This window comes from Bacillus cereus group sp. MYBK5-2 (genome assembly GCF_051915685.1).
GTDB classification, from domain to species: Bacteria; Bacillota; Bacilli; order Bacillales; family Bacillaceae_G; genus Bacillus_A; species Bacillus_A cereus.
On sequence record NZ_JBQAFE010000008.1, the window covers coordinates 115,344 to 224,385 of the forward strand.

Consider the following 109,042-nt stretch of genomic DNA (forward strand, 5'->3'; position numbering starts at 1 on the left):
GAGGAATTGGATTTGTCGGTTTAATGGCACCTCATATTTCACGAAGATTAGTTGGTTCTTTATACGGTGCATTGCTCCCAGTTGCAGCTATTGTCGGTGCAATTCTAGTACTTGCTGCAGATTTAATAGGGCGTACAATTTTCACACCACTTGAAATTCCAGCAGGGGTATTTACATCAGCAATTGGTGCACCTTATTTTATTTATTTACTTTATAAAAGTCGGAATTCATAAAGGGAGATGAATATGCAAAAAGCATTGGAGACGAAACGCTTGACGTTGTCTTATGGTGAAACAATTATTATTGATGAGCTGAACTTAGAAATTCCAAAAGGAGAAATTACAATTTTTATTGGTTCTAACGGTTGCGGGAAATCAACTTTATTACGTTCACTAGCCAGATTATTAAAGCCAACAAATGGTGATATTTTGTTAGATAATCAAGCAATTCAAAGTATGCAAACGAAGCAAATTGCTCGTCAAATGGCGATTTTACCGCAAGGACCACAAGCACCAGAAGGACTTACAGTATTACAACTTGTAAAGCAAGGGCGTTATCCATATCAAACATGGCTGAAGCAATGGTCAGAAAAAGACGAGGAAATGGTACAGAAGGCACTTGCAGCAACAGGTATGACAGAATTTGCTGAGCGTGATGTGCATGCCCTTTCAGGTGGACAACGTCAACGTGCTTGGATCGCAATGACACTTGCACAAGATACAGATATTATTTTACTGGATGAGCCTACTACATATTTAGATATGACTCACCAAATTGAAGTGCTAGATTTATTATTCGAATTAAATGAAATAGAACAAAGAACAATTGTTATGGTATTACATGATCTAAATTTAGCATGCCGCTATGCAGATAACATTGTAGCCATTCAAGATAAACAAATATATGCACAAGGTAAACCTGAAGAAGTGGTAGATGAGAAACTAGTACGTGATGTATTCCGAATGGAGTGCCAAATTAGTACGGATCCGTTGTTTGGAACACCACTTTGTATCCCGCACGGAAGAGGAAGACGTGTAGTTAAAGAAGTTGCTCAGGCAATGAGATAAAAAACGATGAGTGATTCATCGTTTTTTTTATTTGGTACAAGAAAATAAGAGGAAGAGAGGAATACGTAAGCGACGTTTATACTCTTCTTCATCTTGAAAATAGGTTGGATTTGGTGTAGCTTCTTTTAATGATGTAATGGTAAATCCGGCTTGCTGTAATAATGTGAAATAATCTTCCGTTGTACGATGATATTTAATAACTTCTTGGTCAATCCATGGTTCAACCCGTTTGCCTAGTTTAAAGTAATCATCGACGAGCCAACTCGTTCTTTTACCACTCGTTTGTAAGCTTTCAAATGAAGAAGTAATAACGGGATGTTGAACGCTAAAGGTAAAGGTGCCATTTGTTTTTAAAGTTTGAAATACATTTTGAAAAATGGTATCAAGATGTTCAATATAATGTAAGGCGAGTCTAGATGTTACTAAATCAAAAGTGGAAGAGGGGTAGGTATAATCTTTGAGGTTTAAAAAATGAACAGATCCATTTTTATTTTCTAGTTGTTTTTTAGCTTTTTCATACATAAGTTCGGAGCCTTCAATGCCGGTGTAAGAGTAGCAACCCTTTTCTAATAATTCCGCGCCAAACCTAGCATCACCACAGCCTAAATCGAGAATTTGTTTTCCTCGTACATGACCAATGAGCTGAAAGAATACTGGTTTTTCAATGGATTCATTTGGGCTATTTTCTCGATATCTTCGTTTCATATATTGTTCGAAAAATGCTGTGTTATTGTATACATCAGATTCTGTAAATGCCATGTTTGAAACCTCCCGAAATATTTTTTTAATTCTATCAAATATGAAAAGTAAATGATAGATTTATTGTAATGAATCATATATAATCTAAAATTGTAAGCGGTTACTTTAAACTATTTTTCTATAATAAATTCTGAAAACGTGTTAAGCTAGTAGAGGGATTATTAGAACTATTAAGACAATAATCCGCTTACATGAACGATGGGAGGCTTCACGATGTCTAGTAAAACACTTGCGAAATTTTTAGAAGAAAATTTAGAGGATTTAAAATCAAAGGGGCTTTATAACGTAATTGATCCGCTTGAGAGTTCAAATGGACCAATCATTACAATTGGCGGAAAAGAATATATTAACTTATCTTCAAACAACTATCTTGGATTAGCAACAGATAGCCGTTTGCAAGAAGCAGCAATTGGTGCTATTCATAAGTACGGTGTTGGAGCAGGGGCTGTTCGTACAATTAACGGTACTTTAGATTTGCATATTAAGTTAGAAGAAACAATTGCAAAGTTTAAACATACAGAAGCAGCAATTGCTTATCAATCAGGATTTAACTGTAATATGGCAGCGATTTCAGCTGTTATGGATAAAAATGATGCGATTCTTTCAGACGAATTAAATCATGCATCTATTATTGACGGTAGTCGTTTATCAAAAGCAAAAATTATTGTTTATAAACATTCTGATATGGAAGATTTACGCCAAAAAGCAATCGCGGCGAAAGAATCAGGTCTTTACAATAAATTAATGGTAATTACAGATGGTGTCTTTTCGATGGATGGAGATGTTGCAAAACTACCAGAAATTGTTGAGATTGCAGAAGAGTTAGATTTAATGACATACGTAGATGATGCGCACGGTTCAGGTGTACTTGGAAAAGGTGCAGGAACTGTAAAGCACTTCGGTCTTTCTGATAAAGTTGATTTCCAAATTGGTACATTATCAAAAGCAATTGGGGTAATTGGTGGGTATGTAGCAGGGAAACAAAACTTAATTGACTGGTTAAAAGTTCGTTCACGCCCATTCTTATTCTCTACAGCATTAACACCAGCTGATGCAGCAGCTTGTATGAGATCAATTGAAATCTTAATGGAAAGCACAGAGTTACACGATCGCTTATGGGAAAATGGACGCTACTTGAAACAAGGATTAAAAGAACTTGGCTTTAACATTGGGGAAAGTGAAACGCCAATTACACCTTGTATCATTGGGGACGAAGTATTAACACAAGAATTTAGTAAACGTCTAAATGAAGAAGGTGTATACGCGAAATCTATCGTGTTCCCAACTGTAGCAAAAGGGACAGGGCGCGTTCGTAATATGCCTACAGCAGCTCATACGAAAGAAATGTTAGATGAAGCAATTCTTAAGTATGAAAAAGTAGGAAAAGAAATGGGCATCATTTAAGTAACGACATCTTTTGAATAGCTTGCAAATGAGGAGTGGGGAAAATGAAAAAAATTCTAGTAACCGGTTCTTTAGGGCAAATTGGTTCTGAACTAGTAATGAAACTTCGTGATGTATACGGCGCATCAAATGTTATTGCAACAGATATTCGTGAAACAGATAGTGAAGTAGTAACGTCTGGTCCATTTGAAACGTTAGATGTAACAGATGGACAAAAACTACATGATATCGCAAAGCGTAATGAAGTAGATACAATTATTCATTTAGCAGCTTTACTTTCAGCAACAGCAGAAAAAAATCCGTTATTTGCATGGAATTTAAATATGGGTGGACTTGTAAATGCTCTAGAAGCAGCTCGTGAATTAAACTGTAAGTTCTTCACGCCAAGTTCTATCGGTGCATTTGGTCCATCAACGCCAAAAGATAATACACCGCAAGATACAATTCAGCGTCCTACTACGATGTATGGGGTAAACAAAGTGGCAGGAGAATTACTGTGTGATTATTATCATCAAAAATTTGGCGTAGATACGCGCGGTGTCCGTTTCCCAGGTTTAATTTCTTACGTAGCTCCTCCAGGAGGCGGAACAACTGATTATGCAGTTGAAATTTATTATGAGGCGATTAAAAAAGGTGCATACACCTCATACATTGCTGAAGGAACATATATGGACATGATGTATATGCCTGATGCTTTACAAGCGATCATTTCATTAATGGAAGCTGATCCAAGTAAGCTAGTGCATAGAAATGCATTTAACATTACAGCAATGAGCTTCGAGCCAGAGCAAATTGCAGCGTCAATTCGTAAACACATTCCGACGTTTACAATGGATTATGCAGTAGATCCAGCTCGTCAAACAATTGCTGATAGCTGGCCGAACTCTATTGACGCAACCGCAGCAATGAAAGAGTGGGGCTTTAAAGCAGAATACGATTTAGACAAAATGACAACTGACATGCTGGCTAAGTTAAAAAAAAAGCTCACAGCTGAGTTAGTGATGAATTAATAGGGAGAGTCGATTCTTAGGAATCGGCTCTTCATTATTTTTGGGAGGAGAGAAGTCTTATGCAAAGAGTTGATGTCGTATACGCACTAATACATGACGAAGAAACAGATAAAATATTAATGGTACATAATGTAGAACAAAACGTTTGGTCATTGCCAGGTGGGGCTGTGGAAAAAGGTGAAATATTAGAGGAAGCACTAATAAGAGAAGTGAAAGAAGAGACAGGTTTAACCGCCTTGGCTGGGGGGCTTGTTGCGATCAATGAAAAATTCTTTGAAGAATCAGGGAATCATGCACTATTTTTTACATTCCGAGCGAATGTAGTAAAAGGGGAACTTATTGCGGAAGATGAAGGTGAAATTTCTGCAATAGAGTGGGTAGATCGAACAATTGCGAATGAGCGTTTCCCATACTATGACGGAGGATTTGAATCTTTATTAGAAGTAGCCATTCCATACAAGTTTCAACCAGAAACAAAGTAATTGAACGAAAAAACAGGAGCCACAAGGCTCCTATTTTCTATTCAATCGTCTTCAGTAATAACTTTTTCAGCAATGGTTTAATCTTCAATCGTAAATCTTCAGCATGATTTGCAACTAAGAAGTGATGGTTATAAATGTTTTTCATCAATTGATAAGTTGCTTCTTTCGCTTCGCCTTCTTCGATGAAGATACCGATTACTTCCATACCACTTTTACGCGCGAGTTTAACAGCTTCATGCGTATCTAAAATTCCGTCTTGTTGATAGTCTAGCGCAGAAGGCTCACCGTCTGTGAAGACTAGTAAGAATTTATGTTTCTCAGGTCTTTTGGCAAGTTTTTCAGAAACGATACGAATAATATATCCGTCGCGATTATCTTCTTCTTCACGAAGTTGCATAATTTCTGGACCAACGTTTGGCAACGTTGAGTTTTTATAATTTACAACTTCATGGATAACGTTCGGCTTATCTTCAGGTTTAGCGCTAGAGGCATCTTCCCAAAATCCGCTAATAGCATGCGGGATTTTTAAAGACTTTAAAGCTTCATGGAATAGTACAACACTCTTCTTCGTTTCTTCCATTTTGTTATACATAGAACCAGAACAGTCAACTAATAGTTGGAATGCAACATCGAGTTCTTGTGACTCTTGTCCTTTTTTATAAAACATACGCGGTTGTTTTTCGGTATAAATACGAAGGAATTTCTTACGAAGTCTTCCGTAATATTTATCACTATTCGCATTCGTTTTATTTTCAATTGTTTTTTCGATAATTTTCTTTAATTCTTTTACATCTTTATTGACGACTGATTTGATAGCTTGGTAATCTTTTTTCTCATCTGAGTTTGGTTTGCGAGCTTCTTTAAATGTATGAGAAGCACCTACATTATACTTACCGTATGCACCGTCGTGCTGGCTAGAAGCGTGTGAAGCCCTTGCTTCTTCTGTATCAGCGCCATCAAAGTTGGATTGTGTACTTTTTTGTGAAGTACCTTGTACAGAACCAAGTGCTTGGTCGCCATCTTCTGATTCACGGGCAGTATCACCCATCATATTAGTTTTTGTTCCGCTTTCTAATTCAAAGCGTAAAAAGTTCTCGTTTTCGTTATTTTTATTTTCACGATGCCATGTGGAGAAACTTTCATCCATTTTGTTTTTATTTTCATCGTCATCTATAATCTGCGTATCATCATTTGCTAAATCTTCGACGCGACAGTTCTTTTCGTCTGCAAGGACAGATAAGTAAAGTGGAGCATGTCCGAAATAGTTGTTAAGCATATCGCTTTCAAGAAGCGCCTCTAAGCGATAGCGAATTTTCTCAACGATATACATAATATCTTCTGTATTACGTGCTTGGAATGTTTCATGTAAAATCGCTTCAATTTGCTCAAAATATTCATTATTAAACATTTCGTATTTATCGCTAGTTAATGAAAGATAGCATAGGCAAAATAGACGATCACCGTGATAATTACGAACACGGTTTATTTCATTTTGAGAGCCGAAATAATTGCGGTACATTTCTTTTCGACGTTTAAAAACATGCTTCGTGCCAGGACGTAAGTTCTTTACGATTTCCTCAACGCGTAAATCTTCTAATAGAACAAATAATTGTGTTAAAAACTTTTTTAGGGGCGATTCTTGCAATTCAATCGCATAAGAACGAATTAAAGTCATGTCCGAGTAATGTTTATTACCAAGTGCTTTTAAGAACACTTCGCTTTTTAATCCGATTACTGTATCTTCTTCTTTTCGATCATCCCAAAAGTGACTAATGACAACTTTCTTTTCAATTTCGTCGTAGTATGCTTTATAGCCATATTCAAGATAGGCATCGTCTTCTTTTAGAAGGGCATACATTAAGTTTTCCATTTGTAGAAACAGCGACGCATCAATTTTTTTGTCACTAAAAATTTGTCTCATAAATTATCCCTCAAAGAAATAACTTTCTGCTAATTCACGGACAGTCATTTGTTCTGTTTCATCATTAAGTTTTGCAATTATGCTTCGTTCAATCGCTCGCATAACAGGAATATATACACCTAAATCACATGCGTCGATAATACCACGAATACTTGCTGCTTCTTCACTTACACGTCCATCGCGAGCTAAAGGCATAAGGTCGCTTGCAAATGCAACAAACTTTTCAATTGTTGCAACATCATTTAATTTTGATTCTGCTAATAATAGTTCTTTTAATGTATCACCTTGAATGTAAGGAACTTCAATAATAACGAAACGGTTTTTTAACGCTTCATTTAGTTCACTTGTTCCAACGTAACCTTCGTTAATCGCAGCAATTACACGGTATTCGTCATCACCGTATACAACCTCTTGTGTAAATGGGTTTGTAATCATTTTACGGTAATCTAATGCGCCGTGAAGAAGTGGTAACGTTTCAGGTTTTGCCATATTGATTTCGTCAATATATAGGAAGTGACCGTTCTTCATTGCTTTCATAAGAGGACCGTTAACGAATGAAACTTCAGATGCACCATCTTTCGTTTGTAGTGTGTTGTATCCTAAAATACCCTCTACATCTAAGTCGACAGAGCAGTTAATGCTATGCATTGGTTTTTGGAATAAAGAAGAAAGAGTTTCCGCTAGTACTGTTTTACCACTACCAGTCGGTCCTTTTAATAGAATGTTCTTGCCAAGAAGAAGTGCTGTAATCGCATCTTCAATAATGCTATTATCAGACGCTTTATATATTTTCGTTCCGATTAAATGTGCATTTTCACCAGCTTCTTGTTTATTCTTTTCATGAATCGTAGAAAGCTGTTGTTTTAAATCAGCATGTATATGAAATTGTTCTAACATGTATTTCCCACCTAACATTATTTTCATAAAGTAATACATCTTATGATAACTTGTTTTAATATGGTATGCAAAGAAAAGGAAGGAGGATAAAGGGAAAAGAAAAAGCAATCAAGATGAAGTTGATTGCCTACAGTAAAGGAGAAATGAGCCTCATGAAAGACTCCAATATGCGTTTTTTTATACTTCTTTTTTGGAAAGAGTTCCATTTAATTTCAGTTGAATGTTTAAAATCTTCTTCAAAATCACGTTTAATGTCGTGAACTGTTTTTGATTCATAAAGCACGCTAATAATTTCGTAATTCAATTCAAAGCTACGTACATCCATGTTCGCTGTTCCAATAGTTGCAATTGTATCATCAACGAGTACAATTTTTGCATGCATAAAACCATCTTTATAACTGTAAATAGAAGCACCAGCTTTTAAAAGCGGAGTGAAATAGGATTGAGATGCTTGATCACTAATGATGCTATCACTTTTACCTGGATATAAAATCCGTACATCTATTCCGGCAATTGCACTTAAGCGTAATAATGTTAAAGTTTCTTGATCTGGAATAAAGTAGGGTGTAGCGATCCAAATGGATTTTTTTGCAGAGCCCATAACAGCTAATAATGTATTACGAATACTTTTATCATCGGAGCTTGGTCCGCTTGCTACGATTTGAACAGCACCTTCTGCATTTGAAATCTCTTTACCTGGGAAGTATTGTCTATTCATGAATTGATCCCAGGAATAAGTATTTAAACCACTAGAGGCATAGAGCCAGTCTTCTAGAAAGATTGCTTGTAATTTATATAATGCTTTTCCTTCTATTTTTAAATGACTATCACGCCAAACAGGAAATTTCTTGGAACGGCCAAGATATTCATCACCGACATTGAGTCCTCCGGTAAAACCAATTTTTCCATCTACAATAACAATTTTTCGATGGTTACGATAATTGACAGTTTCAAGTAACCAAGCTGAAAAAATAGGGTCAAATTCTACAATTTCAATCCCAGCTTCTTTCATAGGTTGCAAAAATCGTCGTCGTAACGTATTACTTCCAAGGCCATCATAAAGGAAGCGTACAATAACACCATCTTTTGCTTTTTGTATTAAAGCATCTCGAACTTTTGTACCAATTTCATCAGATTTATAAATGTAGTATTGAATATGTATATGATGCTTTGCCTGCTCTATAGCTCGCAAAATTTCTGAAAATGTTTGATCTCCGTTTGTTAAAAGTTTTGTAGTTGTTTTATCTGCGGCAGGACCACCTCCAAATTTTTGTATGACTTCTGTTAAATGTATGGAACGTTCATTTAGTGGGACTGTGAGTAATAACTCTAGTCTTCTTCCTTCTAATATTTCACGGAATAATTTTCTTTGTTCTTCTGAACGATGGAGATGTTTTTTTCTTCTCCAGCGGCTGCGTCCGAAAATAGCGTATAAAAGCACACCTATAATAGGAAGAAGTGCTAATACTAAAAACCATGCTAACGTACTTTGTGGAGATCTATTTTCTATAAAAATAACGAATGAAATTCCGACAATTGTGATGGACCATAGAGCACCGACAAATGTATATAACGAAATATACGATGTATTTAATAGGAACAGAACGATAGATACAATTGTAAATATTAATAGTAATTGAACGATAGGCTTCTTCATTTCTATATAATTCCCCTAATCTTTTTTCAATATAGACTTCTTAAATAGAAGATGTAATATGACATCTTTATTATAAGGTGTTTTGCTTTTTTTACAAAATATAGACATTTCACCTATACTTTCCGCATTTGTCCTACATACAGTGTACTATCCCATTTTTTATCCCACTCTTAACGTATATGAAAATGAAAAAATCGAAAAGGAGCGGAGAAACATGAATTATATAGAAAATAATGGATTGTATTATCGAAATCATCATGGTGGGCACAATCATAACGGTGGACATCATCACCATGGAGGACACAATCACTATGATCACCATCATCATCACGGAGGCGGATGGGGCTGGGGTGGTGGTAGTTCATGGGGAGGCGGATTTTTCCCTGGAAGCTTTGCAGGAGGAGTGTTAGGCGGACTGACAGCTGGTGCATTAACAGGTGCAACAAGTGGAGGGTATTATCCCGCTCCATATCCAGTAGCTTATCCATCACCATACCCTGTAACGTATCCAATGCCATACCCAGGTTATCAGCAAATACCATATTCGTATTAAACTAAAAAAGAGGCTATCCTCTTTTTTAGTTTAATACGGTATTTATTTATAAAATACTTCCAAAATTAAGGTGAAAATATGTTAATATTTTGTTATTGTAATTCAAAAACATATACATTGATGTAGAGTTTTATATTATTATTCGTGAATAGTTATGTAGTATGCTCTAATTTCTATTTCGTTATTAAAAACAAAGAGATCAGATGTGAGTGGTATTAGTTGGAAACAAGGCTTGCATAGAGACACTTAAAGGGATTGCAGTATAATAAGGCGCGAAATAATTAGGGAGATGAGAAGCTACTATTTATAATTAGAACGGTATAATATTGCTTTTTATTACAAATAATATTATGTTATTTTAATCGGTCTATTCAAAAAGATAATTTATGTAATGGGCTAGTATTAGAAAATGAAATATCTCTATTTCTATGAAGAGAAACAGGTTGTGTTTTAGTCAGATAGAAGCAAGGAGAGATGCGCATGCTAGAACAGAGAGGTCATGCATTATATGACTCTTCATTGCGAGATTTAAAGTTAGCATTAGATGAGTCTTCAATTGTTGCAATTACAGATCGAAAAGGTCTTATTACATATGTAAATGATAAATTTTGTGAAATCTCTAAATACAAAAGAGAAGAATTAATTGGAAAAGATCACCGTATTTTAAATTCAGGACATCATCCAAAAACCTTTTTTCAAGACTTATGGGAGCGTATTTTGAATGGGAAAGTATGGACAGGTGAGATTCGGAATCGAGCAAAAGATGGTACATATTATTGGGTCAAAACAACAATTGTTCCATTTTTAAATGAAAAAGGAGAGCCATACCAGTTTATCGCAATTCGAAATGATATTAGTAGTAGAAAAGAAGCGGAACATAGATTGCGGCTAAGTGAAAGTCGTTATAGGGAACTTGCCTATCATGATGCTTTAACGAGTTTGCCTAACCGTTTACAATTAATAACGACCGTTAACGAATTGATTGCAGATAAAAAAGAATTTGGTATGATTTACTTTGATTTGGACCGTTTTAAATTAGTAAATGATACATTAGGTCATATGATAGGGGATTTACTTTTAAGTGAAGTTGCTTCAAGGTTGCATTATGTACTAGGAGAGAAAGATGTTCTGGCTAGGCTAGGTGGCGACGAATTTGTGCTGTTAACAAAAAATCATAGACAAGATGATATGAGTCAGTTAGCGACATCTGTGTTGTCATGTTTTCAGGCACCATTTATGCTGGAAGGCCATGAAGTATACATTTCAGCTAGTCTGGGACTTTGTTCTTATCCACAAGACGGACAAGATGTGGAAACGTTATTGAAAAACTCTGACTTAGCTATGTATAGTGCAAAAGAACAGGGGAGAAACGCTGCTTGTTTCTTTACAGATGAGCTACGCGCGAAAATAAATCGTAGAATGAAAGTTGAGTTTGCTTTGCAAAAGGCAATTCGTGATGAAGAGTTAGATGTAGCATTGCAGCCTATTATTGATTTGAAAACGAAGAGATATTCTGGTATAGAAGCTCTAGTACGTTGTATGACAGAAGACGGACCTATTTCACCAAGCGAATTTATCCCTGTAGCTGAAGAGTCTGGACTTATTATAAAACTAGGAGACTGGGTATTAGAAAAATCATGTCGCTTGTTTAAAACATTGCCGAATTATCAAGAAGGACTAAAGTTATCTGTGAATTTATCTATACAACAATTAATGCAGAAACGTTTTATTTTATCAGTACGTAGCATTTTAAAGAGAACTGGCTTTCCTCCGAACCGTTTAATATTAGAAATAACGGAAAGCATTGCAGTCCGTCATTTTGATTATATTATTGCTACATTACAAGAATTAAGAAATATGGGTGTTTTAATTGCTTTGGATGATTTCGGGACTGGCTATTCTTCTTTATATTATTTAAAACAACTACCACTGGATATTGTAAAAATTGATCGTAATTTTATTCGTGAATTTCATTATGATCACGCACAACCAGAACGAACGATTGTAAAATCCGTTATTGAAATTGCTCATAGTTTAAATTTAGCAGTAGTTGCTGAAGGAGTAGAAACAGTAGAGCAAGAGAGTTTGTTACAATCAATGAGCTGTGATTATGTACAGGGATTTTATTATGCGAAACCTTTATCTGTAGGAGAGCTAAAAGAAAAGTTAATTACAGATTTTTAATAAAAAAGAGAAGCAAGCAGCTTCTCTTTATTTAATCCGTTTTTTGTGAGTCTTTCATTAGTACTGGATAAAGAATAAGACCTAATACGAACAATCCAATTCCTAAGAAGAATGTTTTTAAATCAGCAGTTCCCGTTTTGATAACCCAAATGGAGTATATCAACGCTAATGTCGTAATGATTCCATCTTTTACTCGAGATCCTGGCAGTATATCATACGTTTCTCCTGTAATAACTAATTTTAATTGGTACAAGGTAGAAACAAGGTATGGAATTAAATAGGCTAATGTTGCTACGACGATAGCGAAACTATACGCTTCTGAAACAGTACCAGAAATCGTTGAAAATAAGAAAATTTGCGTCATTACATTTGTAATCAATAGTGATTTTGAAGGACTACCTTTTTTATTTGTTTTCCCGAAAAACTTAGGGAAAAGTCCATTTTTTGCTGCCTGGTAAGGTACTTCTGAACTAACAACAATCCAGCCAACTGTAGATCCAAATAAAGATATAAGAGCGAGTAAAGCCATTATATATGCACCTTTATTTCCAATTGCTAAATTTAATGCGTCTACTAATGGTTTTTGAGACTCTTTTAAAGCATCTTGCGGAAGAGCTCCCATTGTAAGTAAAGTAATTGACATGTAAATAAGAAGAGCGATAATTAATCCGAAAATCGTAGCTTTTTTTACATCGCGCTGTGATTTTGCACGATTAGAAAGCATAACTGCTGATTCAATACCGATAAATGCCCAGAGTGTTGCAATAGCAGCTGAATTGATTTGTCCACCTAATGAGATTGATTGTCCTGCTTCATTCATAAAGGTTTGACCGTCTCCGAAATTAGAGGCGTTGAAAATGAATAATGTAATTACAATAAACATTGTAAATCCGATAATTTTTGCAATGGTAGCAAGTAGATTCATGTTTCCAGCTCGATCAATATTTTGAGAAAGAATATATTGAATTCCCCACAGCATAAGGCTACATACGAGGAAAGTTAATCCTTTTCCGAGTTCCAGTGAAAATCCATTTATTGAAAAAAGAATTTGCTTACTTTGTAAAACTGGAAAGAATGTTGATAAATATCCAGCAAAGGAAATAATAACAGATGCTGTTGCAGCCCAGTTAGCAGCCCAATATCCCCATGCCATACTATATCCTGCAACTTTACCAGCTTTTTTTGAAGGAAACATCGCTTGAGCATAGCTTTGTGGTCCAGCTTTTAATTCTGGTTTCCGAATCGCTAAATTTCCAAATACAAGTGCAATCATAAATACGCCAAGGCCTGTAATACTCCATGCGAGTGTAGAACCCATTGGCCCTGATACTTGTGCTAAATTTGCTGGAAGCATAAATACGCCACCGCCAACCATATTCCCGATAACAAATGCTGTTAAAACCCATAATCCCCATTTTTTCGTTTCCATTTTTGTTAACTCCTTTGTAGTAAGTTTTGCTTAAACATCATTTTTTACTAGCTTTTTGACAATAAAAAAAGAGCCATGTAGATAAAAAAATACCTACATGGCTCTTTCGCCAAAGCGTAGGTACAACGGGAATAACCCTTGTACCTACGCGTAATTTTTCCGCTAGGTTTCAAGGGTTACGTATGATGATGATGTTTTTGTGCAAATGTAACTACAGTTGTTGTATAAGTAAGCATAGTTCTTTGCTCCCTTTCTCCTCTGATTTTGAAGTTAGTATACTACATGTTTTTTTGAATGAAAAGAAAAATATAAAAATTTTTATAAAAATACGTTTTAAAGATTAAATATTTACCTATATTTTTCTTGTACTGGAAAATAAGTGAGAGATTGGCAGAAGAGTGAAGCATGTTATAATACATATAGAATTAGAAGGTGACAAGGGGCTATTGTAGATGATGAGTAAGTATGAACAAATTTATACAGAAATCAGTAAATCTATTGATAATAAACAATTAAAAGAGGGATGCAAAATCCCATCAGAAACAGAATTAATGAAGCAGTATGAGGCAAGCCGAGGCACCGTAAGAAAAGCTGTAGATTTACTGCAAGAGCGTGGATATGTACAAAAAATTCATGGGAAAGGTGTTTTTGTTTTAAAGCGAAAAAATATTGAATTTAATTTTGGCGGTATTGTAAGTTTCCAAGAAGAAAATGAACGTTTAGGACGTCATTGTATTACGGAAGTTGTGGAAATGGACAAAGAAAAAGCCACAAAAGACATTGCGAAATTATTAAATGTAAAAGAAAAAACAGAGATTGACCATATTAAACGTGTACGAAATATTGATGGAGAAAAAGTAATTTTAGATATAAATCATTTTGTATCTGAGTTTATTCCAGGATTAACGAAAGAAATTGCAACTGCATCGATTTATAAATACATCGAGAAAGAGCTTGGGCTACATATTAGTTATTCGCAGAGGGTAATAGAAGTACAGCCATGTACAGAGGATGACAGAAAGTATTTAGATTTAAATGGAACAGACTATGTTGTCGTTGTGAAAAACTTTACACATTTGTATGATGGAAGTCAGTTTGAATATACAGAATCACGCCACCGTTTAGATATTTTTCACTTTTCGGATGTGGCGCGCAGGAAGTAAAGAGGTGGAACAAAATATTGTTTCATCTCTTTTTTTTATAAAAAAAACACACACTCGTATATACGAGTGTTGACTAACTTATATATACGAGTTAATATGTAATTGTAAACGGTATCAAAAAAAGAAAAGAGGGACGGGAATATGGGGAAAGACTATCGTAAAACAGCAGAGGAAGTGTTGCAGTATATTGGTGGGAAAGACAATATTGAACAAGCTGCACATTGTGTGACGAGGCTCCGTATCGCTTTAAAAGATGAAAGTAAAATAGATAATGATAAATTACAGTCTGTTTCATTAGTGAAAGGAGCGTTTCATAACGCTGGTATATTTCAAATTGTAATTGGTCCAGGGGATGTAGATCGTGTTTACGCTGAATTGATAACGCTTGCAGGTATGAAAGAATCGACTGTAGCGGACGTAAAAGACTCTGGAAATCAGAAGTTAAATCCAGCTCAAAAGTTTGTGAAAATATTTTCGGATGTATTTATGCCGATATTACCAGCGATCGTAACAGCTGGTTTACTAATGGGTATTAACAATCTATTAGGCGCAAAGGACTTATTTTTTGATGGGAAAAATTTATTAGATGTTTATCCGAACTTAGGCGGGCTTTGGGATTTAATTAATATGATGGCCAATACAGCATTCGTATTCTTACCAGCACTTGTCGGTTGGTCAGCAACGAAGCGTTTTGGTGGTAGTCCAATACTAGGGATTGTTATGGGATTAATGCTTGTGCACCCAGCCTTATTAAACGCTTGGGACTATGGAAAAGCAGCGACTGGTTTAGAGGGTCAAAAGATTGAGTACTTCAATATTTTAGGACTATTCCAAATTGAGAAGGTAGGATATCAAGGACAAATTTTACCTGTTTTAGTAGCAGCATTTGTATTAAGTAAAGTGGAAATTTTCTTAAAGAAACATGTACCAAATGCAATTCAATTATTAGTTGTACCAATTACAACAATCGTTGTGACAGGTGTGTTAGCACTAGGAATTATCGGTCCGGTTACACGTCATATTGGAGATTTATTAACAGTAGGATTAGTAGGTGTATATGAAACAGTACCAGTAGTTGGAGCAGTATTATTTGGAGCGTTATATGCACCGCTTGTAATTACAGGTATGCATCATATGTTTATTGCAATTGATTTACAATTGATTGCACAACATGGCGGGACATTTATTTGGCCGATGATCGCTCTTTCTAACATTGCGCAAGGTAGTGCGGCACTTGCGATGTTCTGGATTTCTAAAAATCAAAATGATAAAAGTATGGCATCAACATCAGCCATTTCAGCATACTTCGGTATTACAGAACCAGCGATGTTTGGGGTGAATTTACGAAATAAGTTCCCGTTCTATGCAGCGATTATAGGGTCTGCTGTGGCAGCGATATTCATTACATTAAATGGTGTATTAGCACCTGCTATCGGAATTGGCGGATTGCCAGCATTTATTTCTATTATTCCGAAATCGATTCCAATGTTTATTGTAGGAATGATTATTGCAGTTGTAATCCCATTTACTTTAACTTGGTTATTTGCAAAAAGAGTCAAACAGAAGTAGGAGGAAGTTAAACATGAAGGATTGGCATAAAAGTGTAGTATATCAAATTTATCCGAAGAGCTTTAATAGCTATTACAATAAAGAAACCGGTGATATAAAAGGGGTTACAGAGAAACTAGATTATTTAAAAGAACTCGGAGTAGATTATATTTGGTTAACACCGATATACCAATCACCACAAAATGATAATGGATATGATGTAAGTGATTACTACAGCATTGATCCATCTTACGGAACGATGGAAGAGTTTGAAGAACTTTTAGCAGAAGCGAAAGTACGTAACATTGAGATTATGCTTGATATTGTTGTAAATCATAGTTCGACTGAACATAAGTGGTTTAAAGAAGCGAAGGAAGATAAAAATAGTCCATATCGTAATTACTATATTTGGCGTGATGAAAAAAATAATTGGCAGTCTAAGTTTGGTGGATCTGCTTGGAAATATGATGAGAAGACGGAGCAATATTATTTACATTTATTTGATGAAACACAAGCTGATTTAAATTGGGAAAATGAAAAACTTCGTGAAGAAGTATATGATATGATGCGTTTTTGGCTGGATAAAGGGGTAACAGGATTCCGATTAGATGTCATTAACTTAATTTCAAAAGACCAATGCTTCTTAAACGATGAAGGTAGTACTGCGACAAGTGATGGACGCAAGTATTATACAGATGGTCCGCGTGTTCATGAATATTTACAAGAGATGAACCGAAATGTTTTTACAGGAAAAGATGTAATTACAGTTGGAGAAATGTCATCTACGACAATTGATAATTGTATTAAATATTCTAATCCTGAGCGCAATGAATTAAGCATGACGTTTAGTTTCCATCATTTAAAAGTAGATTATCCGAATGGTGATAAGTGGACGAAAGCAGAGTTTGATTTTATTAAATTAAAAGAGATTATGTCTAGCTGGCAAATTGAAATGCAAAAGGGCGGAGGATGGAATGCGTTATTTTGGTGTAATCATGACCAGCCTCGCATCGTGTCACGCTTTGGTGATGATGGAAAGTACCGAAACGAATCTGCAAAAATGTTAGCGACAGCCATGCACATGCTGCAAGGAACGCCTTATATTTATCAAGGGGAAGAAATCGGTATGACGAATCCTAAATTTGAGTCCATCGAGCAATATCGTGATGTGGAATCGTTAAATATATACGATATAAAGCTAAAAGAAGGGCTATCAAAAGAAGAGATTATAGGGATTTTAAAGCAAAAATCTCGTGACAACTCCCGTACTCCAATGCAGTGGAATGAAGAGATGAACAGTGGCTTTACAACAAGTACACCTTGGATTTCAGTGGCTGAAAACTTTAAAGAAATAAACGTAGAGAAGGCATTAGAAGATAAAGAGTCCGTATTTTATCATTATAAAAAGTTAATAGAACTTAGAAAAACGTATGATGTTCTTACAGAAGGAGAATATGCTATTTTGGATAAAAATGACCCTAAAATTTGGGCATATACTCGTACTACAGAAAGTGAAGTACTACTTGTTATAAATAACTTCTATGGAGAAGAAATAACGTACTCTGTACCAGCGCACGTTCAATTAGATGGAATGAAACAAGAAGTACTACTGTCGAATTATAAAGATGCTAGCAAGGATATTGCAAAACTTAACTTAAGACCATATGAATCAATTGTGTATCGATATACGAAATAAAAAGGTTGTATGCCCATGCGGCATACAACCTTTTATTTTAGGACACCACTGTACAAAATGTTTACCTCTACCTCAGGTTTGAATTTTACTTTTGCATAATCTTTATTCCAATTTTTCTTCTTCCATAAGTCAGGGTGATAGGCGATAAGGTGTCTGCCGATACCGAAAGCATCACAGTTTGCTTTTTGTAACTTTTTCGTTATCTTTTTAGCTTCTTTCGTAAGTTGTGTAGACAATTCTTTATTTAGTTTTTTTCTTTCATCCATTTTGTAAAGATTATCTCTCGGAGCTTCAAGCGCTATAACTTTTAGTTGGAGCTTAATGTGAGCATAAACATTTCCTTTTTTATCTGTTGTTATTTTTAAGTCGCGTTTTAACTTTCGATTGCTAATTTCCATTGTTAAATAATCAGATGTTTTCTCTGATTCATCGCTAGTAAGCTTTTGGGTTATACGGGCACTTGTTCCCATTTTTCCAGTTAATAATACGAATAAAACAGATTGTTTCAAAGGTAAATGCCCAGTTAATTTATCATTATTAAATAAAGCTAGACCGTTTGTAATCACTTCTTTTCCTTTTATTTTTATAGAAGGGAGGGTAAAGTCTTTACCGGGATCTAACATTTTTGTAGAAGCTGTTTCTAAAGTTTCTTTTGGAAACACACTCATATCTTCTAAACTTTTCACTTTTTTCTTTAGAAAATCTCCAATTAGTAAATTTCCTACTTTCTTTTTTTCTAGTATCTCGGATGTTTCACCATCTACTGCAATAAGTTTTACTAAAGCAGTTGGGTTTGTTGGGTCCCGAAAGCTGACATCTAAATAAGGTAATATACCTTTTTTTAGAATTTTGGTTCCTAGTAATTGAACACCATATTTAAAATAACGAATATTCCCAGTCACATTTTTTTTTAGGGCATCGCTTGTATCCCTTATGTTATGCCCCGTTGCTGAATGTATTTCATTTTCGAATGAAGATTGCTCTCCGCTTGAACTTTTTACGAGCTCGATTGTTTGCTGGAGTTTATTCTCTTCCGTAATATCAGATCCAATACTATAAGCTAACCTTGCTTCCCTTAATGGTTCTTGATCCCAACAGCCAGAAAGGACGGAACTAGCACATAATATAGAAAGTAATTTAACTTTTCTTGTGAACATACTGTTCTCCTTTCTTATTTCGTATCACAGAATAAAGTAGAAATAAAAGAGGGAGGACAACAATAAAAATATACGTGAACTTATCAGTGAAAGTTGAGATTACTTTTAATTCTTCAGGTGTATCTATAAATAAGGCTACACTAAAAGCAATAATACCGACGATTGGAACAGCTTTTTTATGATTAGCAAGATTGAATATATGCCCAACTCCGATTGAAGCAGCGCAATAATAACTAGCAATAGAAGCCACAACTGTTATCATCCATATTGGTATAAATAGTAAATCCGTCCGGTCTATAATCCCAATATGTAAGGAACGTAATAAGTAAGCAACTGGTTCTGGAATAAGCTCAATTTGTTTTGGACTAAATACGATAAAGCAAATCCAAACAGTAAAAGTATAAAAAAGAGTTACAAATCCGTTAGCGATAGAAATGGCCTTCAGTTTTGCGACAGAACTCCCGTTTACTTTTGGGAAAGCGATAAGAATGATTTCAAAACCATACATAGCTGTAATTGTTTCTTTGGATGCTTGAATAATATTCCACCATCCAGCTTCTGTAATTGGAAAAATATAAGAAAAGTCAGCCCGTGAGAGCCCAAGTCCAATTAAAAGTGCCATTGGGAAAATAAGAATAGAAGCCATGACATAAAATCGTACAATTACTTTAAATGTATTATAGGCTACATAGCAACAAGCTATTGTAAATAGGATGAGAATGGCAGACCAAGGAGTGGCTTGTAATATCCAAACTTTAATGACATTACAAGCATTCAACATAACCGTCATACCAATAAGCGTAAAATAAAAAACATAAGCAAAACCTAATAGTTTTCCAAACTTATTACCAAATAGCATACAAACACTTTCATACATATCTGCATCAGGAAATCGTTTTAAAAAAAGCCACATAAGTAAAATAATAAGCTGAATTGCAAGCCCGGCGATGAGAGCAGAAATCCATCCGCCACCTTTTGCTATCGGGTGAAGACGGTTAGGTAGAGAAAGGATACCAACTCCGATTTGGCATTGAATAACGAAAAAGGTAAATTGAACGAGCGAAATTTTACTTTGCGTGTTTGTCACCGTCCTCATCCTCTCTCGTTACATGTTGTCGTTGCATTTTTTTCGGTTTTGGATCATGTGGTCGTTCCCAAAACGACCAAATTGGAAGTCTTACAAAAGAATCTTTCATATCTTTTATCCGCATCGGGGCAACAGGAGAAAGATATGGCGTATGAAATGAATGTAATTGACATAAATGAACGAAAGTTATAATGAGACCGAATGATATTCCGACGTATCCGAATATAGCAGCAAGAATCATTAATGGAAAACGAAGAATTCGAACTGCTGAACTCATATCGTTTGATGGAACGAGAAAAGATGAGATTGCAGTTAAAGCTACAACGATAATCATTGTGTAAGAAACGAGTCCGGCTTTTACAATCGCATCACCAATTACTAAACCACCTACAATACCGATTGTTTGTCCAACTCGGCTTGGTAAGCGAATACCAGCTTCCCGTAATAATTCAAAGATTAATTCCATTAAGAGAGCTTCAAAAATAGGAGGAAGTGGTACTTTCTCTAATGAAGCTTTAATTGTATACACAAGTTCGAGCGGCAATACATCAGGATGGAAGGCTACGGTTGCGATATATATAGCTGGTAAGAGAAAGGCAATCAAGAAGCTTACTAGGCGAATCATTCGGACGAAAGAACCAACAATCCAGCGGTTATTATAGTCATCTGGTGATTGGTAAAAAGCAAATAATGTAACAGGAACGATAAGAGCTGTTGGATCTCCATCAGATAAAATAGCAACTCGTCCTTCCATTAAATTTGCTGCGACTCTATCTGGACGCTCTGTATTTAATTGCTGCGGAAATGGTGAGAAAGACGTATCCTCTATAAATTCTTGTATATATCCTGGAGGCATAAGTGCATCTGTCTTAATCGTTTCTAACCTTCTTTTTACTTCTATAACTAAATCGTCATTCGCTATGTTTTGCATATAAGCAATTGCCACTTTCGTATGCATTTCTTCACCAAGTGTGAAATATTTAATGACGACATGTGGACTTTTTATGAGTTTGCGAATGGAAGCTAAATTGGTTGCTAAGTCTTCTACAAAACCAGTATGCGGTCCACGGACAATTCCTTCATTATCAGGTTCTGCTATATCTCTCTTTAAGGATAGAGCTGTTTCGAAAATACAAAAACTGTCGACGTGTTCATGAAAATATAAGGATTTACCTTGTAATAAAAGCTGCACACCATAATTTAAATTCGTTTCTTTTTTCATATTTAATGTAGAAAAAGCTTTATCTATAGCTAAGTCTGACCGTGTCAATAAAGGCTCAAGAGCTAACTGATGAATTAGATTTGGATCTGCTAAAGATTCGATATATAAGATTATTCCTTTTCCGTTTTGAAAAGGGAGATCTAATTTTTTTATATCATCAGAATGAGAAAGTTTATTTTCAATGTAACTAATGTTCTCCGGAAGTGATGGAAACATATGCTTTTGTTTTTTACTCTCTTGTTGTTCTTTTTTCTCTGTCATAATTTCCACCTCTTTTAAAGTGCAATTCTTTCTGTTAATTTTTGTCGTTTGTGAGAAATTTATGCTTGAATTATTTTTTTTAAAGAGGGTTGAAGGTTACGTTACATTGTCTTTTGTGCATTATTCAATTTCATAGCAGTACTTCTAACATTTGTGTCGAATTAAGAAGATATATAGGAGGGATATATATGGAAATAGCTGTAGAACGTGTTTTTACGAAAGAGATTTTAAAAAGAGCAGCGGGTTTGTTTCATGTAACAGTAGAAGAAAAGCCACTTGGAGATTTTGAGAATTATATTTTTAAGGCGAAGGGTGATAATGATGAAGATTATGTATTACGTTTAACACATTCTTCTCATCGTTCTAAACAAGAGGTAGAGGCTGAACTAGATTTTTTACGATATGTTGCGGAGAATGGGGCAAAGGTAGCAGGACCTCTTTATTCAACGTCTCGAAATCTCGTAGAAGAAATCGCAGCAGAGGATGGGACTTTCTTTTTCGCTTCTTTATTTATATATGCAAAAGGTGAGCAAGTAAAAGGAGCAGAATCGCCTTATTGGGGAGATGCTTATTTTGAAGCGTGGGGAAAAGCGATTGGGCAACTGCATCGCCTTACAATGGATTATCCTAAAACAGACTACCGTGATACGTGGGAAGAAGACGAAAGTGGAATTGTTAATGAATTAGAAGATGGTCAAGTGAAAGAGATTGCAGCGGTATTAATGGATGAAATTAAGGCTCTTCCAGTTGAAAGAGAAACGTTCGGTCTTATGCACGGTGATATTCATCAAGGTAATTTTCATTATGATGGTAAAGAGCTAACAATCTTTGATTTTGATGATGCTGCTTATAATTACTTTATACATGATTTAGCGATGGTTTTATACTACTCTGTTCTATTTACACCGTGGACAGCAGAAGAGAAGACAGATTTTGCTCGTAAACAGTTACAAGTGTTACGAAAAGGATATGAGTATGAGCACAGGCTGGCGGATAGTTGGTATGAATCGTTACCACTATTTTTACGTTTACGTGATATAGGTTTATATGGAACGCTTCAAAAGAAGTTTAAAGGGAAAGATATGCCTGATAACTTTTTGAAATTATCAGAAGAGCTATACGAAAGAATTATAAAAAGAGAAGCAATTGTGAATATATAATACATTTAGTTCAAAACAAAGTATATAAAACAAATATATACTTTGTTTTTTTATACAAAAATATGTTTACTTTATTAAAATAATATTGTCCTAGACTCAGTATACACTTATAATTTTATATATATTCTGAATATTCTTTATAAAGGAGGAGGGGGAATGTTGGAAACTTTCGTAAATTGGTTAAATAATATTGTTTGGAGTCCAGCACTTGTTTATTTATGTTTAGGAGTAGGTTTATATTTTTCTATTCGAACGAAGTTTTTACAAGTAAGACATGTAGGAGAAATGGTGAAGCTGACATTTCAAGGAGAAAAATCGGATGCTGGTGTTTCTTCATTCCAAGCGTTAGCACTTTCGTTATCAGGACGTGTTGGAACAGGAAATATCGCTGGTGTAGCAACAGCCGTTGCATTCGGTGGACCAGGAGCTGTATTTTGGATGTGGGCAGTAGCCTTTTTAGGAGCAGGATCAGCTTATGTAGAATCAACACTCGCGCAAATATATAAGACGAAACATCAAGGACAATTTCGTGGTGGACCTGCTTATTACATTGAAAAAGGTTTAGGTGTGAAATGGTATGCTTTAGTATTCGTTGCAGCGACAATTCTTGCAACGGGGCTTTTACTACCAGGTGTGCAAGCAAATAGTATTGCTGTAAGTTTAGAAACTGCTTTTGGTATTAATACTACCGCATCAGGGGCTATATTAGTTGTCGTATTAGCTCTTATCATTTTCGGTGGAGTAAAGCGAATTGTTAACGTAGCGCAAGTTGTCGTACCGTTTATGGCAATAGGCTATATTTTAGTAGCTTGCGTCATTGTTGCTATGAATATTGAAAAATTGCCAGAAGCATTTATGTTAATTATAAGAAGTGCATTTGCATTAGAAGCTGCTTTCGGTGGTATTATCGGTTTAGCAATCTCTTGGGGGGTAAAACGTGGTATTTATTCCAATGAAGCAGGACAAGGGACTGGACCACACGCAGCAGCTGCAGCCGAAGTATCACATCCAGCTAAGCAAGGTTTAGTACAAGCATTTTCCGTTTACATTGATACATTATTTGTTTGTTCAGCAACAGCATTTATGATGATTATTACAGGCATGTATAACGTATTTGATGCAAGCGGAAAAAACTTTATCGTTAATAAACTAAACGGCGCTCAGCCAGGACCAGGATATACACAGGCGGCGGTAGAATCTGTTTTCCCTGGATTTGGAAATGGTTTCGTTGCAATCTCGTTATTATTCTTCGCGTTTACAACAATTATGGCGTATTACTACATTGCAGAAACGAATATTGCGTACTTAAATCGCGATAAAGACCGTCCTTGGATGTCTATGGTACTAAAGTTTGTATTTTTAGGAGCTGTATTCTATGGATGTATAAAAACAGCAGCAACGGCTTGGGCTTTAGGCGACATTGGGGTAGGAATTATGGCATGGGTAAATATCATTGCGATTTTATTGTTACAAAAACCTGCATTAGTCGCATTAAAGGATTATGAAAAACAGAAAAAAGAAGGAAAAGATCCAGTATTCGATCCAGGGCCATTAGGAATTAAAAATGCTGATTTTTGGGAGCATGAATACGGGAAAGATAAGAAAGAAGAAGTATCTTAATCGAATAAAAATGAAGAAGCAAAGGGGAAACCCTTTGCTTTTTTTTATGGACAAATTGAAGCTAAAAGTTATTTTTGGGACTATTTTTGAATATAAAAAGAATGTACATGCATTGTTAGGGGAAGGGGGAGTATGTTGATAGAATTTCGTAATGTAAATAAATATTATGGTAACTTTCAAGTTTTGAAAAATATTAATGTGCAAGTGAAAAAAGGGGAAGTGGTAGTAGTTGTCGGGCCTTCAGGATCAGGAAAAAGTACATTGCTTCGATGTATAAATCAATTAGAGGCAATTACAGATGGAGAATTAATTGTACAAAATACAGAGGTACACAATAAAAAAACGGACATGAATGAATTGCGGCGAAATATTGGGATGGTCTTTCAACATTTTTATTTATACCCACATAAAACAGTTCTGCAAAATATTACATTGGCACCGATTAAAGTAAATAAAGTTTCCAAAGAAGAAGCAGAGAAAACAGCGATGTTTTATTTAGAGAAAGTAGGAATCCCGGAGAAGGCTAACGTATATCCGCATCAATTATCCGGAGGACAACAGCAACGGGTGGCAATTGCTAGAGGACTTGCAATGCAGCCGGAAATTATGCTATTCGATGAGCCTACGTCTGCTCTTGATCCAGAGATGATCGGGGAAGTACTTGATGTTATGAAAACGCTAGCTAAAGAAGGGATGACGATGGTCGTTGTCACGCATGAAATGGGATTTGCGCGAGAAGTAGCTGATCGGATTTTATTTATGGATGATGGTGAGATCATTGAGGATACAACACCGGCGCAATTTTTTGCGAGTCCTGAACAAGAAAGAGCACGTTTATTTTTAAGTCGAGTGTTAAATCATTAAAGGAGGAATTTTATGCTTAAAATGAAAAAGTTGTTCACCTTAATTGTATTTTCATGTTTATTCGTACTTGTCGTTGCTGGGTGCGGAAGTAAAAAAGATGAGGCGAAAGAAACGAATACGAAGCAAGGCGGGGCCGTTGAGCAAATTAAGAAGCGCGGGAAACTAGTAGTTGGGGTGAAGAATGATACGAACTTATTTGGATTGAAAAACCCTTCCACAGGGCAGGTAGAAGGATTTGATGTTGATGTTGCAAAGGCGCTTGCGAAAAAAATCCTCGGAGATGAAAAGAAACTAGAATTAAAAGAAGTAACGTCTAAAACGCGTATTCCACTCCTGAAAAACGGTGACATTGATGCAATTATCGCAACAATGACAATTACGGAAGAACGTAAAAAAGAGGTTGATTTTTCAGATGTATATTTTAAAGCAGGGCAGTCGTTACTCGTGAAAAAAGGGAGCAATATTAAAAGTATTGATGATGTGAAAAAGGGTGTGAAAGTGTTAGCCGTAAAAGGTTCAACATCGACAAATAACATTCGCCAAAAATCACCGGAAGCGACTGTTTTAGAATTTGAAAATTACAGTGAGGCATTTACGGCGTTAAAAGCAGGAAAAGGTGATGTTTTAACGACAGATAATGCAATTCTTTACGGCATGGCAAAACAAGATTCAAATTATGAAGTTGTAGGGAAAATTTTTACGGATGAACCATACGGAATTGCAGTGCAAAAAGGTGCAGATGATTTGACGAAAGAGATTAATAGCTTACTAAAAGATATGAAAGCGAATGGAGAATACGATAAATTGTATGAGAAATGGATTGGTCAAAAACAAGAGAAGTAAAGTGAAACTCTAATTAGTGGGGCTTTATTCTTATTGAAGAGTAAGAGGATGAGGGATGCTCATCCTCTTCTTGTAAAGAAAGAGGGGAGAATATGTGCCTGATTTTTCTATACTAACGAATAACATTGATATGTATTTAGAGGGCTTTAAATATACAGTGATGTCTAGTGTAATTGCATTAATAGGAAGCTTTATTTTAGGAGTAATTTTGGCGGTAATGCGTATTGCACCGATTCGCATTTTAAATTGGTTGGGAGCTGCTATTGTAGAATTTGTAAGAAATATTCCGCTCGTATTAATTGCATTTATATTTTATTTCGCTTTACCTGTAGTAGGAATTACTTTAAATGGTTTTGTAGCAGGAACAGCTACGCTTACCGTATATACGGCAGCTTTTATTGCTGAAGTCATTCGCGCTGGTATTTTATCAGTTGCGAAAGGGCAAATGGAAGCTGCTCGCTCTTCAGGGCTAACGTATGTGCAGGCGATGTATTATGTTGTGTTACCCCAAGCTGTGAAAATTGTAATTCCCCCTTTAGGAAACCAGTTTCTCAATTTAGTTAAAAACTCCTCAATACTTGGAATTATCGCTGGTACGGATTTAATGTATCAAGGAGATTTAATTTCAACGAAGACATTTGTTACGTTCGACGTCTATATATTTGTCGGGATGTTTTATTTAATATTAACAATTCCGCTCAGTATGCTAGTGCGTTATTTAGAAAAACGCTTAGCAAAGGAGGCGGTATAAATGGATTTTAAGGGAGCAATTACAGGAGATCATATTCTCTTTTTATTAAAAGGATTACTTATAACGTTAGAGGTAGCGCTCGTAGCAATTATACTTAGTTTTATTATTGGTAGCGTAATAGGAATATTGCGCTACATGAAAATCCCTGTCGTCTCACAAATATTAGGAATTGTCGTTGAAGTGATTCGAAACTTACCACTACTTTTAATTATATTTTTCACGTATTTTGCACTTCCAGAAGCAGGATTGAAATTAGAAATTATAACAGCTGTAATTGTTGCTTTAACAATATTTGAAGCAGCAATGATATCTGAAATTGTTCGAAGTGGCCTATTATCTATTGAAAAAGGACAGATTGAGGCCGCAAGATCTTCAGGATTAACGTATGTTCAAGCACTTTGGCATATTATTTTACCGCAAGCATTAAGAAGAATGGTCCCGCCGCTTGTTAGTCAGTTTATTTCATTGCTGAAAGATACATCACTAGCAGTCGTTATATCACTGCCAGAGCTTATGCATAATGCTCAAATTATTAGCGGACAAAATGTGAATTATACGATTCCAACGTTTATAGTAGTAGCTTGTATGTATTTTATCGTAAATTATAGTTTATCAATTTTATCGAGAAGGTTAGAACTCCGTTGACTCTTACAATATATGTAAGGGTTTTTTCCTTGTTTCTCCTTATTTTCCTCTAAATAGAATCTAAATCTTGCAATAATTCGATTTTTTATATTATTTTATCAGAAAAGTTTTAATTTTATATAGAAAATGTAATCGCTTTCGTGTATATTTTTATTATCAGAAAATTTTAACAAGATATAGGGGTATTGGTAGGGGGAGGATTTAGATGCAGCAACCAACGAATGAGAAATTACATCGTACGATGAAGAGTAGACATTTATTTATGATCGCACTAGGTGGTGTAATCGGAACTGGTTTTTTCTTAGGTTCAGGTTACACCATTAATCAGGCTGGACCAGGGGGAGCCATCCTTTCATATTTAGTAGGCGGATTTATTATGTATTTAACAATGCTTTGTCTTGGAGAGTTAACGGTAGCAATGCCAGTTTCAGGATCTTTCCAAAAGTATGCGACGAAGTTTATTGGACCAGGAACGGGTTTTATGATCGGCTGGCTATATTGGCTTGGCTGGGCAGTAACAGTAGGATTAGAATTAACGTCAATCGGTTTAATGATGAAAAGATGGTTTCCGAATGTTGATGTTTGGGTATGGTGCCTTGTATTCGGCGTTATTTTATATGCTTCAAACGCAATTTCGGCGAAAAGTTATGCTGAATTAGAATTTTGGTTCTCTAGTATTAAAGTAATTACAATTCTTGCATTTGTTGTTCTTGGTGGTAGTGCATTATTAGGGTTTATATCATATGACGGAAAAGAAGCAGCACCTCTTTTCTCTAACTTTGTAAGTGATGGTGGATTATTCCCGAATGGACTAGCTGCTGTATTACTTACAATGATTACAGTTAACTTCTCGTTCCAAGGAACAGAGTTAATCGGGATTGCAGCGGGAGAAAGTGAAAATCCAGAAAAAACAATTCCACGTGCGATCCGTAATACAGTATGGCGCATTATGTTATTCTTCATTTTAACAATGACGATTTTAGTAGGATTAATTTCTTGGAAAGAAGCAGGCGTAATTGAAAGTCCATTCGTAGTCGTATTTGATAAAATTGGTATTCCATACGCAGCTGATATTATGAACTTCGTTATTATTACTGCGTTATTATCTGTAGCGAACTCTGGATTATATGCAGCGACGCGTATACTATGGTCACTTGCAAATGAAGGAATGGCACCAACTTCCTTCCAGAAAGTAAATAAGCGTGGTATTCCAATTACAGCGCTAGTTGTAACGATTGCTGTAGCTGGCCTTTCTTTATTCACAAGTTTCCTTGCAGAAGATACAGTATACATGTACTTATTATCTATAGCTGGTTTATCGGCTGTTTCAAGTTGGATCATTATTGCTTTATCGCAACTTCGCTTTAGAAGTCAGTATATAAAAGGCGGAGGAAAGTTAGAGGACTTAAAGTATAGAACACCACTATACCCAATTGTCCCAATTTTAGCCTTAATTACAAATAGCATCGTTGTTATTAGTTTAGCGTTTATTCCTGAACAAAGAATGGCGTTATACTGTGGTATTCCATTTATCATTTTCTGCTATATATATTATTATATTAGTAAGAAACGGCAGAAACCGATGAAAGTGGAGATGGAAAAAACAAATGAAACTAACAATCAAACACGATGATATAGAAGCAGATTTATCGTATGGTCAATTAGCGATTGGAAAAGAAAACGGGTATTCACCTTTACAATTACTCATTTCTTCTATCGCAGGATGTAGTGCAATTGTCTTTCGAACAATTTTAGAAAAGAAACGTATTCCATATGATACGTTTACAATCGAAACTGAAATTGGTAGAAGTGAAGCTTTATCGAAGCCAGTTGAAAGTGTTCATTTGCACTATAAAATTAAAGCGCAAAACATTACAGAAGAGCAGCTGGACAAGGCGCTGCAACTTGCAGTGAAAAATTGTACGATTGTTCAATCTGTAAAAGATAGTATAAAGGTTACGGAAACAATTGAATTAATAAAGTGAAACTGTAATCAGTGGGAGTGTTTATCCCCCACTGATTACTAGTTGAACCAATCGGGCTTTTACGGGCAGTTGATCTCCTATTTCACTTCTTTGCTTTACAGCAGAATTTTGAGATAGGGATCTTACTGCCCGTTAATGCGGGATAAAATGAAACATAAAAACGTGAGAATACGGCTCTCACGTTTTTATGTTTTTAATAAAGGGAGAAAGTATGATGGAATGTTTAGGTTGTAAATTAGCAAACGAAGAGGAAAAAATATATAAAATATATGAAGATGACTATGTAACATGTTTTTTAGATCATGAACCTTTCTATACAGGACATACTTTAATTGTGCCAAAGCAACATGTTGTAGAAGTAGACGAATTAGATGATGTTGTAGCAAAATCCATTATGGATGCTTCTAAGCTTATTGCAAAAGCGATTAAGGCATTATATAAACCTGACGGAATTACAGTTTGTCAAAATGGTGGAGTATTTAACGAGTTAACACATTATCATATGCATGTCGTACCAAGATATAAAGAGCGTTCGTTTGCTGAGTTTTATATGGTACAACCAGCAGAAAAGCAGAATCATAACTTGGAAGAGACAAAGAATTTGTTAAAAGAAGCGATAGAGCATATGCTGCTTACTGAAAAGGCGTAGCGGTCAGGAAAATTCTAATATTAAAAAGCCCAATTTCTCAGTTAAAATAGAGAAATTGGGCTTTGTTTATTCTATTATTAAATTTTATACATAAAAAGATTTTGCAGTGTCACAAAGTATAGCGTTTATTCGTTATATAGAGTGAGAGGAGGAATTATATGAAAGTTACAAACAACGATTATGAAAAGATGGAAGAGCTATATGAGTTGTATGAACAAAAGATTTATTATGTAGCGTATTCTATTTTAAATAATATTCAACAGGCTGAAGATGCGGTTCAAGAGACGTTTATTACTCTTTATAAGAACTTGGAAAAGCTCCATAGCTTGGCTACTCAAGAGCTTAAACGCTACATTTTGAGGGTCGCGAAAAACAAGGCGATTGATAGTTACCGGAAAAACAAACGACATGAAACATTTTTAGAAGAATACGAAAGAGAATCAACAGAAGCAGTAGATGAAAATATTGAAGAGTGGGAAAAACGTGTAATGTCCGAGGTTCAAATTGATGCATTGTTAAAAGAGTTAAATGAGTCTAATAGACAGGTGTTTAAGTACAAAGTCTTCTATAACTTAACGTATCAAGAAATTTCAAGTGTCATGGGGATAAACGAGGCCAATGTCCGCAAGCAGTTTGAGCGTGCTCGAAAACGAATCCAAAATATGATAGGAGGTATAAAACATGACGAATTCAAAGAACTCCAAAGAAATATATGAACTTGCTGAAAAAATTGCTTTAGATGATTTTGATAAACTCGAAGAACAACATGAATTTTCACATACATATACGCGCAAAAAGAAGTTGTTTATGGAGGAAATAAAGCTGAAAAATGGACAACCACAAAAAAAGCGTAAAAAACATCGTATGTTAATCGCTGCTGCTTGCTTATTGATTGGTATGCCGACAACCGTTTTTGGTGCAGTAAAAGTCTATAATATGATTGTTCAGAAACAAAATTACGAAGTAAATGTTTCCTTAACAAATAAGGATTCGAAAAAGAGTGATCAGTGGTATAAGTTGAAGATTGGTAAATTGCCAGAAAATATGGAAGCAATTGATGACTCTGCTATGAAATATTCCTTTAAAGATAACTACGCAATGGGTGGATTTTCATTCGTTCTTTGGAGAGTAGGAGGGAATTCAGATTTTCCAACTCTGTACTCGAAAAATTATGAAGAAAAAGAGATAAATGGTAAGAAGGCAGTAATTGTTCATAGAGAAAATGGTAATAAAGATTTAATGTTTAATAGAGTAATTTTTCTCTATTTTGAGGAAGAAGGAATTATGTTACAAAGTTATATTGGAAATGATATAAACGAAGAACAAATGATAGATGTGCTAGGGAGCATTTCACTTGAGCCCACGTCAAAAGAAAAGTCATCATATATAAGCGATTATGATAAAAAGTATTTTAGCCAAGAAAGTAAAACAACTAAGGTAATTCCTTTGAAGAAGGATAGCAAACGACTATTTCATATAGGGCAAAAGGTTCCAGTAACGATATCTATGGATAACAGTCAAATTGAATATGTGATAGAAAAAGTTGAAGCCTTTGATTCAATCAAAGATTTTAAACAAGAGAACTTTAATGAAATGGGCTTAGGAATACTAAGCAGGAATCAAGCTTTGGATCAAGCTGGAAAATTGATACCATATAGAAGGGATAAATATAAAATTGGAAATGGTAAAGATTCAATTGATCAATTAGTAGAATCAAAATTAATTCATCCTAAATTTGTCTACCTGACAACAACAGTGAAAAATATAGGTAAACAGGCGACAGAAGAAATCTATATGACTCCATCTATAAAAGTTCTTGAAGATAAAGGAAATGCATGGCAGTATGCTGGGAAAGATGGAATCGCAGAAAAAAATATTATGACGGGCGAAGTTGATTATTTAGAGCCTCATGGAGATGGAAAAAGCTTTTACAATATTGGCAGTATCACACCAGGAGAAACGGTAAAAGTTAATTTAGGTTATTTTGTAGATGAAGATAAATTAGATTCAATCTTTTTGGATGCTATCAATTACAGAGGGATTGGTGACACTGAAAATATGAATTCGAAAAATCGTTGGTGGTTTGATATTCGTCAATAATAAAACAATAGGAACAACAGGACAAAGAAGCTGCTTATATTTAGCAGCTTCTTAGTCTCCATACATATGTAAAATTTCTTTCGCACGCATACGTAAACCATCTATCAATTCTTTCGGTTCTAAAACTTGTGCATCTTTTCCAAGCCTATAAAATAAAGGAGTAATAAAATTAATTTCACCTTTATCAATTGTTGAATGTATATATCCTGTCCCGTCCTCATTTACTACAACGAATTCTTCAAGGTAAGGCACGCTTTTACATTGGCGCACACCTTCTGTCGTTAATAAAACATGTAACTGGATAGGAATGTTTATGACGTTAGAGCTAGAGTCAAACCATTCTTCTAAATTCATGAACGTACTTTCACTTTCTTCTGTTGATAATATAGAAAGAATACGATCAACGCGATACAGTAATACTTTTTTTCTACTGAAGTCATAGGACGGTAAATACCATAGCCCGTCATGAGCATATACACCGATAGGATGAACGTGTTTTGTTTTTAACCCCGATTTAGATTCGTATTGAAAGTGTAAATTTTTATTTTCAATAGCCGCGGTTAACACTTCGTTTAAAAGAGGTGTATCAATTGTGCGCTTCGGATTCCAAAAAGCGATGTAAGAACGTATTTTATCAACTTTCGTTTTTGCATCATGTTGTAGGGAGCTATACAGTTTATGTGTAACGGAATTGATTTCTGTGTTAAAAGGTAAGTCGCGATAGTAACTTAAAGATTGAAAAGCAAAAAAGATAGAGACTGCTTCTTCTTCCGTAAATAAAATAGGCGGAATTACTCTATTCGTTAATACTTTATAGCCGCCGTTACGACCCTGTTCTGCGTAAATGGGCAACCCCATATCACTTAAATCTAAAATGTATCTATGGACAGTACGAACGGAGATATTAAATTCATCAGCTATTTCTTGCGCTGTAAATGTCTTTTTGGCAGAAGCAAATATAAGAATATCTAATAAGCGTTTAGCTTTTGACAAATGTATCACCTTTTTTCTTTTTAACATGACATAAATTGTCATGTTTTATTGTTAGTATATTGTTTACATCATATGTTATCAAGGTGAGATGCAAGGAGGAAAAGATATGTCACGTGAAATAGTTTTATTTATTGCGGCGAGCTTAGATGGATATATTGCGAAAGAAAATGATGATTTAGAGTGGTTAATGGAAACAGAAGGAGAGGGAGATAACGGTTATACAGAAATGTATGAAACAATTGATACAATAATTATGGGAAAGAAAACGTACGACTATGTAGTAGAGCATACGGAAACATTCCCGTACTTAGATAAATCATGTTATGTTTTTTCTCGTTCAGAAAAAGGTTCAGACGGAAACGTAGAGTTTGTAAATGAAGATGTAGTGGAGTTTACAAAAAGGTTAAAAGCAAAAGAAGGATCTAAAATATGGATGGTTGGTGGAGGAGAGCTACTGAGAGAATTCTTTAAGAATAATCTAATTGATGAATATGTTGTTACGATTACACCGCATATATTAGGTTCTGGAGTTCCGTTATTTCAAGACAAGAACCCAGAAATTAATTTAACTTTGACGGATACGAAACGTTTTGGGCAATTTGTAAATTTATATTATAAAGTAAAATGATAAAGTGAAACTTTAATCAGTGGGGGTTTTGTTCATCTCCCACTGATTATTAGTTGAACCAATCGGGCTTTTACGGGCAGTTGATCCCCCACCTAACTTCTTTGCTTCCGCTGAATTTTGATGTAGGGGTCTTACTGCCCGTTAATGCGGGATAAAGAAACACGACTACTGATGGTAGTCGTGTTTCTTTACAGATGGTAATGAAATGATAAAACAAGATCCATGATCAACTTCACTCGTGACAGTAATCGTCCCGCCGTGTAACTCTACAATTTCTTTCACGATAGATAGTCCTAAACCAGTTCCACCTGTAGCTCGTGATCTTGCTTTATCAACTCGATAAAAGCGGTCAAAAATGTGAGGGAGGTCTTCAAGCGGAATACCTTCGCCTTCATCTTCAATTGCAATGGAAATATGTTTATGTTCTTCTGTAACAGAAATGTTTATATGAGAATGCTCTTTTGAATGTCTATAAGCGTTATTTAAAATATTCACCACAACTTGTTCGAATCGTTGTTCATCTAAGTTTACTAGCAGTGTAGGAGGACAAGAGAAAGAAACTTTAATGTACCTTTCTTTATACATGGCGTTTACTTTTTCACATATACGCGTAAGGAAGGTGTGTAAATGCACTTCCTTTACTTGAATAGAAAAGTTATGTTGTTCCATTTGTGCAAGTGAAAATAAATCTTGAACTAAGTTTGTAATGTAATCAGACTCATCTTTTATAATTGATAAATATCGCAAACGTTGTTCAGAAGGGGTGCTTTCTTTTAAAGCAATGTCAGCATAACCTCTTACGTATGTTAACGGTGTTCGTAATTCGTGAGCAACACTTGCTAGAAATTCACTTCGCTCTGTTTTCATATAATGCAAATCATTTGCGAGCGTTTGAATAGATGATGCCAGTTCACCAATTTCATCATTACGAGTAGTCGTTAACGAGACGGACAAATCGCCTTTACTCATTTTTTCAGTTGCATGTTTCATGTGTAACAATGGTTTTGTTAATAAACGTGATAATAGGAAAATTGTGATGACTGTGAGTAGAAATGTGATGGCACCAGCAATAATGAATTGTTTCGTTAATCCATTAACTAACTTTTCAATTGATTCTGTTCCAAGAAACATGTACACATAGCCTTCATGTTTTCCATCTACTACAATGGGGCTAACTGTACATATATAATTAGATGTTTTCCAATGATTTTCTATAATCGCTCCATTATGGTCTGTTCGAGTTTGCATTTTACTAATATGATCGTTTATAGTCGTGTTTATTTCGTTAGATTTAGCTAGTATTTCTTTATTTGCATTTGTAATAACGACAGTTGTTTCAGCTTCAGATTCCATTAATGCTACGTGAGAGATGGTTTGCTCATCGTAATATTTTTCAAGTACATCTCGATGACTATTTCCTCGCTTTAATAAAGCTGTCATTTCTTCATTTACTCTAGTGTTTACAAGACTATAATAGAGCAAAATAAAGAGAACACTTTCAATTAAAAGTGTAACAATTAAAAAATAAAATCCGAATTGAATTGAAATTCGTTTCATCGTTTTGCCCCTTACTGTTCAGTATCAATCCATCGATAACCTATTCCATACACGGTTTTTAAATGATGATCAATAGGGAAATTTGCTTTTCGCAATTTATCACGTAAATTACGAATATGTGAATCGACTGTGCGATCTTCTGTATTTGTGTTTAATCCCCAAATTCGTTCGATGAGCTGATCACGGTTTAATACGTAGTTCACATGGCGTAAAAATAATCCGAGTAAAGAAAATTCAATTGGTGTGAGAAGGAGTTCTTCATTATGGACAGAAACGAAGTGTTTTGTTTCATCCCATACAATACCGTGATATTGGATTTGTTTATGTTCATTTGTACGTCTTAAAACGGCTTCAATTCTTGCGAAAAGTTCTTCTTCATGGAAAGGTTTCGTTACGTAATCATCGGCTCCAATTTTTAATCCTTGAACGACATCTACTGTTTGATCACGAGCTGTAACCATAATAATAGGAATGTTACTAAAAGATCGGATTTTTTTGCACGTTTCCCATCCGTCCATCTTTGGCATCATAATATCGAGTAAAACAAATTTAAAGTTTCGATTTTCTATATGTAAAATAGCTTCTTCTCCTGAAGTCGCACATACGCAGTTATATCCAATTGGTGTAAGATAAAGCGTTAATAATTCAAGCATTCTCGGTTCATCGTCTACGAGCAGTATATCAATCATAGAGAGCCCTCCATATTTATAATCGTTACTTAAAGTGTAATGCAAAATCATGAAGAAATGGTGCAGATTATGATGTGTCTGCATAATTTCTTCAGAATTGCTTGTTATTGTGGAGTTGAAATTACATTTTAGGTAATCATATTGGCTCAAAAATGATTAATACGGAGGCGGTATAGTGAAAAAAATGACCCGAATTTTTGGGATAACAATAATTACAGCAGTTGGTCTTGCTGCATGCGGACAAACGAATACAGACCATAAAAATCATGAATCTACAAAAGAGAAGAAAACAGAGCAAAAGGAAATGAAAATGAATCAGGAGGTAACGGCGCCAAAAGAAATGAACCAAGGTGCATCTAATGATTTATTAACGACAAGTTTAAAAAATGTAACGAGATTAAACACAAATGATCCTTCGCAAATGGCAGTATTAACTTCGCAAACGATATGGCCAGCAACTCATAAGGAGAACCAGCCAGGTGCTGTTATTTTAGTACCAGCAAGCGAGTGGCAATTAGGTATTGCGAGTGCAGATCTTATTCATCATCCGAATAACGGGCCCATTTTATTTATAGAAAAAGAAAAGATACCGGAAATGACGTTAAAAGAAATAAAACGATTAAATCCAATCGGAACGAAAGATGGAACACAAATTATGGTGATGGGAGATGTAGGTACTAGCGCGTTTGAACAATTAAAAGGTTATAAAGTAAAACAAATAAAAGAAACGGACCCAGCTATATTTGCGAAGGATGTTGATAAGGAGTATGCCGATATAACAGGAAGCTACCCAAATAGTGTTATTATCGGTTCGTCTGCAGAAGAAGGACGTTTATATACAACCCCCGCTGTAAATTGGATTTCTCATATGCCGGAACCACTACTCTATACAGAAAAGAATAAAGTGCCAGAAGCGACAATAGAGGCACTAAAAATGAGAAAAGATAAAGCAAATATATATGTATTAGGGCCAGAAAAAATTGTTTCAAAAGAAGTAGAAAAAGAGCTAAGCAAATACGGGAAAGTAACGCGTATTAGTGGAGAGACCCCTACAGAAAACTCGATTGCGTTCGCTAAATTTAAAGATGAAAAAACAAAATTTGGCTGGGGATTCACAAAACCTGGTCACGGTTTATCATTTGTTTCAAGTAAAACACCAGATTTAGCAGTTGCTGGGGCACCTTTTTCACATATGGGTAAACATGCACCTGTTGTATTATTAGAAGAAGGTAAAGCTTCACAACCAGTGTATGACTTCCTTGCAAGCATTCAGCCGAAGTTCAAAGATGATCCAACACTTGGACCATATAATCACGGTTTCTTATTAGGAAGTACGAGTGATATTTCATTTGAAACACAAGGAATACTAGATGAGAGGTTAGAAATTGCTCAGGAAAGTGGTCAAGGACACGGTGGACATTAATAAAATGAGCAAAGACGCTACTGATATAGCGTCTTTTTTTATTTTTCTCGACAAAATATGACAAAAAAGTTGTAACTGTTTCTGTTATGATAGTTTCGAAAATCTTACATTTTACATAATCGGAGGAAAAGAAATGTATAAAAAATTGGGTACTATTGCTTTAACAGGTGCACTTGCTTTTAGTTTAGCTGCTTGTGGTGAAACTGAAGTTAAAGAAGTGAGTAAAAACGATGCTCCTAAACAGGCTGAAAAGAAAGATAAAAAGGAAAAAGCTGAAAGCAAGATTTATAAAATTGGAGATACGGTAGAAGTTAATGGCCTACAACTTACTTTCAGTTCAGCTAAATTCGTTGAGCCTAACGAATACGTAAAAGCTGAAAAAGGGAAAGTACTAGAAATCGCTTTTAATGCTAAAAATAATGGCAAAAAAGATATATATTTTGGAACTTCTGAATTAAAAATTGCTGATACTAACGGCAACCAATTCAAAGAGTACTTTGGTGGGGAAAATACGTTTATAAACGAAAATATTGCGCCAGGTAACCAAATTACAAACAAAATGTTATTTGATGTACCAGAAGGCGATAAGTTTGTTGGTACATTTAAACCTACATTTACATTTGACGAGAAATCAGTGAAATTTGAATTTGAAGTTGCTAAATAAGGAGAGATTAAAATGAAAAGAACAGCTGAATTTGTATTAGGTCTTATTGGAGGTATTTTTGGTATTATTTGTGCATTTGTTGCTTTATTGATCGGCGGTATGGGAGCTGCTTTTGAAGCTGATGGAGCGAATACTGTTATTGGTTTAGGTTGGGGAGCTGTGGCTCTATCAATCTTAGGAATTGTTGGATCTGTTATGGTAAGAAGTAAAGCGAAGGTTGGCGGTATTATGATGACTGTGGCTGCTATCGGTGGATTTATTTGTATTTCTATAATTTACTTATTACCAGGTGTATTACTATTAATCGGTGGGTTAATGGGTATATTCCGTAAGAATAAAGCAACTGTATCTGCATAAAATGAGCACTCGAAAGAGTGCTCTTACTATTTTCATTAAATTAGCATAAACTCCTCTAATCCTAAACTATCCAAACTAAACCTGATATATGAAGTGGAAATATCTATAGAACTTTAAATGAGTTCCCTTGGTAGCTAATATCTTGATCCTTGGATTATTCAATTAAATGAACTGAATTACATGTGCATTTTTCATCCATCCAAACAAAGTTCTCTTCATTTGACATACTGTAGAATCCGAAATCATTGTACGTTAAATCAACAATAGGTGATAGTATATTTAAAGTTTCCTAAAAAAGAAGCTACGAAGGTAACATCTTTTTTAGGGAACTTTTACATAGCAAAAAATCTTCTACTCGTTATATAATAGCTTTCGTGCAGTCGGCTAGATTTTCTTATGGAGAAAATCAAACTATAAAGGAGTAGAGGAGTGGTATTTTGTTTCAAACGATAAAAAATGACTGGTTTTCTAATGTGAGAGGGGACGTGTTATCAGGAATTGTCGTTGCTTTAGCATTAATCCCTGAAGCGATAGCCTTCTCTGTTATTGCAGGCGTGGATCCGACAGTTGGACTATACGCAGCCTTTTGTATTGCAGTTACCATTTCATTTGTTGGCGGGAGAACTGGAATGATTTCAGCTGCAACAGGTGCAATGGCATTATTAATGGTAACGCTTGTTAAAGATTATGGTTTGCAATATTTATTTGTTACAACAATATTAACAGGTATTGTCCAAATTATTTTTGGCGTGTTCAAACTGAGCTCATTTATGAAGTTTGTTCCGAAATCTGTTATGAGTGGTTTTTTAAATTCACTTGGAATTTTAGTTTTTACAGCGCAATTGCCACATTTTAAAAATGCAACTTGGCAAATGTATGCACTCGTTGTATTAGGACTTGCAATTATATATTTATTTCCACGTATTACAACGGTTGTACCTTCTACGCTTATTTCAATTATTATTGTGACGAGTATTGCACTTATGAGCGGATTACAGTTGAAAACAGTAGGAGATATGGGAAGCTTGCCGAAAGAATTACCGTTCTTTAGTATTCCTGACGTGCCTTTTACACTTGAGACATTAGGGATTATTTTACCGTATGCAGTTATGCTTGCAATTATCGGTTTACTAGAATCATTATTAACAGCTTCAGTTTTAGATGATATGACGCATACGGAAAGTAATAAGCATAAAGAGGCACGCGGACAAGGGATCGCAAACATTGTTGCTGGTTTCTTCGGAGGAATGGCAGGTTGTGCAATGATCGGTCAATCTGTTATTAATATTAAATCAGGTGGACGAGGTCGCCTATCAACATTTGTAGCGGGCGGATTTTTAATCGTATTACTATTCGTTTTAGGAGATTATGTCGTTCATATTCCGATGGCAGCTTTAGTTGCAGTTATGATTATGGTTTCAATCGGAACGTTTGATTGGAACTCTGTAACAACAATTCATAAAGTACCAAAAGGAAACTCATTTGTTATGATCGTAACAGTTGTGATTGTCCTAATTACACATAATTTAGCATTAGGTGTAATTATCGGAACAGTAATTAGTGCGGTTTTATTTGCATTCAATATGGCAAAGATTCACGTGAAACATTTATATATTGAAAATAAGAAAATATACGAAATTCATGGTCAACTTTTCTTTGCATCTACAGCGGACCTTATAAATCACTTTTCATTTGAGAAAGATGTAAAAGAAATTGAGTTGAATTTTACTCACGCACACGTATGGGATGATTCAGCAGTGGCATCAATTGATAAAGTTATCATGAAGTATGAACAAAGTGGTGTGAAAGTAAGTATAACAGGATTAAATGAACGTAGCTCAAAACTTGTTGCAAATTTAGCTACTTATAATAAAAGAATTGCTAGTTAAAAGCCTCCTTTTTAGGGGGCTTTATTATATAATACGAGTAGGATAACGAAAAGGGGATTCAGCATATGTACAAACAAATTATATTAGCATGTGACGGTTCTGAACATGCACTTCGAGCAGCGGAACATGCAACATATATTGCAAAATGTAGCGAAGAAACAAATGTTGAAGTTGTGTACGTAGTAGATAATAGAACGGCAAAATCAGATATTATACAAGGTCAAACAGATTTAGAAACAATATCAGCTAGTCGAAAAGATAAATTAAAAGAGATTGAAGGTTTATTAAAGAAAGAGAACATTTCTTATACAATTACGATATTACATGGTGATCCTGGAGATACAATTGTTCAATACGTAAATACAGGAGATATAGATCTTGTTATTGCTGGGAGTAGAGGGTTAAATACATTGCAAGAAATGGTGCTGGGAAGTGTAAGTCATAAAATAGCAAAGCGTGTGAAATGTCCAGTGATGATTGTAAAATGAAATAGAATGTAACGAAGATCTTAGTATAACTGAGGTCTTTTTTTATGTATAAATGACTCTTATTTGTGGAAATACTAGATATATAAGTTGAAAAGATGTTAACTTACAAATTTGTAAGTTAGTTGTTAGAGAAATCGATGTTATGAAATTTTTCCCATTGGTAAAATAAAAGTATCAAAGGGGAGATAGGGAGGATGGAAGCAATGAAATCATTTCAAAATTTGTCATATAGCCAAGGTGTCGGTCTTATTTGTTTAGGGGGATTTGCTGCATCTGTTACGTTAGCTGTTTTAATAAAGGTGTTTCATCAAATCTTTTAATTTTATAGTAGGGAAGGAATTGGTTGTTATCATTAGTAGGAACAGCAATGAAAATAAAAAATAGCTCTTAGCATGTATGTAAATGCTAAGAGCTATTTTTATGCTTGTTATATGTTATTTAAGCTTGTTTTGATTTTACTGACCCTGTATTTAAAGTAAGAGCAAGGAAGAACATTGCAAGTACGCAAGATGCAAGTAATAAGATGAATCCGCCATCCCATCCGAATGCATCTACGATAAAGCCCATAGCTGCACTAGCGAAAGCTGCTCCGCCTAAGTAACCGAAGAATCCAGTTAAGCCTGCTGCAGTTCCAGCAGCTTTCTTTGGTGCTAAATCTAGAGCGTGTAGACCAATTAACATAACCGGTCCGTAAATTAAAAATCCAATTGCGACAAGTGCGATACTATCAACCATTGGATTACCAGGAGGGTTTAACCAGTAAACAAGAACTGCGATAAATACACCAACCATAAATAAAATACCAGCAGGTGCACGACGTCCTTTAAATAGTTTATCACTCATCCATCCGCAAAGAAGTGTACCTGGAATACCAGCCCATTCATATAGAGCGTAAGCAGTACGTGAGCTACTATGAGTAAAGCTTTTTTCTTCTACTAAATAAGTAGGAGCCCAGTCTACAACGCCGTAACGTACGAAATATACGAAAACGTTCGCAATAGCGATGTACCATAAAAACTTATTGTTTAATACGTATTTAAATAAAATTTCCTTTACTGAAAGCTCGCGTTCGCGATCTTTTACTTTTTCATCTGGTGGATATTCCCCAGTATGTTCTTCAATAGAAGGTAGTCCGCAAGATTGAGGCGTATCTTTCATCGTAATTAATACATAAATACCAACTAAAATTGAAAGAATACCTGGGAAGTAAAAAATACTTTTCCAGTCATCTGCGAAGAAGTATAAGCCTAATGTTACAAGGGAAGGCATAAGCGCTCCGCCAACATTATGAGCGACGTTCCAAATGGACATTTTTGTACCACGTTCGCTAATAGAGAACCAGTGAACCATCGTACGACCACAAGGAGGCCATCCCATACCTTGTACCCATCCATTTAAAAACTGAAGTACAAACATAAGTATAATGCTCGTTGTAATGAAAGAAAATGAGCCGAAAATAATATTAATGATACCTGATAAAAATAGCCCAGCTGCTAAAAAGTAGCGAGGATTACAACGATCGGATACGATACCCATAAGAAATTTACTTAATCCGTAAGCAATAGAAACTGCTGAAAGGATAACCCCAAGTTCCCCTTTACTAAAGCCTTGCTCGATTAAGTATGGCATTGCTAGTGAAAAGTTTTTTCGAACAAAGTAGTAACCTGCATAACCGATGAAGATACCTAAGAATACTTGTAAACGTAATTTACGGTATTCGCTATCAACGCGATCAGCTGGTAAGCGTTCCGCGTGGGGCGCAGGTTTAAATAATTGTGTGAAAAACATAAAATGAAAATCCTCCCCTAATTAATTCGAAGCGTTTTAAGACAGAGAACATAAAAAGGCCATGAAATATAAAAAAGTTTCCTTTTTTATGATTCATAGCCGTGTACTCCGTTTCTCCGTGACTGTCAATATTAACTTCGTCGAAAATTATACAACTTTGTGACAAAAATGTAAACGTTTTTATGAATAAAAGTATTGACGGATTTTATTCGTGGGATTAATATTTAAATACATTAAATATTTTATTGTTTAAATAAGAGGTGGATAACATGCCAAATGATATGACGCATATCGATAAAATTCAAGCTCTTGCCTTTTCGATTGGAAAGAAAATGCAAACGGAGTTATTAGAACAAATGCAAGCGACAGGACTTACACCACCGCAGTTTTATATTTTAAAGATTCTAGATCATTATGGGGCTTCAAGAGCGACAACATTAGCGAAAAAGATGTATGTGAAGCCTAGCGCGATTACAGTGATGATTGATCGTCTAATCGATCAAGAACTTGTAGAACGCTATCACGACAAAGATGACCGTCGCGTTGTCATCATCGAGTTAACGAAAAAGGGGAAAGCTAGAGTAGAAGAGGCAATGACAGCTCGTAACGAGCATATTGCAAAATACTTTTCACATTTAGAGTTGCAAGAAAGAGAAGATTTATTACGTCTCTTTGAGAAGTTAGAAACCATTATTTGCGGGACACAAGAGAAAAAAGAGAATAACTAAGAGGAATTGAGGAGATTACATGGAGCAACAAGAAAATCAAAATAGAAAGTTGTTGTTAATCGGTTTAATTATCGCGATGCTATTTGCTGCATTAGATGGAACAATTGTCGGTACAGCAATGCCACGTATCGTCGGTGACCTAGGTGGATTAAGCTTAATGACATGGTTAACAACAGCTTATATGTTAACATCAACGACAGTTGTACCAATTGCAGGTAAATTAGCTGATTTACTTGGTCGTCGTAACGTATATATAACAGGGCTAGTTATTTTCATGATTGGTTCGGCGTTATGTGGTATGGCAAATGGTATGACAGAATTAATTATTTTCCGTGGTATTCAAGGTCTTGGTGGCGGTATTATGATGCCAATGGCTATGATTATTATTGGAGATATGTTCACGGGAAAAGAACGTGCGAAATGGCAAGGTATTTTTGGGGCGTTATACGGCCTTGCTTCTGTAATTGGACCACAAGTTGGTGGTTGGATTGTAGATGCAGTGAACTGGAGATGGGTATTCTACATTAACTTACCGGTTGGTATTTTAGCAACAATCTTTATTGCAATGGGATTAAAATCACATAAACAAACAGGACCAATTAAAATCGATATCGCTGGAATCTTTACGATGATTCTCGGTGTTGTAAGTTTATTACTTGCGCTAACGTTTGGTGGAAAAGATTATGCATGGGATTCTTGGCAAATTATCGGTTTATTTGCACTAGCTGTAATTGGTATCGTTAGCTTTGTTATCGTTGAAACGAAAGCTGAAGAGCCAATTTTACCAATGCATTTCTTTAAAAATCGCACATTTACAATACTGAATGCGATTGGATTCTTTATGAGTATTGGAATGTTCGGCGCGATTATGTTCGTACCATTCTTCATGCAAGGTATTGTAGGAGTAAGTGCTGCTGAATCAGGAACAATTATGACTCCAATGATGATTACAATGATTGTGATGAGTATTATCGGTGGGCAACTTGTATTAAAAGTTGGTGTAAAACCACAAATTATCGCAGGTATGCTTATTATGGCCGGTGGTTTCTGGTTATTAACAACGATGGATATGCACACAACGAAGCTTACAGCTACTTCTTATATGATGGTTATCGGTTTAGGAATGGGTCTTGTAATGCCGACATTAACATTAGCGTTACAAGAAAGCTTCCCGAAAAAAGACCTTGGTGTTGTAACATCATCAAGTCAGTTCTTCCGACAAATCGGTGGTACATTTGGTATTACAATTTTAGGATCAATTATGAATAACACTTCAGGTGCGACATTAACAAAGAATTTAGTACCTGTATTAGATACATTCCCGAAAGAAGCGGGACAAATGGTAACGAAATTTAAAGATATGATTCACACAGATCCACAAGGTTTATATTCAATGCTATTTAGCCCAGAGGCATTAAAACAAATGTCAGAAGCGTTCGCTAACAGTATTGTACCTATTTTGAAAAACTCTTTAGTAGACTCGCTTCATACTGTATTCTTAACAGGATTAGTATTTATCGTAGTAGGTGCCATCTTTACGATTTTCTTACAAAAAATTAAATTGTCAGATCGTAAAAAAGATGCTAAAGAGCCTGCTGTAGAAGAAAAAGAAAAAACTGTATCATACTCGTAATGAAGAAGCATCGCCTTATGGCGGTGCTTTTTTGAGTATAACCTTAAAAGCTTTTTAGTGAGAAATGATTGACGTATTTTTAGAAATACGTTATATTATTTTCTGTAAACGGTTACATGAAATGAGGAGAAAAGAGAATGAGTACGATCAAAGACGTTGCGAAATTAGCGGGAGTATCTGTTGCGACCGTTTCCAGAGTTCTAAATAAAAATGGATATGTTCACGAAGATACATTAAAAAAGGTAGAACGTGCAATTGAGATGTTAGATTATAAGCCTAGTACAGTAGCGCGTTCACTGTATAATAAAAAGTCTCGTTTAATTGGCTTAGTTGTTCCAAATATCGTGAATCCATTCTTTCCGGAAGTTGCACGTGCCGTAGAAGATGTAGCACATAAACAAGGTTACACAGTTGTCCTTTGTAACTCTGATGAAAGTTTAGAAAAAGAGAAACAATATATTGATGTGCTTAGACAAAATAATGTAGATGGATTTATTGTAGCAACGAATCCACAAAATAGTGTTAATTACATGAATTTATCTATTCCAATTGTTGCGATTGACCGTATGTTTAATGAGCGTATTCCTACTGTATATGCAGATAACTATGCAGGAAGTCAGGCTGCGACAAAGTTGTTACTAGATAAAGGATGTAAACATATTGCACATATTCGCGGTCCACGTGATGTGAGTACTGCAAATGAACGTTTTGAAGGTTTTGTAGACGTTATTACGCAAAATAATCTTTCGTATATGATTGCAGAGAGTACGTTTGATCCAGCAAATAGTGAGCGTGTAGCGATGGAATTATTAGAAGAATACCCGCATATTGATGGTATTGTTGCTGGGAATGATTTAATTGCGATTGGTATTGTAAAGGCTGCACTTCAAAAGGGGATTGTCATTCCAAATGATTTACAAATTATCGGATTTGATGGAATTTCTTTAACGGAAATGATGTATCCATCTATTACAACAGTTGCACAACCGATATATGAAATGGGGAAAATTGCAACAGAGTTGTTGTTAGAGCAAATGGAAGGAAATACATTAGAAGAGAAACACTATCGTTTGCCGATCGAAATTATAGAACGAAATACAACGAAGTAAGGAGATGAAACAGATGCCAAATATTGCAGTAGTAGGAAGCATTTCAATGGATTTAGTGGCTGTTTCAAAAAAACGGCCGAAAGCAGGAGAAACAGTAATTGGTGAAGCGTTTCATACAATCCCAGGAGGGAAAGGAGCAAACCAAGCAGTTGCTGCAGCTAGATTAGGAGCAAATGTAGCAATGGTTGGAGCGGTAGGAAATGATGATTATGGAACAGTAGTTAGAAAAAATCTAGAGAACGAACGCATTTTTATCGATTATGTGGTACCGGTTACAGATAGAACGACAGGAATTGCTCATATCGTTTTAGCAGAAGAAGATAACAGTATTGTTGTCGTACAAGGGGCAAATGCTCTTGTAAATAAGTCAGTTGTAGATCGCTCCAAAGACCTTCTTGTAAAAGCGGATATGGTTGTTCTTCAACTAGAAATTCCACTTGAAACAGTAAAATATGTATTGGCTATTTGTGAGGAACATAATATTCCTGTTATGTTGAATCCAGCGCCAGCACAAGTTTTATCAGAAGACATTTTAGAAAAGGCGACTTATATTACGCCAAATGAACATGAGTGCCGCATCGTATTAGATGATTTTACATCACCAATTGAAGATTTATTGGCGAAGTATCCCAATAAATTATTGATGACAGAAGGTTCTAACGGTGTTCGTTTCCATAATGGCACGGAGATTGTACATGTTCCTAGCATTGCTGTTGATGTAGTGGATACAACTGGAGCTGGTGATACATTTAATGGTGCGTTAGCAGTTGCACTTTCTGAAGGAGAGACACTTCAAAAAGCAATTCGTTTCGCGAATATTGCCGGTGGTCTTTCTGTAACGAAACTTGGGGCGCAAGGCGGTATGCCAACGAGAGATCGAGTACGTGAAGTGCAGGTGATTGTTGGATGAAGAAGCACGGCGTATTAAACAGTGAGATTGCATCAATCCTTGCTTCACTTGGGCATACGGATACGATTGTAATTGCTGATTGCGGTTTACCAATTCCGGACGGAGTAAAAAGAATTGATTTAGCTGTTGAAATTGGAAAACCTAGCTTTTTAGATGTATTGCAAGTGGTAGCTGATGATATGGCAATCGAAAAAGTGACGTTAGCAGAAGAAGTCATTATAAATAATGCGGAAGTAAATAAAGAAATAGAGCAGAAATTAATAGAGCCAGCATTTGAGTATGTATCTCATGAGCAATTTAAAGAGCATACAAAGAAAGCGAAGGCGATTATTCGTACAGGCGAGGCTACGCCTTATGCAAATGTAATTTTACATGCAGGCGTGATTTTTTAATAAAGGGAAGTGATGGGAATGCATATTGAAATGAAAAACATTTCAAAGGCGTTCAATGGAAATCCTGTTTTGAAGAATGCACAGTTTATGATTGAAACAGGAGAAGTCCATGCATTGATGGGGGAAAATGGAGCGGGTAAATCAACGCTCATGAAGATTTTAACAGGTGTATACAAAAAAGATGGTGGGACAATCACGATTGATGGGCAAGAGCGCACCTTTAAAAATGCGAAAGAAGCTGAAGAGTACGGCATCGCATTTATACATCAAGAACTAAACATATTGCCGAATTTAACAGTAGCTGAAAATATGTTTCTCGGTAAAGAGTTAATGTATGGGAAAACAGGTATTTTACGCACTCGACAAATGAACGCGATTGCGCAGCAGCAACTAGCGGAGTTAGGGTTGCATGTAAGAGGCGCTATGTTAGCAGAGGAATTATCGGTTGGACAACAGCAAATTATCGAAATTGCGAAAGCATTAATGACAAACGCGAGCGTTATTATTATGGATGAACCTACTGCGGCACTGACGGATCGTGAAATCGAAACGCTCTTTACAGTAATCAATAAGTTACGTAAAGAAGGTGTTTCATTCGTGTACATTTCGCATCGTATGGAAGAGATTTTCTCAATATGTGATGCTATTACGATTTTGCGTGATGGAGAATTCGTCGGAAAGAGATTAATTCCAGAAACATCATTTGATGAAGTAGTGAGTATGATGGTGGGGCGCAGCATTGGTGAACGTTACCCAGAGCGAAATAGTCAAATTGGTGATGTCATTTTTGAAATGCGTAACGGAACGAAGAAAGGGAAATTTGAAAATGTTTCGTTTCAAGTGAGGAAAGGTGAAATCCTTGGTGTAGCTGGTTTGATGGGGGCTGGTCGCACTGATATTATGAAAGCGATATTTGGTTATGAACCTTTAGACTCTGGACAAATTTTTATAAATGGACAAGAAGTAAAGATTGATAGTCCAATAGATGCAATTAGACAAAGAATTGCTTTCATTACAGAAGATAGAAAGTCTGAAGGATTAGTGTTAGATTTTTCAATTCGAGAAAATTTAGCTTTACCAAATTTAGAAAGTCTTTCAAAGGGAAGTGTTCTAAGCAACGAGCTAGAACAACAGTTTACAGAGGATATGATGAAGCTTCTTAATGTGAAAGCATCTAGCGGAGAGCAGGCAGTGAAATCTCTTTCTGGTGGAAATCAGCAAAAGATTGTAATCGCAAAATGGCTAGGCATTCATCCGCAATTACTCATTTTAGATGAGCCAACAAGGGGTGTTGATGTTGGAGCGAAAAAAGAAATTTACTCTATTATGAATAAGCTTACAGAGCAAGGCGATGCCGTTATTATGGTATCATCTGAGCTTCCGGAAGTTTTAGGGATGAGTGATCGAGTTCTTGTTATTCATGAAGGAAAAGTCGGCGGAATTTTAGGGAAAGATGAGGCATCACAAGAGTCTATTATGGCACTAGCTACAGGGGGAGAGTAAGGATGGCTAAGAAGGGGAATGTATTACAACAACTCGGTTCTTTAATCGGTTTAGTATTAATTATCGTCGTAATTACAGCTTTAAATCCAGCGTTTATTGAAATTCCAAATTTATTTAATATACTGCGTCAAGTATCGATTAATGCGCTTATTGCATTCGGAATGACCTTCGTAATTTTAACAGGGGGTATTGACTTATCGGTAGGTTCTATTTTAGCATTATCAAGTGCACTTGTTGCTGGAATGATGGCAAGTGGCATGGATCCGTTCCTTGCAATGGCAGTTGGACTATTAGCAGGTCTTGTAATGGGAATTGTAAACGGTATCATCATTGCGAAAGGAAAAGTAGCTCCATTTATTGCAACTTTAGCAACAATGACTATTTTTCGTGGGTTGACGCTTGTTTATATGGACGGACGTCCGATCACTGGTCTTGGTGATCATTTAATGTTCCAAATGTTTGGCCGCGGTTATTTTCTTGGTATTCCGGTACCAGCTGTTACAATGATGATCGCTTTCGCAGTACTGTACTTCATTTTGAAGAAAACGACATTTGGCCGTCGTACATTTGCAATTGGTGGAAATGAAGAAGCAGCAGCACTATCAGGTATTAATGTTACGAGAATTAAAGTAATGATTTACGGTCTTTCCGGAATTTTGGCAGCGCTTGCAGGTATTGTCTTAACATCACGATTAGATTCTGCACAGCCGACTGCAGGTACTTCTTACGAATTAGATGCAATTGCAGCAGTTGTATTAGGTGGAACAAGTCTTTCTGGGGGAAGAGGATGGATTGTTGGTACATTCATCGGTGTACTTATTATTGGTGTACTAAATAACGGTTTAAATTTATTAGGTGTATCTTCTTTCTTCCAACAAGTTGTAAAAGGACTTGTAATCTTACTAGCTGTATTAATTGATCGCAGAAAAGAAGCGTAATGGAGGGACAGTTCATGAAGAAATGGTTACTTATACTCGTTGCATGTATTATGGTCGTTACTGCTGGTTGTTCAATGGAACCACCAGAATGGGCAAAGGATTCTAGCGATAAAGGTCGAAATAAAACTATTAAAGTTGGATTCTCTGTTTCAACTTTAAATAATCCCTTCTTTGTAACTTTGAAAAAGGGGGCAGAAAAGAAAGCGAAAGATAGTGGCATCGAATTGATTGCTGTTGATGCGCAAAATGATGCAGCAAAGCAAACGAACGATGTTGAAGATTTAATTCAAAAGGGTGTCGATGTAGTTGTTATTAATCCGACCGATTCAGATGCTGTTGCTTCAGCAGTAAGTGCAGCAAACGCAGCAAATGTTCCTGTTATTACAGTAGACCGCGTTGCGAATTCAGGTAAGGTTGTTTCTCACATTGCATCTAATAATATCGAAGGTGGTCAAATGGCTAGTGATTACATTCGTGAATTAGTCGGCGAAGGAGCAAACGTTGCTGAGTTAGAAGGAATCCCTGGATCCTCTGCCGCTCGTGAACGTGGGAAAGGATTCCATAACGTAGCCGATAAGTCTTTAAAAGTAGTTGCAAAACAAGCGGCTGATTTTGATAGGGCGAAAGGATTATCTGTTATGGAAAACATTTTGCAAGCAAATAGCGATATTAAAGCCGTATTTGCTCATAACGACGAGATGGCATTAGGTGCACTTGAAGCGTTGAAGTCTGCTGGAAAAACAGATGTAGTAGTTGTTGGATTTGATGCAACAGAAGATGCTGTGAAAGCGGTTAACGATGGGCGTATGGCTGCAACAGTCGCTCAAAAACCAGAATTAATCGGAGAGAAGGCGATGCAAACAGCAAAAGAGATAACACAAGGTAAAAAAGTGGACAAATCTATTCCGATTGAATTAGAGCTTATTAAGAAAAATAAATAAATATAAAATGAAAATTAGGAAGGAAGAACAACAAATGAAATTCTTTATTGATACAGCAAACATTAACGAAATTAAAGAGGCAAATGCATTAGGCGTATTAGCTGGAGTAACGACAAATCCATCACTTGTAGCAAAAGAAGGCGTAGATTTTCACGAGCGCATTCGTGAAATTTGCAACGTTGTAGAAGGTCCTGTAAGTGCAGAAGTAATTAGCTTAGAAGCTGATAAAATGATTGAAGAAGGAAAAGAATTAGCGAAAATTGCTCCAAACGTTGTTGTAAAAGTTCCAATGACAACAGAAGGTTTAAAAGCAGTAAAAGCATTCTCTGACTTAGGAATTCGTACAAACGTTACATTAGTATTCTCAGCAGTTCAAGCGTTACTTGCAGCTCGTGCTGGTGCAACATATGTTTCACCATTCTTAGGTCGCTTAGACGATATCGGTCATAACGGTATGGACTTAATTCGTCAAATCGCAGAAATCTTTGCGATTCATGGCATCGAAACAGAAATCATTGCAGCATCTGTACGTCACAGTGTTCACGTAACTGACGCAGCATTAAACGGTGCACATATTGCAACAATCCCAGCAAACGTAATTGCTTCATTAGTGAAGCACCCATTAACAGATCAAGGAATTGAGAAATTCTTAGCTGATTGGGAAAAAACACAAGAGAAATAATAGAAAAGCAAGAATCCTAGTTTAATTGACTAGGATTCTTTTTTATTTAAAAGAATTTTCATGCAATTTTGCATATTGTCTTTTAAATTTGTTATATAAGATATTTAATATATATCACATAACTCTTTATTTTTCATATTTCGATATAAAGTGAAACTTTAATCAGTGGGGGCTTTGTTCATCCCCACACTGATTATTAATTGAACCAAGGGATAAAAAGATAGAGGGTCTGACCAGAAAACTGGAGGGCATGATTCTATAACAGAAAGCTTAACGTTTATAGAATTATGCCTTTTTATATAGGGAGGGTAGTAAACGGGGATTTCGACAAAAATGTACTTATTTATCTGAATTTTAAGTTTTATAAAAGGAGAGAAATGGAATGAGAAGAAAAGCGCCATTTAAAGTGTTATCGTCATTAGCAATTGCGGCAATTATCGGATGCACATCTGTAATGAGTGCTCCATTAACATACGCAGAAACGCCAGCAAAAGAGAAAGATAATGTATCTACAACACCAATTGATTACAATTTAATTCAAGAAGATCGTTTAGCGGAAGCACTGAAAGAAAGAGGAACAATTAATCCAGCATCTTCTAAAGAAGAGACGAAAAAAGCTGTCGAGCAATATATTGAAAAGAAACAAGGAGATCAGGCGAATAAAGAAATTCTTCCAGATGCTCACTCACAAGAAACGTCTGATTTCACAAAAAAAGTAAAAGAGAAAAAGATGGAAGAAAAGGAAAATGTAAAAAAGGCTGAAAAAAATGTTAGCCTTGAGCAAAAGCCAGAACCAAATAAAAAGCAATTGAATGGGCAAGTTCCAACTTCAAAAGCAAAGCAAGCTCCATATAAGGGATCTGTTCGATCGGATAAAGTATTAGTGTTACTCGTTGAATTTAGTGATTATAAACATAATAATATTGATCAAACACCAGGTTATATGTATTCGAAAGACTTTAGTAGAGAACATTATCAAAAGATGTTGTTCGGTAATGAGCCGTATACTTTATTTGATGGTTCAAAAGTAAAAACGTTTAAACAATACTATGAAGAGCAGTCTGGTGGTAGTTATACGACAGATGGATATGTAACGGAGTGGCTAACTGTTCCAGGAAAAGCATCTGATTATGGAGCTGATGGTAGCAGTGGTCACGATAATAAAGGTCCAAAGGGTGCACGTGATTTAGTGAAAGAAGCTTTGCATGCAGCTGCTGAGAAAGGACTAGATTTATCCCAGTTTGATCAATTTGATAGATATGATACAAACGGGGACGGGAATCAAAATGAACCTGACGGTGTAATTGATCATTTAATGGTAATCCATGCTGGTGTTGGTCAAGAAGCTGGTGGCGGTAAATTAGGTGATGATGCAATCTGGTCACATCGTTCAAAATTAGCAGTAGATCCAGTAGCGATTGAAGGTACGAAATCAAAGGTAGATTACTTTGGTGGTAAAGTAGCAGCACATGATTACACAATTGAACCAGAAGATGGAGCTGTAGGTGTGTTTGCACATGAATTTGGACATGATCTTGGATTACCAGATGAATATGACACGAAATATACTGGAAATGGTTCACCAGTCGAAGCTTGGTCATTAATGAGTGGAGGTAGTTGGACAGGGAAAATCGCAGGAACAGAGCCGACTAGTTTTTCACCACAAAATAAAGATTTCTTACAAAAGAATATAGGTGGCAACTGGGCAAAAATATTAGAAGTAGATTACGATAAAATTAAGAGTGGTGTGGGAGTTCCTACCTATATTGATCAAAGTGTTACGAAATCAAATCGTCCAGGCGTTGTACGTGTTAACTTACCAGGTAAAAGTGTTGAAACGATTAAACCGGAGTTTGGAAAGCATGCATATTATAGTACAAGAGGCGATGATATGCATACAACGTTAGAGACACCATTCTTTGATTTAACGAAAGGAACAAATGCAAAATTCGATTATAAAGCAAATTATGAGTTAGAAGCAGAGTGCGATTTCGTCGAAGTACATGCAGTAACAGAAGATGGAACGAAAACATTAATTGATAGACTTGGGGAAAAAGTAGTCCAAGGAGATAAAGATACAACAGATGGGAAATGGATTGATAAATCATATGATTTAAGTCAATTTAAAGGCAAAAAAGTGAAACTACAATTCGACTATATTACAGATCCGGCTGTAACATATAAAGGTTTTGCGATGGATAATGTAAATGTAACTGTTGATGGACAAGTTGTATTTTCTGATGATGTAGAAGGACAGTCTAAAATGAATTTAAATGGTTTTGTTGTTTCTGATGGGACAGAGAAGAAAGCTCATTATTACTACTTAGAGTGGAGAAACTATGCGGGATCAGATAATGGTTTAAAAGCAGGAAAAGGTCCAGTGTATAATACAGGCCTTGTCGTTTGGTATGCAGATGATAGTTTCAAAGATAACTGGGTTGGGATGCATCCAGGTGAAGGATTCCTGGGTGTTGTAGATTCTCATCCAGAAGCGCTAGTTGGTAATTTAAACGGAAAACCAGCATACGGTAATACGGGCATGCAAATTGCAGATGCTGCATTTTCATTTGATAAAACACCAGCATGGAGTGTAAATTCATTAACACGTGGTCAGTTTAACTATTCTGGATTACAAGGTGTTACAACTTTTGATGATTCAAAAGTATATAGTAACAAGCAAATTGCAGACGCAGGAAGAAAAGTTCCAAACCTTGGACTTAAATTCCAAGTTGTTGGACAGGCAGAAGATAAATCGGCAGGCGCTGTTTGGATTAAACGTTAATAACATAAAAGCACATTCTTCATATGAAGAGTGTGCTTTTTGATTTGTACAGTAAGTTATTATTTTAGTTTATCCCGCATTAACGGTCAGTAAGATCCCCACCTCAAAATTCAGTGGAAGTAAAGAAGTTAGTTGGGAGATTAACTGCCCGTAAAAGCCCGATTGGTTCAACTAATAATCAGTGGGGAGGAACAAAACCCCCACTGATTAAAGTTTCACTTTATGTAATACAAGTGTTTATTCATGTGTACTGTATCAAATTATGTGGGGAAAGGAAATATTTCCGAGGAAATTGTCGAAGTATCGTCAGTATTTATAAACTTTCTGTTTAAAAGAAGAGATGTATTATTGCCTCTACGGCTCAATTTATTTACATTGTTATTTGGTTATACACAAAAGTAATATATTGGGCAAAAAGAGTTCTATTCGATAGGGCTCTTTGGTTTTGTATTTGATATACAAATATTAACCTCAATTGTTTGGAAATGTATCTTCTTGTTTAGCGTCATTTGGACTTTAACTACAGTTTTTGTTTTTCGTTTATATGAAGAAGGAGATGAGCGGTTACCTTTTATATTTAAATTAATTGGCATTATTCCAACGCTTCCATTATATTACGAGTTATATCAATATGCATTTAAAAAAAGACAACGATGGATTATCCCATCATTGTCTTTTTTACTTTGCTTCTTACATAAATCATCCCAGCAAATGTTAATAAAAATGCTGTCCCGATAATGAAGCTGACGCTAGGTGATGCTCCGATTGCGCCGACTGTAAAGGAGCCAGCAACAACTCCTAATGAGAAGAAGGCATAAAATAATCCGAATGCCTTTCCGCGATTATCGTCTGTAGTATTTTCAACGAGTAAAGCGTTAATAGATGGAAAGAGGATTGCGAATCCAATTCCATAAATCATCATTACGATAAAGAGCATACCTTTTGTAGCAAATAATCCGAGTAAAGATAATGCGAATGCCATAACTGCAATTCCGATTAGCATTAGTTTCGAACGATTAAATCGATCATAAATACGATTTGTTGGAAGTAAGAAGAAGAGGATAGCAGTTATACCAAATACACTTAACATCATGCCTGTTGTGGATGCTTTAAGCGCTAATGCCTCAACTTTTACTGGTAACATGTAAGTGACAATTCCTTGTGAAAACATTAATGTGAAAGCACCAATATATGCTTGTAATAACGGTTCTGATTTTAAAAGTTCAACCATATCTTCTTTGTTCATCATTTGTGTTCTTGATGTATCTTTTCTTGATACGTTATTTGGTAAGAAGAATAGAGATACGATCGTACCAAGAGCCATTAAAATAGAAATAGTAATGAAGACCCATTCTACGCCAGCTGTTGCTTTCATAATACCGCTGAAAGCAGGTCCTACGATTGCCGCTGTTCCAACAGCAGCACCAGATAGAGCCATTGCTTTTCCTTGTCTTTTTGCATTTGTTTGTTTTGATAAAAATGTAAAGGCAGCAGGAATTAAAAAGCCATCACTAAATCCATGCATAAAGCGAACAACTAATAGTTGTTCACCACTTTGAACAACGGTGTATAACAAGACTATGAAACTCGTAATTCCCATGCTTATATAAAGGATTTTTTTTGCACCAAATTTATCGACAGCGGCTCCAGCAATAATATTACCGATCATATTAGCGAATGAGTACATACCGACAACTAGCCCGATAATAAGAGGGGTTCCTCCAAGGCTTTGAGCGAAAGTACTCATAATAGGTAATTGTGAAAATGTATCTAAAAATGCCACGATAACGATAAAGTAAATAAAATATTTCAAGCGATATTCACCTCTCCTATGCTATTATGGCATAATGCTAATTTCACCTGCAATGAAATTGAATTAACAGATGTGGAAAAAAGTACAAAGTGACAAAATATTGAACGTTATTTGTAAAAAATTAGTAGGAATGTGATTGTTTTTTTGAAATATATGGATAGAAGTATTATAATAGAATTGTAAACTTCACCAGGTTAAGTATATACATAGAGAGGGATGTATAAAATGAAAGCACTACTTTGGCATAATCAACGTGATGTACGAGTAGAAGAAGTACCAGAACCAACAGTAAAACCAGGAACAGTGAAAATCAAAGTTAAATGGTGTGGTATTTGTGGGACAGACTTGCATGAATATTTAGCAGGGCCTATTTTTATTCCAACAGAAGAACATCCATTAACACATGTGAAAGCACCTGTTATTTTAGGTCATGAGTTTAGTGGTGAGGTAATAGAGATTGGTGAAGGAGTTACATCTCATAAAGTGGGAGACCGCGTTGTTGTAGAACCAATTTATTCTTGTGGTAAATGTGAAGCTTGTAAACATGGACATTACAATGTTTGTGAACAACTTGTTTTCCACGGTCTTGGCGGAGAAGGCGGCGGTTTCTCTGAATATACAGTAGTACCAGAAGATATGGTTCATCACATTCCAGATGAAATGACGTATGAACAAGGTGCGCTTGTAGAACCAGCAGCAGTAGCAGTTCATGCAGTACGTCAAAGTAAATTAAAAGAAGGGGAAGCTGTAGCAGTATTTGGTTGCGGTCCAATTGGACTTCTTGTTATCCAAGCAGCTAAAGCAGCAGGAGCAACTCCTGTTATTGCAGTTGAACTTTCTAAAGAACGTCAAGAGTTAGCGAAATTAGCAGGTGCGGATTATGTATTAAATCCAGCAACTCAAGATGTGTTAGCTGAAATTCGTAACTTAACAAATGGTTTAGGTGTAAATGTTAGCTTTGAAGTAACAGGTGTTGAAGTTGTACTACGTCAAGCGATTGAAAGTACAAGCTTTGAAGGACAAACTGTAATTGTTAGTGTATGGGAAAAAGACGCAACAATTACTCCAAATAATTTAGTATTAAAAGAAAAAGAAGTTATTGGTATTTTAGGATACCGTCACATCTTCCCGGCCGTTATTAAATTAATTAGCTCTGGTCAAATTCAAGCAGAGAAATTAATTACGAAAAAAATTACAGTCGATCAAGTTGTTGAAGAAGGATTTGAAGCACTTGTAAAAGATAAAACACAAGTGAAAATTCTTGTTTCACCTAAATAAGATAGAATCGAATAAAGTAGCCCTTTTCTAGAAATAGAAGAGGGCTACTTTTTTTCTATACTGAAAGGTGATAGACTTTCCTTTGACTAAATGTATTTTTGTTTGGAAGGGAGAATCTAATGCTTTCATTTTTGTTAACTTTAAAGCGAATGTTAAGAGCCTGTTTACGAGCGTGGAAAGATAAAGAATTTCAAGTATTATTTATATTAACAATTTTGACTTTAATATCGGGTACGATTTTTTATAGTACAGTTGAAGGATTACGTCCTATTGACGCTTTATATTTTAGTGTGGTTACGTTGACGACTGTCGGTGATGGGAATTTTAGTCCGCAAACTGATTTCGGAAAGATATTTACAATCTTATACATATTTATTGGGATTGGACTAGTGTTTGGATTTATTCATAAGTTAGCAGTTAATGTACAATTGCCAAGTATATTATCGAATAGAAAAAAAGAGTAAAGCATTCAGATGCTTTACTCTTTTTTTACATTAGTTTAGACAAGCCTTAATAATAGTTTATTAAAATGAAAGTGTATTCATTCATTATATTCACTGTGTATAAAGTTATAATGATATGAACATTTGCATATTTTAATTTATTGATAGAAATTTCATGAAAGGTGGGATATTCTAGTCATAGGTTAACCGGACGACATCATAGGATCCTAACAAAATGTTTACAATAATTCAATTATAAAATGGAGGATTTTATATGAAAAAGAAAGTACTTGCTTTAGCGGCAGCTATTACATTAGTTGCTCCATTACAAAGTGTTGCATTTGCTCATGAAAATGATGGGGGACAGAGATTTGGAGTTATTCCGCGCTGGTCTGCTGAAGATAGACATAAAGAAGGCGTGAATTCTCATTTATGGATTGTAAACCGTGCAATTGATATTATGTCTCGTAATACAACACTTGTAAAACAAGATCGAGTTGCACTATTAAATGAATGGCGTACGGAGTTAGAGAACGGTATTTATGCTGCTGACTATGAAAATCCTTATTATGATAATAGCACATTTGCTTCACATTTCTATGACCCTGACAATGGGAAGACTTATATTCCGTATGCAAAGCAGGCAAAGGAAACTGGTGCTAAGTATTTTAAATTAGCTGGTGAGTCTTACAAAAATAAAGATATGAAACAAGCATTCTTCTATTTAGGACTATCTCTTCATTATTTAGGGGATGTAAACCAACCAATGCATGCGGCAAACTTTACGAACCTTTCGTATCCACAAGGATTCCATTCTAAATATGAAAACTTTGTAGATACGATAAAAGATAATTATAAAGTAACGGATGGAAATGGATATTGGAACTGGAAAGGTACGAATCCAGAAGATTGGATTCATGGAGCGGCAGTAGTTGCGAAACAAGATTACGCTGGCATTGTAAATGATAATACGAAAGATTGGTTCGTGAGAGCTGCTGTATCACAAGAATATGCAGATAAATGGCGCGCTGAAGTTACACCAATGACAGGTAAGCGTTTAATGGATGCACAACGTGTTACTGCTGGATATATTCAGCTTTGGTTTGATACGTACGGAAATCGTTAAGTATTTAAAAAAGGTCAAATCTCAGAATAGAGTATTTGGCCTTTTTATTACTATACAATACATGGAGGTATGAAACGTGAAAGGTAAATTGCTAAAAGGTGTACTTAGCTTAGGTGTTGGTTTAGGAGCTTTATATAGCGGAACGTCAGCTCAAGCAGAAGTGTCTACAAATCAAAATGATACATTAAAAGTAATGACGCATAATGTATATATGCTATCAACAAACTTATATCCGAACTGGGGACAAACTGAGCGTGCTGATTTAATCGGGGCGGCAGATTATATAAAGAATCAAGATGTAGTTATATTAAATGAAGTGTTTGATAATAGCGCTTCAGATCGTTTATTAGGGAATTTGAAGAAAGAATATCCAAATCAAACAGCAGTATTAGGTCGTAGTAGTGGAAGTGAATGGGATAAAACGTTAGGAAACTATTCATCTTCAACTCCTGAAGATGGTGGCGTTGCGATTGTGAGCAAATGGCCAATCGCTGAAAAGATTCAATATGTATTTGCAAAAGGATGCGGGCCAGATAATTTATCGAATAAAGGGTTTGTATACACGAAAATTAAGAAAAATGATCGTTTCATTCACGTGATTGGGACGCATTTGCAGGCTGAAGATAGTATGTGCGGAAAAACTTCACCAGCATCTGTACGTACGAACCAATTAAAAGAAATTCAAGATTTTATTAAAAATAAAAATATACCAAATAATGAGTATGTGTTAATTGGCGGTGATATGAACGTAAATAAAATTAATGCAGAGAACAAGAATGATTCAGAGTATGCATCTATGTTTAAAACATTGAACGCTTCTGTACCATCTTATACTGGACATACAGCGACTTGGGATGCAACGACAAACAGTATTGCAAAATATAATTTCCCTGATAGTCCTGCTGAGTATTTAGATTATATTATTGCAAGTAAAGACCATGCGAACCCATCATATATAGAGAATAAGGTGTTACAGCCGAAATCTCCACAATGGACTGTTACATCATGGTTCCAAAAATATACGTATAATGATTACTCTGATCATTATCCAGTAGAGGCGACTATTTCTATGAAGTAGTTTCAAAAAGTTTCTTCGTAAAGAAGAAACTTTTTTTATTTGCAAACAGGAAAATCACACTTTCTTTCCAATATGTATAAGACATATTGAGAAGAGGAGAGAAAAATGTGGATAGAGGAATTTTTAAAGAAGTTCCATTACCGTGTGCATTTTTGGATGAAATGGCTTTAGATAGAAATATTCAATCGATTATAGAGTTAAGTGGAAATAAAAAGATTCGTATAGCGAGTAAATCGTTACGCTCTGTTCCGATTATGCAAAAGATACTAGCTGCAAATGATCGATTTCAAGGTATTATGTGCTTTTCACCTAGAGAGATTTTATTTTTAATAGAACAAGGATTTAATGATTTATTGCTTGGATATCCTGCTTACGATGAAAGAGCTCTGTATGAAATTAGTTTGTTAACAAAGAAAGGTTTCATTATAACTTGTATGGTGGATTGTGAAGAGCATATTGTGTATTTAGAAAGCATTGCTGAGAAATCTAAAGGATGTTTTCGTGTTTGTTTGGATATTGATATGAGTAGTCGTTTCTTTCAATTTCATTTTGGTGTACAAAGGTCCCCAGTAAAAAATGTGCAGGATGCGTTGAAAGTAGTAGAAAAGGTGAGAAGGTCATCATATTTAATGTTAGATGGTGTAATGGGTTATGAAGCTCAAATTGCTGGGGTGGGAGATCATATACCGAATCAATGGTTGAAAAGTAAAATAATTTCATATTTAAAGCAGAAATCAGTGCTAGAAGTGAAAGAAAGAAGAGAACATATTGTAAAAGCAATACAAAACCTTGGTATTGAGCTAAGGTTTGTAAATGGAGGCGGAACAGGAAGTATAAAAACAACCGAGAAAGATAATTCAGTTTCAGAGATTACAATAGGTTCTGCTTTTTATTCTCCGAAGCTGTTTGATTATTATAAAGAGGTGAAATTTTATCCAGCGGTCGGATTTGCCTTACCAGTTGTGCGTAAACCAGTCCCGTTTATTTACACTTGCCTAGGTGGTGGATATATTGCTTCAGGAGCAGTTGGAAAAGATAAAGAGCCTGAAGTTTGGAGACCGAAGGGTGCAAAACTATTAGCTTTAGAAGGTGCTGGCGAGGTACAAACGCCAATTTTTTATAAAGGTGAGGAACGAGTGGATATAGGAGAGTCCATTTTGTTTCGCCATAGTAAAGCTGGTGAGTTATGTGAGCGTTTTCCCTTTTTGTATCGTGTTAAAAAAGGAGAGATTGTTGGGGAGTATTCAACATATCGGGGGGATGGCCAATGCTTTCTATAAAGGGACAAAAGTGGAGAAATTGGACAGGGAATGTAGAAGGAACGCCGCATTATACGATGTATCCAGAAAGTATACAAGATGTAGTAGAAGTTGTGGGACTTGCGCGAAAAAAGGGGAAGAAAATTCGTGTTGTCGGTTCAGGACATTCGTTTACACCCCTTGTGCAAACGGAAGAAGTTTTAGTTTCTTTAGATGAATTGAAGGGTATTGTGAATATTGATGCAGAGAAGATGGTTGCTGAAGTATGGGCAGGAACAAAGTTATATGATTTAGGGAAGTTACTTGAGGAAAAAGGGTATGCGCAAGAAAATTTAGGGGATATTGATTCGCAATCTATTGCAGGAGCGATTAGTACGGGGACTCATGGAACGGGTATTACCTTTGGGAGCTTATCAACACAAGTTATAGAGATTACGGCAGTTCTATCTAATGGTGAGAGTATAGTTTGTTCGGAAGCTGAGAACGTAGAATATTGGAGAGCGTTTCAGTTGTCACTTGGAATGTTAGGTATCATTGTAAAGATAAAATTGAAGGTTATTCCAGCGTATTCACTCGTTTATGAAAGTGAAAAACAGTCATTATCCACTGTAATGAACAAACTAGAAGAATATAAGAAGCATCGTCATTTTGAATTTTTCGTTTTTCCTTATTCTGATGAAGTACAAGTAAAACTTACGAACGAAACAACGAATCAAGGCAGTGATTTGAAATGGCATAAACTAAAGGTGGAGTTACTTGAAAATAGGATGTTCTCTTTACTATCTAAAGGGTGTAAATGGTTTCCTTCTATAAGTAAAGGAGTGAGTCGATTATCAGCAAAAGCTGTACCAAACACAAAAATAATTGGCCCGAGCTATGAAGTATTTGCTACATCACGTACGGTACCATTTTATGAAATGGAGTATAGCATTCCTTCAAAGTATATGAGGACGGTTGTAGAAGAAATCTCAAATCTTATTGAAAAGAAAAAGTATAAGGTGCACTTCCCAATCGAATGCCGCTATGTAAAAGGGGATGATATATGGCTTAGTCCAGCCTATGGAAGAGATTCAGCGTATATCGCTGTTCATATGTATAAAGGTATGAAATATGCTGCTTACTTTGGCGAAGTGGAAAAAATTTTTCTGAAGTATGAAGGGCGTCCGCATTGGGGGAAAATGCATACATTATCGTATGAGCAATTACAAGATATATATCCAGAGTTTCATTCGTTTTTACAGGCGAGGAAGTCTCTAGATGAACTTGGAATGTTTTTTAATCCTTATGCAGAAAAGTTATTTATCCCGTATTAACTGGCAGTAAGACCCCCGCTGATTAAGGTTTCACATTATGTATATGAAAAAGCTGACAAATAATTATTTGTCAGCTTTTTTTAGCGTAATTGCATTTCTTGTATGACTAATATGTTCATAAAATAGTAGTTTATCACGGCTAAATACATGCAGTAAAACATGAATAATGAATAGGCCGTTAATGATAAATAGGAATAACAATGTAACGAGTAATACTAAAGGTTCTGTATGATTTAACATAGAGCTACTAGAAAGAATATAATTGATTCCGCCTAACGCAAAATAAAATATACCGTAGCGAATAAATAGTTCTTTTAATGTAATACGATCTGATTTTCCTTTCAGATGAATGCGAAGCAATGCTTTCCCAATTGTTTTTCCATTTGTAAAGTATGGAATAAGAATAAAATAAATAAGGATTGAACACGTAATGAAAATGAGTTCATACATATTCGTGTAAGATTGCATATTAGAAACGAAGAAAGAATTTCCTTTGTTTTTAACGACAGGTACGATGATAGATAAGAAAATCCAATCAATTTGCATCGCGATAAGGCGACGAATGAATCCGACTGGTTTCGTTTCCAAATCAATATGACTATCTAACTCGTTTGTCTTCGGAAGGAAGTACGTAAATATTGGTGCAATGATAAAACCAATTACGCCACCTAATGTATTTAAAAACAAATCATCGATATCAAATAATCGGTATGCACAATTGTATATACCGTATAATCCAGTCACTTGTGTTAGCTCGAAAAATAGTGAAAGGAAAAAGGAAATGCAAATTGTTTGTAAGAAACTACGTCGGAAATAATAACGTAAGTAAATACCGAATGGAACAGTTAATAGAACATTAAATGCAACTTGTAAAAACGCAGACTCTTTTAATAAGTAGAAATAAGTAGCTGGTTTCGTTAAAACTGCCGATGTATGACTACTAATCTCTTGTATGAAATAAAATGGTGAGAGTTGCATGTGTTGTGTATTAGCTGGTTGTAGGCTACAAGTATCAAACGTTTGTGGTAACGGCAAAATAACAAGAAAATAGGCATTTAATAAGTAAAGTAATAATGAGTATAAAATAAATGAGCGCCATTTATTTAAATAACCGTATTTTCGATAATTAAATATTAAAAAAGGGATTAAAAGAAACATTGCTAAAAAGGGGAATAAAATAAATGCTGTTTTTACTGGAAATAAATATGCAGTCAAAGTAAAACTCCTTTCAATGAAAATTCGTTTATCATTATAGCGCTAAAAATATTTAAATACAAAGTTAAAATCTTTCGAAATAGAAATAATTACTAATTTTATAGGAATTAAGTTATAATAAATTTAATATGAGGATATTATGATTATGTAAGTTGAGAGAGGGTACAAGAGATGCGATATGAACTTTTTTCTGTAAGTGGGGATCATATTACGACTTTTGAAAGTGCATGGCGTTTTCAGGAGGGAGAACAGATTTTTGTTCATGATGATCAAACAAAAAGAAACTTTATTATTATTCGTCTGACGCATGATGTATTTCAACAAAATAAACATGTTATTCGTTTGTATTGTCAAGAGAAGAAAGTGTATGCATAAGAGAAGCCCTCTTACAGTATGAAAAGTAAGAGGGTCCTTATCTTGTTATTTGTGAACAGCCCGATTGATGAGGGCTGATTAAAGTTTCACTTTATCATTTTGCCCCTCGTAAGGAATAAAAAGAGAAGGGTTAATGCACATAGGTAGCATTTGATTTGGAAGAAAGTATATAGCCTTGTATTTTGTGCTTCAAAGTTACATGGCCTTCTCTTTGAGAAAGCCATGTATGGTAATCTTGTTGTGTTTTCCATAACAGACGAATCATATATTCTGCCTTATCATTTGTACGATGAACATGTGAAAACTCTATGTTAATACAACCGTTCGTTCCAGGGGAAGGATAATATTGTTTAAGCCCATAAAGTAGCTCATTTTCATATTCGTACTTAATGTGAATGAGTTTAGTAACTATAAACATATAAACACCTCTTTTACGATAATAGTAGGAAAGATAGAATTACTGTAATAGTAAACTTAAATAATATTATACTATTCAGAAAATTCTAAGTAAATAATAGATTTTAACTTAATAGAGGTATAAAAAAGCGAGTCATTCTATTACACTAGATGACTCGCTTTCAATTTGTAAGTTTTACTTTATAAGAAAATAAGAGTAAGTACACCTACGATAATACAATAGAAAGAGAAATATTTTAAATTTCCTTTTGCCATAATGTTCATAAACCATTTTAGTGAAATATACGTCATGATAAATGTTGCGATGAATGCAACGACATATGGTACGAATAATGTGTCTAGATTTGGATCATTTGCAATGTCTGTAATGCTTAACAACAAGCCACCTAAGCTAACAGGAATGTATAGTAAGAATGAGAAGCGAAGAGCTGTTTCTTGCTTCATACCAAGTAACATTGCTGCTACGATTGTGGCACCAGATCGGCTTATTCCGGGAATCAGTGCGCAAGCTTGTGCTAATCCGACGATGATTGCATCTTTCATAGAAAGGTCGCCATCATTTTTACGACCGCGTAAATTTCTAATAATCCAAAGGCCGACAGCAGTAATAAGAAGGGAAATCCCAACCATCTTCACACCTTTTAAGTACTGATCGATGTAATCTTTAAATAAAACACCAATAACACCTGCTGGAATGGTTGCAATAACAAGATAAATAATAAAGAAGAAATCTGATTTTGCGTCTTCTGCTCTTGTAAATATATAAGAGAGACCATTCTTCGTTAGACGAATTAAATCATTTCTATAAATAAGTAATACAGCTAATAATGAAGCTGAATTAACAAGTAGTTCGAAGCTAAACCCTTCTATTTTTAGTCCTAGCAAATGTTGTGCTAAAACGAGATGACCACTTGAAGAAATCGGAATTGGTTCTGTTAGTCCTTGGAACAGACCGAGAATTAAATATTTTAAAACGTAGTAAAATTGTTCCATAATAACCTCCTTGTTTATTAGTTGAAAGAAACAACTTTTCCATTATAACAAAGATATGGATGAATATTGAAAAGAAATAAATATTCAAAATAAAATAAAAATCCCTTATAGCAGTATAAGGGATTTTTATTTTTAATTAAGAAGTTACTGTTTCTTGAAGACTTTTAGACAATTGAACATCGACTTTTTCAGCATCATGAATATGATTCATAATAGTAGTATTTAATTTTTGGAACATTTGTTGTGTGTTAGCGAATTCTCGTAATATGTCATCATTACAAGACTTTTGGTTTTCGATAGCCTTAATAACATTTGTAGCACCATTTTGTAACGTTTGAATCATAACTAAAATATTTTCAATTCTAGCATTTGTATCGGCGCTCATTTCTACACCTTCATCGACTAAATGTAAATTATCTTTTGTGTTATCATATGCTTTTTCAATTTCTTCTTGAATTTTTTTCGTTAAGTTGCCGATGTTTTTTGTACTTTCTGCTGTACTTTCCGCTAGTTTTCTTACCTCATTGGCAACGACAGCGAATCCTTTACCGTGCTCCCCAGCACGTGCGGCTTCAATACTCGCATTTAATGCAAGTAAATTTGTTTGTGCTGCAATGTTTTGAATGACTTCTACAATTTGCTCGATTTCCTTTGAGCGTTCGCTTAGATGATTCATACTATTAGACGTGCGTTGAGATTGTTCACCTAATTTATTAATTACAATAAGTAAGCGGTGAACGGATTCTTTTCCTTCATTAGAGCAGTCAATAATTTCTGCAATAGACTGAATTAAGCTTTGTTCCTTTTGTAACATTTCATTATTTAACTCATTGGAATGTGTCGTACGTGTTGAAACATTTTCGAAACATGAACTTAATTGTTGAACTAAATTTTGAAGTGTATTGTGTTGGTTATTTACAAGTTGATGCTCTTGGACAACGCTTTGTACACGATCGTGGATAGTAGAAATAGTCTCTTGCTTTTCAATATCCTTTTGTTTTAATTCTAATTCTAATTCTTGTATACGCTCTTCTAATTGAGCAATTGTATGTTGGAGTGATTTTTTTTGAGTAAACATGTATTTATTTCAACCGCCTTCGAAAGTTATATTTTCTCTATATTTGGATTTTAGCATCTTTTGTATTTTTTAAATATAGGAATTGTTAAATATTTAAGAATCTATTACATTTTATTCATAATTCTCTTTTTTTCGTCACGAAAAATAAACTGTATTTAATCGTTTTGTAAACAAACTGTAAAATAAATCATGTATAACTGTATAAGAAGGGAGTCGGATTATGAACTATTTTAAGCGAATCAGCTGTCTAGTATTAGCAGGAATTATCGGTCTTTCTAGTACAGTCGCTGTTAAAGCAGAGTCAAACGACGAGAAACTTAACAACATGCAACAGCAATTGCAACAAAACGATGCAGAAATGCAAAAGAAAGAGCAAGAAAAGCAAGCTGTTAGTAAAGAAATTAAAGGTATCGAAAACGAACTACATAATTTAAATAATACAATTGCAAAAAATAAAGAGGATCAAGCTGCTATTCAACGTAAAATCGATGAAACACATAAGCAGATTGAGCAAAAAAAGCAAGAAATTGTCGTTTTGGAGGATAAAGTCCTTGCTCGTAAAGATATTATGAGAAAACGTATGGTTTCTGTTCAAAACAGTTCAAATACAAGTTTAGTAGTAGAAGTTGTAGTAGAGTCAAAAAACTTTGCAGACTTCTTACAACGTATGAACGCAGTTTCTACTATTCTAGAAGCTGATAAAGAAATTTTACGTCTACAAGAACAAGATCTTCGTCAAATTGAAGAAGATAAGAAAACAATTGACGAAAAAGAAGCATCTTTAGTAGTAGACAAACAAAAATTAGCAAAAGCGCAAGCTGAACTGCAAGATAACTTGAAAAAACGTCAAGATAACTTACAAACAGTTCAAGCTAAATATAATGAAGTTGCAAGTCAACTTAATTTAGCAGCGGAAGAGAAAGCTAAAATTGAATCAAATATGAAGACAGTACAAGAAACGATTGCTCGTGAGCAAGAAGCAGCAAGAATCGCAGCGGAAGAGCGTGCAAAAGCAGAAGCGGCTGCAAAAGCAGAGCAAGAAGCTTTAGCGAAAGCACAAGCAGAAATTGCTGAAAAGCAAAAGCAGGAAAAAGCTAGTAAACCAGCTGAACCTGTAGCAAAAAATACAGAAACAGAGTCTAAGCCTGATACGAAACCAACTCAAGGTGGAAAAGAATTTTACGTAACAGCAACCGCTTATACAGCTGACCCATCTGAAAACGGCTATAAACCGGGTGAAACTGTAAAATCTAAGTTAGGACATAATTTAACTGCAAATCCAAACATGAAATTAATTGCAGTAGATCCATCTGTTATCCCATTAGGTTCTACTGTATATGTAGAAGGATATGGAACAGCAATTGCTGGAGATACTGGTAGTGCAATAAAAGGGCATATCATTGATCTATTAATGCCAAATTCAGCTCAAGCTAATGACTGGGGTAGAAGAACAGTTAAAGTTAAAATTTTAAACTAACAAGTAATCCAACTTTACAATACGTAGAGTTGGATTTTTTTATAATAATAATGTTAAGTTAAGTTTACATTTTGTTGAGGATAGCATACAATAATGGTGAGAGGTGGTAAATTTGACCATTTTAAACAGAGTAAAAGAATTAAGAGCTCGTTTTAACTTTACGCAAAGTGTATTAGCAGAAAAGGTTGGAGTAACGAGACAAACAATTGCTGCAATTGAAAAAGGGGATTACGTTCCTTCTTTGTTATTAGCACTTACGATTTGTGATGTTTTCCAGTTAAAGATGGAAGACGTGTTTGTTTTAAATAAGGAGGAGGAAGAGGATGAATAGAATTGTTTTTTCTTATATCATAAACGTGCTTTATACTGCTTTAGCATGCTGGACATTTGTTGAATTTTATAGTGTCATTACAGAGTTAGCCGATATAATTAAAAACGAGAAATTCCCATTTGAAGTATGGTTTAATGGAGTACCATTCATTTTATTGTTTATTGGAGCAATTATAGTTACAATTTTTTATAGAATTAAAAAGAAAAAATATAAGAATTTATCTTTTTGGATGTATCCATTATTATTTCCGCTAGAAGATGAACGTGAAAAAGCGATTACGGATAAAGCTTGTCGAACAACATTTGTATCGTTATGATTTGTGTTACCTTGTGCAGTTGGATTTTTAACTTTTTCGCCTATTATTAATGAATATCTTCCTGGATACCCATTATATATTCTATTTTCTATTTTCTTTATTCAAATGACAGTATTTCACGTATCACTATACAGAAATAAATTAACTTAAAAAGAAACCTTCTTGCACTGGCAAGAAGGTTTCTTTTTAAGCTAATACTTGTACATATAGCGATATTATTTTATCATTTTATATAGAGTAAGATTTTGTAAGGGAAAGGAACTGTGTATGAATAAGCAAAGAATTTATAGTATAGTAGCAATTCTGCTATTTGTTGTAGGTGGCGTATTAATTGGAAAGCCATTTTATGATGGATATCAGGCTGAAAAGAAACAGACTGAAAATGTGCAGGCTGTTCAAAAGATGGATTATGAAAAGCATGAGACGGAATTTGTAGATGCTTCCAAAATTAATCAACCAGACTTGGCGGAAGTAGCGAATGCATCATTAGATAAGAAACAAGTAATTGGTCGTATTTCGATTCCAAGTGTTTCAGTAGAACTGCCTGTTTTAAAAGCTTCTACTGAAAAAAACTTATTATCAGGTGCAGCGACAGTAAAAGAGAATCAAGTTATGGGAAAAGGAAATTACGCATTAGCAGGACATAATATGTCTAAAAAAGGTGTTTTATTTAGTGATATAGCTTCTTTGAAAAAAGGCGATAAAATTTATTTGTATGACAATGAAAATGAATATGAGTATACGGTTACTGGTGTATCTGAAGTAACTCCTGATAAGTGGGAAGTTGTAGAGGATCATGGGAAAGATGAGATAACGCTTATTACATGTGTATCTGTAAAGGATAATTCTAAGCGTTATGTTGTTGCTGGTGATTTAGTAGGAACGAAGGCGAAGAAGTAAAAAAGAAGGTGAACTCTTTAAAGGGTTCACCTTCTTTTTTTACTAATGTTGAGAAATAATAGAATATTTTGGTTTGTATTCAAATATTATTCTATTTATGTATAATAAAGTTAGGATTCTATATTTTGGGAGGAACAAGAGTGAGACAACAGGTGAAGAAACTTCTTTTAACAACGAGTATAGCGTTATTGGTAGCTCCAATTTCAGCTTATGCACATCCAGGGCGTACAGATGCTAATGGCGGACATACGTGTCGTACAAATTGTGAGAAATGGGGATTACAGTACGGGGAATATCATTATCACAATAAACCAGCTTCTAGTAGTGGCGCAACGAGCCCAGCTCCTAGCCAGAATAATAATAGTGCTGTAGAAGCTGAGAGACAAGCAGAAGCACAGCGCAATACTGAGGCGGAAAAACAACGTGCTGCAGAAGCGCAACGCAACGCTGAGGCGGAAAAACAACGTAATGCAGAAGCACAGCGTAAAGCTGAAGAAGAGAGACAACGTGTAGCCGAGGAACAAAGAAAAGCTGAAGAGGCACGTAAGCAAGAGGAAGCGCAGCGCCAAGCTGATATGGAAAAAGGTCAACTTGAAGGTCAAAAGAATGGAGAAACTGATTTTAAAGCAGGACAAAATGATGCAGAAGTGCATGTAGCTGGAAAATCTGATGCATATAAACAAGCGTTTAAAGCGACTTATGCAGCCGTATGGTCTTTAGAAGAGCAGAAGAAAACGCATTTTGAAAAAGGAAAAGAACAAGGTTTAGCACAAGAGACGATGGACGATAGTCAAGTTGCTCCAGAGTTTAAGGTAAACTTTGCAGACGGATTCAAAGTAGGGAATAAAGAAAGAACAGAAAAAATTGAAAAAGAGCAAGCTGAGTTAGGGGAAAAGACAGGGAAAGAACTAGCTGAAAAGAATCCTGGAAATAGAGAGAAAGAAGTATACGTGAAGGCATATGAAACAGCGTATGAAAAAGGCTATAAGTCTACAAAAAAGGCAGTAGAAAAGGCTGGCTATAAGTATGCATTTGAAAACTATGATTTAAAAGTTCCTGCTAAGTATGAAAGAAATGAATTGTTAAAGAAATGGTTTACTGAAGGATTTAAATCGAATAAAAAAGCAGCGGAAATTCGAGAAGAAGGGTATAAAAAGGGAGACAGCTGGTTCTCATTCTTCTATAAGAGTTTCGTACCAAGTGAATATAAAGAACATAAAGTGCTGTACGAACAAGCAATTGAAAAAGGTAAAACAGCATAAAAAAAGATGAGGAGAAATTCCTCATCTTTTTTAATCCATCCATTTCACTAATTTCTTAGAAATTAATAATAAAACACAACCTAGTACAATTGCCACAGCACCAATAACTGTGAATACTTCAGCGTATCCAAGTGAAGTTGTGAAGCTTGCAAGTTGTCCGCCTAAAATGTTGGCGATACCTGAACTTGCTAGCCATACACCCATTAGTAAAGATGCTAATTTTACCGGAGCAAGCGCACTAACCATTGATAGTCCGACAGGTGATAAGAATAGCTCACCTAACGTATGGAAAAGATACGTAAAGACGATAAACAGTAAGTTTGCTTTTTCTGTAATGTTATGTTCATCACTACCTGTTTTTAATGTAGCGATAACGAGAATGATATAACCGATACCGAGCAAGATCATACCAAGTCCCATTTTAGTTGGGATTTTTAAATCACCCTGCTTGCGAGTTGCAAGTTTTGCCCATAATGCAGAAATGACTGGAGCAAGCAAAATAATAAATAATGGATTGACCGATTGGAACCAAGATGTTGGAACTTCCCATCCGAACACAGAGCGGTCTACAAATTTGTTTGTATATAATGTTAATGAGCTACCAGCTTGTTCAAAGCCAGCCCAGAAGAAGACAACGAAGCATGTTAAAATGACGATAACTGCGGTACGTTGTTTTTCTTTTTTTGTTAATGGTGTATCTCCTACTGATGGTTGTCCAGCAGCTGTTTGTAAATCGCGAGTTGGTTTTTTACCGATATTACCAAGGAAGCGATTTGATAGTGTTGTAAATAAAATTTGTCCAATAATCATTCCGATTGAAGCGGCTAAGAAACCGTAACGGAATCCGTAATGTACAACGCCATCAACTGTTGTTTTGAATAAATTTTCTGATAAAAATCCGCAAACGAGTGGAGCTAAAAATGACCCGACGTTAATACCCATATAGAAAATGGTAAATGCACTATCACGTTTTGGATCGTTCTCTTCGTATAATTCTCCAACCAGTGTAGAGATGTTCGGTTTGAAGAATCCGTTACCGATAATAATAAGCGCTAATCCGAGGTATAGGCCTAATTGGTTTTGCAAGGCAAATAGTGTAAGGTTACCGATTGCCATTGTTATACCACCAATTGTGATTGCTTTTCGTCTACCTAGAAAACGGTCTGTTAAGTATCCACCAATCATTGGTGTGAAATAACAGGCTCCAGTATAAAATCCGTAAATAGAGAGTGCCCATGCGGGACTAAACCCAAGACCACCGCTTACTAAAGCTGTCGTTAAATATAATGTTAATAATCCTCGTAATCCATAGTAACTAAATCTTTCCCACATTTCTGTAAAGAAGAGTAAGTATAAACCTGGAGGATGTTTCTTTTTTCTTTGTTGTTCTCTTTCTAGTTGTATCGCTGATTCCATGTTATTTTCCTCCTGACACAAACAAAAACAAAGTTAATAATTTTGTACATTTAATATTTTACCTTATTAACTATTATAAGTCAATAAAGGTTGATTTTTCAGAAGAAATTGGAAAAGAGGAATAGCTATAGAATGGGTGTTTCTTTTGTGATAGACTATGGACTATGTTTTCTTTGCAAGGAAGCGGGTTATTGTACTTTTTTATATGTGAAATTGATTTCATAAAAGATGAGATTAAAGAAGGAGAAAGAAATGAAATTGTTACAGAAAAAAGAAATTTTACTTATTAGCCTTATGTTATTCTCTATGTTCTTTGGAGCAGGGAATCTGATATTTCCACCTTTCCTTGGGTATGAAGCAGGAGAACATGTTTGGATTTCATTAGTAGGGTTTATTATATCAGCAACAGGTCTTCCTATATTAGGTGTTATCTCTATTGCAAAAGCAGGAAGTTTTCAAACGTTAGCGGGTAGGGTTCATTCTTCATTTGCAATTATTTTTCCATGTATCGTGTATGTATTTATTGGACCTGGGCTTGGTATACCACGTGCGGGAAGTTTAGCCTTTGAAATGGGGCCAGGTCAGTTATTCCCTGAAGCAGGAAACGGATTATTATTGTTTTACACAGTTATTTTCTTTAGTATTGTTTACTGGTTAAGTTTATCACCATCTAAACTAATGGGGTTGTTTGGAAAAGTCTTGACGCCATTATTATTATGTATGATTGCACTCATTTTTATAAAGAGTATGTTTACAACAGTAGGAGATATGAAAGAACCAATAGGGAACTATGGCCAAGCTCCTATGTTTCAAGGGTTTTTAGATGGATATTTAACAATGGATGCGTTAGCTGCTTTAATCTTTGGAATTGTTATTGCAAATGCATTACGTGCAAAGGGTATTGAAGATGATAAAGGTTTAGCGAAATATATGAGTATTGCTGGAATTGGGGCAGGACTATTATTATCGATTATTTATGTCATCCTTGGATATGTGGGGGCAATTAGTGGCTCATTAGGAACATTTGATAACGGTGCGAAAGTGTTAGCACAAGTTATGATTACATTATTTGGACAGGGCGGAGTCGTTTTATTAGGTCTTATTTTTACTATCGCGTGTTTATGTGTTTCAATTGGACTTGTTACGTCTTGTAGTCAATTTTTTGCGAGTGCATTTCCGAAAGTATCTTATAAATTGTGGGCATTTATAGTAAGCGTTGTTAGTATGATTTTAGCTAATTTAGGGTTAACGCAAATTTTAAAAGTATCAGTACCAATTCTTGGATTTATTTATCCAATTGCGTTAACGCTTATTATTCTAGGGTTATTCCATCAGTATATTGGAAAGTATGCATACGTATATGCAGTAACTGTTTTGGTTGTAGCGTTATTTAGTGCAATTGACATTTTAAATAAAAATGTAATGATGAATCAGTGGACGTCAGCATTAAAATACATCCCGTTTTATACAGAAGGTGTTGGCTGGATTGTTCCAGCTATTGTAGGCATGTGTCTTGGTTTTATCGTTAGCATTTTTCTAAATAAGAATAAATGAGTAAAAAGGTGTTTTCCTATTTTGGGAAGACACCTTTCTTTTTTTTGGAAAAATACTATTGAAAATGAATAGACTAAGAGTATGATAAAGATAATTGGTAATATATAGGTTTAATGAGAGTGACGAATAAGGGGGGAGCGTATGAAGAAGGATTTGGATAAGAAAATAGAAGCACTCGAAACGGCAATTGAAACAATTCAAGAAGCACTTGCTGAATTAAAAGTAAAGCAAAGGGAAATAGAAGTAGAAAACGCTCAGCAACATGTTAGTAAGAACAAGAAAGAATATATTGAAACGGTAATGGAGGAAAAGCCAAAAGAAGAAATAGTTAAGATAAAAGAGCCTTTGCAAGAACCTGAGTTAAAACAAGTAGATATATCGGCTTTTAAACCAGAGCCATTTAATATTATTAAGTTTTGTCAGACGTGGTTACCGCGTGTATTTGTCGGTATTATGTTGCTTGGAGTGATCTGGTTATTTAAAGCAGGGGTAGATGCTGGTTTATTAACACCAGCGATACGAATTGTGTTTGGTATCGCATTATCTATCGGGTTGTATTATATAGGAGATATTCAAATTAAAAGAGAGCGGCAAGCGTTAGGATTAGTATTAGCTGGAGGAAGTATTACCGGGATTGTTCTAACGACGTTTGCAGCACATTATTTATATGGATTTATTCCGGCAAGTGTCGCGTTTCTCTGTAATATTGCATGGGTTATTTTAGGTATTTATTTAGCGAAAAGATATCAATCGGAATATCTCACTATTTTCGTAGCGGTCGGTGCGTTCTTCGTACCATTCTTGTTAAATAGTACGACTCCTAATCCTTATATTTTCTTTGGATATGAGACAGTATTAACACTTAGTTTATTATGGTATGCGTTGAAAAATCGTTATAAATACTTATATCTGATTTCTTACGCTGTTGCTGCCATTGTCCTTTTCGTTTTCTTTGCTGTTATGTCAATGTTAGTAGAGAACTTGCAAATACAGTTAACGATTGTATATGGTTTGATTCATTTACTATTATTTTGGCATATGTTTACGGAGAGAAGTTTTATACTAGAACCACGTTTGGCGATATTTAGTGCGAATGCAGTGTTCTTTATACTAGCTATTTCAAAAATACCTGATTTTACAACATGGGGATTGATTATTAGTGCATTCGTACATGCCGCTATGTTCGTATGTGAATATAGGAAAAATAGACATTCTACATTTACAAATCTCTTATTTGGTTTCGCAATGGGAGCATTTAGTTTAGCAATTTTATATGAGTATAGTTTAGTGAATGCAGCGATTGTACTATTGTTACAAGGTTTCCTCGGCATGGTCACTTCTATTAAAGTAAAACAACAGATAAAATTGTATGTTAGTGCGACGGTTTACGCAATTGGAATGATACAGACTATTTTTAGCCCGTTTGATCAATTTATTTCGGCAGGCTTTGTTGCTCATCTTATTTTAATAGGAACGTTCTATTATTGCATGAGAGAAGCGAAAGAAGTATTAGCGAGCTTCGGCAAATATATGTATTCTATAGTGCTCTATTGGTTTATGATAATTGTATTTATTACAATTACGAGAATCGGTGAAGTTTTATCTACAGATGGAAGCGTAATTAGTGTATCAGTATCGTTATTATGGATGGTATATGCATTATTTGCGGTTTGGTTTGGAAGAAATAGAAATATGAATGAAATATTATATGCTGGTTTAGTCGTTTTAGTCGTAACGGTAGGGAAGTTATTTTTACTTGACTTACCGGAGGTATCGATGATGATTAGGGCAGTGTTATTCCTAATCGTCGGTAGTATAGGTATCGTTATTTCAAGAATGTTTTTCTCGAAGGAAGAGAAGTGAGAAGAAGGCAATCCATGTATGGATTGCCTTTTTTATTATTTCTTATTAATCGTTACAGTTTCATTATATTTCGTTGTTGTATTTTGGCGTAGACGAAGCGTTGCTTGTCCAGTTGTATTTGAATCAATCTGTACATTTACAACTTTCTCAGCAGAGCCTAAGCTGTTTGTTGTGAAAGAAAATGCACTACTATATCCGAAAGTAGATGGCCAAGTGCCGTTTGCATTTTGTACTTTAGCCACTTGTGTTCCACCAGTAGTGAAGATACCTAAAGAATAGTTGTTATACGTTGTATTAGGTAGTAAGTTATTTACTTGAATCTTCATTTGGAAAATTTCATTGTTTGGTAGAATGCTAGGGTGTGTAACGACGTAGTCGCTTGTTGTTACCGCACCGTTATAACCGTATGAACCTGGTTTAAAAGTATTTGTATTAAACCATTGATAACCTGCATTTGGTGCACTCCAAGGTTCAGGTTGTGGTTCTGTTGATAAGCTTGGCTGTTCAAATGTTTGTAGAGCTGTAGGTGAATCAAGTTGTAAACCATTTACTTGATCTAAACTTGTAAATGTCTCTTTATTTGATAACCAATTTACGATGTTTTCTAATAAAATCGCATCGTTTTCTTCTTTATAACCATCGTAAGTTTTCTTTGTTTGGCCAGAATCTTCACGAACGTATTTTGGCGTAGCATCTTCAACAGGAGAAGAGTCACCAATAAAGGCAGCTTTTCCAAGTCCTACTTTTGCGATAGCAGCATATGGGCCTTCTGCAATACCACCGCCATTATAAACGCCACTATCAACAGCGTTATTCCATTTTGATGGATTTTCTGGAAGGTAAACAAGTCCTTTTGCTAGTTTTGGGTTTGTAATTGCTAGAGTAGAACCAGCATGCATTGCTACAGACGAAACACCTTTTGTAATTCCGAAAGATTGTTCAGGCGATACAATTGTTTTCGCTGAAACATCACCAAGTGCATTGTAGCGGAAGCGAATACCGAAGTTGTCAGAGAGCCAATCAGAGCTTTCTACTCCTTGCATAGCTTGTGAATTTGCTTCTTCATTAGACATTCCTTTTGCTGGATTATCCCAAGCACCGCGTCTATATCCATTAAATACTTCAGAAGAGTCCCAGCGATTTTTATTACGATCTGCATTGTAATGATCAGCAATAAAGAAGATACTACCACCATTTTTTACATATTGTAACATAGCGTCCTGCTCAGATTTTTTGTAAGGAATATTAGCTTCTGGAACGATAAATACATTGTAATCTTTTAAGTCTTCGTACGTAATAGGTGTTGATTTACGAAGTTCCTTTACGTGATATCCGTTTTTTGCAATGCCGTTTCCGAAGTCAGAAAAGCCGCCGTCAATAACCCAGTCAGCTGTCCCAGCAGTTTGACCGTGTGTATTATCGAATAATACTTTCTTCCCATTGTTTTGATTTACAACTTTTGCAGCAATTTCAGGAGCTGGGTCTACAGAGCTTTCGGCATAAGTAGACGGTATGAACGAGGTCCCTATACTTAGTGTAATTGCTGTTGCTAAAGAAAATGTAATCCATTTTTTATTCTTCATAGAAGAATCCCCCTAATAATAAATATATGTGCTTTAATAATGTAATTTATTTTTCTGTAAAAATAAAGACGGAAAACATAAAAAATATTAAAAAATTGTAAAAATACCGTGAATTTTGTTGAGAAATATTTATATAGATATAAAAACATCCCTTCCAAGTAATAAGGAAGGGATGTTTTGCTTAACTAATTTTTGAGTTAGGTGTTTCATCAATCTTATGAAACCCTTTCATGTAATATACGATTGCTAAGCCGATAAGCCAAATTGGGCCGACAATCAATGCAATTCGTGTATCTTCTGAATACGCCATTATACCTAATACTAATACAAGGAAAACGAGTGAGAAATATGAGCTTAATGGGTATAAAGGCATTTTATACGATAACTTTTGTTTATTTTGAGTAGGCAAGCTTTTACGGAATTTAATTTGAGCGACTAATATAATTCCCCAAGTCCAAATTGCACCGAAAGTTGAAATGCTAGTAAGCCATGTAAATACCTTTGCAGGTACGAGATAGTTTAATATAACACCAATTAGTAAAACGATAGCAGTTGCTACAATTCCTTGGCTTGGAATGCCATTTTTATTTAAACGACCAAATCTTTCAGGAGCTTTTTTCTGTTGAGCTAATGTATATAGCATACGGCCTGTACTAAATAAACCACCGTTACAAGAAGAAAGAGCTGCTGTTAATACGACAAAGTTAATAATACCTGCTGCTTTTGCGATACCAATTTGTTGGAATGTTAATACGAATGGACTGCCTTTCTCACCAAGTTCGTTCCATGGATAAATTGCCATCATAACGAATAATGCCCCAACGTAAAAGAGTAGAATTCTCCAAAATACGTTATCGATTGCCTTTGCGAGTGTTTTCTTCGGATTTTGAGCCTCACCAGCTGTAACACCGATTAATTCAACGCCTAAATAAGCGAATAGTACCATCTGCATGGAGAGTAGTAACCCAGAAAATCCATTTGGGAACCAGCCACCATGTGACCAAAGATTTGAAATACCAGTAGCGATACCACCGTTTCCGAATCCGAATAAAATAATACCAGCTCCGACTACTATCATACAGATAATTGTGACAATTTTAATGAGAGCAAACCAAAACTCAAGTTCTCCAAATACTTTTACCGATAAGAAGTTAAAAGCGCTCATTAATAATAGAGCAAGTAATGCCCAAATCCAGCGCGGGATATCTGGGAACCAGTACTGCATGTAAATACCAGCTGCTGTAATTTCAGCCATACAAGTAACAACCCATAAGAACCAGTAATTCCAGCCAGTAATATAACCAGCGAGTGGTCCAATATAATCATATGCATATTTACTAAAAGAACCAGCAACAGGTTGTTCAATTGCCATTTCCCCAAGCGCTCGCATAATGAAAAAAATAACGAGACCGGCAATCATATAGCCTAGCAAAATAGAAGGACCTGCTAGTTTAATGGCGGAAGCGGATCCTAAAAATAGTCCAACGCCAATAGCTGAGCCCAGTGACATTAAAGTAATATGTCGTTCTTTTAAACCACGATTTAAAGTTCCAGATTTGTTTGTGTGCTGCATAAGAAGAATCCCCCTTGTAGAGTGAACGATATTTGAATGCGTTTGCTAAATATTTAACTATTTCAAATTATAAAACATTTCTATCTGTTATGCTACAAAAATAATCATAATGAACTGTACTACATCTGTACTTGTCAGACTTAAACTTAAAATTCGAACTATTAGGGAATATATTGACTCTTCTTTTTATTGATTGTTAAGATTAAGTATTATATTTTCTCACATACTAGTAAGAAAAAGAATGTGTGATAATAATTCAGGTGTAGGAAGGGTACATAAGCATGTTTCAATTACAAAAATATAACACTTCTGTGAAGCAAGAGTTTTTAGCTGGCATCACAACTTTTTTTACATTTGCGTATATTCTTGTCATCAATCCAAAAATATTATCTGATGCAGGTGTACCATTTGACCAAGCGTTTACAGCAACAATTATTGCAACCGTTGTTGGAACAGTAGGTATGGCGATTTTCGCGAATTATCCGATTGTTATTGCTCCAGCTATGGGAATGAATGCATATTTTGCTTATTCTGTTGTACAGAAGGCAGAAGGGATTACATATGTAGTTGCCTTTTCAGCTGTATTTGTAACGGGGATTATTTTTCTTTTATTATCTTTTACTTCGTTTAGACAAAAGTTAATTTTAGCAATTCCTGATAGTTTAAAGCATGCAATTGCAGGTGGAATTGGACTATTTATTGCTTTTATTGGATTGCGCCTTTCTGGAATTATCGTGGATCATCCGTCTAATTTAGTTACGATTGGTGATTTTCATTCTCCAGCTGTTATTTTAACTTTAATTGGTTTAATATTAGCGGCGGTATTAATGACATTGCGTGTGAGCGGTGCATTATTTATTAGTATGATTGTGACAGGAATTATTGCCTTCTTTACAGGGCAATTGAAGTTTGCTGATAAAATTGTGGCGATGCCTCATTTACCAGAGGGTATCATCGTTTCAAACCCAATCAATGCCTTTTCAGATGTAATTGAATACGGATTATACGGCGTTGTATTTTCATTTTTACTTGTACTTTTATTCGATACAACAGGTGCATTACTTGGTTTAATTAAACAAGCAGGTTTAATTACAGACAATACAGAGAAGCGTTTTGGTAAAGCGTTTATTGCAGATGCGATTGGCGGGACTACAGGTTCTATCTTTGGAACAAGCCCAACAGCAGCGACGATTGAATCGTCAGCAGGTATTGCTGCAGGTGGTAAAACTGGATTAACAGGGATTGTAGTTGTTGGTCTAACAATTATAACGGCATTTTTTAGTCCTGTTATTGCTCCTTTATCAAGTGTAGCCGCTATTACAGCTCCTTCATTAATTATAGTAGGTAGTTTAATGGCACAAAGCATTCGAGATATTAATTGGAATGAATTTGAAGATGCGTTACCAGCATTTTTAATTTTTATAGGTATTCCGTTAACATCTAGTATTGCGAATGGAATTGCAATTGGATTTTTAGTGTATCCAGTCTTGAAAATTGTGAAAGGGAAAGGGATGGAAGTGCATCCGTTACTATACTTATTTACAATTTTATTTGGATGTCATTTATTCTTATAATATAGGAGAGGGGGCTTCTTATGAGGGGCTCCTTTTTTGTGTATAATAAAGTGAAACTTAAATTAGTAATGTAAAATATAAATTACTTATTGGAATATATATTATAATAAGGGTGGAGGAGAAAGAAACAGTAAACAAAAACATAGACAAAAGTAGGCATACATAGTGAAAAGTAATTATGAAACAATATAAACCGAAAGAATTTTCAGAAATGCTTAATGTCTCTGTTAAGACATTGCAAAGGTGGGACAATCAAGGTGTTTTACCTGCTTACCGAAACCCAAAAGGAAGAAGATATTATACAGAAGAACAGTATAAGAAATATATGGGTATTCAAGAAGAACTTGTTCAGGATTTAATATCTATCATTCATGTATTTAGCTGTAGAATATATGGGTTGAGAAAATACAAAAAGAAAATGTCGGAGGATGAAGACTTATGAAAAGAGCATATTTAATAGAAATCAAACCGACAACTGAACAAATTAGTAAAATCCGTCAAACTATTGGGGTGTGTCGATATGTATATAACCTGTATATCTCTAAAAATAAAGAGGTATATGAGTCGGAGGGGAAATTTCTTAGTGGTTATGACTTTTCCAAATGGTTAAACAACATTCATACAAAAGAGTGTGACCAGTGGATTAAAGAAGTGTCGAGCAAAGCGGTAAAACAAGCGATTATGAATGGAGATAAAGCTTTTAAGCGGTTTTTTAAAGGTTTATCTAAGTTTCCACGATATAAAAAAAAGAAGAAGCAAGATGTGAAGTGCTACTTTCCGAAAAACAACAAAACAGATTGGACAGTAGAAAGACATAGAGTAAAAGTCCCTACAATTGGTTGGATAAGGTTAAAAGAGTATGGATATATTTCAAAAAATACAACTGTAAAAAGTGGTACAGTATATTAAAGAGCAGGAAGATACTATGTGTCTATACTCTGTGAAGTGAAAGAGGTAAAACCAAATGCAACTCTCAATACAGTAGGTCTAGGAATTGATTTGGGAATTAAAGACTTCGCTGTACGTAGCGATGGAAAAACTCACAAAAATATAAATAAAACAATACAAGTAAAAAAGATAGAAAAACGGTTAAAACGTGAACAACGCTTTTTATCACGCAAATTTGAAAATATAAGAAAGAGAGGTGAACAACCTGTTACTAATAAAAGAGCGAATATAAACAAAAATATTCTTAGGGTGCAACAACTACATGCTAGGCTAGCAAATATTCGATTAGCGTATGTAAAGTCTATTGTAAATGATGTGGTGAAAACCAAGCCAACGTTTATTGTAGTAGAAGATTTGAATGTGAAAGGTATGATGAAGAACAAACATCTATCTAAAGCTGTAGCGCAACAATGTTTTTATGCTTTTAAAACATGGTTATTAACGAAATGTAGGGAATATGGAATTGAACTACGGCAAGTGGACAGATTCTATCCATCTTCTAAAATGTGTTCATATTGCGGTCAAAAAAAGTCGGATTTAAAGCTGTCTGACCGAGTATATACATGTGAATGTGGCAATGTAATAGATAGAGATTTAAATGCGTCAATCAACCTTTTACAAGCAAAAAAATATACAATACTAACGTAAATAGATTGTATATATGTACGGTGGGCTACATCGGAATTTACGCCTGTGAAGTGTCACAGCAAACTGTAGTAGCAAGTGATTAGCGAGGCAGGGCACGTAGAAGCAGGAATACTCTAAGAATATACATTTGTCTATATTTTTAGTAGCAGGAACATGAATGGCTGTAAGTAAAATAAAAGTCGCGCGTGTTCAATTAGATTTAACACAGCAACAATTAGCAGAAAAAGTAGGCGTTACAAGGCAAACGATTAGTTTAATTGAGAAGGGGAAATACAATCCATCTTTAGATTTATGTTTAAAAATTTGTTATGCAGTAGATAAAACGTTGAATGATTTGTTTTGGGAGGAAAAGGAGTGGTAGGATGAAAATCGTGAAAGATGAACGTTTAATGATTGAAGGGTTAAAACATATTAGATTAGCTTTCATCTTACAAAATATCGTCATACTAGCTATCGTCTTTTACCGCTATGTCTTGCAATGGGCAGGATATGAAAGTGTTTCGGATTTATTAATGGTATTTATGGGCGGGATAATAATTATTAACTTTTTAAATCTGAAAAATTCAGTGGAAGTGTATGAGCATACGGGCGGAGTGTCGCGTCGTTATTTTATGAAGCTATTATTCATTCCGGTAGGTATTATTATTGGGATTTTAGCTATTTGTATCGTTGTAATACCAGATATTTCGATAAAGGAAATTAGTATGACAGGACTTATTATGTTTGCTTGTTTTTTAGTTCCAAGTTTGTTTATATACATATATATGAAAAAAATAAAAAGAGAAGATTGAAATATAAGAAAGGCTTTCCCATATTGAGGAAAGCTTTTCTCATATTCTTTTATATAGTACTTTATGAAGGCCAATCGGTTCAATTTTAAAGATTTCACCATATTCCTGGAAGCCTAAGTGCTTGTAATAGTCAGCTACAGTAATTCGGCCATTACACCATAATATATTTGCTTGGCGTTCTTGCAAGATTTGTTCCGCCTTCTGAATTAAGGAGCTTCCAGCACGGTTGTTTCGAAATGCAGGTAATGTTGCCATTCCTCGTAGACGATAATGAATACCCGTTGGTAAGTCGGGATATATTTCTTTTGAGAAGGAAGCGATACTAATTAGTTCATCGTTTATAAATGCGCCTAAGTGGAAGGTGTCTGTTTCATAATCGGAAGGGTATTTACAATCTGCTAATGTTTGATTGGGGCGTAAAATTTTTTGACGTAATACGTAAGTTTCAGATCCCTCAATATTTTTCACGGTAATCATATTAACATCCTTTCTTATAACGCTTTTTCTGTTAATTGTATAAAGAAATAGGCAGGTGCGGCGAGAAGTCCGAGTATGCTAGCAGTTCCGAGAAGGAGTGAAAGTAGAAGACAAGAATATTTTATTCCATTCGATTTTTTCCATCCGTAACTACAAATCTCAATACTAACACCGATGAGAATAATGGCAACGAGTATTTCGGCTAATAATAAGAGAGCTAAAGTTATAATAGACATAATGTAATCCATCCCCATAATATGTGATAGTAACATTTTACCATATGAAATGGAAAAAAATGCCCCTCAATTATGTGAGGGGCATTTTTTTATTCTAATATGTTTTTTAGTGTATCGATATGTTCTTTTGAGCCTGTTACAAGTAATGTATCACCGTGTTGTAGTCTTGTATCCCCATGTGGGATTAATGCTTTATTTCCACGATAAATTTGAATGACTAGTACATCACCTAAAAACGGAAGGCGACGAAGTGCAACGCCGTTATATTTATTGCTCCGTAGTTCAACTTCACGGACTGTTTCGTTTGCTGTTGTAATTAAGCGAACGAGACTAGGTTTATCAATAAGCGCACGTAATAAAATACGTGTAGAGTTAATTGTTGAGAATACAGCGATATGTTCTTGCGTTGCTTTTTCTTGTAGAAGTGGATCTTCTACACTTGCAATAACATGTTCAACACCTAGCTCTTTTGCATGTTCTGCCAATAATAAGTTTTGTTCATCATCACTTGTTGCAACAACGACGCGATCTGCATCAAATGCTGTTTGTTCAGTTAATGATGCGATTGTGATGTCATCCAATTTCACGATAGGGAAGTCGTGCGATTTCGCTTCTTCATCATTTATTTTGTTTTGACGCATCATATATAGCGTTACGTCATAATCTTCTCGTTTTAAATCTAGTGATAACGGAAGGGTAATTCTGCTCGCGCCAATAATAGCTACTTTTGGTTTTGGTGTTTCTACTTTTGGGAACATTTTTTTAAACAATATAGGTGCAAAAATACAAGTAATAACTGCGCTTAAAATAAGAGAGGCAGATAAACTTGGACTGATGATCTCCAGTTTTTCACCAATTTGTGCAGCCGCAATAACTAAAGAAAGTGTCGATGTTAATAAAATTGCACTTCCAAGTACGATATTACGTGGATACCATTTTCTTAAGACGAGTGATGGTAAGAGTTTTGAAATAAAGAGTCCTACAATTAAGATTGGGATCATTAGCATGCTAGAAGGTTCTTTGAAAATAGACCACACCTCTAGATTTACACCAACCATTACGAAGAAAATAGGGATGAAGAAACCATAGCCGATAGAATCAAGTTTTTCCACCATATCTTCATTTGGTGATAATAACGATACAAGTACACCTGCTAAGAAGGCGCCTAAAATATTTTCTGCTCCAACAGATTCCGATAACCCAACTAAGATTAAAATGAGTGCAAAAACAGCTCGTGTATCAATTTGTACACTACCAGCTTTTAAACTATCTAAGTATGGAATGTTTTTAAAACGTTTTGCAACGAAGTAAATAACAATACCAGCGCCGAATAGAAGAAGAAGAAGCCACATGCTTTGGCCGCTTTCGGAATTTAATCCGACGAATACAGCGAGTAAAATCATTGTAACTAAATCCGCAATAACAGCGACTAATAAAATGATTTGCCCAATTGCTGTTTTTCCTAAGTTATTCTCTTTTAATGTTGGTACAACAACACCTAAAGAAATAGTTGAAATAATTAAAGTCATGAACATTGCATTATCTACGAATCCTAGCCATACGAATAGTAATGATAGGGCATAAGATAAGATGAAAATAAATAAGAAGATAATGCTTGCTGCCTGAAATGTATTTGGTTCGTTTGTCGTATTTTTTTTCCCTTTTTGTTTAAAGATAGAAAAATCAATTTCTAAACCGCTTAAGAACATGAGGAAGATAAATCCTAATGTTGATAAAACTTGAAGCCATATATCTGGCTCAATAATATTAAACCCACTTTTACCTACAAAGATTCCTGCAATAATTTCTGCAACGACCACAGGAAGTGCTTTTAATTTAAAGCGTTGTAACAAAAGGGGAACGAAAAACGCGATTGCAACGACAACCATAAGTGATAGAACAGAAGTATGATGTTCCATTGCGTTCTCTCCCTTCAAATAAATATAGTACCTATTTAGCCATATAATAGGTAGAAAAGCAACGCATATGGATTCGATTTCATAAAGAAAGACTTTTCTTAACATTTGTCATAATAAGTATATTTTTCATGATTATGCTGTTAATTCCGTAATGTGGATGTAATAGAGGGGATAAAAAAAGACTGCTGAGGAATCTCAGCAGTCTTTTTCATGTACATTACATTGAGAAGAAGATCCATACAGTTAAACCAACCGTTGCAGTTGCAACGAAGAAACTGTATATCATTGTAAGAATTTGAACTCTTCCTTCTCCTTCTTTTAAATGCATGAACATAATTAATTGTAACAATGCTTGCGCAACAGCCATTATGATAATAGTTGTTAAGACTGTTGAAAGTGGCAATGTTGTGTAAAGTGCCACGTATAACGCTAGAAACGTTAATGCAAGCGATAAAATAAATCCGAAAACGTGTGACCAAGGGAATCCGCTATGCGCATGCCCGTTTGCTTGATTGTTGTTTTGAGCCATTTACGCCACCATCCCGTTCAAGTAAACTAGTGTGTAAATAAAGACCCAAACAAGATCAAGGAAATGCCAGTATAAGCTGATAATGAATACTTTACGAGCTGTAACTGGTGTTAAACCTCGTTTTAAAATTTGGATAATAACACAAGTTGCCCAAATGATACCGCCTGTTACGTGAGCTCCGTGCGTTCCAAGAAGAACGAAGAATCCAGATAAGAAAGCACTTGTTTGAATTGTTGCGCCTTCACCAATGTACATAATGAACTCTTCGATCTCGAAGAATAGGAAACCTGCACCTAAAAGTAATGTAAGGACGAACCATCCAAGCATCGCTTTTTGGTTATGCTTACGCATTTCATGAATTACGATACCGCATGTAAAACTACTTGTTAAAAGTAGTAATGTTTGAATTAAAAGCGTTTTAAGTTCAAACAATTGCGCTGGTGTTGGGCCATCTGCCGTACGACCAGCAAGGACTAGATAAGAGGCGAAAAGTGTTGCGAACAGCATAATTTCAGCCCCAAGAAAAATCCAGAATCCTAGGATATTCAATCTGCTTTGTTCGGATTGATATTCCAAAGGTAAGCTTTTATCTAAAGCCGCCATGTCATTTCACCTCTCATGCTATATGTTCTGTTTTTTTAATTTCATCAACACTGATATAGTAGCCTTCATCATAATCGAATGAACGATAGATTAAGCAAGCTAAAATACCAATACCACCGATTGCTGCAAGCCAGAACCAGCTAAATACTAATGCGAAACCTGCAAGACCGAAGAATCCAGACGCAATAATAGGCACACCAGAGTTACTTGGCATGTGAATTGGTTTAATATCTTCTGCTGCTGGTGTAACTGTTTCCCCGCGTTTTTTCATGTACCAGAAAGCATCAGCTTCTTTAATTTCAGGAAGCTTCGCGAAGTTGTAATGTTGTACAGGAGAGTGAGTTGCCCATTCAAGTGTACGACCATCCCATGGATCTCCAGTTGTGTCACGTTCACCGTGACGTGCACTCCAAATTACGTTGTAGCAAAGAAGTAGGAAGCCGATACCCATCATTACCGCACCAACAGATGCGATTTGGTTTAGCCATCCCCATCCAAGACTTTCAGAGTAAGTGTACATACGACGAGTCATACCGTCTAAACCTAAGAAGTACATTGGGAAGAAACAGATGTTGAATCCGCTCATAAAGATCCAGAATGTCCATTTACCTAGGCGCTCATTTAACATATGACCAGTCATTTTTGGATACCAGAATGTGAATCCAGCAAGCATAGCGAATACTGTACCTGCGATTAATACGTAGTGGAAGTGAGCGATTAGGAAGTAGCTGTTATGGTATTGATAATCAGCTGCTGCCATTCCAAGCATAACCCCTGTAACCCCACCGACTACGAAGTTTGGAATAAATGCCAATGACCAAAGCATTGGAACTGTAAAACGAATACGTCCTTTATACAGTGTAAACAACCAGTTAAAGATCTTAACCCCGGTTGGAATCGAAATCGCCATTGTCGAAATCGAGAAGAATGAGTTAACCGCTGGACCTGCACCCATCGTGAAGAAGTGGTGAAGCCATACGACGAAACTTAGTAAAGAAATTGCAACCATTGAGTATACCATCGCACTGTAACCGAATAGACGTTTACGTGAGAATGTACTAATGATTTCAGAGAAAATACCGAATGCCGGTAAAATAACGATATATACTTCAGGGTGACCCCATACCCAGAACAGGTTGGCCCATAACATCGGCATACCGCCGCTCGCCATCGTAAAGAAGTGAGCATCGAATAGACGGTCAAATGTCATTAATGCAAGAGCAACTGTTAATACTGGGAAAGCGAAAATAATGATAATTGTTGTAATTAAGATTGACCAAGTAAACATTGGCATTCTCATTAAAGTCATACCAGGTGTACGCATTTTTAAGATAGTAACAAGGAAGTTAATACCGGTCATTAGCGTACCGAGACCTGAAATCTGTAATGCAATTGCGTAGTAGTTATTTCCTACGCCCGAAGTAAACTCTGTACCTGCCATTGGGAAGTAAGAAGTCCACCCAGCGTCTGGAGAACCACCGATTACGAAAGCGATGTTGAATAACATTGCTCCGACAAAGAATAACCAGAAACTTAAAGCATTTAAGAACGGATATGCAACGTCACGAGCACCAATTTGTAATGGTACTACAAGGTTCATTAATCCCATAACGAATGGCATTGCCATGAAAAGAATCATTACTGTACCATGTGTTGTAAAGATCCCGTTATAGTGTTCAGCGTTTAAATAAGTTGTTTCTGGGAATGTTAACTGTGCACGGATCATTAAACCATCCATACCACCACGGAATAACATGATAACCGCAGAAATAATATACATAGCTCCGATTTTTTTATGGTCAACAGTTGTTAACCATTCGTCCCAAAGCCATTTCCATTTTTTATACTTTGTTAGTACGAAAATGATTGCTAATGTCACAAGAACGATAGAAGCGTCTGCACCGTAAATAATCGGGTCACCTGTGACAAAGAATTCATCAAGCTTCACTGTGTTCACTCCAATCTGTTGGAATAATAGCTATTATTTTTTGTTTTTGTAGTAGTTGTAATCACAATATTCAAGTGATTTTGGATCTACATAACTTAAGTGGTGACTAGAGAATGTCATACGACCAACTACACCAGGTTTAACAATTTCGTTGTACTTAGCTTCTGTTAGTTTAGGAGCAGTTTCTTGTACTTCTTTAACCCACTTGTCATATTTCTCTTTAGTTTTTGCTTCAACTTCGAACTCCATGTGTGTGAATCCTTCACCAGAGAAGTTCGCACTACGGCCTAGGTAAGAACCTGGCTTATCAGCTTGTAAATAAAGATCCATAATCATGCCATCCATTGTGTACTTCATACCACCAAGTTCTGGTACCCAGAAAGCATTCATTGGGCCGACAGAAGTCAGTTTGAATTGAATTGGTACACCAGCTGGAATGTTTAAATAGTTAACGGTTTCAATTTTTTCCTCTGGGTAACTGAATAACCATTTCCAGTTTGCAGATGTAACATAAATTTCAACTGGTTTAATATGTTTGGACTCTTTCGGAACCTCTTCCGAAGCATAAGTTGCTTTTACTGTTGGAATCGATAATGCGATAACGATAATAACAGGAACAAGCGTCCAAATAATTTCTAGTAATGTGTTACCGTGTTGTTCAGGTGGCTCATAGTCCATATTCTCTGGTTTTTCACGATAACGAATCAAGATGACTGTAAACAGAATGAATACAATTGCGATAATTAATGACATAAGCAAGAATGACCAAACAATTAAATCATACTGTGCTTTTGCAACAGGTCCTTGCGGATTTAATACTGCGAGTTTTTTATCACAGCCACCGAGGAACAGAAGTAATGATAACGGAAGAAGCGAAGCCAACTTCCAAAACGCTTTCTTTAGTTGCACGATTGAAAATCTCCTTTCTCCTTGGATTGAAACTATGCCAATAAAACAATATAAACCTATTAATTTATAGAAGGCAATAGTTTTTGATATATTGTTAAAAAATAGACACAAATGCACACTTTTTAAGGTGAATATCATTTGTAACTTGATTACATTGTAAACTATTTTCCAGAGAAAAACGTGATTGTGAAAATTTTAAGATAAATAAAGTTATACCAGGATATCCAAGAAATAGAAAAAAGCTATCTTATGATAAGAAAGATAGCTGAATATTTTGTATATTTAGTTTATTTCTTGTGTGACAGTTCGTGGCTGTTCAAGTGTGACAATTTTTTTATATTTAACTTGGTATAAAATGTAACAAATAATCATAAATGGAATGCCGCAATAAAGAGCAATTCTTTGATCTGGAATGAAAGCCAAACTAACAAATGTAATGAAATTGAGCGAGAACGCTACGATTGGAACGAGTGGATAGAGCGGTGTACGATATTTTAAATCATTTATGTCGCCACCATTTTTCACGAAATTTCTACGGAAGAAAAACTGTGAAGCGGCGATTGACATCCAAACTACAACGGCAGCCATTGCTGCAATAGATGTTAAAACTAGAAAGACAGTATCTGCCGCAAATACACTTGTTAGTAAGGATAGGCTAGCGAAAATTAGGCTGAAAATTAATGCATTTAGCGGTACACCTTTTTTAGTTAATTTCGTAAATGCTGGACTTGCCATTCCTTGTTTTGCCATCGCCCACAGCATACGAGAATTTGCGTAGAGACCAGAGTTAGCAACGGATAATACAGCTGTAATAATAACAAAGTTCATAATGTCTGCTGCATATGGGACACCGGCTACATCAAATACAAGTACAAAGGGACTTTCGACTAGATTAGCCTCTTGCCATGGGAGTAAACCTACAACAACTGATATCGCTAAGACGAAGAAGAAGAGAGTTCGCCAAATTGTGTTTTTAATTGCTTTTGGAATTGTTTTTTCAGGATTTTCACTTTCGCCTGAAGCGATTCCGATTAATTCTGTTCCTTGGAAGGAGTAATTTACTGTAATCATCGTAAGAAGAACAGCTAATGCACCATTTGGAAATAGCCCGCCATTTTCAGTGAAATTATGAAGCATTGGAGCTGGCTTTCCATTAAAGTCTAGTAGACCGAACATAACAGCGCCGCCAAGTACGATGAAAATAACAATTGTTGCGACTTTTACACTTGCGAACCAAAACTCTGCTTCTGCATATGCTTTTGCTGATAAAGCGTTTACGAGGAAGAGTGCTGCTGCAAATGTAACGCACCAAATCCAGGAAGAAACGTCTGGAAACCAGCGTTTCATTAAAATACTTACAGTTGTTAACTCTACGCCAACTGTAACAGCCCAATTTAACCAATACATCCAACCGACAACAAATCCAAAACCAGGTGAAATGAATTTGCTTGCATAACTTTGGAATGAACCTGCTTCTGGCATAGCGACGGATAATTCACCAAGACATAACATCGTTAAATACATAACAAATCCACCGACTAAAAATGCAAGAATAGCACCACCAGGTCCGGCATTATGGACAATTTGACCAGATCCCATAAATAACCCGGTTCCGATAACACCGCCGAGTGCAATCATAAATAGGTGTCTACTTTTCATTGTTCGTTTTAAATCTGTTTGTTCAATTTGTTGATTCATATGCCCCTCACCCCGTATTTTCTTGAATGTGTAAACTTCGTTTTATTCTGAGTTTTTAATCATTAGTGGGGGATGCAACACACACTCGGTTTATTTGCTATGAAATGAATGGAGTATGTAAAAAAACTAACTATGACTAAATACTCTAAGAATGTTTGTTAACATGGTGATATCTTCACTATGTTAACAATTTTGATTTTAGCAAAATATTCTGTAAATGTATATTTATTTTTCTTTTTATTAAAAATAATTAGAATTTTTATAATTAATTCTATGAGCGATAATTCACATGATCTTTCTAGCAAACTAGTAAGAAGAAGGGTACAATGATAAGAGTTGTGTCTGTAAAATAATAATTAATGGAGTTTTGTTTATAATGAAAAAGTTAAAATATCTTTTTGTTTTTGGGATTATACTTGCTGCTGCATTTTTTATAGGAAAAGATAAAATCATGCAAAAGGCGCAAGTTCTACGCTTAGAGTTTCTATCTGAAATGAAAGAAGCAGCTATGATTGAAGATGTTCCGTTTATTAAACAATTACCAGAATTACCTAGAGGGTGTGAAGTGACAAGTTTAGCTATGTTGCTGCAATATAAAGGTGTACAAGTAGATAAGATGCAACTTGCTAGCGAAATTCATCGTGTTCCATTTGAACAAAATGGTTTGCGTGGAAATCCTTACGAGGGATTTGTGGGAAATATTTATACAAAGGCAGAGCCTGGGTATGGTGTATACAATAAACCAATCTTTGATTTAGCAGAAAAATATGTTCCTGAAAAAGTAATTAATTTAACAGGTAGAGACATGCAAGATATATATAAAGTAATTAGTTCTGGCTCTCCGGTATGGGTCATTATTAATACGACGTTTAAGCCGCTAGCTGAAAGTAGTTTTGAAACATGGAATACGAGTTCAGGCGAAGTGAAAATTACATATTATGAGCATAGTGCAGTAGTAATTGGATATGATCAAAACTTTGTATATGTAAATGATCCTCTTAAAAATAATCCACGTTTGGCTGTTCCGCGAGCAGAATTTGAGAAAGCTTGGGAGCAAATGGGAAAACAAGCAATTACTATTTTATAATAATGAAAAAGTCATCTTTGGGATGGCTTTTTCTTTTTGGTTTATTAACACTGAAAATTCAGAAGATTCTTTTAAAAATTAACAATTCACGTTATAATAACATTTAACTTGGTGAAGAAGGGGAGAAGAGAAATGGATGTTGCAAAGGAACTTGTTTTGTCAAAAAATCAGTTAGTTGAGTGGAGAAGGCATTTTCATAAGTATCCAGAGTTATCTTTTCAAGAAGAGAAAACATCGCAGTTTGTGTTCGATATACTTCGGAAATTCCCATATTTAGAAGTGTCACGGCCGACTAAATATAGTGTGATGGCAAAGTTAGTAGGTAAACATCCGGGCAAAACAGTTGCGATTCGAGCCGATATGGATGCTCTTCCTATTCATGAAGAAAATGAGTTTGATTTTATTTCTACATATAAAGGTGTAATGCATGCATGTGGTCATGATGGACATATAGCGATATTACTTGGGGTTGTACATAAGTTGGTAGAAGAAAGAGAGAAGATTCAAGGGGAGATTCGTTTTCTATTCCAACATGCTGAAGAGAATTTTCCTGGTGGTGCAGAGGAGATGGTTGCTGCAGGTGTAATGGAAGGTGTGGATTATATTATTGGTGCTCACCTTTGGGCGTCGTTAGAGGTTGGGAAAATAGGTGTTATTTATGGTCCTGCAATGGCTGCACCGGATGTTTTTAAAATTAAGATAGAGGGAAAAGGTGGACATGCTGGAATCCCTCATGAAACGGTGGATAGTATTGCAATTGGAACACAAGTCGTTTCGCAACTTCAGCAAATTGTATCTCGCCTCACGAATCCATTAGATTCTCTCGTAATATCTGTTACGCAATTTCATGCTGGGACAACTCATAATGTAATACCAGAGCAAGCCGAGATTGAAGGGACAGTAAGAAGTTTAAGACATGAATTACGAGGTGAAACAGAGAAGAAGATTGAGCGGATTGTGAAGCATATTACGGAATCTTACGGAGCGAAATATACATTTTCATATGAATATGGATATCGACCAGTTGTAAATGATTATGAAGCTACAGAGCTTATTGAACAAACGGCATTACAACTTTATGGAAGGGATAGGGTTGTTCGTTTACAGCCGACGATGGCTGGAGAAGATTTTTCAGCGTTTTTACAAAAGGCACCGGGGACATTCTTTTTTATCGGAGCGGGAAATAAAGAGAAAGGTATTATATATCCTCACCATCACCCTCGTTTTACGATTGACGAAGATGCATTACCGATTGGAGTGGAAGTCTTTGTATCAGCCATTATGAACTTTATAAGTAAAGGAGAATGAGATGAAGAAAATACACATTCTAGCGCTTATCCCAGTTCTTTGTTTAGTAGTTGGGCCAATATTTGCGAATTCAGTTACTCCTTACGTATTAGGGATGCCATTTTTATTATTTTGGGTATTATTATCAGTGTTTATTACATCTTTTTGTATGTGGCTTGTGTACGTGTTTGATCCTGCTAATAAGGAGGATGTAAAATGACTGCATTACTTATCATTATTTTATTTTTGTTTCTCGCACTATTTTTAGGGATTCGGGCACAACATGGAAAAGATATGAATTTAGAACAATGGTCAGTTGGAGGAAGAGGATTTGGCACTATTTTTGTTTTTCTCCTTATGGCAGGTGAAATTTATACGACGTTTACATTTTTAGGGGGAAGCGGCTGGGCGTATAGTAAAGGAGCACCTACCTTTTATATTTTGGGATATGGTGCTTTAGCTTATCTTTTATCGTATTTTTTATTGCCACCCATTTGGAAGTATGCGAAAGAGCATAACCTTGTTTCACAGTCGGATTTTTTTGCGAAGAAATATAGAAGTAAAGCGCTTGGACTTATTGTTTCGATTGTTGGTGTTGTTTCCATCATCCCATATCTTGTTTTACAGTTAAAAGGACTGGGAATTATCGTTTCAGAAGCTTCTTACGGAAGGGTGTCACCTGTTGTTGCAGTATGGATCGGTGCTATTGTTATAACTATATATGTAATGGTTTCAGGTATACATGGTTCGGCTTGGACGGCTGCTTTGAAGGATATTATGATACTGTTTATCGTTATGTTTTTAGGTATATATTTGCCGTATCATTATTATGGAGGATTTCAGCCGATGTTTGAGGCTGTAGAGGCAGCGAAACCGGGATTTTTATCTTTACCTGAAGAAGGAATGAGTATTTCTTGGTTTGTTTCTACTATTATATTAACGGCCCTCGGTTTTTATATGTGGCCTCATACATTTGCTTCTGCTTTTTCTGCAAAAAATGAAAAAGTATTTCGTAAAAATGCAGCAATTATGCCATTGTATTCTTTAGTTTTACTTTTCGTATTTTTTGCAGGATTTGCTGCTATATTGCAAGTTCCTGGGTTAAAGGGAGCGGATGTAGATCTTTCGTTATTCCGTCTTGCTTTACAAACTTTTGATCCTTGGTTTATTGGAATTATTGGTAGTGCGGGAGTATTAACGGCATTGGTTCCAGGGTCTATGCTTGTTATGGCGGCTTCTACACTGTTAGCAAAAAATATTTACCGAACGATAGTCCCGTCTGCTTCAGATAGACAAGTTGCTAAGATGGCAAAATTATTTGTGCCTGTAGTAACGCTCGTGGCAGTTTTATTTACATTTAAAGGAGGAGAAACAATAGGAGCACTTCTATTAATGGGATACAGTATCGTTACACAACTTTTCCCTGCACTTGTATGTAGCTTGTTTCCACGTCAAATTATTACGAAGCAAGGGGCGATTGCAGGAATGGGAGTTGGGCTATTAGTGGTCGCATATATTACCTTATCTGGTTCAACTATAGCCACGATGTTTCCGAGTTTCCCGCAGTATATAAAAGATTTGAATGTAGGTATAGTCGCATTGTTAATTAATATAATTGTGATGTTTGTAGTTAGTGGATTTACAAAAGGTGTATTTATAAAGAAAAACACTATAATAGTAGAAAAGTAATTCGTTTATCCTGCATTAACGGGCAGTAAGACCCCCACCTCAAAATTCAGCGGAAGCAAAGAAGTTAGGTGGGGATTAAACTGTCCGTAAAAGCCCGATTGGTGAAGGTTGATTAAAGTTTTACTTTATTAGAGCTATCTTTGAAAAGAGATAGCTCTTTTTTTGTATATATTTCCTTCTATTAGCGGAATCTAACTAAAAACTTGTTGAAAAGGAAGCTAGGTGGGGAAATTGTTAGAGCTTGAAGGTAACTTATTTGAAGTTATGAAAGAAATTAGGGATGAGTTAGGTTCACCTAATGATTTAACAATTAGAGAAGTTGCTCTTGCTGGGAGTTTTACACGTTGTGCGGTTGTGTTTTTATGTGGATTGACAGATAAGGATAATGTTTATAAATATGTCATTCGCACACTGCAATACGAAGAAATTATAAATGAGGAAGCTGTTGTTCAAACGTTATTGGATCGTTTTATTTCTATCGCAGAAGTGGGTGTAAAGACGAAGTTTCCAGATATTATGAATGCGATATTAGCGGGAGATACAGTTATATTAATTGATAATATTCAAACTGCTATCGTTATTAATAGTAGGGCTTGGGAGAAAAGAAGTTTAGAACCACCAGTGACAGAGGATTTAATACGCGGACCGAGAGTTGGATTAAATGAAGATATTAATGTGAATAAAATGTTAATCCGACGCAGTTTACGCGATCCAAAGTTGAGGTTCCAATCTTATATTATGGGGAAGCGATCGCAGAAAGAAGTAACCCTAGTATATATAGAAGATATTATTAATCCTCACATTGTAAAAGAGTTAGATCGCCGTCTTCAATCAATAGTGACAGATGTCGTTTTGGAAACAGGTACGATTGAACAATTAATTCAGGATAATAATTTATCCCCATTTCCACAATTTTTGAATACAGAGAGGCCTGATAATATTATAGCCTCATTAGCGAAAGGGAAGGCGGCCATTTTAGTAGATGGATCCCCGTTTGCTCTTATTGCACCACTTGTGTTTGTTGATATTTTTCAATCTGTAGAAGATCATTACGAGCGCTGGGTGATTGGAACGTTATTAAGATTTTTACGTATGGGTTCAGGTATAATTGCGGTTTTGTTACCAGCTATGTATGTAGCACTTGTATCTTATCATCAAGGACTTATTCCTTCTAAACTGGCTTATTCAATTGCAGGTGCGAGGGAAGGTGTTCCATTTCCTGCATATATTGAAACGTTAATGATGGCCTTGACTATGGAATTAATACGAGAAGCTGGAATCCGATTGCCGAAACCGATGGGACAAACGATAGGGATTGTAGGAGGTCTTGTAATTGGAGAAGCTGCGGTAAATGCAGGGATTGTAAATCCGTTTTTAGTTATTATTATTGCAGTTACTGCGATTGCTACGTTTTCGCTTCCTGTATATAGTATTACGATTACGTTCCGAATTTTACTTTTCGTCTTTGTATTAGCTGCAACGGCTTTTGGGTTGTATGGGATCATTCTAGCTCTGATCGCACTTGCTATTCATATTACAAATTTAACAAGTGTTGGTATACCGTATACAACTCCAATTGCTCCTGCATTTTATAAAGATTGGAAAGAAGAATTTATTCGCATGCCAAAATCGATGTTGAAAGATAGACCAGAGTACTTACAAACAAAAGATTCTACAATACGTCCAAAGGAGCGAAAATAAGTGAAACCATTTGAGTATGGCGATGAAGAGATTGGATCTCGTGAAATTGGGTTTGCGGTATCATCGACCATTATTGGTATAGGGGCATTGTCTATGCCAAGAGATATCGCTAATCAAACTTTATTTTCGGACGGTTGGATTATCTTGCTTTTGGGTGGATTGATCTGCGCAGTTTTAGGCTGGTTTGTGACGAGAGTGGCTATCTTATTTCCAAAACAAAATTTTGTTCAATATACGAGTGCGCATTTGACGAAGCCTGTTGCATACACAATTAGTAGTATTTTAGTATTAACGTTTGCTGCTTTGACAGCATATGAATCGCGAATGATTTCAGTTATTTCTCAAACGTATTTATTTAGTGATACACCAATACAACTACTGTCTTTCTTCTTCTTATTAGTTGTTATTTATGGAATAGCAGGATCAAGAGCAGCCTTATTAAGGTTAAATGTTTTATTCTTACCTATTGTTTTAATTGCGATAGTACTTCTTTCTTTATTGAATATAAATTTAATGGAAATAAATAATTTACTACCAGCTTTTCAAACGAAAGTAAGTCAATATGCTGTTGGAGTTAAAAATTCTATTTTTACGTTTATTGGATTTGAAGTAGCGTTATTTTATGCGGTTTTGCTGAATGATAAGACAGCGAAAAAAGCGCCAATGGCAGTCGCGAAAGCGGTGATGGTAAACGTGCTGTCATACATTTTAATTTATGTAACTTGTATTAGTGTTTTTACTTATATGACAACACGTGGATTGACATATCCAACAATTGAATTAGGGAAAGAAATTGAAATTGGTGGAGGATTTTTAGAAAGGTTTGATGCGATTTTTTTTACGACTTGGATTATTACTATTTATAACACTACAGCAATGTATTATGACGTCGCATCTTTATTGTTTTGTGCTATGTTTCCGAAAGTGAAGAAACAAATTTTTATTTTCGTAAGTGCCCCTATTATTTTTATGGTGAATATGATACCTAGTAGTTTGAATACTTTATCAAGTTATGGGACTTATTTAGCTTGGATAGATATGGGGTTTGTTTTGTTAGCTCCTTTGCTCGTTTTGATTGTATATAAAATAAAAAGAAGGAATGGTGGAAATGAAACACCTTCTTAAAATTATAATGGTTATGGCTTTAACTGGATTTATGAGTGGGTGTTCTGAGTTAGAAGAGATAGAAGAAAGAGGATTTGTAGTAGGAGCGGCTTACGATATTGTGAAGGAGAAGAAAGCGAATCCAATTATGAAAGGGACCTATCAGATGGTACTCCCCAGTAAATTGTCTCAACAGGGTGGACAAGGGGGTGGGGATAGCGAAAATTATATTAATGTTAGTGCAAAAGCAGATAGTGTATTTGAACAAATAAGAATAATCGCCAAAAAAATTAGTCGTACATTATTTTTCCCTCATATACAGGTGATTATTTTCTCTGAAGAATTACTTTCACATCCATACATTTTACAAAATACGTTAGATGTATATATTCGCGATCATGAGATGAGAAGAAATATTCGTTTGTTCGTTTCTAATAAAAATGCCGAAGCTATTTTAAAACAAAGTGCCAAGCCTGAAAATTTACCGGCGCAGTATATTGATATGTTAGCTGAACACCCTCCGAAAAATGCCCAAATGATTGAGGCTGCAAGAATTGGTGAGGTGCAGGAAAAGATGATCTCTAACCGAAGTTTTGTATTACCTATTCTGGAACTAACAAAACAAGGAGTACAAATGAACGGTGCAGCATTGTTTCGTGGAAAGGATAATAAGTGTGTAGGCAATTTGAGTGGGGAAGAAACAGTAGGGATGAATTATATAATAGGTAAAAAAATTGGAGGTTTTTTTACCATCCGTAAAAAGAATCAACTTATTACATATGAAATTCATAAGTTACGTCGAAAAATTAAAGTATCCACAACGAATGCTACAAAACCGAAATTTAATATTCATTTATTTCTGGAAGGTACAATAGCTGAGTTGCACTTTAGTGATCATAAAAAGGTTTTGAATGAAAAGCGTTTAGAGAAGGATATATCGGAAGAAATGGAGGAGCGTATTCAAAAATCGATTAAGCTTGTTCAAAAAAAATATAAGGTAGATGTATTAGAGTTAGGGGAAGTGTATAAGCGACATAATTATAAAGAATGGACTAAAATAAGTAAGAATTGGGATCAAGGCGAAAATTACTTTAGTAATGCTGAAATTACTGTTCATGTTCATCCAACAATTGAACATTCAGGTTCAGCTTTACCGAAAAGAGTGAAATAAGGTGATGAAAGTTGTTTACTGGATTAGGAATTAGTTGCACAATATTAATGGCGGTGCTTCCCGGAGCTATATATTTCATTCATAAAAAACTCACAACGTATGGAGCACAGCCGTGGAATACTGATGTACAAAAAAAGAAACCTGAATGATTTTCAGGTTTCTTTCGGGCAAAGCATATGTGAAGGGGGATGCCTTCTATGTATGCTTTGTTTTATACAAGCCCTAACCAATGTACCAATTGTGTAGAGAGGAATGTAACAACAATGGCAATAACGGTAGGGATTGCAAACGATAAGAATGTCCATTTTGCACTTTTTGTTTCTTTGTATATGTTAACTAGTGTTGTTCCGCACGGGAAATGAAGAAGTGAGAACAACATTGTGTTTAACGCTGTTAACCAAGTCCAACCATTTTCTAGGAATAGATTTTTAATTTGATTAAAATCATCTATTTCAGTTAAAGCCCCAGTTGATAAGTAAGACATTAATAAAATTGGGATTACAATTTCATTAGCAGGTAGTCCAAGAATGAATGCAGCTAGAATAAACCCGTCAAGTCCTAACATTTTAGCAAATGGATCTAGGAAATTTACAAAATACATAAGTAAGCTTGTGTCACCGATAAAAATGTTAGCAAGTAACCAAGTTAATGCAGCTGCAGGGGCAGCAACAACTATAGCTCGTTTTAAAACGTAGATTGATTTATCGAGTGTTGCGCGAACAATTGTATTCCAAACTTTTGGCTTGCGGTACGGAGGTAACTCAAGTGTGTAGTGAGTTGGAACCCCTTTTAAGGCTGTTTTTGATAGTACCCAAGAAACAGTTAATGTCATAATAACACCAATTACAACCATTCCAACTACAACGCCAGCAGTAATCAATGTTTGCATACTGCCTGTATAACCAGCAGCCATAAATAGTGAAGCCATTAAAATTAACATAGGCCAGCGACCGTTACAAGGAACGAAGTTATTCGTTAAAATTGCTAGCATACGTTCACGTGGTGATTCAATGATACGTGTTGACATAATGGCTGCTGCATTACAACCAAATCCCATTGCCATTGTTAAAGATTGTTTCCCGTGTGCGCCGGATCGTTTGAATAAGCGGTCCATATTAAACGCGACACGTGGTAAGTATCCGTAGTTTTCTAATAGCGCGAACATAGGGAAAAAGATTGCCATAGGTGGTAACATAACGCTAATAACAGCACCGATACCACGGAACAAACCAAGTATTAAAATGCCATGTAACCATTCAGGTGCATGCGCAGCTTGGAACCAAGATGTTAAATATCCTTCGGCCCATCCGAAGAATTCGGCAATCATATCAGATGGTACGTTAGCGCCTGCAATTGTAAGATAAAAAATAATAGATAAAATACCGAGCATAATTGGGAATCCCCAGATTGGAGATGTGAAAATTTTATCTAGTTTTTCGGAACGATATAATTTATCAGTATTTGTATATTGGACGGATTCTTTACATATGCTTGCAGATGTTCGGTAAATATCTCCGACTATATCATCTCGTATATCTTCTTTTGAAAGTGTTTGTGCATGTTGAATAATATAGTCTAATGGAAGAGCTTTACTGGCTGAGTGAGATTCCATTAATTACGACCTCCCTTACAAGTGGTTCATTATGGTGTTTTTGAAGTGTAGTTAAGAAATTTTTATCTCCATCTAATATACGTAACGCAATCCAACGTGCTGGATACGTATCACCGAACACTTTATAAATTTGTGGTTCTAATTCCTGAATCATATTTTCGATTTTTTCGCTGTAAGTAATTTTAATTGGTGCTGGAATTAGTTTTTTATTTGCTACTTTTGCAATAACATTTAGCAAATGACCAATACCTACTCGGTTACGTGCTGAAATTTTAACGACAGGCACACCAAGTGATTTTGCTAATTTCTTTTCATCAATAAGGATGCCTTTTTTCTGGGCTTCATCAATTAAGTTAATGCAAATGACTACATTATTTGTCATCTCCATCACCTGGAGTGCTAAATTTAAATTTCTTTCCATAGCAGTTGCGTCTATAACAACTACAGTTACTTCTGGTTTTTCAAATATAATATAATCCCTCGCTACTTCTTCGTCTGCGGAATTTGAGTATAGTGAGTAAGTTCCCGGTAAATCTATTAATGTATAATTACTTCCGTTATGTTCATATTCTCCTTCAGCTTTTAAAACAGTTTTTCCCGTCCAGTTTCCAGTATGTTGTTTTAAGCCTGTTAAAGTATTAAATAATGTACTTTTCCCTGTATTCGGGTTACCAGCTAAAGCGATACGATGTTTGCTCATCTGAAATCATCTCCTATTAATACCCCGAAAATAAGGGAGCTTTCTTCTTTGCGCAGTGCAATAGTTGTGTTGCTCACTTGATAAGCGACCGGATCTCCAAGTGGACTGCGTTGCAATACTTTAATCGTCGCCCCCGGGATAAATCCCAAATCTAATAAGCGTCGTTTCATAGTTCCTTCTAATTGTATCTTCTCAATTTGTACAAACTCTCCTATTTTAAATTCGGAAAGTGGTTTTATATTAGCCGATACCATAAAAGTTACCTCATATCTATATTTTTAGTTTGAGTTTAAAAAGTTTCCTAAGGTAAACTTTTTGTTAGTAATATAGTAGACTACATTGGATTATGTTGTCAATTAGTACTTTAAAAATATTCATTTATTTTTAGAATTGTTCCAATTTATTTAGTTGTACTAAAAAATATTACTGAAATTATTTTTAATGTGCATAAATTAGGTGTGTAAAAATTACAAAATACAGCGGAATTGTAAATGTAACTTTAACGAAAAGGGAAAAAGAGAGAAAAACATTTACATTGAATTTACATTGTTAAGAATATATTTACATTGCAGCGTAGTTAGTGTGGTTTTTGTTGGGTTATTTAACTATAAATGTTGGGATTTCTAGCTTTTAAAGATTATTATCGTCATTTACTTAAAATTAAAAATTGCTTAACACTCACATAATATTGTTGTCCTACAATGAATTTGTGTTCGAAAGAAAATGAATTCGAAAAGTGATAATCCAAATGGGGGTACAAGACATGGTTATGAAAAAAGGTATTAAATTTTCTTTAGCAGCTTTAGTGGTAGCAGGAGCATTAGTTGGTTGTGGGAAAGCAGAAGATACAACTAGTAAAGACACTGCTAAAGGAAGCGATAATACAAAACAAGAATTATCAGGTACGATTGCAGCGGCTGGTTCTACAGCTCTTCTACCTCTTGCGGAGGAAGCTGGAAAGAAATTCATGGAGAAAAATTCAAAAGTTTCTATTCAAGTTCAAGGTGGCGGTAGTGGAACTGGGATTAACCAAGTAGCATCTGGTGCAGTACAAATTGGTAATTCAGATGTTCCATCCGGAGATAAAATAAAAGATGCTGAAAAGGCGAAAGAATTAGTAGATAACAAGGTAGCGGGTATTGCATTCGCTCTTGTCGTAAATAAAGATGTAAAAGTTGATAACTTAACAATGCAACAAGTACAAGATATCTTCACTGGAAAAGTAACAAATTGGAAAGAAGTTGGCGGAAAAGATGAAAAAATCAATGTGATTAATCGTCCAGCTTCATCTGGTACACGTGCTACATTTGAAAAAACGATTATGAAAGACGCGAAAATTAATGATGGAACTGGTACAACACAAGATTCTAACGGTGCAGTAGAGCAAGCGATTAACTCTACTCCTGGTTCGGTGAGCTATTTAGCAATGTCTTACATGGTGGGCGAGAAAAAAGGCGCACTACAAACAGTGAAAATTGATGGTGCTGAACCGAAAGTTGAAAACATCGCGTCTGGTAAATATCCATTCTGGTCTTACGAATATATGGTAACAAAAGGTGAAGCGAAGGAAGCGACGAAAGCTTACATCGATTATGTAAAAGGTAAAGATTTTGAAAAGCAAGTAGAAGATATGGGCTACATTCCAATGTCTAAATTAAATAAGTAATAAAATTTTATGGGGCTGGCTGCAAGGCCAGTCCTGTTCATTTCAATCTGTGAAGTGGGGTCTGTCCTGTGATGAAGGGGAAAAAACAAATTAATTACGTGAAAAGTGAATATATAGGAAGATCACTTGTTACGTTTTGTGGTATTTTTATAGTTTTAATTACATTAGCTATTATTGCGTTTATTTGTGGGAAAGGTATTCAATCTTTTACACAAAGTGGTATCTCATTTACTGAGATGTTAACATCGACAAAATGGAATCCAAATGCTGATCAAGGATCCTTCGGGGCTTTAATTTTCATTGTAGGTTCAACGGTGGTTTCGTTAGGTGCGGTTATCATTAGTGCACCAATTGCTATAGCTCTTGCTATATTCATGAATTTAATTTCGCCAAAGTTTGGAAATAAAGTATTGAAGCCTGTTCTAGAATTGTTAGTTGGTATTCCTTCGGTTGTATACGGATTATTAGGGGTTACGATTTTAGTACCGCTATTACGTGATTCGTTTGGGGGAGTAGGCTTTAGTTTAATTGCAGGTATTGTTGTATTAAGTATTATGATTTTACCTACTATTGCTAGTATCGCTTCTGATGCAATACGTTCTGTTCCATTTGATTATTTAGAAGCTTCTTATGGTCTAGGATCAACGAAATGGCAAGCGATTAGCCGAGTGATTGTTCCTGCTGCGAAAAAAGGGATTTTAACAGGTGTTGTTTTAGGCTTAGCGCGTGCTTTCGGTGAAGCGTTAGCGGTTCAAATGGTAATCGGGAATACGATTAAATTACCAGAAGGAATATATAGTCCGACAGCGACGTTAACTGGTATTTTAACAATGGACATGACGAATACATTGAACGGAACTGCTTGGAACAATGCGCTATGGACTTTAGCGATGATTTTACTTGTTATTTCATTCCTGTTTATTTTAGTAATTCGAGCGATTGGGCAAAGAGGTGAGCGATAATAATGAATGCAAGAACGGTAAATAAAGTTTGGACAGGTATCTTTTATGCGGTTGCGGCTTTAGTTGTAGCTTTGCTAGTGTTCTTAGTATTTGAGATTTTACAAAAGGGATGGGGATTTTGGGATCCTAATTTCTTGTTTGGAGAACCAAGCAATACAAGAGCTGGTGGTGGGATTGGTCCGCAGTTATTCAATTCATTCTACATGCTTGTTATAACGCTTATTATATCTATTCCTCTTGGATTAGGTGCTGGAATATATTTAGCAGAGTACGCAAAACAAGGACGTTTTTTAAATTTTGTTCGTCTATGTATAGAGACGATGGCGTCTTTACCTTCTATTGTTGTTGGTTTATTTGGTTTGTTAGTGTTCGTTACAATGACAGGTTGGGGATACACAGTAATGGGTGGTGCTCTTGCTTTAACTATTTTAAATTTACCAGGTTTAACGCGTGTTTGTGAAAATGCGATTTCAGAAGTTCCTCAGAATGTAAAAGAGGCAAGTCTTGGATTAGGTGCAACGAAGTGGCAAACAATCGCTCGTATTATTATCCCATCGTCATTACCACAAATTATTACAGGGATTATTTTAGCGGCGGGTCGTATATTTGGGGAAGCGGCAGCATTAATTTACACAGCGGGTTTAACATCCCCGATTTTAAATTCAGCAGCGGATTTCTCAAGTCCTGCGCATCCTTTAAATCCGTTTAGACCAGCTGAAACATTAGCGGTTCACATTTGGAAATTAAATTCTGAAGGAGTTATTCCAGATGCGAAGTTGATTGCGACAAAATCTGCAGCTGTATTAATTATTATGGTATTACTATTCAATGTTATTTCACGCTTGATAGCATCTATATTACACAAGCGCTTTACAGGAACGAAAAGAAAAAGTAAAACAACGAAAAAGGTAAAAGCGGCATAAATTATAAAGAAGAACTCTCTATTTATAGGTAGGGGGTTCTTTTGTATTTTAATATAGAAGGAATGGATGTAATGATTGTTGAATTTGTGATTAATTATAAAGAAGAACAGATGTAATTTAGATTGTGGATTCTAGTAAACCTATAGAGCGATATGTGGGAAAAATGATGGATTATATGACTAAATAGAGAGAAGGCGTTATCTTCATTTGTGAAGATAACGCCTTTTGTTTTTAAATATCAGGTGTTTCTGTAGAAGTGCTTATTTTCCTACGGGAGCGTCTTTTTCTCCCGATTTTATCTAATAGTTCATACATAACTGGAACGACTACTAATGTAAGAGCAGTTGAGACTGCCAAACCGCCGATGACAACGACGGCTAAACTTTTTGATACCATACTTCCTGCTTGGGATTGGCCAAATAGGAGTGGGAGCATAGCAACGATTGTTGTAATAGCTGTCATAATAATTGGGCGTAGTCTAGTAGAACCTGCTTCAAGTAAGGCTTCTCTAGTTTCCATTCCATGTTCCCGATTTTGTTGGACTCTTTCTATTAATACAATAGCGTTTGTAACAACAATCCCAATTAACATTAATGCGCCGATCAAGGAATTTACATCAACAGGTGTTCGTGAAATGATTAATCCTAAAATACCACCGACAGCAGCTAATGGTAAGGAGAATAGGATTGCAAAAGGAGCACGTGCTTGCCCGAAGGTGATAACCATAATTAAATATACAATCCCGATTGCAATCCCCATAATTTTGAATAAATCTGTAAAATTCTCTTGCATAGATTCAGTAGCTCCTGCGATATTTACTTTTGCACCACCAGGTAAATCTAAGTCAGTCATCGCTTTATTTACTGCTGTGTTTACTTTACTCAAATCTTCATTTGAAGCTTCGGCTGTAATTTGGATTGTTTCTTTTCCGTCTTTATGGAAAATTTCTGTTTGTGTTTGTTTTTCTGAAATAGTTGCAATGTCTTTTAAAGGTATTGGTCCATTAATAGGTGATAGTATGTTTGTATTTAAAATATCTTCTTGTTTATTAATGTTTTCTTTTTTGTGTTCTATCATAATAGTAGCTTTTTCATTATTAATTGTAATTTCGCCAATAGGTGATTTCTTCATAAGGAATGCTACTTGTTGCGCAGCTATTTCTGGTGTTAAACCTAGTTGTTCAGCCTTTGTTTGATCAATATGAATTTGCCATTCTTTCTTAGAGTCTTCTAAATTTGTTTTTACTTTAGAAAGATCATCCATGCTTTTTAGTTTTGTTTCAACGATAGTAGCCGCTTCTTTTAAATCCGATTCGTTAGTAGCTGTTACGTTAAATTGTAAGTTATTGCCGCCGCCAGAGCTTGAATAACTTGTTTTTATATAATCAAGTTCAGCAGGCTCAAAAGTTTTATGTTCCTTTTTTAATTCTTTAATATATTGATCAATATCAGAACCTTTTTTAAAGACTACGAATATACTAGCGAGGTTATTTTTAGTTGTTTGCCCCCATTGTGCATCTTCTGCGCTAGATCCCATTCGTAAAATAACGTCTGTTATATCTGAATTAGAAAGTAATTTCTTTTCAAAATCAAATGCTTTTTGTTTTTGAGATTCAGCATTATAATGGGCTGGAAATGTCATGTTAATAGATAACATTGTGTCGTCTTCAGATTTTATGTTTGCTTTCGGTAGTAATATATAAGCTGCAATTGATCCTACAAATAATAAAAATGCAGTAAGTAGAATAATGAATTTATGAGAAAGAGCCCACTTTAATGTAGCGACATATCGTGATGAAGAACTTGGCTTTCGATGCTTTGTTTTTTTGAGTAGTAAAAAAGCCATAAGTGGAACAACTGTTAGTGCAACGATTAAGGATGATAGAATAGAATATACAACTGCTAATACCATAGGTAACATTAATTTTCCGATTGCTCCTGATACGAGGCCGATAGGTAAAAAAACAGCGACCGTTGTTAAAGTAGAAGAAGTAATTGCGACTGCGACTTCTTTCGTTGCATCGAGAATGATATCTTTAGAGAAAGAATCTTTTTGTAAACGGCGGAAAATATTCTCGATGACAACGATACTATCATCGACGAGACGTCCAACCGCAACAGCTAAACCACCGAGGGTTAAAATGTTAAGCGTAATGTTAGATTGATGTAGTAAAAAGAGTGTTAATAAAATGGATAATGGAATACTGACAACAGCGATGAGTGTTGTTCGGAAGTTACGTAAAAAGATTAAGATAATTAGAGTTGCAGCGATTGCTCCAAGTATTACTTCTTTTCCCATGCTAGTAACAGCATTTTCAACTTGTTCATGGGTTGAAGCCAAAAGTTTAATAGAAAATTGATCTTTATATTCCTTATCTATCGCTTTAACTTTTTTATCAATCTCTTTTCCAATGGCAACTGCATTTTTACTCGGTTCTTTCATGATGATTAATCCTGTGCCTTCTTCTCCGTTTATATGTGAGATTGTATCGTAGTGTTGTTTAATTTCAATTTGAGCAATGTCTTGCAATTTCACCTGGGGTGCCACAGTGATGTTTTTAATGTCATTTACATTTTTTATGTCCCCAATGACGCGGAGGTTGTATTCTTCCTGATTAACAGTAATTGCCCCAGCTGGAGTAGAAGTTTCTTTTCCTTGTAAAACAGTTAGTGCCTGCTGTGATGTTACGTTTTTGTTTTTTAATTGGTTCGGATCAAGTACGATAGATAATTCAGAGGTGGATTTTCCGAAAAACATAACGTTGGCAACACCATCAATGTTTTCGAGTTGTGGTACGATTTCTTTTTCAATTTGTTTTTCATCCGCTTTTGAAAAACCGTTTTGTTTCTGGATAGTAATTTGGGCGAGTGGAATCATAGAAGTGTTTAATTGACTAACTACGGGCTTGGTTACATCTTTAGGTAATTTAATTGTATTGACGGCTTTTTCGACTTCGCGTGCTGCATCTTTCATGTTTGCTTTTGATGTATACGCAATGTCGATCCGTGATAATCCCTCGTGTGTAGAAGAAGTAATGGTGTCGACGTGTTCTAAATTGCGAAATTGTTTTTCGAGAGGATCAGTTACATCCTTTGTCATCGTTTCAGCATCGAGTCCTTGAGATAAGGTTGTGACGGTGATTGCTGGATTGTCGATACTTGGTAAAAATTCCATAGGTAATTTAGAGCCGGAATACAAACCGAGTATGGAAATGAGAAAAATCATGATGATAATGGCAGCTCGGTTTTTTAATGAAAACTTTGTTAACCTATCCATAAAATAATTCCTCCATTGGTTTATTTGTAGTTGAGTACGTCCTTTCTTACTATATAACAAAAAATGGATATTTTTCATTAATTAAATGTAAAAAAATTCTAACAATAATTTTAAGTTCATATTTGTGTTGGAATGTTGTTATTTGTAGGGATTTAAATTTTTGAATGAGAAGGAAGGATTAATGCGCGTGAGTGGTTGTTTAATGTAGATGGAATTTTTTCTTAATGCTAAGTTATATCGTTATTCTATAGAAGGATAATTATTATAAACTTTAATATAGAAGAGAATGAAAATCTGGGAAGGTATTGTGAAATGCAATTTGGTTGAATGAAGTGTAGTATTATGCAATCAGAATAACTATTTTTAGTAGAGAGGATAATAGTTATTTCTATAGAAGAAAGTAGGATAGATAATTTTTTTTGTATTTTTTATAAAAAACACTTGTTATTTAAAAAGTGTGATGGTATATTAATAAACGTCGCTGATGCGGAAACGCAGAAAACGACAAAAAAGAAATTTTAAAACTTAGTTGACATCGAAAAATGAAGATGTTAATATGATGAAGCCGCTTCTGAAGCGGCGGACAAGTTCTTTGAAAACTGAACGAAACAAACAACGTGAAACGTCAATTTTTATTTTAGATGCTAGACAAACTAACTTTATTGGAGAGTTTGATCCTGGCTCAGGATGAACGCTGGCGGCGTGCCTAATAC

General features: G+C 35.4%; 97 protein-coding genes and 4 pseudogenes (1 of these 101 running past the window's edge). 69 read left to right on the top strand and 32 right to left on the bottom strand.

Annotated elements, in window-relative coordinates; genetic code table 11:
* Positions 1-233, top strand: the 3' end of a protein-coding gene (locus ACTFP3_RS23255) for a FecCD family ABC transporter permease (protein WP_440011382.1). Its footprint begins 826 nt before the window's first position; only the last 233 of its 1,059 coding nucleotides appear in the window; the start codon falls outside the window, past its left edge; its stop codon occupies positions 231-233.
* 12 nt (positions 234-245) lie between these two features.
* Positions 246-1,067, top strand: coding sequence for an ABC transporter ATP-binding protein (locus ACTFP3_RS23260; protein WP_033695236.1), 822 nt, complete (start codon positions 246-248; stop codon positions 1,065-1,067).
* Positions 1,068-1,094: 27 nt separating this feature from the next.
* Here the strand turns inward: ACTFP3_RS23260 and ACTFP3_RS23265 are convergent, their stop codons facing one another.
* Positions 1,095-1,826 (bottom strand): class I SAM-dependent DNA methyltransferase, encoded by a 732-nt coding sequence (locus ACTFP3_RS23265; RefSeq protein ID WP_025710092.1) that lies wholly within the window; start codon positions 1,824-1,826, stop codon positions 1,095-1,097.
* Between the two features lie 213 nt (positions 1,827-2,039).
* On the opposite strand from ACTFP3_RS23265, the gene ACTFP3_RS23270 reads away from it, so the two are divergent.
* The 3 genes from ACTFP3_RS23270 to ACTFP3_RS23280 are packed head-to-tail and all read left to right on the top strand — an operon-like array spanning position 2,040 to position 4,722.
* Complete coding sequence (locus ACTFP3_RS23270; protein WP_000095905.1) at positions 2,040-3,230, top strand: glycine C-acetyltransferase; 1,191 nt, start codon at positions 2,040-2,042, stop codon at positions 3,228-3,230.
* 44 nt (positions 3,231-3,274) lie between these two features.
* A complete protein-coding gene (locus tag ACTFP3_RS23275; protein ID WP_000723125.1) occupies positions 3,275-4,240 on the top strand; it encodes an L-threonine 3-dehydrogenase in 966 nt (321 codons plus the stop codon).
* Positions 4,241-4,299: 59 nt separating this feature from the next.
* Positions 4,300-4,722 carry an NUDIX hydrolase gene (locus ACTFP3_RS23280; protein ID WP_001189940.1) on the top strand — a complete coding sequence of 141 codons (423 nt, stop codon included), beginning with the start codon at positions 4,300-4,302 and terminating at the stop codon, positions 4,720-4,722.
* A 37-nt stretch (positions 4,723-4,759) separates the two neighbouring features.
* Here ACTFP3_RS23280 and ACTFP3_RS23285 read toward each other — a convergent pair whose 3' ends face one another.
* From ACTFP3_RS23285 to ACTFP3_RS23295, 3 genes are all read right to left on the bottom strand, one after another.
* Positions 4,760-6,643, bottom strand: a complete 1,884-nt coding sequence (locus ACTFP3_RS23285) for a vWA domain-containing protein (protein WP_440011384.1) — start codon at positions 6,641-6,643, stop codon at positions 4,760-4,762.
* Between the two features lie 3 nt (positions 6,644-6,646).
* Positions 6,647-7,540, bottom strand: coding sequence for an ATP-binding protein (locus tag ACTFP3_RS23290; RefSeq protein ID WP_000892973.1), 894 nt, complete (start codon positions 7,538-7,540; stop codon positions 6,647-6,649).
* Between the two features lie 127 nt (positions 7,541-7,667).
* Positions 7,668-9,197, bottom strand: a complete 1,530-nt coding sequence (locus ACTFP3_RS23295) for a cardiolipin synthase (protein ID WP_000743031.1) — start codon at positions 9,195-9,197, stop codon at positions 7,668-7,670.
* 214 nt (positions 9,198-9,411) lie between these two features.
* Here ACTFP3_RS23295 and ACTFP3_RS23300 point away from each other — a divergent pair, with 214 nt between their 5' ends.
* Together ACTFP3_RS23300 and ACTFP3_RS23305 are read left to right on the top strand one after the other, a co-directional pair.
* Positions 9,412-9,750, top strand: a complete 339-nt coding sequence (locus ACTFP3_RS23300) for a hypothetical protein (RefSeq protein WP_001106382.1) — start codon at positions 9,412-9,414, stop codon at positions 9,748-9,750.
* Between the two features lie 480 nt (positions 9,751-10,230).
* Positions 10,231-11,934 (top strand): putative bifunctional diguanylate cyclase/phosphodiesterase, encoded by a 1,704-nt coding sequence (locus ACTFP3_RS23305; protein ID WP_440011386.1) that lies wholly within the window; start codon positions 10,231-10,233, stop codon positions 11,932-11,934.
* A 31-nt stretch (positions 11,935-11,965) separates the two neighbouring features.
* Here ACTFP3_RS23305 and ACTFP3_RS23310 read toward each other — a convergent pair whose 3' ends face one another.
* Complete coding sequence (locus ACTFP3_RS23310) at positions 11,966-13,363, bottom strand: amino acid permease (protein ID WP_000448447.1); 1,398 nt, start codon at positions 13,361-13,363, stop codon at positions 11,966-11,968.
* Positions 13,364-13,815: 452 nt separating this feature from the next.
* On the opposite strand from ACTFP3_RS23310, the gene treR reads away from it, so the two are divergent.
* The 3 genes from treR to treC all read left to right on the top strand — a co-directional run bounded on the left by treR (position 13,816) and on the right by treC (position 17,770).
* Entirely contained in the window at positions 13,816-14,526 is a 711-nt protein-coding gene (treR, locus tag ACTFP3_RS23315; RefSeq protein ID WP_000987240.1) for a trehalose operon repressor, read from the top strand.
* Between the two features lie 141 nt (positions 14,527-14,667).
* Entirely contained in the window at positions 14,668-16,095 is a 1,428-nt protein-coding gene (gene treP / locus ACTFP3_RS23320) for a PTS system trehalose-specific EIIBC component (RefSeq protein WP_000513935.1), read from the top strand.
* Between the two features lie 13 nt (positions 16,096-16,108).
* Positions 16,109-17,770 carry an alpha,alpha-phosphotrehalase gene (gene treC / locus ACTFP3_RS23325; RefSeq protein ID WP_440011389.1) on the top strand — a complete coding sequence of 554 codons (1,662 nt, stop codon included), beginning with the start codon at positions 16,109-16,111 and terminating at the stop codon, positions 17,768-17,770.
* 32 nt (positions 17,771-17,802) lie between these two features.
* Here the strand turns inward: treC and gerKC are convergent, their stop codons facing one another.
* From gerKC to gerKA, 3 genes are read right to left on the bottom strand one after another with little or no spacing between them, the layout of a single operon-like run.
* On the bottom strand, positions 17,803-18,927 hold the full coding sequence (gene gerKC / locus ACTFP3_RS23330) for a spore germination protein GerKC (RefSeq protein ID WP_016121831.1): 1,125 nt from the start codon (positions 18,925-18,927) through the stop codon (positions 17,803-17,805).
* Positions 18,908-20,014 carry a GerAB/ArcD/ProY family transporter gene (locus ACTFP3_RS23335; RefSeq protein WP_086412270.1) on the bottom strand — a complete coding sequence of 369 codons (1,107 nt, stop codon included), beginning with the start codon at positions 20,012-20,014 and terminating at the stop codon, positions 18,908-18,910. Before ACTFP3_RS23335 ends, gerKC begins: the two co-directional genes overlap by 20 nt.
* A complete protein-coding gene (gene gerKA / locus ACTFP3_RS23340; RefSeq protein ID WP_434713464.1) occupies positions 19,995-21,497 on the bottom strand; it encodes a spore germination protein GerKA in 1,503 nt (500 codons plus the stop codon). Before gerKA ends, ACTFP3_RS23335 begins: the two co-directional genes overlap by 20 nt.
* A 188-nt stretch (positions 21,498-21,685) precedes the next feature.
* On the opposite strand from gerKA, the gene ACTFP3_RS23345 reads away from it, so the two are divergent.
* The 11 genes and pseudogenes from ACTFP3_RS23345 (at position 21,686) to ACTFP3_RS23395 (ending at position 32,114) form a co-directional block, all read left to right on the top strand.
* Positions 21,686-22,657 carry a phosphotransferase enzyme family protein gene (locus ACTFP3_RS23345; RefSeq protein WP_434713466.1) on the top strand — a complete coding sequence of 324 codons (972 nt, stop codon included), beginning with the start codon at positions 21,686-21,688 and terminating at the stop codon, positions 22,655-22,657.
* 159 nt (positions 22,658-22,816) lie between these two features.
* Positions 22,817-24,277 carry an alanine/glycine:cation symporter family protein gene (locus tag ACTFP3_RS23350; RefSeq protein ID WP_434713468.1) on the top strand — a complete coding sequence of 487 codons (1,461 nt, stop codon included), beginning with the start codon at positions 22,817-22,819 and terminating at the stop codon, positions 24,275-24,277.
* Positions 24,222-25,141, top strand: a pseudogene (locus tag ACTFP3_RS23355) (amino acid ABC transporter ATP-binding protein). Before ACTFP3_RS23350 ends, ACTFP3_RS23355 begins: the two are co-directional and overlap by 56 nt.
* A 12-nt stretch (positions 25,142-25,153) precedes the next feature.
* On the top strand, positions 25,154-25,984 hold the full coding sequence (glnH, locus tag ACTFP3_RS23360) for a glutamine ABC transporter substrate-binding protein GlnH (RefSeq protein WP_000916488.1): 831 nt from the start codon (positions 25,154-25,156) through the stop codon (positions 25,982-25,984).
* A 94-nt stretch (positions 25,985-26,078) separates the two neighbouring features.
* Positions 26,079-26,735 carry an amino acid ABC transporter permease gene (locus ACTFP3_RS23365; protein ID WP_001112676.1) on the top strand — a complete coding sequence of 219 codons (657 nt, stop codon included), beginning with the start codon at positions 26,079-26,081 and terminating at the stop codon, positions 26,733-26,735.
* A complete protein-coding gene (locus tag ACTFP3_RS23370; protein ID WP_000345965.1) occupies positions 26,736-27,380 on the top strand; it encodes an amino acid ABC transporter permease in 645 nt (214 codons plus the stop codon).
* Between the two features lie 205 nt (positions 27,381-27,585).
* Positions 27,586-29,013, top strand: a complete 1,428-nt coding sequence (locus ACTFP3_RS23375; protein WP_001187097.1) for an amino acid permease — start codon at positions 27,586-27,588, stop codon at positions 29,011-29,013.
* Complete coding sequence (locus tag ACTFP3_RS23380; RefSeq protein WP_069604275.1) at positions 28,988-29,365, top strand: OsmC family protein; 378 nt, start codon at positions 28,988-28,990, stop codon at positions 29,363-29,365. The genes ACTFP3_RS23375 and ACTFP3_RS23380 overlap by 26 nt, the downstream gene beginning before the upstream one ends.
* Before the next feature lie 187 nt (positions 29,366-29,552).
* Entirely contained in the window at positions 29,553-30,014 is a 462-nt protein-coding gene (locus ACTFP3_RS23385; protein ID WP_153595451.1) for an HIT family protein, read from the top strand.
* A gap of 158 nt (positions 30,015-30,172) precedes the next feature.
* A complete protein-coding gene (locus ACTFP3_RS23390; RefSeq protein ID WP_088362168.1) occupies positions 30,173-30,730 on the top strand; it encodes an RNA polymerase sigma factor in 558 nt (185 codons plus the stop codon).
* A complete protein-coding gene (locus ACTFP3_RS23395) occupies positions 30,696-32,114 on the top strand; it encodes an anti-sigma factor (RefSeq protein ID WP_440011394.1) in 1,419 nt (472 codons plus the stop codon). Before ACTFP3_RS23390 ends, ACTFP3_RS23395 begins: the two co-directional genes overlap by 35 nt.
* A gap of 51 nt (positions 32,115-32,165) precedes the next feature.
* Here ACTFP3_RS23395 and ACTFP3_RS23400 read toward each other — a convergent pair whose 3' ends face one another.
* A complete protein-coding gene (locus tag ACTFP3_RS23400; protein WP_176397773.1) occupies positions 32,166-33,149 on the bottom strand; it encodes a helix-turn-helix transcriptional regulator in 984 nt (327 codons plus the stop codon).
* Positions 33,150-33,213: 64 nt separating this feature from the next.
* Between ACTFP3_RS23400 and ACTFP3_RS23405 the strand changes: the two genes are divergently transcribed.
* A complete protein-coding gene (locus tag ACTFP3_RS23405) occupies positions 33,214-33,735 on the top strand; it encodes a dihydrofolate reductase family protein (protein ID WP_000085783.1) in 522 nt (173 codons plus the stop codon).
* Positions 33,736-33,900: 165 nt separating this feature from the next.
* Here the strand turns inward: ACTFP3_RS23405 and ACTFP3_RS23410 are convergent, their stop codons facing one another.
* On the bottom strand, positions 33,901-35,292 hold the full coding sequence (locus ACTFP3_RS23410) for a sensor histidine kinase (protein ID WP_000822526.1): 1,392 nt from the start codon (positions 35,290-35,292) through the stop codon (positions 33,901-33,903).
* A gap of 11 nt (positions 35,293-35,303) precedes the next feature.
* Complete coding sequence (locus ACTFP3_RS23415) at positions 35,304-35,981, bottom strand: response regulator transcription factor (RefSeq protein ID WP_006918011.1); 678 nt, start codon at positions 35,979-35,981, stop codon at positions 35,304-35,306.
* Positions 35,982-36,156: 175 nt separating this feature from the next.
* On the opposite strand from ACTFP3_RS23415, the gene ACTFP3_RS23420 reads away from it, so the two are divergent.
* From ACTFP3_RS23420 to ACTFP3_RS23445, 6 genes are all read left to right on the top strand, one after another.
* Entirely contained in the window at positions 36,157-37,404 is a 1,248-nt protein-coding gene (locus ACTFP3_RS23420; protein WP_324655560.1) for a cell wall-binding repeat-containing protein, read from the top strand.
* A 133-nt stretch (positions 37,405-37,537) separates the two neighbouring features.
* Complete coding sequence (locus ACTFP3_RS23425) at positions 37,538-38,068, top strand: DUF4352 domain-containing protein (RefSeq protein WP_000277056.1); 531 nt, start codon at positions 37,538-37,540, stop codon at positions 38,066-38,068.
* A 12-nt stretch (positions 38,069-38,080) separates the two neighbouring features.
* Entirely contained in the window at positions 38,081-38,425 is a 345-nt protein-coding gene (locus ACTFP3_RS23430; protein ID WP_025710086.1) for a DUF4064 domain-containing protein, read from the top strand.
* A gap of 437 nt (positions 38,426-38,862) precedes the next feature.
* On the top strand, positions 38,863-40,314 hold the full coding sequence (locus ACTFP3_RS23435; protein WP_086384871.1) for a SulP family inorganic anion transporter: 1,452 nt from the start codon (positions 38,863-38,865) through the stop codon (positions 40,312-40,314).
* A gap of 65 nt (positions 40,315-40,379) precedes the next feature.
* Positions 40,380-40,802, top strand: coding sequence for a universal stress protein (locus ACTFP3_RS23440; protein ID WP_000277999.1), 423 nt, complete (start codon positions 40,380-40,382; stop codon positions 40,800-40,802).
* Positions 40,803-41,005: 203 nt separating this feature from the next.
* On the top strand, positions 41,006-41,122 hold the full coding sequence (locus ACTFP3_RS23445) for a DUF4027 family protein (RefSeq protein ID WP_440011398.1): 117 nt from the start codon (positions 41,006-41,008) through the stop codon (positions 41,120-41,122).
* A 118-nt stretch (positions 41,123-41,240) separates the two neighbouring features.
* Here the strand turns inward: ACTFP3_RS23445 and glpT are convergent, their stop codons facing one another.
* On the bottom strand, positions 41,241-42,590 hold the full coding sequence (gene glpT, locus ACTFP3_RS23450) for a glycerol-3-phosphate transporter (RefSeq protein WP_000466385.1): 1,350 nt from the start codon (positions 42,588-42,590) through the stop codon (positions 41,241-41,243).
* A gap of 269 nt (positions 42,591-42,859) precedes the next feature.
* On the opposite strand from glpT, the gene ACTFP3_RS23455 reads away from it, so the two are divergent.
* From ACTFP3_RS23455 to ACTFP3_RS23505, 11 genes and pseudogenes are all read left to right on the top strand, one after another.
* Complete coding sequence (locus ACTFP3_RS23455) at positions 42,860-43,318, top strand: MarR family winged helix-turn-helix transcriptional regulator (protein ID WP_001132365.1); 459 nt, start codon at positions 42,860-42,862, stop codon at positions 43,316-43,318.
* 19 nt (positions 43,319-43,337) lie between these two features.
* Complete coding sequence (locus tag ACTFP3_RS23460; RefSeq protein ID WP_440011400.1) at positions 43,338-44,951, top strand: MDR family MFS transporter; 1,614 nt, start codon at positions 43,338-43,340, stop codon at positions 44,949-44,951.
* Positions 44,952-45,088: 137 nt separating this feature from the next.
* Entirely contained in the window at positions 45,089-46,060 is a 972-nt protein-coding gene (gene rbsR, locus ACTFP3_RS23465; RefSeq protein ID WP_000104034.1) for a ribose operon transcriptional repressor RbsR, read from the top strand.
* A gap of 13 nt (positions 46,061-46,073) precedes the next feature.
* Positions 46,074-46,970: a ribokinase gene (rbsK, locus tag ACTFP3_RS23470; RefSeq protein WP_078385301.1), complete on the top strand. Its 897-nt coding sequence runs from the start codon at positions 46,074-46,076 to the stop codon at positions 46,968-46,970.
* Positions 46,967-47,362 carry a D-ribose pyranase gene (gene rbsD / locus ACTFP3_RS23475; protein ID WP_048568075.1) on the top strand — a complete coding sequence of 132 codons (396 nt, stop codon included), beginning with the start codon at positions 46,967-46,969 and terminating at the stop codon, positions 47,360-47,362. Before rbsK ends, rbsD begins: the two co-directional genes overlap by 4 nt.
* Positions 47,363-47,380: 18 nt before the next feature.
* On the top strand, positions 47,381-48,865 hold the full coding sequence (gene rbsA, locus ACTFP3_RS23480; protein ID WP_375365879.1) for a ribose ABC transporter ATP-binding protein RbsA: 1,485 nt from the start codon (positions 47,381-47,383) through the stop codon (positions 48,863-48,865).
* A gap of 2 nt (positions 48,866-48,867) precedes the next feature.
* Positions 48,868-49,803 carry an ABC transporter permease subunit gene (locus ACTFP3_RS23485; protein ID WP_001074641.1) on the top strand — a complete coding sequence of 312 codons (936 nt, stop codon included), beginning with the start codon at positions 48,868-48,870 and terminating at the stop codon, positions 49,801-49,803.
* Between the two features lie 14 nt (positions 49,804-49,817).
* Positions 49,818-50,744, top strand: coding sequence for a ribose ABC transporter substrate-binding protein RbsB (gene rbsB, locus ACTFP3_RS23490; RefSeq protein ID WP_000758994.1), 927 nt, complete (start codon positions 49,818-49,820; stop codon positions 50,742-50,744).
* Between the two features lie 34 nt (positions 50,745-50,778).
* A complete protein-coding gene (fsa, locus tag ACTFP3_RS23495) occupies positions 50,779-51,426 on the top strand; it encodes a fructose-6-phosphate aldolase (protein ID WP_000667661.1) in 648 nt (215 codons plus the stop codon).
* Between the two features lie 382 nt (positions 51,427-51,808).
* On the top strand, positions 51,809-54,208 hold the full coding sequence (gene inhA2 / locus ACTFP3_RS23500) for a M6 family metalloprotease immune inhibitor InhA2 (RefSeq protein ID WP_088361801.1): 2,400 nt from the start codon (positions 51,809-51,811) through the stop codon (positions 54,206-54,208).
* Between the two features lie 429 nt (positions 54,209-54,637).
* A pseudogene (locus tag ACTFP3_RS23505) lies at positions 54,638-54,847 on the top strand (hypothetical protein); the annotation flags it as partial.
* Between the two features lie 19 nt (positions 54,848-54,866).
* On the opposite strand, the gene ACTFP3_RS23510 reads toward ACTFP3_RS23505, so the two are convergent.
* Complete coding sequence (locus tag ACTFP3_RS23510; protein ID WP_000873272.1) at positions 54,867-56,021, bottom strand: MFS transporter; 1,155 nt, start codon at positions 56,019-56,021, stop codon at positions 54,867-54,869.
* A gap of 225 nt (positions 56,022-56,246) precedes the next feature.
* On the opposite strand from ACTFP3_RS23510, the gene bdhA reads away from it, so the two are divergent.
* The 6 genes from bdhA to ACTFP3_RS23540 all read left to right on the top strand — a co-directional run bounded on the left by bdhA (position 56,247) and on the right by ACTFP3_RS23540 (position 62,518).
* Positions 56,247-57,299 carry a (R,R)-butanediol dehydrogenase gene (gene bdhA, locus ACTFP3_RS23515; RefSeq protein ID WP_000645827.1) on the top strand — a complete coding sequence of 351 codons (1,053 nt, stop codon included), beginning with the start codon at positions 56,247-56,249 and terminating at the stop codon, positions 57,297-57,299.
* Between the two features lie 119 nt (positions 57,300-57,418).
* Entirely contained in the window at positions 57,419-57,763 is a 345-nt protein-coding gene (locus ACTFP3_RS23520; protein ID WP_000948207.1) for a potassium channel family protein, read from the top strand.
* Positions 57,764-58,016: 253 nt separating this feature from the next.
* On the top strand, positions 58,017-58,868 hold the full coding sequence (gene cerA / locus ACTFP3_RS23525; RefSeq protein ID WP_000730998.1) for a phospholipase CerA: 852 nt from the start codon (positions 58,017-58,019) through the stop codon (positions 58,866-58,868).
* A gap of 76 nt (positions 58,869-58,944) precedes the next feature.
* Positions 58,945-59,946 (top strand): sphingomyelinase C, encoded by a 1,002-nt coding sequence (sph, locus tag ACTFP3_RS23530; RefSeq protein WP_061113567.1) that lies wholly within the window; start codon positions 58,945-58,947, stop codon positions 59,944-59,946.
* A gap of 107 nt (positions 59,947-60,053) precedes the next feature.
* The gene (locus ACTFP3_RS23535; protein ID WP_000373736.1) at positions 60,054-61,226 is read left to right on the top strand and encodes an amino acid deaminase/aldolase; all 1,173 of its coding nucleotides are present in this window, start codon (positions 60,054-60,056) and stop codon (positions 61,224-61,226) included.
* Complete coding sequence (locus ACTFP3_RS23540) at positions 61,214-62,518, top strand: D-arabinono-1,4-lactone oxidase (RefSeq protein ID WP_440011405.1); 1,305 nt, start codon at positions 61,214-61,216, stop codon at positions 62,516-62,518. Before ACTFP3_RS23535 ends, ACTFP3_RS23540 begins: the two co-directional genes overlap by 13 nt.
* A 63-nt stretch (positions 62,519-62,581) precedes the next feature.
* Here the strand turns inward: ACTFP3_RS23540 and ACTFP3_RS23545 are convergent, their stop codons facing one another.
* A complete protein-coding gene (locus ACTFP3_RS23545) occupies positions 62,582-63,733 on the bottom strand; it encodes a VanZ family protein (RefSeq protein ID WP_440011407.1) in 1,152 nt (383 codons plus the stop codon).
* A 171-nt stretch (positions 63,734-63,904) separates the two neighbouring features.
* On the opposite strand from ACTFP3_RS23545, the gene ACTFP3_RS23550 reads away from it, so the two are divergent.
* A complete protein-coding gene (locus ACTFP3_RS23550) occupies positions 63,905-64,108 on the top strand; it encodes a hypothetical protein (RefSeq protein ID WP_001268332.1) in 204 nt (67 codons plus the stop codon).
* Positions 64,109-64,238: 130 nt separating this feature from the next.
* Here ACTFP3_RS23550 and ACTFP3_RS23555 read toward each other — a convergent pair whose 3' ends face one another.
* From ACTFP3_RS23555 to ACTFP3_RS23565, 3 genes are all read right to left on the bottom strand, one after another.
* A complete protein-coding gene (locus tag ACTFP3_RS23555; RefSeq protein WP_000471238.1) occupies positions 64,239-64,526 on the bottom strand; it encodes a hypothetical protein in 288 nt (95 codons plus the stop codon).
* A gap of 179 nt (positions 64,527-64,705) precedes the next feature.
* The gene (locus tag ACTFP3_RS23560) at positions 64,706-65,518 is read right to left on the bottom strand and encodes an undecaprenyl-diphosphate phosphatase (protein WP_000434794.1); all 813 of its coding nucleotides are present in this window, start codon (positions 65,516-65,518) and stop codon (positions 64,706-64,708) included.
* Between the two features lie 136 nt (positions 65,519-65,654).
* Positions 65,655-66,596 carry a methyl-accepting chemotaxis protein gene (locus ACTFP3_RS23565; RefSeq protein WP_000495036.1) on the bottom strand — a complete coding sequence of 314 codons (942 nt, stop codon included), beginning with the start codon at positions 66,594-66,596 and terminating at the stop codon, positions 65,655-65,657.
* Positions 66,597-66,816: 220 nt separating this feature from the next.
* Between ACTFP3_RS23565 and ACTFP3_RS23570 the strand changes: the two genes are divergently transcribed.
* From ACTFP3_RS23570 to ACTFP3_RS23590, 5 genes and pseudogenes are all read left to right on the top strand, one after another.
* Positions 66,817-68,073, top strand: a complete 1,257-nt coding sequence (locus ACTFP3_RS23570; RefSeq protein ID WP_001105783.1) for a 3D domain-containing protein — start codon at positions 66,817-66,819, stop codon at positions 68,071-68,073.
* A 103-nt stretch (positions 68,074-68,176) separates the two neighbouring features.
* Positions 68,177-68,404 (top strand): helix-turn-helix transcriptional regulator, encoded by a 228-nt coding sequence (locus tag ACTFP3_RS23575; RefSeq protein WP_011109823.1) that lies wholly within the window; start codon positions 68,177-68,179, stop codon positions 68,402-68,404.
* Positions 68,397-68,870: pseudogene (locus tag ACTFP3_RS23580) on the top strand (DUF2178 domain-containing protein). Before ACTFP3_RS23575 ends, ACTFP3_RS23580 begins: the two are co-directional and overlap by 8 nt.
* Positions 68,871-68,987: 117 nt before the next feature.
* Positions 68,988-69,620 (top strand): class A sortase, encoded by a 633-nt coding sequence (locus ACTFP3_RS23585; protein WP_001041727.1) that lies wholly within the window; start codon positions 68,988-68,990, stop codon positions 69,618-69,620.
* A 140-nt stretch (positions 69,621-69,760) separates the two neighbouring features.
* Entirely contained in the window at positions 69,761-70,882 is a 1,122-nt protein-coding gene (locus ACTFP3_RS23590) for a YHYH domain-containing protein (RefSeq protein WP_440011409.1), read from the top strand.
* A gap of 30 nt (positions 70,883-70,912) precedes the next feature.
* Here the strand turns inward: ACTFP3_RS23590 and ACTFP3_RS23595 are convergent, their stop codons facing one another.
* On the bottom strand, positions 70,913-72,298 hold the full coding sequence (locus ACTFP3_RS23595; RefSeq protein ID WP_000443143.1) for a peptide MFS transporter: 1,386 nt from the start codon (positions 72,296-72,298) through the stop codon (positions 70,913-70,915).
* A 252-nt stretch (positions 72,299-72,550) separates the two neighbouring features.
* Between ACTFP3_RS23595 and brnQ1 the strand changes: the two genes are divergently transcribed.
* Together brnQ1 and ACTFP3_RS23605 are read left to right on the top strand one after the other, a co-directional pair.
* Positions 72,551-73,852, top strand: a complete 1,302-nt coding sequence (gene brnQ1, locus ACTFP3_RS23600) for a branched-chain amino acid transport system II carrier protein BrnQ1 (protein WP_000771692.1) — start codon at positions 72,551-72,553, stop codon at positions 73,850-73,852.
* A gap of 141 nt (positions 73,853-73,993) precedes the next feature.
* Entirely contained in the window at positions 73,994-75,715 is a 1,722-nt protein-coding gene (locus tag ACTFP3_RS23605; protein ID WP_049107282.1) for a DUF2339 domain-containing protein, read from the top strand.
* A 35-nt stretch (positions 75,716-75,750) separates the two neighbouring features.
* On the opposite strand, the gene ACTFP3_RS23610 is transcribed toward ACTFP3_RS23605, so the two are convergent.
* Positions 75,751-77,298, bottom strand: a complete 1,548-nt coding sequence (locus ACTFP3_RS23610) for a DNA-binding protein (protein ID WP_000791509.1) — start codon at positions 77,296-77,298, stop codon at positions 75,751-75,753.
* 181 nt (positions 77,299-77,479) lie between these two features.
* A complete protein-coding gene (locus tag ACTFP3_RS23615; RefSeq protein ID WP_006919303.1) occupies positions 77,480-78,871 on the bottom strand; it encodes an amino acid permease in 1,392 nt (463 codons plus the stop codon).
* Positions 78,872-79,152: 281 nt separating this feature from the next.
* On the opposite strand from ACTFP3_RS23615, the gene ACTFP3_RS23620 reads away from it, so the two are divergent.
* The 5 genes and pseudogenes from ACTFP3_RS23620 (at position 79,153) to ACTFP3_RS23640 (ending at position 82,832) form a co-directional block, all read left to right on the top strand.
* Positions 79,153-80,445, top strand: a complete 1,293-nt coding sequence (locus tag ACTFP3_RS23620; protein ID WP_440011412.1) for an NCS2 family permease — start codon at positions 79,153-79,155, stop codon at positions 80,443-80,445.
* A gap of 178 nt (positions 80,446-80,623) precedes the next feature.
* Complete coding sequence (locus ACTFP3_RS23625) at positions 80,624-80,887, top strand: MerR family transcriptional regulator (protein WP_000816201.1); 264 nt, start codon at positions 80,624-80,626, stop codon at positions 80,885-80,887.
* A pseudogene (locus ACTFP3_RS23630) lies at positions 80,884-82,041 on the top strand (RNA-guided endonuclease InsQ/TnpB family protein). Before ACTFP3_RS23625 ends, ACTFP3_RS23630 begins: the two are co-directional and overlap by 4 nt.
* A gap of 157 nt (positions 82,042-82,198) precedes the next feature.
* Entirely contained in the window at positions 82,199-82,402 is a 204-nt protein-coding gene (locus ACTFP3_RS23635; protein WP_000301183.1) for a helix-turn-helix transcriptional regulator, read from the top strand.
* A gap of 1 nt (position 82,403) precedes the next feature.
* A complete protein-coding gene (locus ACTFP3_RS23640) occupies positions 82,404-82,832 on the top strand; it encodes a hypothetical protein (RefSeq protein WP_326036362.1) in 429 nt (142 codons plus the stop codon).
* 39 nt (positions 82,833-82,871) lie between these two features.
* Here the strand turns inward: ACTFP3_RS23640 and ACTFP3_RS23645 are convergent, their stop codons facing one another.
* The 8 genes from ACTFP3_RS23645 to ACTFP3_RS23680 all read right to left on the bottom strand — a co-directional run bounded on the left by ACTFP3_RS23645 (position 82,872) and on the right by ACTFP3_RS23680 (position 91,151).
* Entirely contained in the window at positions 82,872-83,309 is a 438-nt protein-coding gene (locus tag ACTFP3_RS23645) for a GNAT family N-acetyltransferase (protein ID WP_440011414.1), read from the bottom strand.
* A gap of 14 nt (positions 83,310-83,323) precedes the next feature.
* Complete coding sequence (locus ACTFP3_RS23650; protein ID WP_000926991.1) at positions 83,324-83,581, bottom strand: DUF4022 family protein; 258 nt, start codon at positions 83,579-83,581, stop codon at positions 83,324-83,326.
* Positions 83,582-83,634: 53 nt separating this feature from the next.
* A complete protein-coding gene (locus tag ACTFP3_RS23655; protein WP_000399965.1) occupies positions 83,635-85,464 on the bottom strand; it encodes a monovalent cation:proton antiporter family protein in 1,830 nt (609 codons plus the stop codon).
* A 217-nt stretch (positions 85,465-85,681) separates the two neighbouring features.
* The gene (qoxD, locus tag ACTFP3_RS23660) at positions 85,682-85,993 is read right to left on the bottom strand and encodes a cytochrome aa3 quinol oxidase subunit IV (protein ID WP_000068425.1); all 312 of its coding nucleotides are present in this window, start codon (positions 85,991-85,993) and stop codon (positions 85,682-85,684) included.
* A complete protein-coding gene (qoxC, locus tag ACTFP3_RS23665; protein WP_000729318.1) occupies positions 85,994-86,596 on the bottom strand; it encodes a cytochrome aa3 quinol oxidase subunit III in 603 nt (200 codons plus the stop codon). It lies immediately after the preceding gene.
* A 13-nt stretch (positions 86,597-86,609) separates the two neighbouring features.
* Positions 86,610-88,544 (bottom strand): cytochrome aa3 quinol oxidase subunit I, encoded by a 1,935-nt coding sequence (gene qoxB, locus ACTFP3_RS23670; RefSeq protein WP_000762366.1) that lies wholly within the window; start codon positions 88,542-88,544, stop codon positions 86,610-86,612.
* 33 nt (positions 88,545-88,577) lie between these two features.
* Positions 88,578-89,453 (bottom strand): cytochrome aa3 quinol oxidase subunit II, encoded by an 876-nt coding sequence (locus ACTFP3_RS23675; protein ID WP_001176165.1) that lies wholly within the window; start codon positions 89,451-89,453, stop codon positions 88,578-88,580.
* Positions 89,454-89,735: 282 nt separating this feature from the next.
* Positions 89,736-91,151, bottom strand: a complete 1,416-nt coding sequence (locus ACTFP3_RS23680; protein ID WP_001075749.1) for an amino acid permease — start codon at positions 91,149-91,151, stop codon at positions 89,736-89,738.
* Positions 91,152-91,527: 376 nt separating this feature from the next.
* Between ACTFP3_RS23680 and ACTFP3_RS23685 the strand changes: the two genes are divergently transcribed.
* The 8 genes from ACTFP3_RS23685 (at position 91,528) to ACTFP3_RS23720 (ending at position 99,339) form a co-directional block, all read left to right on the top strand.
* Positions 91,528-92,238, top strand: a complete 711-nt coding sequence (locus ACTFP3_RS23685; RefSeq protein ID WP_000734488.1) for a C39 family peptidase — start codon at positions 91,528-91,530, stop codon at positions 92,236-92,238.
* 132 nt (positions 92,239-92,370) lie between these two features.
* Positions 92,371-93,546, top strand: coding sequence for an amidohydrolase (locus tag ACTFP3_RS23690; protein ID WP_025710072.1), 1,176 nt, complete (start codon positions 92,371-92,373; stop codon positions 93,544-93,546).
* A 1-nt stretch (position 93,547) separates the two neighbouring features.
* Positions 93,548-93,745, top strand: a complete 198-nt coding sequence (locus ACTFP3_RS23695; protein WP_006919289.1) for a DUF3311 domain-containing protein — start codon at positions 93,548-93,550, stop codon at positions 93,743-93,745.
* Positions 93,742-95,214 carry a sodium:solute symporter family protein gene (locus ACTFP3_RS23700; protein WP_000125937.1) on the top strand — a complete coding sequence of 491 codons (1,473 nt, stop codon included), beginning with the start codon at positions 93,742-93,744 and terminating at the stop codon, positions 95,212-95,214. The genes ACTFP3_RS23695 and ACTFP3_RS23700 overlap by 4 nt, the downstream gene beginning before the upstream one ends.
* Positions 95,215-95,436: 222 nt before the next feature.
* Complete coding sequence (gerLA, locus tag ACTFP3_RS23705; protein ID WP_002023287.1) at positions 95,437-96,915, top strand: spore germination protein GerLA; 1,479 nt, start codon at positions 95,437-95,439, stop codon at positions 96,913-96,915.
* Complete coding sequence (gerLB, locus tag ACTFP3_RS23710) at positions 96,916-98,040, top strand: spore germination protein GerLB (RefSeq protein WP_000802009.1); 1,125 nt, start codon at positions 96,916-96,918, stop codon at positions 98,038-98,040. It abuts the gene before it with no gap.
* Complete coding sequence (gerLC, locus tag ACTFP3_RS23715; RefSeq protein ID WP_049107274.1) at positions 98,024-99,190, top strand: spore germination protein GerLC; 1,167 nt, start codon at positions 98,024-98,026, stop codon at positions 99,188-99,190. Before gerLB ends, gerLC begins: the two co-directional genes overlap by 17 nt.
* An 11-nt stretch (positions 99,191-99,201) precedes the next feature.
* Complete coding sequence (locus ACTFP3_RS23720) at positions 99,202-99,339, top strand: hypothetical protein (RefSeq protein WP_000493991.1); 138 nt, start codon at positions 99,202-99,204, stop codon at positions 99,337-99,339.
* Between the two features lie 62 nt (positions 99,340-99,401).
* Here ACTFP3_RS23720 and ACTFP3_RS23725 read toward each other — a convergent pair whose 3' ends face one another.
* Genes ACTFP3_RS23725 through ACTFP3_RS23735 form a run of 3 tightly spaced genes read right to left on the bottom strand, consistent with a single transcriptional unit; the run spans position 99,402 to position 101,756 of the window.
* Positions 99,402-100,802, bottom strand: a complete 1,401-nt coding sequence (locus ACTFP3_RS23725; protein ID WP_049107273.1) for a nucleoside recognition domain-containing protein — start codon at positions 100,800-100,802, stop codon at positions 99,402-99,404.
* Positions 100,780-101,502 (bottom strand): FeoB small GTPase domain-containing protein, encoded by a 723-nt coding sequence (locus ACTFP3_RS23730; protein WP_000033871.1) that lies wholly within the window; start codon positions 101,500-101,502, stop codon positions 100,780-100,782. Before ACTFP3_RS23730 ends, ACTFP3_RS23725 begins: the two co-directional genes overlap by 23 nt.
* Positions 101,499-101,756 carry a FeoA family protein gene (locus ACTFP3_RS23735; RefSeq protein ID WP_000252982.1) on the bottom strand — a complete coding sequence of 86 codons (258 nt, stop codon included), beginning with the start codon at positions 101,754-101,756 and terminating at the stop codon, positions 101,499-101,501. The genes ACTFP3_RS23730 and ACTFP3_RS23735 overlap by 4 nt, the downstream gene beginning before the upstream one ends.
* 509 nt (positions 101,757-102,265) lie before the next feature.
* On the opposite strand from ACTFP3_RS23735, the gene ACTFP3_RS23740 reads away from it, so the two are divergent.
* From ACTFP3_RS23740 to pstA, 3 genes are all read left to right on the top strand, one after another.
* Entirely contained in the window at positions 102,266-103,168 is a 903-nt protein-coding gene (locus tag ACTFP3_RS23740) for a phosphate ABC transporter substrate-binding protein PstS family protein (RefSeq protein ID WP_000245108.1), read from the top strand.
* Positions 103,169-103,239: 71 nt separating this feature from the next.
* On the top strand, positions 103,240-104,130 hold the full coding sequence (gene pstC, locus ACTFP3_RS23745) for a phosphate ABC transporter permease subunit PstC (RefSeq protein ID WP_000676676.1): 891 nt from the start codon (positions 103,240-103,242) through the stop codon (positions 104,128-104,130).
* Between the two features lie 2 nt (positions 104,131-104,132).
* Positions 104,133-105,053, top strand: coding sequence for a phosphate ABC transporter permease PstA (gene pstA, locus ACTFP3_RS23750; RefSeq protein ID WP_000994141.1), 921 nt, complete (start codon positions 104,133-104,135; stop codon positions 105,051-105,053).
* Positions 105,054-105,284: 231 nt separating this feature from the next.
* Here the strand turns inward: pstA and ACTFP3_RS23755 are convergent, their stop codons facing one another.
* A complete protein-coding gene (locus ACTFP3_RS23755; RefSeq protein WP_326036358.1) occupies positions 105,285-108,329 on the bottom strand; it encodes an efflux RND transporter permease subunit in 3,045 nt (1,014 codons plus the stop codon).
* Positions 108,330-109,042: the final 713 nt, after the last annotated feature.

Excerpts from the sequence above, each read along its gene's own strand:
- ACTFP3_RS23555 (WP_000471238.1), bottom strand. The coding sequence starts at position 64,526 with ATGTTTATAGTTACTAAACTCATTCACATTAAGTACGAATATGAAAAT.
- ACTFP3_RS23755 (WP_326036358.1), bottom strand. The coding sequence starts at position 108,329 with ATGGATAGGTTAACAAAGTTTTCATTAAAAAACCGAGCTGCCATTATC.
- ACTFP3_RS23485 (WP_001074641.1), top strand. The coding sequence starts at position 48,868 with ATGGCTAAGAAGGGGAATGTATTACAACAACTCGGTTCTTTAATCGGT.
- ACTFP3_RS23345 (WP_434713466.1), top strand. The coding sequence starts at position 21,686 with ATGGAAATAGCTGTAGAACGTGTTTTTACGAAAGAGATTTTAAAAAGA.
- bdhA (WP_000645827.1), top strand. The coding sequence starts at position 56,247 with ATGAAAGCACTACTTTGGCATAATCAACGTGATGTACGAGTAGAAGAA.
- ACTFP3_RS23310 (WP_000448447.1), bottom strand. The coding sequence starts at position 13,363 with ATGGAAACGAAAAAATGGGGATTATGGGTTTTAACAGCATTTGTTATC.
- rbsD (WP_048568075.1), top strand. The coding sequence starts at position 46,967 with ATGAAGAAGCACGGCGTATTAAACAGTGAGATTGCATCAATCCTTGCT.
- ACTFP3_RS23700 (WP_000125937.1), top strand. The coding sequence starts at position 93,742 with ATGACTGCATTACTTATCATTATTTTATTTTTGTTTCTCGCACTATTT.
- treR (WP_000987240.1), top strand. The coding sequence starts at position 13,816 with ATGATGAGTAAGTATGAACAAATTTATACAGAAATCAGTAAATCTATT.
- ACTFP3_RS23305 (WP_440011386.1), top strand. The coding sequence starts at position 10,231 with ATGCTAGAACAGAGAGGTCATGCATTATATGACTCTTCATTGCGAGAT.
- rbsB (WP_000758994.1), top strand. The coding sequence starts at position 49,818 with ATGAAGAAATGGTTACTTATACTCGTTGCATGTATTATGGTCGTTACT.
- ACTFP3_RS23610 (WP_000791509.1), bottom strand. The coding sequence starts at position 77,298 with ATGAAGAATAAAAAATGGATTACATTTTCTTTAGCAACAGCAATTACA.
- gerLC (WP_049107274.1), top strand. The coding sequence starts at position 98,024 with ATGAAACACCTTCTTAAAATTATAATGGTTATGGCTTTAACTGGATTT.
- ACTFP3_RS23585 (WP_001041727.1), top strand. The coding sequence starts at position 68,988 with ATGAATAAGCAAAGAATTTATAGTATAGTAGCAATTCTGCTATTTGTT.
- ACTFP3_RS23625 (WP_000816201.1), top strand. The coding sequence starts at position 80,624 with ATGAAACAATATAAACCGAAAGAATTTTCAGAAATGCTTAATGTCTCT.
- ACTFP3_RS23370 (WP_000345965.1), top strand. The coding sequence starts at position 26,736 with ATGGATTTTAAGGGAGCAATTACAGGAGATCATATTCTCTTTTTATTA.
- ACTFP3_RS23265 (WP_025710092.1), bottom strand. The coding sequence starts at position 1,826 with ATGGCATTTACAGAATCTGATGTATACAATAACACAGCATTTTTCGAA.
- ACTFP3_RS23560 (WP_000434794.1), bottom strand. The coding sequence starts at position 65,518 with ATGGAACAATTTTACTACGTTTTAAAATATTTAATTCTCGGTCTGTTC.
- inhA2 (WP_088361801.1), top strand. The coding sequence starts at position 51,809 with ATGAGAAGAAAAGCGCCATTTAAAGTGTTATCGTCATTAGCAATTGCG.
- ACTFP3_RS23615 (WP_006919303.1), bottom strand. The coding sequence starts at position 78,871 with ATGCAGCACACAAACAAATCTGGAACTTTAAATCGTGGTTTAAAAGAA.
- ACTFP3_RS23260 (WP_033695236.1), top strand. The coding sequence starts at position 246 with ATGCAAAAAGCATTGGAGACGAAACGCTTGACGTTGTCTTATGGTGAA.
- ACTFP3_RS23605 (WP_049107282.1), top strand. The coding sequence starts at position 73,994 with ATGAAGAAGGATTTGGATAAGAAAATAGAAGCACTCGAAACGGCAATT.
- ACTFP3_RS23540 (WP_440011405.1), top strand. The coding sequence starts at position 61,214 with ATGCTTTCTATAAAGGGACAAAAGTGGAGAAATTGGACAGGGAATGTA.
- ACTFP3_RS23280 (WP_001189940.1), top strand. The coding sequence starts at position 4,300 with ATGCAAAGAGTTGATGTCGTATACGCACTAATACATGACGAAGAAACA.
- ACTFP3_RS23390 (WP_088362168.1), top strand. The coding sequence starts at position 30,173 with ATGAAAGTTACAAACAACGATTATGAAAAGATGGAAGAGCTATATGAG.
- ACTFP3_RS23520 (WP_000948207.1), top strand. The coding sequence starts at position 57,419 with ATGCTTTCATTTTTGTTAACTTTAAAGCGAATGTTAAGAGCCTGTTTA.
- ACTFP3_RS23735 (WP_000252982.1), bottom strand. The coding sequence starts at position 101,756 with ATGGTATCGGCTAATATAAAACCACTTTCCGAATTTAAAATAGGAGAG.
- ACTFP3_RS23440 (WP_000277999.1), top strand. The coding sequence starts at position 40,380 with ATGTACAAACAAATTATATTAGCATGTGACGGTTCTGAACATGCACTT.
- ACTFP3_RS23395 (WP_440011394.1), top strand. The coding sequence starts at position 30,696 with ATGACGAATTCAAAGAACTCCAAAGAAATATATGAACTTGCTGAAAAA.
- rbsA (WP_375365879.1), top strand. The coding sequence starts at position 47,381 with ATGCATATTGAAATGAAAAACATTTCAAAGGCGTTCAATGGAAATCCT.
- ACTFP3_RS23445 (WP_440011398.1), top strand. The coding sequence starts at position 41,006 with ATGAAATCATTTCAAAATTTGTCATATAGCCAAGGTGTCGGTCTTATT.
- ACTFP3_RS23405 (WP_000085783.1), top strand. The coding sequence starts at position 33,214 with ATGTCACGTGAAATAGTTTTATTTATTGCGGCGAGCTTAGATGGATAT.
- ACTFP3_RS23550 (WP_001268332.1), top strand. The coding sequence starts at position 63,905 with ATGCGATATGAACTTTTTTCTGTAAGTGGGGATCATATTACGACTTTT.
- ACTFP3_RS23565 (WP_000495036.1), bottom strand. The coding sequence starts at position 66,596 with ATGTTTACTCAAAAAAAATCACTCCAACATACAATTGCTCAATTAGAA.
- brnQ1 (WP_000771692.1), top strand. The coding sequence starts at position 72,551 with ATGAAATTGTTACAGAAAAAAGAAATTTTACTTATTAGCCTTATGTTA.
- ACTFP3_RS23695 (WP_006919289.1), top strand. The coding sequence starts at position 93,548 with ATGAAGAAAATACACATTCTAGCGCTTATCCCAGTTCTTTGTTTAGTA.
- ACTFP3_RS23285 (WP_440011384.1), bottom strand. The coding sequence starts at position 6,643 with ATGAGACAAATTTTTAGTGACAAAAAAATTGATGCGTCGCTGTTTCTA.
- ACTFP3_RS23290 (WP_000892973.1), bottom strand. The coding sequence starts at position 7,540 with ATGTTAGAACAATTTCATATACATGCTGATTTAAAACAACAGCTTTCT.
- ACTFP3_RS23270 (WP_000095905.1), top strand. The coding sequence starts at position 2,040 with ATGTCTAGTAAAACACTTGCGAAATTTTTAGAAGAAAATTTAGAGGAT.
- ACTFP3_RS23400 (WP_176397773.1), bottom strand. The coding sequence starts at position 33,149 with ATGACAATTTATGTCATGTTAAAAAGAAAAAAGGTGATACATTTGTCA.
- treP (WP_000513935.1), top strand. The coding sequence starts at position 14,668 with ATGGGGAAAGACTATCGTAAAACAGCAGAGGAAGTGTTGCAGTATATT.
- ACTFP3_RS23690 (WP_025710072.1), top strand. The coding sequence starts at position 92,371 with ATGGATGTTGCAAAGGAACTTGTTTTGTCAAAAAATCAGTTAGTTGAG.
- ACTFP3_RS23570 (WP_001105783.1), top strand. The coding sequence starts at position 66,817 with ATGAACTATTTTAAGCGAATCAGCTGTCTAGTATTAGCAGGAATTATC.
- cerA (WP_000730998.1), top strand. The coding sequence starts at position 58,017 with ATGAAAAAGAAAGTACTTGCTTTAGCGGCAGCTATTACATTAGTTGCT.
- ACTFP3_RS23455 (WP_001132365.1), top strand. The coding sequence starts at position 42,860 with ATGCCAAATGATATGACGCATATCGATAAAATTCAAGCTCTTGCCTTT.
- ACTFP3_RS23645 (WP_440011414.1), bottom strand. The coding sequence starts at position 83,309 with ATGATTACCGTGAAAAATATTGAGGGATCTGAAACTTACGTATTACGT.
- treC (WP_440011389.1), top strand. The coding sequence starts at position 16,109 with ATGAAGGATTGGCATAAAAGTGTAGTATATCAAATTTATCCGAAGAGC.
- ACTFP3_RS23725 (WP_049107273.1), bottom strand. The coding sequence starts at position 100,802 with ATGGAATCTCACTCAGCCAGTAAAGCTCTTCCATTAGACTATATTATT.
- qoxC (WP_000729318.1), bottom strand. The coding sequence starts at position 86,596 with ATGGCGGCTTTAGATAAAAGCTTACCTTTGGAATATCAATCCGAACAA.
- fsa (WP_000667661.1), top strand. The coding sequence starts at position 50,779 with ATGAAATTCTTTATTGATACAGCAAACATTAACGAAATTAAAGAGGCA.
- gerKC (WP_016121831.1), bottom strand. The coding sequence starts at position 18,927 with ATGTTCACAAGAAAAGTTAAATTACTTTCTATATTATGTGCTAGTTCC.
- ACTFP3_RS23375 (WP_001187097.1), top strand. The coding sequence starts at position 27,586 with ATGCAGCAACCAACGAATGAGAAATTACATCGTACGATGAAGAGTAGA.
- ACTFP3_RS23655 (WP_000399965.1), bottom strand. The coding sequence starts at position 85,464 with ATGGAACATCATACTTCTGTTCTATCACTTATGGTTGTCGTTGCAATC.
- rbsR (WP_000104034.1), top strand. The coding sequence starts at position 45,089 with ATGAGTACGATCAAAGACGTTGCGAAATTAGCGGGAGTATCTGTTGCG.
- qoxD (WP_000068425.1), bottom strand. The coding sequence starts at position 85,993 with ATGGCTCAAAACAACAATCAAGCAAACGGGCATGCGCATAGCGGATTC.
- ACTFP3_RS23595 (WP_000443143.1), bottom strand. The coding sequence starts at position 72,298 with ATGGAATCAGCGATACAACTAGAAAGAGAACAACAAAGAAAAAAGAAA.
- ACTFP3_RS23430 (WP_025710086.1), top strand. The coding sequence starts at position 38,081 with ATGAAAAGAACAGCTGAATTTGTATTAGGTCTTATTGGAGGTATTTTT.
- rbsK (WP_078385301.1), top strand. The coding sequence starts at position 46,074 with ATGCCAAATATTGCAGTAGTAGGAAGCATTTCAATGGATTTAGTGGCT.
- ACTFP3_RS23620 (WP_440011412.1), top strand. The coding sequence starts at position 79,153 with ATGTTTCAATTACAAAAATATAACACTTCTGTGAAGCAAGAGTTTTTA.
- ACTFP3_RS23635 (WP_000301183.1), top strand. The coding sequence starts at position 82,199 with ATGGCTGTAAGTAAAATAAAAGTCGCGCGTGTTCAATTAGATTTAACA.
- ACTFP3_RS23425 (WP_000277056.1), top strand. The coding sequence starts at position 37,538 with ATGTATAAAAAATTGGGTACTATTGCTTTAACAGGTGCACTTGCTTTT.
- ACTFP3_RS23740 (WP_000245108.1), top strand. The coding sequence starts at position 102,266 with ATGGTTATGAAAAAAGGTATTAAATTTTCTTTAGCAGCTTTAGTGGTA.
- ACTFP3_RS23685 (WP_000734488.1), top strand. The coding sequence starts at position 91,528 with ATGAAAAAGTTAAAATATCTTTTTGTTTTTGGGATTATACTTGCTGCT.
- ACTFP3_RS23295 (WP_000743031.1), bottom strand. The coding sequence starts at position 9,197 with ATGAAGAAGCCTATCGTTCAATTACTATTAATATTTACAATTGTATCT.
- ACTFP3_RS23380 (WP_069604275.1), top strand. The coding sequence starts at position 28,988 with ATGAAACTAACAATCAAACACGATGATATAGAAGCAGATTTATCGTAT.
- ACTFP3_RS23410 (WP_000822526.1), bottom strand. The coding sequence starts at position 35,292 with ATGAAACGAATTTCAATTCAATTCGGATTTTATTTTTTAATTGTTACA.
- pstC (WP_000676676.1), top strand. The coding sequence starts at position 103,240 with ATGAAGGGGAAAAAACAAATTAATTACGTGAAAAGTGAATATATAGGA.
- glpT (WP_000466385.1), bottom strand. The coding sequence starts at position 42,590 with ATGTTTTTCACACAATTATTTAAACCTGCGCCCCACGCGGAACGCTTA.
- glnH (WP_000916488.1), top strand. The coding sequence starts at position 25,154 with ATGCTTAAAATGAAAAAGTTGTTCACCTTAATTGTATTTTCATGTTTA.
- ACTFP3_RS23415 (WP_006918011.1), bottom strand. The coding sequence starts at position 35,981 with ATGATTGATATACTGCTCGTAGACGATGAACCGAGAATGCTTGAATTA.
- ACTFP3_RS23275 (WP_000723125.1), top strand. The coding sequence starts at position 3,275 with ATGAAAAAAATTCTAGTAACCGGTTCTTTAGGGCAAATTGGTTCTGAA.
- ACTFP3_RS23385 (WP_153595451.1), top strand. The coding sequence starts at position 29,553 with ATGTTTTTAATAAAGGGAGAAAGTATGATGGAATGTTTAGGTTGTAAA.
- ACTFP3_RS23650 (WP_000926991.1), bottom strand. The coding sequence starts at position 83,581 with ATGTTACTATCACATATTATGGGGATGGATTACATTATGTCTATTATA.
- ACTFP3_RS23730 (WP_000033871.1), bottom strand. The coding sequence starts at position 101,502 with ATGAGCAAACATCGTATCGCTTTAGCTGGTAACCCGAATACAGGGAAA.
- ACTFP3_RS23680 (WP_001075749.1), bottom strand. The coding sequence starts at position 91,151 with ATGAATCAACAAATTGAACAAACAGATTTAAAACGAACAATGAAAAGT.
- ACTFP3_RS23460 (WP_440011400.1), top strand. The coding sequence starts at position 43,338 with ATGGAGCAACAAGAAAATCAAAATAGAAAGTTGTTGTTAATCGGTTTA.
- ACTFP3_RS23300 (WP_001106382.1), top strand. The coding sequence starts at position 9,412 with ATGAATTATATAGAAAATAATGGATTGTATTATCGAAATCATCATGGT.
- pstA (WP_000994141.1), top strand. The coding sequence starts at position 104,133 with ATGAATGCAAGAACGGTAAATAAAGTTTGGACAGGTATCTTTTATGCG.
- gerKA (WP_434713464.1), bottom strand. The coding sequence starts at position 21,497 with ATGACAGAGAAAAAAGAACAACAAGAGAGTAAAAAACAAAAGCATATG.
- ACTFP3_RS23640 (WP_326036362.1), top strand. The coding sequence starts at position 82,404 with ATGAAAATCGTGAAAGATGAACGTTTAATGATTGAAGGGTTAAAACAT.